The organism is Neolewinella marina (genome assembly GCF_002631205.1).
GTDB classification, from domain to species: Bacteria; Bacteroidota; Bacteroidia; order Chitinophagales; family Saprospiraceae; genus Neolewinella; species Neolewinella marina.
Genome location: NZ_PDLO01000004.1, coordinates 344,637 through 459,979 on the forward strand (window position 1 = coordinate 344,637; position 115,343 = coordinate 459,979).

Annotated in this window: 89 protein-coding genes and 1 tRNA gene (2 of these 90 cut by a window edge); 38 read left to right on the top strand and 52 right to left on the bottom strand. The window is 64.2% G+C overall.

Annotated elements, in window-relative coordinates; genetic code table 11:
* Positions 1–1,985, top strand: partial view of a catalase/peroxidase HPI gene (gene katG, locus CGL56_RS11855; RefSeq protein WP_099106867.1) — the 3' portion only. Its footprint begins 256 nt before the window's first position; the window shows 1,985 of its 2,241 coding nt (coding positions 257–2,241); its start codon lies off the left edge, out of view; its stop codon occupies positions 1,983–1,985.
* 468 nt (positions 1,986–2,453) lie between these two features.
* On the opposite strand, the gene CGL56_RS11860 is transcribed toward katG, so the two are convergent.
* The 4 genes from CGL56_RS11860 to CGL56_RS11875 form a co-directional block, all read right to left on the bottom strand.
* Positions 2,454–3,170: a hypothetical protein gene (locus tag CGL56_RS11860; RefSeq protein ID WP_099106770.1), complete on the bottom strand. Its 717-nt coding sequence runs from the start codon at positions 3,168–3,170 to the stop codon at positions 2,454–2,456.
* A 90-nt stretch (positions 3,171–3,260) separates the two neighbouring features.
* Positions 3,261–4,217: a pectinesterase family protein gene (locus CGL56_RS11865; protein WP_099106771.1), complete on the bottom strand. Its 957-nt coding sequence runs from the start codon at positions 4,215–4,217 to the stop codon at positions 3,261–3,263.
* Between the two features lie 103 nt (positions 4,218–4,320).
* Positions 4,321–5,694, bottom strand: a complete 1,374-nt coding sequence (locus CGL56_RS11870) for a Gfo/Idh/MocA family protein (protein ID WP_099106772.1) — start codon at positions 5,692–5,694, stop codon at positions 4,321–4,323.
* 76 nt (positions 5,695–5,770) lie between these two features.
* The gene (locus CGL56_RS11875) at positions 5,771–6,232 is read right to left on the bottom strand and encodes a hypothetical protein (RefSeq protein ID WP_099106773.1); all 462 of its coding nucleotides are present in this window, start codon (positions 6,230–6,232) and stop codon (positions 5,771–5,773) included.
* A gap of 86 nt (positions 6,233–6,318) precedes the next feature.
* Here CGL56_RS11875 and CGL56_RS11880 point away from each other — a divergent pair, with 86 nt between their 5' ends.
* Positions 6,319–7,980, top strand: a complete 1,662-nt coding sequence (locus tag CGL56_RS11880; RefSeq protein WP_099106774.1) for a hypothetical protein — start codon at positions 6,319–6,321, stop codon at positions 7,978–7,980.
* 259 nt (positions 7,981–8,239) lie between these two features.
* On the opposite strand, the gene CGL56_RS11885 is transcribed toward CGL56_RS11880, so the two are convergent.
* Entirely contained in the window at positions 8,240–8,857 is a 618-nt protein-coding gene (locus CGL56_RS11885; RefSeq protein WP_099106775.1) for a hypothetical protein, read from the bottom strand.
* 514 nt (positions 8,858–9,371) lie between these two features.
* On the opposite strand from CGL56_RS11885, the gene CGL56_RS18260 reads away from it, so the two are divergent.
* The 5 genes from CGL56_RS18260 to CGL56_RS11905 all read left to right on the top strand — a co-directional run bounded on the left by CGL56_RS18260 (position 9,372) and on the right by CGL56_RS11905 (position 19,231).
* The gene (locus CGL56_RS18260) at positions 9,372–9,533 is read left to right on the top strand and encodes a hypothetical protein (protein ID WP_167641673.1); all 162 of its coding nucleotides are present in this window, start codon (positions 9,372–9,374) and stop codon (positions 9,531–9,533) included.
* Between the two features lie 219 nt (positions 9,534–9,752).
* Positions 9,753–13,703: a M43 family zinc metalloprotease gene (locus tag CGL56_RS11890; protein ID WP_099106776.1), complete on the top strand. Its 3,951-nt coding sequence runs from the start codon at positions 9,753–9,755 to the stop codon at positions 13,701–13,703.
* 247 nt (positions 13,704–13,950) lie between these two features.
* Entirely contained in the window at positions 13,951–16,515 is a 2,565-nt protein-coding gene (locus CGL56_RS11895; protein ID WP_099106777.1) for a CHAT domain-containing protein, read from the top strand.
* Between the two features lie 176 nt (positions 16,516–16,691).
* Positions 16,692–17,021 carry a nucleotide pyrophosphohydrolase gene (locus tag CGL56_RS11900; protein WP_099106868.1) on the top strand — a complete coding sequence of 110 codons (330 nt, stop codon included), beginning with the start codon at positions 16,692–16,694 and terminating at the stop codon, positions 17,019–17,021.
* Positions 17,018–19,231 carry a DNA/RNA helicase domain-containing protein gene (locus CGL56_RS11905; RefSeq protein ID WP_099106778.1) on the top strand — a complete coding sequence of 738 codons (2,214 nt, stop codon included), beginning with the start codon at positions 17,018–17,020 and terminating at the stop codon, positions 19,229–19,231. Before CGL56_RS11900 ends, CGL56_RS11905 begins: the two co-directional genes overlap by 4 nt.
* Before the next feature lie 473 nt (positions 19,232–19,704).
* On the opposite strand, the gene CGL56_RS11915 is transcribed toward CGL56_RS11905, so the two are convergent.
* Together CGL56_RS11915 and CGL56_RS11920 are read right to left on the bottom strand one after the other, a co-directional pair.
* A complete protein-coding gene (locus CGL56_RS11915) occupies positions 19,705–20,193 on the bottom strand; it encodes a hypothetical protein (protein WP_099106780.1) in 489 nt (162 codons plus the stop codon).
* A gap of 150 nt (positions 20,194–20,343) precedes the next feature.
* Positions 20,344–21,438, bottom strand: a complete 1,095-nt coding sequence (locus CGL56_RS11920; RefSeq protein WP_099106781.1) for a site-2 protease family protein — start codon at positions 21,436–21,438, stop codon at positions 20,344–20,346.
* A gap of 246 nt (positions 21,439–21,684) precedes the next feature.
* Here CGL56_RS11920 and CGL56_RS11925 point away from each other — a divergent pair, with 246 nt between their 5' ends.
* Positions 21,685–22,542 carry a S1/P1 nuclease gene (locus tag CGL56_RS11925; protein ID WP_099106782.1) on the top strand — a complete coding sequence of 286 codons (858 nt, stop codon included), beginning with the start codon at positions 21,685–21,687 and terminating at the stop codon, positions 22,540–22,542.
* A gap of 165 nt (positions 22,543–22,707) precedes the next feature.
* Here the strand turns inward: CGL56_RS11925 and CGL56_RS11930 are convergent, their stop codons facing one another.
* The 5 genes from CGL56_RS11930 to CGL56_RS11950 all read right to left on the bottom strand — a co-directional run bounded on the left by CGL56_RS11930 (position 22,708) and on the right by CGL56_RS11950 (position 28,176).
* Positions 22,708–23,706 (bottom strand): SGNH/GDSL hydrolase family protein, encoded by a 999-nt coding sequence (locus CGL56_RS11930; RefSeq protein WP_099106783.1) that lies wholly within the window; start codon positions 23,704–23,706, stop codon positions 22,708–22,710.
* Between the two features lie 9 nt (positions 23,707–23,715).
* Entirely contained in the window at positions 23,716–25,026 is a 1,311-nt protein-coding gene (locus tag CGL56_RS11935; RefSeq protein ID WP_099106784.1) for a trypsin-like peptidase domain-containing protein, read from the bottom strand.
* 4 nt (positions 25,027–25,030) lie between these two features.
* Complete coding sequence (locus CGL56_RS11940; protein ID WP_099106785.1) at positions 25,031–26,191, bottom strand: hypothetical protein; 1,161 nt, start codon at positions 26,189–26,191, stop codon at positions 25,031–25,033.
* A gap of 8 nt (positions 26,192–26,199) precedes the next feature.
* Entirely contained in the window at positions 26,200–26,955 is a 756-nt protein-coding gene (locus tag CGL56_RS11945; protein WP_099106786.1) for a hypothetical protein, read from the bottom strand.
* 138 nt (positions 26,956–27,093) lie between these two features.
* Positions 27,094–28,176 carry an alkaline phosphatase family protein gene (locus tag CGL56_RS11950; RefSeq protein WP_099106787.1) on the bottom strand — a complete coding sequence of 361 codons (1,083 nt, stop codon included), beginning with the start codon at positions 28,174–28,176 and terminating at the stop codon, positions 27,094–27,096.
* A gap of 162 nt (positions 28,177–28,338) precedes the next feature.
* Between CGL56_RS11950 and hflX the strand changes: the two genes are divergently transcribed.
* The 3 genes from hflX (at position 28,339) to CGL56_RS11965 (ending at position 32,023) form a co-directional block, all read left to right on the top strand.
* Positions 28,339–29,550: a GTPase HflX gene (gene hflX, locus CGL56_RS11955; RefSeq protein WP_099106788.1), complete on the top strand. Its 1,212-nt coding sequence runs from the start codon at positions 28,339–28,341 to the stop codon at positions 29,548–29,550.
* Between the two features lie 389 nt (positions 29,551–29,939).
* Positions 29,940–31,055: an aminopeptidase gene (locus CGL56_RS11960; protein WP_099106789.1), complete on the top strand. Its 1,116-nt coding sequence runs from the start codon at positions 29,940–29,942 to the stop codon at positions 31,053–31,055.
* Positions 31,056–31,243: 188 nt separating this feature from the next.
* Complete coding sequence (locus CGL56_RS11965; protein ID WP_099106790.1) at positions 31,244–32,023, top strand: hypothetical protein; 780 nt, start codon at positions 31,244–31,246, stop codon at positions 32,021–32,023.
* Positions 32,024–32,381: 358 nt separating this feature from the next.
* Here CGL56_RS11965 and CGL56_RS18540 read toward each other — a convergent pair whose 3' ends face one another.
* Complete coding sequence (locus CGL56_RS18540; RefSeq protein ID WP_099106791.1) at positions 32,382–33,602, bottom strand: Pycsar system effector family protein; 1,221 nt, start codon at positions 33,600–33,602, stop codon at positions 32,382–32,384.
* A 153-nt stretch (positions 33,603–33,755) separates the two neighbouring features.
* On the opposite strand from CGL56_RS18540, the gene CGL56_RS11975 reads away from it, so the two are divergent.
* Both CGL56_RS11975 and CGL56_RS11980 read left to right on the top strand, forming a co-directional pair.
* Positions 33,756–35,297, top strand: coding sequence for a hypothetical protein (locus tag CGL56_RS11975; RefSeq protein ID WP_099106792.1), 1,542 nt, complete (start codon positions 33,756–33,758; stop codon positions 35,295–35,297).
* Positions 35,294–36,670, top strand: a complete 1,377-nt coding sequence (locus tag CGL56_RS11980) for a DUF5723 family protein (protein ID WP_099106793.1) — start codon at positions 35,294–35,296, stop codon at positions 36,668–36,670. The genes CGL56_RS11975 and CGL56_RS11980 overlap by 4 nt, the downstream gene beginning before the upstream one ends.
* Here the strand turns inward: CGL56_RS11980 and mscL are convergent.
* The 6 genes from mscL to CGL56_RS12015 form a co-directional block, all read right to left on the bottom strand.
* The gene (gene mscL / locus CGL56_RS11985; RefSeq protein WP_099106794.1) at positions 36,597–37,058 is read right to left on the bottom strand and encodes a large-conductance mechanosensitive channel protein MscL; all 462 of its coding nucleotides are present in this window, start codon (positions 37,056–37,058) and stop codon (positions 36,597–36,599) included. The genes CGL56_RS11980 and mscL overlap by 74 nt on opposite strands.
* 224 nt (positions 37,059–37,282) lie before the next feature.
* The gene (locus CGL56_RS11990; RefSeq protein ID WP_099106795.1) at positions 37,283–38,257 is read right to left on the bottom strand and encodes a hypothetical protein; all 975 of its coding nucleotides are present in this window, start codon (positions 38,255–38,257) and stop codon (positions 37,283–37,285) included.
* A 3-nt stretch (positions 38,258–38,260) separates the two neighbouring features.
* Positions 38,261–40,000 carry a BatD family protein gene (locus tag CGL56_RS11995; RefSeq protein WP_099106796.1) on the bottom strand — a complete coding sequence of 580 codons (1,740 nt, stop codon included), beginning with the start codon at positions 39,998–40,000 and terminating at the stop codon, positions 38,261–38,263.
* Positions 40,000–40,755, bottom strand: a complete 756-nt coding sequence (locus CGL56_RS18265; protein WP_167641672.1) for a tetratricopeptide repeat protein — start codon at positions 40,753–40,755, stop codon at positions 40,000–40,002. The genes CGL56_RS11995 and CGL56_RS18265 overlap by 1 nt, the downstream gene beginning before the upstream one ends.
* A 229-nt stretch (positions 40,756–40,984) precedes the next feature.
* The gene (locus CGL56_RS12010; RefSeq protein WP_099106797.1) at positions 40,985–41,791 is read right to left on the bottom strand and encodes an alpha/beta fold hydrolase; all 807 of its coding nucleotides are present in this window, start codon (positions 41,789–41,791) and stop codon (positions 40,985–40,987) included.
* A 147-nt stretch (positions 41,792–41,938) separates the two neighbouring features.
* Positions 41,939–43,414, bottom strand: a complete 1,476-nt coding sequence (locus tag CGL56_RS12015) for a mechanosensitive ion channel family protein (RefSeq protein WP_209280382.1) — start codon at positions 43,412–43,414, stop codon at positions 41,939–41,941.
* An 87-nt stretch (positions 43,415–43,501) separates the two neighbouring features.
* Between CGL56_RS12015 and ade the strand changes: the two genes are divergently transcribed.
* Positions 43,502–45,145, top strand: a complete 1,644-nt coding sequence (gene ade / locus CGL56_RS12020; protein WP_099106798.1) for an adenine deaminase — start codon at positions 43,502–43,504, stop codon at positions 45,143–45,145.
* Between the two features lie 88 nt (positions 45,146–45,233).
* Positions 45,234–45,491, top strand: a complete 258-nt coding sequence (locus CGL56_RS12025; protein ID WP_099106799.1) for a hypothetical protein — start codon at positions 45,234–45,236, stop codon at positions 45,489–45,491.
* Here CGL56_RS12025 and CGL56_RS12030 read toward each other — a convergent pair.
* Together CGL56_RS12030 and CGL56_RS12035 are read right to left on the bottom strand one after the other, a co-directional pair.
* A complete protein-coding gene (locus CGL56_RS12030) occupies positions 45,488–46,006 on the bottom strand; it encodes a DinB family protein (RefSeq protein ID WP_099106800.1) in 519 nt (172 codons plus the stop codon). The genes CGL56_RS12025 and CGL56_RS12030 overlap by 4 nt on opposite strands.
* 110 nt (positions 46,007–46,116) lie before the next feature.
* Positions 46,117–46,191, bottom strand: a tRNA-Val gene (locus CGL56_RS12035).
* Between the two features lie 132 nt (positions 46,192–46,323).
* Here CGL56_RS12035 and CGL56_RS12040 point away from each other — a divergent pair.
* From CGL56_RS12040 to CGL56_RS12050, 3 genes are all read left to right on the top strand, one after another.
* Positions 46,324–48,411, top strand: a complete 2,088-nt coding sequence (locus CGL56_RS12040) for a TonB-dependent receptor (RefSeq protein ID WP_099106801.1) — start codon at positions 46,324–46,326, stop codon at positions 48,409–48,411.
* A gap of 64 nt (positions 48,412–48,475) precedes the next feature.
* Positions 48,476–48,961, top strand: a complete 486-nt coding sequence (locus CGL56_RS12045) for a hypothetical protein (protein ID WP_099106802.1) — start codon at positions 48,476–48,478, stop codon at positions 48,959–48,961.
* A gap of 7 nt (positions 48,962–48,968) precedes the next feature.
* A complete protein-coding gene (locus CGL56_RS12050) occupies positions 48,969–49,745 on the top strand; it encodes an SDR family NAD(P)-dependent oxidoreductase (RefSeq protein WP_099106803.1) in 777 nt (258 codons plus the stop codon).
* Here CGL56_RS12050 and lptB read toward each other — a convergent pair.
* Both lptB and CGL56_RS12060 read right to left on the bottom strand, forming a co-directional pair.
* Entirely contained in the window at positions 49,742–50,482 is a 741-nt protein-coding gene (gene lptB / locus CGL56_RS12055) for an LPS export ABC transporter ATP-binding protein (RefSeq protein ID WP_099106804.1), read from the bottom strand. The two genes, CGL56_RS12050 and lptB, sit on opposite strands and share 4 nt — an antisense overlap.
* Before the next feature lie 44 nt (positions 50,483–50,526).
* Positions 50,527–51,675, bottom strand: coding sequence for a S1C family serine protease (locus tag CGL56_RS12060; protein ID WP_099106805.1), 1,149 nt, complete (start codon positions 51,673–51,675; stop codon positions 50,527–50,529).
* A 151-nt stretch (positions 51,676–51,826) separates the two neighbouring features.
* On the opposite strand from CGL56_RS12060, the gene CGL56_RS12065 reads away from it, so the two are divergent.
* Positions 51,827–52,414, top strand: a complete 588-nt coding sequence (locus CGL56_RS12065; protein ID WP_099106806.1) for a hypothetical protein — start codon at positions 51,827–51,829, stop codon at positions 52,412–52,414.
* 107 nt (positions 52,415–52,521) lie between these two features.
* Here CGL56_RS12065 and CGL56_RS12070 read toward each other — a convergent pair whose 3' ends face one another.
* The 7 genes from CGL56_RS12070 to CGL56_RS12100 all read right to left on the bottom strand — a co-directional run bounded on the left by CGL56_RS12070 (position 52,522) and on the right by CGL56_RS12100 (position 64,947).
* Entirely contained in the window at positions 52,522–53,916 is a 1,395-nt protein-coding gene (locus CGL56_RS12070) for a glycosyl hydrolase 53 family protein (protein WP_167641671.1), read from the bottom strand.
* A gap of 43 nt (positions 53,917–53,959) precedes the next feature.
* A complete protein-coding gene (locus CGL56_RS12075) occupies positions 53,960–55,636 on the bottom strand; it encodes an FG-GAP-like repeat-containing protein (RefSeq protein WP_099106808.1) in 1,677 nt (558 codons plus the stop codon).
* A 65-nt stretch (positions 55,637–55,701) separates the two neighbouring features.
* Complete coding sequence (locus CGL56_RS12080) at positions 55,702–57,579, bottom strand: SusF/SusE family outer membrane protein (protein ID WP_143470702.1); 1,878 nt, start codon at positions 57,577–57,579, stop codon at positions 55,702–55,704.
* Between the two features lie 10 nt (positions 57,580–57,589).
* On the bottom strand, positions 57,590–59,158 hold the full coding sequence (locus CGL56_RS12085; protein ID WP_099106810.1) for a RagB/SusD family nutrient uptake outer membrane protein: 1,569 nt from the start codon (positions 59,156–59,158) through the stop codon (positions 57,590–57,592).
* A 63-nt stretch (positions 59,159–59,221) separates the two neighbouring features.
* Complete coding sequence (locus CGL56_RS12090) at positions 59,222–62,209, bottom strand: SusC/RagA family TonB-linked outer membrane protein (RefSeq protein ID WP_099106811.1); 2,988 nt, start codon at positions 62,207–62,209, stop codon at positions 59,222–59,224.
* Positions 62,210–62,366: 157 nt separating this feature from the next.
* On the bottom strand, positions 62,367–64,313 hold the full coding sequence (locus CGL56_RS18350; protein WP_209280381.1) for a stage II sporulation protein M: 1,947 nt from the start codon (positions 64,311–64,313) through the stop codon (positions 62,367–62,369).
* Between the two features lie 4 nt (positions 64,314–64,317).
* Complete coding sequence (locus CGL56_RS12100) at positions 64,318–64,947, bottom strand: hypothetical protein (RefSeq protein ID WP_099106812.1); 630 nt, start codon at positions 64,945–64,947, stop codon at positions 64,318–64,320.
* Between the two features lie 161 nt (positions 64,948–65,108).
* On the opposite strand from CGL56_RS12100, the gene CGL56_RS12105 reads away from it, so the two are divergent.
* Genes CGL56_RS12105 through CGL56_RS12125 form a run of 5 tightly spaced genes read left to right on the top strand, consistent with a single transcriptional unit; the run spans position 65,109 to position 69,826 of the window.
* The gene (locus tag CGL56_RS12105; RefSeq protein WP_099106813.1) at positions 65,109–65,342 is read left to right on the top strand and encodes a FeoA family protein; all 234 of its coding nucleotides are present in this window, start codon (positions 65,109–65,111) and stop codon (positions 65,340–65,342) included.
* Positions 65,324–67,459: a ferrous iron transport protein B gene (gene feoB / locus CGL56_RS12110; protein WP_099106814.1), complete on the top strand. Its 2,136-nt coding sequence runs from the start codon at positions 65,324–65,326 to the stop codon at positions 67,457–67,459. Before CGL56_RS12105 ends, feoB begins: the two co-directional genes overlap by 19 nt.
* Before the next feature lie 52 nt (positions 67,460–67,511).
* A complete protein-coding gene (locus CGL56_RS12115) occupies positions 67,512–68,360 on the top strand; it encodes a DUF4271 domain-containing protein (protein WP_099106815.1) in 849 nt (282 codons plus the stop codon).
* Between the two features lie 41 nt (positions 68,361–68,401).
* Positions 68,402–69,184, top strand: coding sequence for a uroporphyrinogen-III synthase (locus tag CGL56_RS12120; RefSeq protein WP_099106816.1), 783 nt, complete (start codon positions 68,402–68,404; stop codon positions 69,182–69,184).
* The gene (locus tag CGL56_RS12125) at positions 69,185–69,826 is read left to right on the top strand and encodes an NUDIX hydrolase (protein WP_099106817.1); all 642 of its coding nucleotides are present in this window, start codon (positions 69,185–69,187) and stop codon (positions 69,824–69,826) included.
* Between the two features lie 57 nt (positions 69,827–69,883).
* On the opposite strand, the gene CGL56_RS12130 is transcribed toward CGL56_RS12125, so the two are convergent.
* The 4 genes from CGL56_RS12130 to CGL56_RS12145 all read right to left on the bottom strand — a co-directional run bounded on the left by CGL56_RS12130 (position 69,884) and on the right by CGL56_RS12145 (position 72,783).
* Positions 69,884–70,099, bottom strand: coding sequence for a hypothetical protein (locus CGL56_RS12130; protein ID WP_099106818.1), 216 nt, complete (start codon positions 70,097–70,099; stop codon positions 69,884–69,886).
* 93 nt (positions 70,100–70,192) lie between these two features.
* Positions 70,193–70,876 carry a rhomboid family intramembrane serine protease gene (locus tag CGL56_RS12135; RefSeq protein WP_099106819.1) on the bottom strand — a complete coding sequence of 228 codons (684 nt, stop codon included), beginning with the start codon at positions 70,874–70,876 and terminating at the stop codon, positions 70,193–70,195.
* Positions 70,877–70,924: 48 nt separating this feature from the next.
* Positions 70,925–71,332 carry a hypothetical protein gene (locus tag CGL56_RS12140; RefSeq protein WP_099106820.1) on the bottom strand — a complete coding sequence of 136 codons (408 nt, stop codon included), beginning with the start codon at positions 71,330–71,332 and terminating at the stop codon, positions 70,925–70,927.
* On the bottom strand, positions 71,329–72,783 hold the full coding sequence (locus CGL56_RS12145; RefSeq protein ID WP_099106821.1) for a hypothetical protein: 1,455 nt from the start codon (positions 72,781–72,783) through the stop codon (positions 71,329–71,331). The genes CGL56_RS12140 and CGL56_RS12145 overlap by 4 nt, the downstream gene beginning before the upstream one ends.
* 124 nt (positions 72,784–72,907) lie before the next feature.
* Between CGL56_RS12145 and CGL56_RS12150 the strand changes: the two genes are divergently transcribed.
* From CGL56_RS12150 to CGL56_RS12190, 9 genes are all read left to right on the top strand, one after another.
* Positions 72,908–73,840, top strand: a complete 933-nt coding sequence (locus CGL56_RS12150) for a hypothetical protein (RefSeq protein WP_143470703.1) — start codon at positions 72,908–72,910, stop codon at positions 73,838–73,840.
* Positions 73,841–73,920: 80 nt separating this feature from the next.
* A complete protein-coding gene (locus CGL56_RS12155; RefSeq protein WP_099106823.1) occupies positions 73,921–74,427 on the top strand; it encodes an SRPBCC family protein in 507 nt (168 codons plus the stop codon).
* A gap of 70 nt (positions 74,428–74,497) precedes the next feature.
* The gene (locus tag CGL56_RS12160; RefSeq protein WP_099106824.1) at positions 74,498–76,204 is read left to right on the top strand and encodes a GMC oxidoreductase; all 1,707 of its coding nucleotides are present in this window, start codon (positions 74,498–74,500) and stop codon (positions 76,202–76,204) included.
* Positions 76,204–76,818, top strand: a complete 615-nt coding sequence (locus tag CGL56_RS12165; protein WP_245184255.1) for a gluconate 2-dehydrogenase subunit 3 family protein — start codon at positions 76,204–76,206, stop codon at positions 76,816–76,818. The genes CGL56_RS12160 and CGL56_RS12165 overlap by 1 nt, the downstream gene beginning before the upstream one ends.
* Positions 76,819–76,971: 153 nt before the next feature.
* Complete coding sequence (locus CGL56_RS12170; protein ID WP_099106825.1) at positions 76,972–79,491, top strand: M14 family metallopeptidase; 2,520 nt, start codon at positions 76,972–76,974, stop codon at positions 79,489–79,491.
* 141 nt (positions 79,492–79,632) lie between these two features.
* A complete protein-coding gene (locus CGL56_RS12175; RefSeq protein WP_099106826.1) occupies positions 79,633–82,119 on the top strand; it encodes a transglycosylase domain-containing protein in 2,487 nt (828 codons plus the stop codon).
* A 112-nt stretch (positions 82,120–82,231) separates the two neighbouring features.
* Positions 82,232–82,882 carry a DUF1440 domain-containing protein gene (locus CGL56_RS12180; RefSeq protein WP_143470705.1) on the top strand — a complete coding sequence of 217 codons (651 nt, stop codon included), beginning with the start codon at positions 82,232–82,234 and terminating at the stop codon, positions 82,880–82,882.
* Between the two features lie 27 nt (positions 82,883–82,909).
* Positions 82,910–83,578 carry a 16S rRNA (cytidine(1402)-2'-O)-methyltransferase gene (gene rsmI, locus CGL56_RS12185; protein ID WP_099106828.1) on the top strand — a complete coding sequence of 223 codons (669 nt, stop codon included), beginning with the start codon at positions 82,910–82,912 and terminating at the stop codon, positions 83,576–83,578.
* A gap of 8 nt (positions 83,579–83,586) precedes the next feature.
* Positions 83,587–84,201: a hypothetical protein gene (locus tag CGL56_RS12190; RefSeq protein ID WP_099106829.1), complete on the top strand. Its 615-nt coding sequence runs from the start codon at positions 83,587–83,589 to the stop codon at positions 84,199–84,201.
* Between the two features lie 364 nt (positions 84,202–84,565).
* On the opposite strand, the gene hemB is transcribed toward CGL56_RS12190, so the two are convergent.
* Both hemB and CGL56_RS12200 read right to left on the bottom strand, forming a co-directional pair.
* Complete coding sequence (hemB, locus tag CGL56_RS12195; protein ID WP_099106830.1) at positions 84,566–85,549, bottom strand: porphobilinogen synthase; 984 nt, start codon at positions 85,547–85,549, stop codon at positions 84,566–84,568.
* 152 nt (positions 85,550–85,701) lie between these two features.
* Positions 85,702–87,948 carry a hypothetical protein gene (locus tag CGL56_RS12200; RefSeq protein WP_099106831.1) on the bottom strand — a complete coding sequence of 749 codons (2,247 nt, stop codon included), beginning with the start codon at positions 87,946–87,948 and terminating at the stop codon, positions 85,702–85,704.
* 170 nt (positions 87,949–88,118) lie between these two features.
* Between CGL56_RS12200 and CGL56_RS12205 the strand changes: the two genes are divergently transcribed.
* Positions 88,119–90,332 (top strand): patatin-like phospholipase family protein, encoded by a 2,214-nt coding sequence (locus tag CGL56_RS12205; protein WP_099106832.1) that lies wholly within the window; start codon positions 88,119–88,121, stop codon positions 90,330–90,332.
* A gap of 17 nt (positions 90,333–90,349) precedes the next feature.
* On the top strand, positions 90,350–91,174 hold the full coding sequence (locus tag CGL56_RS12210) for an SDR family NAD(P)-dependent oxidoreductase (RefSeq protein WP_099106833.1): 825 nt from the start codon (positions 90,350–90,352) through the stop codon (positions 91,172–91,174).
* Between the two features lie 208 nt (positions 91,175–91,382).
* Here CGL56_RS12210 and CGL56_RS12215 read toward each other — a convergent pair whose 3' ends face one another.
* The 11 genes from CGL56_RS12215 to CGL56_RS12265 all read right to left on the bottom strand — a co-directional run bounded on the left by CGL56_RS12215 (position 91,383) and on the right by CGL56_RS12265 (position 104,217).
* Positions 91,383–92,060: an endonuclease III domain-containing protein gene (locus CGL56_RS12215; protein WP_099106834.1), complete on the bottom strand. Its 678-nt coding sequence runs from the start codon at positions 92,058–92,060 to the stop codon at positions 91,383–91,385.
* A gap of 56 nt (positions 92,061–92,116) precedes the next feature.
* The gene (locus CGL56_RS12220; protein WP_099106835.1) at positions 92,117–94,300 is read right to left on the bottom strand and encodes a M56 family metallopeptidase; all 2,184 of its coding nucleotides are present in this window, start codon (positions 94,298–94,300) and stop codon (positions 92,117–92,119) included.
* Positions 94,301–94,302: 2 nt separating this feature from the next.
* Positions 94,303–94,659, bottom strand: coding sequence for a BlaI/MecI/CopY family transcriptional regulator (locus tag CGL56_RS12225; protein ID WP_099106836.1), 357 nt, complete (start codon positions 94,657–94,659; stop codon positions 94,303–94,305).
* Positions 94,660–94,945: 286 nt separating this feature from the next.
* Positions 94,946–96,217 carry a sensor histidine kinase gene (locus CGL56_RS12230; protein ID WP_099106837.1) on the bottom strand — a complete coding sequence of 424 codons (1,272 nt, stop codon included), beginning with the start codon at positions 96,215–96,217 and terminating at the stop codon, positions 94,946–94,948.
* A 10-nt stretch (positions 96,218–96,227) separates the two neighbouring features.
* Positions 96,228–97,595, bottom strand: coding sequence for a sigma-54-dependent transcriptional regulator (locus CGL56_RS12235; RefSeq protein WP_320056741.1), 1,368 nt, complete (start codon positions 97,593–97,595; stop codon positions 96,228–96,230).
* 41 nt (positions 97,596–97,636) lie between these two features.
* Positions 97,637–98,815, bottom strand: a complete 1,179-nt coding sequence (locus CGL56_RS12240) for an ABC transporter permease (protein WP_099106839.1) — start codon at positions 98,813–98,815, stop codon at positions 97,637–97,639.
* A gap of 31 nt (positions 98,816–98,846) precedes the next feature.
* Positions 98,847–100,178 (bottom strand): ABC transporter permease, encoded by a 1,332-nt coding sequence (locus CGL56_RS12245; protein WP_099106840.1) that lies wholly within the window; start codon positions 100,176–100,178, stop codon positions 98,847–98,849.
* Between the two features lie 95 nt (positions 100,179–100,273).
* Positions 100,274–100,939: an ABC transporter ATP-binding protein gene (locus CGL56_RS12250; RefSeq protein ID WP_099106841.1), complete on the bottom strand. Its 666-nt coding sequence runs from the start codon at positions 100,937–100,939 to the stop codon at positions 100,274–100,276.
* 55 nt (positions 100,940–100,994) lie between these two features.
* Complete coding sequence (locus CGL56_RS12255) at positions 100,995–102,467, bottom strand: TolC family protein (protein ID WP_099106842.1); 1,473 nt, start codon at positions 102,465–102,467, stop codon at positions 100,995–100,997.
* Complete coding sequence (locus tag CGL56_RS12260) at positions 102,464–103,714, bottom strand: efflux RND transporter periplasmic adaptor subunit (RefSeq protein ID WP_099106843.1); 1,251 nt, start codon at positions 103,712–103,714, stop codon at positions 102,464–102,466. Before CGL56_RS12260 ends, CGL56_RS12255 begins: the two co-directional genes overlap by 4 nt.
* A gap of 107 nt (positions 103,715–103,821) precedes the next feature.
* The gene (locus tag CGL56_RS12265) at positions 103,822–104,217 is read right to left on the bottom strand and encodes a DUF2237 family protein (RefSeq protein ID WP_099106844.1); all 396 of its coding nucleotides are present in this window, start codon (positions 104,215–104,217) and stop codon (positions 103,822–103,824) included.
* A 109-nt stretch (positions 104,218–104,326) separates the two neighbouring features.
* Here CGL56_RS12265 and CGL56_RS12270 point away from each other — a divergent pair, with 109 nt between their 5' ends.
* A complete protein-coding gene (locus tag CGL56_RS12270) occupies positions 104,327–106,093 on the top strand; it encodes an ABC transporter ATP-binding protein (protein ID WP_099106845.1) in 1,767 nt (588 codons plus the stop codon).
* Positions 106,094–106,165: 72 nt separating this feature from the next.
* On the top strand, positions 106,166–108,115 hold the full coding sequence (locus CGL56_RS12275) for a SulP family inorganic anion transporter (RefSeq protein ID WP_099106846.1): 1,950 nt from the start codon (positions 106,166–106,168) through the stop codon (positions 108,113–108,115).
* Positions 108,116–108,191: 76 nt separating this feature from the next.
* Here the strand turns inward: CGL56_RS12275 and CGL56_RS12280 are convergent, their stop codons facing one another.
* The 4 genes from CGL56_RS12280 to CGL56_RS12295 form a co-directional block, all read right to left on the bottom strand.
* Entirely contained in the window at positions 108,192–109,829 is a 1,638-nt protein-coding gene (locus CGL56_RS12280) for a S41 family peptidase (protein ID WP_099106847.1), read from the bottom strand.
* A gap of 1,223 nt (positions 109,830–111,052) precedes the next feature.
* Entirely contained in the window at positions 111,053–111,562 is a 510-nt protein-coding gene (locus CGL56_RS12285) for a hypothetical protein (RefSeq protein ID WP_099106848.1), read from the bottom strand.
* 4 nt (positions 111,563–111,566) lie between these two features.
* Positions 111,567–112,262: a flavin reductase family protein gene (locus tag CGL56_RS12290; protein ID WP_245851976.1), complete on the bottom strand. Its 696-nt coding sequence runs from the start codon at positions 112,260–112,262 to the stop codon at positions 111,567–111,569.
* A gap of 233 nt (positions 112,263–112,495) precedes the next feature.
* Complete coding sequence (locus CGL56_RS12295; protein WP_099106849.1) at positions 112,496–113,332, bottom strand: SDR family oxidoreductase; 837 nt, start codon at positions 113,330–113,332, stop codon at positions 112,496–112,498.
* A 172-nt stretch (positions 113,333–113,504) separates the two neighbouring features.
* On the opposite strand from CGL56_RS12295, the gene CGL56_RS12300 reads away from it, so the two are divergent.
* On the top strand, positions 113,505–115,043 hold the full coding sequence (locus tag CGL56_RS12300; RefSeq protein ID WP_099106850.1) for a sulfatase family protein: 1,539 nt from the start codon (positions 113,505–113,507) through the stop codon (positions 115,041–115,043).
* Here CGL56_RS12300 and CGL56_RS12305 read toward each other — a convergent pair.
* Positions 115,040–115,343: the 3' portion of a DUF819 family protein gene (locus CGL56_RS12305; RefSeq protein ID WP_099106851.1), read on the bottom strand. Its footprint extends 1,082 nt past the window's final position; 304 of the gene's 1,386 nt are visible here — the last part of the coding sequence; its start codon lies off the right edge, out of view; its stop codon occupies positions 115,040–115,042. The genes CGL56_RS12300 and CGL56_RS12305 overlap by 4 nt on opposite strands.

Consider the following 115,343-nt stretch of genomic DNA (forward strand, 5'->3'; position numbering starts at 1 on the left):
CCGACTCCCAGGACTGGTGGCCGGCCGACTTCGGTCACTACGGCCCCTTTTTCATCCGCATGGCCTGGCACAGTGCCGGCACCTACCGCATCGCCGACGGCCGCGGTGGCGCCAGCTCCGGCAGCCAGCGCTTCGCCCCCCTGAACAGCTGGCCCGACAACGCCAACCTCGACAAGGCCCGCCTGCTGCTGTGGCCCATCAAGAAGAAGTACGGCAAGAAGATCAGCTGGGCCGACCTCATGGTCCTCACCGGCAACATCGCCCTGGAGACCATGGGAGTGGAGCCCTTCGGCTTCGCCGGCGGCCGCGAGGACGTCTGGGAGCCCGAGTCCGACATCTATTGGGGCAAGGAGTCCGAGTGGCTCGGCGATGAGCGCTACACCGGCAACCGCCAGCTGGAAAGCCCCCTGGCCGCCGTGCAGATGGGCCTCATCTACGTGAACCCCGAAGGCCCCAACAGTGAGCCCGACCCCCTGAAGTCGGCCCACGACATCCGTGAGACCTTCGGCCGCATGGCCATGAACGACGAGGAGACCGTCGCCCTGATCGCCGGTGGCCACACCTTCGGCAAGACCCACGGCGCGGCCGACCCGGAAAAATACGTTGCCGCGGAACCCGCGGGCGCGCCCATCGAAGCCATGGGTACCGGCTGGCACAACAGCTACGAAAGCGGCCACGGCCCCCACACCATCACCAGCGGACTGGAGGTGACCTGGACCCGCACGCCCACCCAGTGGAGCAACGACTACTTCGAATTCCTCTTCAAGTTCGACTGGGAACTCTACAAGAGCCCCGGCGGCGCCTGGCAGTGGCGGCCGAAGAACGGCGAAGGACAGGACCTCGTCCCCGATGCCCACATCCCCGGCAAGAAGCACCACCCGTCGATGCTCACCTCCGACCTCGCCCTGCGGGTCGACCCCAAGTACCGCGAGATCGCCGAGCGCTTCCGCGACGACAACGAAGCCTTCAAGCAGGCCTTCGCCCGCGCCTGGTACAAGCTCGTCCACCGCGACATGGGCCCCCTGAGCCGCTACCTCGGCCCGGACGTGCCCCAGGAGAAGCTCCTCTGGCAGGATCCCCTGCCCGAGCGCGACTACGACCTGATCGACGACAACGACGTAGCCACCCTGAAGGGCAAGATCGCCGATACCGGACTGTCGGTCCAGGAACTGGCCTACACGGCCTGGTCCTCGGCGGCCACCTTCCGCGGCTCCGACAAGCGCGGCGGTGCCAACGGTGCCCGCATCCGCTTCGCCCCCCAGCGCCACTGGGAGGTGAACAAGCCCCAGCAGCTCAACAAGGTGCTCGAGGCCCTGGAAGGCGTGCAGCAGGCCTTCAACGACGGACAATCGGGCAACAAGCAGGTTTCCCTGGCCGACCTCATCGTCCTGGGCGGTAACGTCGCCATCGAGCGGGCCGCCAAGCAGGCCGGCAAGGACATCACCGTGCCCTTCACCCCCGGCCGCGTCGACGCCCTGGAGGAGCAGACCGACGTGGAAAGCTTCGAAGCCCTGGAGCCCTACGCCGACGGATTCCGCAACTACATCAACCGCCGCAACCCGATCAACGCCACCGGCGAGGAACTGCTCGTGGACCGCGCCCAGCTGCTCACCCTGACCGCCCCCGAAATGACGGTGCTGGTCGGCGGCATGCGCGCCCTGGGACTGAACCACGACGACTCCAAGCACGGCGTCTTCACCGACCGCCCCGGCACCCTCACCCAGGACTTCTTCAGCAACGTCCTCGACCTGGGCACCAAGTGGTCGGCCGCCGACAGCGAAGAGACCACCTTCGAAGGCAAGGACCGCCGCACCGGTGAAACCCACTTCACCGGCACCCGCGCCGACCTGATCTTCGGCTCCAACTCGGAGCTGCGCGCCCTCGCCGAGGTCTACGCCGCCGACGACGCCACCGACAAGTTCGTCAACGACTTCGTCAAGGCCTGGACCAAGGTCATGGACGCCGACCGCTTCGACGTGAAGTAATCGGGCACCTACCGCAAACATTAGAGGCGATCTCCTTTGGGGGTCGCCTCTTTTTTTTGAGGTCGAGGCGCTGCGCGCCGAGGAATTTTCAGAAACCACGGAGGCACTGAGGGTCACTGAGGAGCGTCCTTTCGCTTCTCAATTCTCCCTACCCGCCAGGACCTCGCGGTGTGCCCAGCGCAGCGGCGCACCCGCGAGCGTCCGTATCGCAGCCGCCCGCCGAGGCATTTACCATTTACCACGTACAAAATACCATGTACCATTTGCGGGGCAGCTCCCAAGGTCGAGGCGTTGCGCGCCGAGATATTTTCAGAAACCACGGAGGCACTGAGGGTCACTGAGGAGCGTCCTTTCGCTTCTCAATTCTCCCTACCCGCCAGGACCTCGCGGTGTGCCCAGCGCAGCGGCGCACCCGCGAGCGTCCGTACCGCAGCTTCCCGCCGGGCCACAGGCCCGACCACCCGGCCGCTACTCCAGCGCGCGCTCGTAGGCCTCCAGACAATCGTCCAGGGTTTCGCCGCGGGTGTGGACGCATTCGCAGAATTCCAGGCAGGCCTCGGGGTCGTCGCTGCCCGCGCAGCGGGGGCGGCATTCGGTGATGCGGTTCATGGGCATCATAGTGTAGCGCATGGCGTAAACGACGGAGGCGAACACCAGCACCACTGTGGCGATCACCCCCAGCACGAACTTCCAGGGGAAGCGCCACGTCATCTCCTTCGCGGGCAGGAGGGCGGTGGCCGGCCCGTGGTTCCAGGGGAAGATGAGCCGGAACTTGTGGTAGTCCCAGCAAAGCAGGTAGAGGTTGGCCAGGATCATTAGGGGGGCGGTAAGCAAGGAGCCCTGGAAGCGCACCGCGAAGGAAAGGATGCAGATGTTGACGATGATCGGCAGGTAGAGGATGGCCCCCAGGGTGGCCGTGCGGGGGATCAGCAGCAGAATGGCCGCGGTCACCTGTGCCACCCCGATGAAGGTGTAGTAGTAGCCCGTGTGAAAGAGGGCCTCCAGGTAGCTGCCGAGGGGGTGAAGGTTGTGGAGGTCGGTGAAGCGCTCCCCGGTGATCTTCACGTAGCCCGCGGGCAGGAATCCGGCCGCCAGCGCCACCCGGTTGAAGAGGGCAAAGAGGCCCAGCCAGCGGTTTTGGCGGGCGCAGTGGTGGAGGCGGTCCAGGTAAGCGGCGAAGGACATAGGCGGACGGGAATGACCAGCAAGATAGAGGGCTTCCCCTTTTAAAGCGATTTCCCGGGCCCCACGAGCCTTACTGGCGAAGGACATTCCTTACTCCTCAGGATCCCACCCGCCCAGCAGGTTCTCCAGCGACCGGTAATGCTCCGCCTCTTCCGGGGTCAGTTGGTGGGCCCAGTCCACGCGTTCGGCGGGACGGGCGCCCGGGCCATGGCTGCCGTACTCGGCGTAGTAGGCGGTCTTTTCCTTCTCCGGGCTGCGCCAGTTGTCCCAGCCCGCGGGGTGGACTACTTCCCCGAGTTGGCAGTCCAGGAACACGGTGCGGGCGTAGGGCCGCCACGGCCGTCCCAGGTAGACGCTGCCCACCGGGGCGCTGCCCTCGATGGTGCAGTTCCGGAAGACGAAGCCCGTGGGGGTGCCCTCCTCGGTGGAGGCGGCGGTGAGGTAGCCCGGCGACTTGCAGAAGATGCGGCAGTCGTCGAATACCGCGGTCGACCAGCCGAAGATGAAGTCCACCGTGCCCTCTATGTAGCAGTTTTTGTAGTACTGCCGGCTCCCGCGGCCGTGGGGGTAGAGGGTATCCTGGTTGCCCAGGAAGCGGCAGTTCTCGAACCGGGCGCGGTCGCCGTCGATGCGCACCGCCACGGCCTGCCCTACGGGGCCGGCGGCGTTCTCAAAGGTGATGTTCTCGGCCGAGAAGCCGTCGCCGAAGATGAAGAAGGAGGAGGAGCCCGAAGTGCCCATCTCTTCCCCGAAGCGATTCGGCTTCCGGGCGTAGTCGTCGTAGGTGAGGATGGTGTGGGCCACGTCCTCCCCGACGAAGCTGACGTTCGTGGCGGTGGGCGGCAGTACCAGCTTTTCCCGGTAGGTGCCCCGGCGAATGAGGATCCAGGTGCGGTTGCTTCTGAGGGCCGGCACCGCGTCGATGGCGTCCTGCACGTGGAGGAAATCGCCGCCGCCCGCGGCGTCCACTACGAAGTCGTACTGGCGGATGGTGTCTTGCCCGGTCAGCGGAAGGCAGCAGAGGAGGAAAAGGACGAGGAGGGGCATGTTCGTGGTATTGATTCCGGAGGAACCACAGGATAGGCCTTCCCCGGTCGGCGGGGGCTTCCGGATTTGTCCAGGGCTATTCCTTTTTTCACCCGGTCGGGGGCTAGGAGCACTTCATCTTCACGGGATCCCAGTCGACCACCCGGCGGTCGAAGTAGCTCAGGTTGGCGGCCAGGGAGGGGGCGGCGGCGCGGAAACCGAAGGCGCCATCCTCGACCACCTTCCCGTCGTTGCGGATGGCCTCGAACCAGTTGGCGAAGTGGTGGACGTGGTCGCTGTAGCCTTCCGGACTGCGGTAGGTCCACTCCGCGGGACCGACCACGGTAGGCGGTACGGGCGGGTACTGGCTGCGGTACCACCCCTCGAACTCCTTGCGGGTAGCCTGGGGGAAGGTATTGTAGGTATCCCATCCGCCGTAGCCCGGGGCGGCGGGCAGGGTCTTGCGGCGCAGGGTGAGGCTGTTGCCGCCGACTTCGAGGCTGCCCTCGGTGCCGACGAAGCGGGTACGGGAGCCGCCGCCGCCGCCGTCCACGAAGTTGACGCGGAGCTGCATGTTGAAGGCGGGGTGGCCTTCCTGCTCCCCGTAGTCGCAGCTGGCGATGAAGACGTCAGGCACGTCGCGTCCGTCGTTCCAGTAGCGCAGTCCGCCGGTAGCGTAAATGCGCTCGGGCCCCAGGGAATCCAGGATGCGGTGGCTGCCCGAGAAGAGGTGGACGAACAGGTCGCCCGCCACCCCGGTGCCGTAATCGCGGTAATTGCGCCAGCGGAAGAAGCGCTCGGCGTCGAAGGGGCGATCGCCGGTATCCTTGAGGAAGGTTTCCCAGTCCACCGTGGCCGGTGAGGCATCGCGGGGGATGGAGTACTGCCAGGCGCCGAGGGCACTGAAGCGGTCGTAGAAGGTTTCCACCAGCACGAGTTGGCCGAGGTCGCCGCGGCGGTAGATCTCCCGGGCCTGCTCGGTGAGGATGGAGCTTACCCGCTGGCTGCCCACGATGAGGACGCCGGGGTTGCGGCGCTCGGCGTCCAGCACGGCTTGCCCTTCCTCCAGCTGCTGCACGATGGGCTTTTCGCAGTAGACGTGCTTGCCGGCGTCGAGGGCGGCGATGGTGATGGTGTCGTGCCAGTGGTCGGGGGTAGCTACGATAACGGCGTCCACGTCGGGTCGCGCCAGGATCTCGCGGTAGTCGCGGGTGAGGAAGATGTCGGAGCCGTACACCTCCCGCGCCCGCTCCAGGTGGCCGTCGTAGAGGTCGCAGCCGGCCACCAGCTGCACGCCGGGGGTCTGCAGGGCCGCATCGAGGTCACTGAATCCCTGGATGCCCAGTCCGATGCAGGCCAGGTTGATCCGGTCGTTCGCGCCCGTGGGTACCCGGGGGGCCACCAGCGTCTGGGCCGCGGCGGATTCGGAGAGCAGCGGGGCCGCGAGTAGTCCGGCGGAAAGCTGGCGGAGGAAACGGCGACGGGAACGGGTGGGCATACGCGAACGGGGTTTTCTGGATGATCGATTCGCAAGAAACGGCACCGGGGGGAAATGGACGAGGCTGGCGCCGACATCAGTCGTCGCCGCGGCGCGCCTTCCCTTCCTCGCTGAGGAGCATCCCGGTACTCCGTTTGAGCTGCTTGATGTGTTCCACCCGACGGAAGCGGAGGGCGCTCCAGTCGGCGTCGATGGCTACCTGGCGGACGGGCTCCATGCCGTGTTCGCCCAGGGCGGTCCAGCCGGTATCGCGGGTGATGTCGCTCTGGTACTTTTTGGAGGACTTCTTGGGGTAGCAGAACCAGCAAACCGCGTCGCCGGCCAGTCGGGGGACCACGGATTCCGCGGCTGCGTTCACGGCATCCCGCGTCCGCGCAAAAACCAGCACGAAAGGAACCTCCTCCGCCGCCTCCGGATCGGTGACGAAGGTAGTTTCCCCCGCCATTGCCTGTATCTCCGCGGCGAAGGACTCGGGGTGATCGACGACCAGCACCGGGGACTGGCCTTTGAAGTTGAGTTTCTTGAAGAGGGGCGTCATGGGGGGAAGATACCGGTCAGCGGCCGACGCCTGCAACCCCGCCCCCCCGCCCTCGTCTTTTTGGGGAAGCATCCTTAACTTCCACTATGCGGCAACTGTACCCTACCCTCCTCCTGCTCATCCTTTCCTTCTCGCTGGCGGCCCAGATCGACCTCACCCCCGAGGAATGGCGGCAGGACCTCCGCCACCTGCAAAAGACCGCCCATGAGGAATACCCCTTCCTGTTCAAGAAGGTCAGCGCCGAAGATTTCGACGCCGCGGTGGAAGAACTGCACGCCGAGATCCCCCAGCTCGAAGACCACGAGGTCATCGTGGGGCTGGCCCGCATCGTGGCCCTCTTCGGCTACGGCCATACGAACATCTGGCTCTCGGGCTGGGGGCCGGATAACCCCTTCGGCTTCCGGGAGCTGCCGTATAACCTGTACTGGTTCTCCGACGGCCTCTACGTCCAGGGCGCCCACCGGGCCTTTGCCGAGGCCGTAGGCGCCCGCGTCACCCACGTGGCCGGCGTACCCGTAGAGGAGGCCCTGGAGGCCGTGCGGCCGGTGGTTTCGGTGGAGAACGAGCAATTCTTCCGGGCCACCGCCCCCCTGCAACTGGCCAATCCCGCCGTGCTCCACGCCCAGGGGATCACCGCCGAACTGCAGGATTCGGTAACCCTGACCCTGGAACGGGAAGGGGAGCCTTTCCAGGTCACCTTCGCGCCGGTGGACACCACCCGCCACCACGTGCACTACGGGCTGGCGGTGGAAGACGAGCAGTGGCTCGACGCCCGCGACAACACCACCACCCCGCTGTGGCTCCGGCACCTGGACCGCCCCTACTTCCACGAGTACCTGCCCGACAGCCGGACGGTGTACGTCCGCCAGAGCAAGGTGAGGGACGACAGCACCCAGCTGTTGCCCGACTTCTACGGTGAGGTGTTCGACTTCATCGAGGAGAACGAAGTGGACCGCCTCGTGATCGACCTGCGGCTGAACGGCGGCGGCAACAACTACAAGAACAAGGACGTGATCCGCGGCATCATCCAGACCGAGAAGATCGACCAGCCCGGCAAGCTGTTCGCCATCATCGGTCGGCGCACCTTCTCCGCCGCCCAGAACCTGGTGAACGAACTGGACAACTACACCAACGTCATTTTCGTCGGGGAGCCCACCTCGGAGAACGTCAACTTCTACGGCGACAATCGTCCGGTAGAGCTACCCAACAGCAAGATCGAGGCGCGCCTCTCCTTCGCCTGGTGGCAGGACAAGCCCCAATGGGAAAACGACGACTGGCAAGCCCCCCACATCGCCGTGGATATGTCCTTCGCCGACTACCGCGAGAACCGCGACCCGGCCCTGGAAGCCATCCTCAACTACGACGGCGACGTAGCCCTGGCCGATCCCATCGACTACCTGGCGGAACTGTACCGCGCCGGCAAACTGGAAGAAGTGCGCGCCGAAGCCCACCGCCTGGTGAAAGATCCGCGCTACCGCTACTACCCCTTCGAACGCCGCCTCAATCAGACGGGCTACCTCCTGCTCGGCCAGCACAAAGCCGGGGAAGCCGTGATGGTCTTCCAGCTCAACGCCGAACTCTTCCCCGACTCACCCAACGCCTGGGACAGCCTCGCCGAAGGCCACTGGAAAGCCGGCAACACCGAAAAGGCCGTGGAATACTACCAAAAAGCGATGGCCATGGACCCCGAGGGACCTACTGGGGAGAATGCTCGGGCTATGCTGGGGGAGATACGGGGGAGTGAGTAAAGGGATCAAGGGGTTAAGGAGCTAAGGGGTAAAGGGGGTGGCATTTTCGCTTGCTTCGCTCGCGGGTTAGAGGAGTTAGACCTCGCTGCGCTCGGGGGTTAGAGGGGTTAGAGGTGTGACAGTGTCGCTCGCTTCGCTCGCGGCTCGTTGGTTCGCGAGCTTTGCTCGCGGTGTGCGCCCCCGGTTCGCGAGCTGTGCTCGCGGTCATCATCCTCCTAAACACGCAGTGACCCGGAGCTTAGCTCCGGAACGGAACCCATCAGGACGCAATAGCGCTTACGCGGATAGACTCAATAGTCCGCGGCTGGCCATCCACGATGGTGTGGAGGGGGTCGGCGCCGTTCTCCAGGGCTTTGCGGGTGGTGGATTTGATGACCACGCGGTCTTCGGCGGAGATCAGTACCAGCGCCTTGCCGGTAGCGAAGTGGAGGACGATAGATTCCACGCTGCGGACGTCGGGGGCTGTCGGGGATTGGCCGGCGTGGCCCTCGTTGACCTGCACTTCCTCCAGGGGACCGGGCTCAGAGAGGGCGGCGTAGCGCACGCCGAGGGGCTTGGTCACGCTTTCGTATTCGGCGCGGGCCTCGCTGGGCGCATCCTGGGGGGTGACTTCCTCGATGGCATAGGTGCGCAGGGTCAGGTTCAGGTGGCCGCGACCGGGCAGCTCGGGAGGCGTGAACCAGCCGTTGGCGAGGTGCAGCAGGGCCACCTCGGTATCCGACCGCAGCTCCACCACGAAGTCTTCGTAGACTGAGATTTCTTCGGTTTCAATTTGCGCCGCGCGCAGGTGCAGGGAAATGAATTCCATGCCAATGAGCCCCTTGAGGGCCTGTAGTTTCTGATAGGGATAGCCGTGGTCGGCGGACTGGGTTTCCATGGGTTCCGGGTTGGTGATGGTTAGAACAGCAGGAGGTGGGGTGAGCGGACAGGGGTGGTGAAAAAATCTTGGTTTGGGGGCAAGGGGTTAAGGAGTTAAGGGGGCAAGGGGCTAAGGGGTCAAGGGGTCAATAGCGTTGCATTTTTCGCTCGCTTCGCTCGCGGCTCGGCTCGTGAGCTGTGCTCGCGGTTCTGGTTCGCGAGCTTCGCTCGCGGTCATGACACTAGCCCGGAGCACAGCTCCGGAACCATTGTGTTCGCGGTCATGGCTATAGTTCGCAGCACAGCTCAAGAACCAGAAGTGCTCGCGGCTGTCGTCCGCCATCGGTCGCGGTGCTCCCGCTGGCTAAGTACTCCTAAACACGCGGTGGCCCGGAGCACAGCTCCGGAACCGATCAAGAATTTCAGAATTTTAACCTGCATATCGCCCACCGTGTCAAACAAATGCCCAACGGAGAAGATTATACCCGAAATAAAGGTCGGTGGAATTCACTGCCGATCAAACACTTTGTACCATGGCTAAGCAATCTGATGATTCTAAAAAGTCCCCTGGCAAAACCGACAAACCCGGCAGCGGCAGCAGCAGCAAGAGCGGCAACGTAACCGGCGGCGGCTCCAAGGGTGGCGACAAGTCGGGCGGCGGCAAGTCCTCCGACAAGAAGGACAGCAAGAAGTAGTCCCTTCACTAATCACCCATTCCCGCAGGGGAAAAGGAACCGGAAGCGAACCCTCGCTTTCGGTTTCTTCGTTTTGGGAGATTGGGTTTGGAACGGCGCGGGCAGATTTTTGGCGGTCCCGGCGTAACGAGCTGTTGCTGTGGCGAATAGAGGGGAGTCAACCCCCATTCCTGGGGGGAAGACGCACACTACATTCCGCAACACCCAATCCATTCTCCCATGTTGTACGCAGTACTCCCGGCGGACAGGCACTTCCTTGCCCGCCTCCTCCTTCCCATGCTGTTGACCGTCTGTTTGAGCGCCCTGGCGGTGGGGCAGGCCGGTCCCCTCGTGCTCGACTTCGAGGCCCATACCGGCCTGCTCAACTCGGCGCCCCTGGGCAGCTCGCAGGTGGTCACCTTCGGCACCCCGAGCGTCTCCCTGGTCAACCTGCCGCCCCTGAACAACCAGCCGCTGGGGCCGGTGAACGTCTTCAGTCGCGACGACGCCCCCTCCGGCACCCAGGCGGCCACCAACTGCTCGGAGGGAATTGGCTGTGAATTTCCCTCCCAATCGGTGCTCTTCGAATTCAGCGAACCCACCGGCGGCGTCTCCTTCGCGATCCAGGGTTTCGACTCCGAAGGCCGCTTCCTCATCTACGGCTACGGGGCGGACGGACAGGTAGAGCTGCTGGCCACCCCACCGGCCAGTCCCGCCTACCAGACCGTACGCCTGCCCCCCGCCCTGGGCTACATCATCGACCTGGAGACGGCAAGCGCCCTGCGCACCTTCTTCATCGACGACCTGACGGTCTTCCCCGCGGCCGACCCCGGCGGCTTCGACTGCGGCACCGGGGAAGAACTCCTGCTGCGGCTGGAACAGGACCCCGTATTCCGCGACCAGTACGAGCGCATCAACCGGCTGACGGATGAGTACCTCCGGAACCTGCGCGCCGACGACATATTGGGCTTCGGCGGGGAAGTGATCACCATACCCGTGGTGGTCCACGTGGTCTACAACACCGCCGCCGAGAACATCTCCGACGCCCAGGTCCAGAGCCAGATCGACGCCCTCAACGACCTCTTCCGGGCCACCAACGCCGGCGTGGGCAGCGTGCCCTCCGCCTTCTCCTCCCAGGTGGCCGACCTGCAGATCCAGTTCGCCCTGGCCCAGCGGGACCCCGACTGCGAGCCCACCAACGGGATCACCCGCACGGCCACCACCGTCACCGCCTTCACCAAGGACCCCACGGCCTCCACCGCTACCGTCCGCAACCCCGTGAAGTTCTCCAGCACGGGCGGCACGGAGGGCTGGCCCTCGGATGAATACCTGAATATCTGGGTCTGCGACATCGCCGGCACCACCCTCGGCTACGCCGCCTGGCCGGCCGACTTCGCCACCCGCCCCGCCGAGGACGGCATCGTGATGGACTACACGGCCTTCGGCACCACGGGCACGGTCTCGCCCACCTACAACCTGGGCCGCGTCTGCGCCCACGAGATCGGCCACTGGCTCAACCTCCGCCACATCTGGGGCGACGACTCAGCCCTGGCCGACATCTGCTCGGGTACCGACGAGGTGGACGACACCCCCAACCAGGGCAGTTTCAACGCCAGCTGCCCCGCCTTCCCGTCCACCTCCTGCGGCAATGGCCCCGACGGCGACATGTTCATGAACCACATGGACTACACCACCGACGCCTGCCGCACCATGTTCACCGTGGGGCAGCACGTGCGGGCCGCCGCTACCCTCTTCGGCGTACGGGCGGACCTCATCGGCTCCGACGGCCTGCAGCCGCCCCCTGAGTCGCCGGCCGAACCCGACCTCTGGTCGGCCGACACCCACGACGATACCGGCGCCGAGCCCAACCCCTCCACCGAGGCCATGTACCACAGCGCCGACATCTGGGTGCGCAACTCCGACGACGGCTTCCTGAACCAGGAGCACCAGAACCCCGTCTACCGCCCCGGCGGGGAACCCAACTACGTCTACGTAAGGGTCCGCAACCGCGGCTGCGGCGGCAGTGCCTCCGGCACCAACCACCTCTACTGGGCCAAGGCCGGCTCCGGCGTGAGCTGGCCCGCCCCCTGGGACGGCAACGTCATCACCCCCGCCCTGATGGGTGCCCCCATCGGCAGCCAGCCGGTGACCGTGGACGGCGGGGAGTTCACCATCCTGCAGTACGAATGGGTGGTGCCCAACCCGGACGACTACGCGAGCATTCCCGGCGACAAGTCCCACTTCTGCCTCCTGGCCCGCACCGAGGAACCCGGTGGCATGACCTTCCCCGAGACGGGCAACCTTTACGCCAACGTGCAGAACAACAACAACATCGTGTGGAAGAACGTCTCCGTCGGCGATGAGGACCCCGCCACGGGGGGATTCGTAGCGCAGGTGCTGGTGGGCAACTACGGTGAGGAGTTCTCGCTTGCCAGCCTGCAGTTCAGTCTGCCCCAGCGGGAAGTCCGCTCCCTGTTCGACTACGGCATAGTGACCCTGGAGATGGGTGAGCTCTTCGGCGTATGGGAAGACAACGGCATGGAAGGCCAGGACGTCATCGTGAGCGGCCCCACCACCGTGGAACTGCTCTCCCCGCGTGCCACCTTGATGAACCTGCCCCTGGAACCCGGCCAGCTCTTCCCGGTGGAGGTGAGGTTTCTGCCCCACCCCAATCCGCCCAACGCCGTCTTCACCCTGAACATGACCCAGGCGGACGCCCAGACGCTGGAGCCCTTCGGCGGCAACCAGTTACGCTTCCGCACGGCGGCCGATGGACTGCGGCTCCCCGGTGACCCCGACCCCGGCGGCGACGGCGAGGCCCCGGTGGTGATGGTCGACTGCCCCCAGGAAGTAGCCCAGTTCTGTGAGTTCCCGATCACGGTAAGGGTGGACATGAACGGCGTGGCGGCCCCCGACGATTTCCTCGGCAACTTCACCGCCACCCTGACCTACGATCCCACCCAGATGGAGTACCTGGGCGAGAGCAGCATCCTCTCCGACTTCACCGGCTTCATCAACGACGGCAACCCCGGAGTGATCGTCTTCAACGGCGCCCACACGGCGGGGCACGGCGGCGACGTGCCCATCTTCACGGCCCGCTTCCGGGCCCTGGCACCCGCGGGCACCGCCATCCACCCTGACCTGGAAACCCGCGTGCTGGCGGCGGCCCACACCTTTGCCGACCTGCTGCCCAACGCCCGCACCGAGAATTGTGACTTCGTGGTGGCCGACAACCAGCTGCTCGGCGACGTCAACGGCGACGGGCTGATCAACTCCACGGACGCGGCCCTGGTCCTGGCCCACAGCGTCGGCAACGCCCTGCCCCCAGTGGCCGCCAACCGCATCCTGGGCGGCATCGGTGACGTGGACGCCGACGGACTGACCGACTCCCGCGACGCCCTCTTCATCCTGACCTACGACGTGGGCCTGCCCGTCGACCTGCCCCTCGGCACGGCCACCGCCTGTCTGGAAGAAACCGCCGGCATGGGTAACCCCGACGCCCCGATCGAGGTGCCCGTGGACGCCACCCCCGAAGTGGACGCCGACGGCTACCGCGTGCCCCTGACGGTGGACATGCGCCTGAGCGGGGAACGCCTCGGCAGCTACCTGATGGAAGTGAGCTGGGACGCCCAACGCTACCGCTTCGACGGCCTGGAGGCGGGTTCCACGGCCGGATTCGAACGCCCCACGGCTAACCTGGAACGCACCGCCGACGGCCACCTGCGGCTGGCCCACGCCAACCCCCTCGGAGCCGACGGGCAGGTGCACCTCGCCAGCCTCCGCCTGCGGCCCCTCGACCCCGACGACGCCGCGCCGCCCCAGCCCACGGTGGTCCTCCACGACCTGACCGCGGCCGGCACCTTCCGCCGCCTCTCGGGCAAACCCGGAGAACCCACCACCGCTACCCGGTCGACCGACACTGGCAAGCTCTCCCTGGCGGCCTACCCCAACCCCTTCGACCGCGGCACCCGCATCGTGCTCCAGCTGAAGGAGCCCGGCCCCCTGCTGCTGGAGGTCTTCAACGGACAGGGACAACGGGTAGCCGAAGTGGCCCGCGGCCCCTACCCCGCCGGCACCCACACCTTCCTCTGGAACCCCGCCGCCGGCAGCGGCCTGCCCACGGGCGTCTACCTGCTGCGGGCCACCCTGGGCACCCATACCCTCACGGAGCGACTGCTCCGCGTCCGGTAACACCCTTCTCCCCGGTTTCCCCTTTTGGGATGCACCCCGCGGCTTTGGTCGTGGGGTGTTTTTTTGGGCAAGGTGAATCAGGGTTGGTGAAAAAAGTAATACACCAATCCGAAGTCGAACCCTTTGAGGAATGCCATCCCAGGGTTGCTGCGGTCCGCCCGCCAGCAACTAAACCCAACACCGGCGCGCCGCAATTTGGTGGGTTGGAAGCAGGCAACCTACCTTAAGAAGCCCGAGTCCACCCACCATGAAATTTACCTTCCTGATTGCCATGCTACCGGCGCTGTGGATGGCTTCCTGTAGCCACCCGGCCGATGCACAGCAGGCGGTCGCTGAGCGTACCCAACTGGACCTGCGCCTGGGCGACAGCTTGCAACTGGTGCGGGAGGACTACGCTGATTTGGAATCCTGGCAGGCACTGGATCGTGTATATCGGCTGCGGGATGTGGTGGCTAGCCAGGGCGATTCGGTGTCCGCCCCTACCAAAACGGAAATCTACCAGCACCTGGCCGTCATGCACTACGAGCGGGGCTACGAAGATTCGGTCATCCACTACACCGCCCTCGCCAACCGTCATCTCGGAGAAGACCCGCCCCCCCTCCTGCTCGCCCGACAGCTGCTTTGCGAGGCTTTCCTGAAGTATACGGAGTGGGAATGGCTGGAGATGGACATGGTGGCCGCGCTGGGGATGGCGGTGCTACTGGATCACGGGCTCGCGGATGATGGTCTGTACCCACAATTGCTGCTGACGCAGGCATACGCCCGCTGGAAATACGCCAACGCCTGGCTGGAAGGGGGGGATTTCGACAAGGTGGCGGGTGATGTGGAAAGCCTCGTTCGTCAAGCCATCCGACACTATCGCGCGGCGGGAGGGGCCCGCGAACGACACGCCTGGGAAGACTGGTCCCTGATGGCCGCTCGCCTACCCCACCGGTCGGAAACCGACTTGCGGGCCGCCCTGGACACCCTGGCCCGGACGGGCAATCCGGCCGAACCCGTCTACGCTTATCCGCACCGCCTCCTGGCCTACTGGCATTTCCGCCGGGGCGCCCCGGACAGTATGCGCTACCACTACGAGCGCTTGCTGGAGCAGGCTCCGTTCTATCGCTTGGAGAACCCCCGGGAAGCCAACTACATCCTCAAGCTCAACTCCCTCGATCGCGGAGACTACCGCCGGGCCCTTGCGTTGTCCATAGATGATTTGCGGCTCTCCAACTGCGCCCAGCCAGCGGCTCGGCTCAGCGTTGCCGTTGGCGATACGTCCTTTTCCGAGCGCTACATCTGCCCCTACCTCGACCTGGAGCTGGTGAAGGTGTACCTGGGGCGCTACCGGGCGGAGGCCGATACGGCCGACCTCCACCGCGCCTTTGCCCTGGCGCAGGTTACCATGGACCGCTACGCCGGGTCCTTCCCCTCCCAGCGGGACGAGGGGGTCATCAACAAGCTGGTGGAACTGGGCGACGTGCTGCTGGACGTATGCCTCGAGACGGCCCTGGAAATGCAACGGCAGCAACCCGTCGTGGCCCGGGACGCCATCTTTCGCGCGATGGAACTCAGTCAGGGCTTGCTCCTCCTCCGGGACCTGGTCACCATCGGGGAGGTGGACAACCAGCACCAGTGGCGTTCCCTGCATGCCAGCCTGGAAAACTACAAACGGGCGTACCGCAGGGATTTCTCCTTGCCGGTCGCCGAGCTGCGGGAGTTCCGGAAGCTGGACACCCGCTACCGGCGGGAAAAGAAGAAGGTCCAACCGACCCTTACAGCCCTCTCAGACTTCGCCGCGACCCCCAAGCTGTCGGCGGTGCGCGCCCACCTTAAACCGGGACAGGCCCTGCTCTTGTCGACCGAGCTGAACGACCAGATCCTGCTGCTTTGCGTGGATCCGGATACCGCCTTCACGTATCAGGTCCCGACCTCCATAGTCCCCCGCCTCGACACCTTCCGGCAGATGCTAACGGGTGAGCTCACCTGCTCGCCCGGCGAGTACGCTGACGTTGCCTACCAGATTTACGCCCCCCTGTTGGCCCCGCTGGAAGGGTTGTCCGCCCAGCCTGCGGAACTGCTGTTCGTCCCCTCGCCCCTACTATCGGAAGTTCCCCTGTCGGCGCTTACCGTAGCTCCCGGCCGGCAGGAGGAGGCGTTCACCGATCTCCGGTACGTAGTGGATAACTACGTCGTGCGCTACCTCCCGAGCTGGCGCGTGGAATTGCTGCACGCAGCAAAGCGGAAAGATTTCCGGATGGACGTGGCGGATATCGGGGTTTGGACACACCCCCAACTGGTCGGCTATGCGGCGGGCCTGACGCAGGACCTGCAGCGTGCGGGCGGCGGCGGTTGGTCCGTGGCTACGGTCGCCCCCCAGACCAGCGCCTTTGTCTCCCAGGCCCCGGCACTCGACATCATCCACCTCACCGTCCACGCCCGCGGAAACACCCGGCAACTGCACGAAAACTACCTCCACCTGAACGACCGCGATAGTCTGAACGGGATCGTCGTAGCCCAATTACCCCTCCGCGCCGGACTGGTCGTACTGGCGGCCTGCGCCACCTCCAGCGGCTTCCAGCAGGCCGGCGAGGGCACCTTCAGTCTGCGGCGCAGCTTCCACCTCGCTGGGGTCCCGGACGTCATCAGCTCGCTCTACGACATTCCGGCGGCGGCCACCGTGGCCGTACTCAAAAGCTTCTACGACCAACTCGCCATGGGCAGTCCGCCCGCAACGGCCCTGGCACAGGCCCAGCGCAGCTGCCGGGCGGGGGCGCTGTCGCAGCGCTACGCCAATCCCCGGTACTGGGCTGGGTTGATTGCTGGTTAGGGGCGTTTTGTTGGTTTGACTTGGGGATTTAGGGTTGCGCCTGATGGTTTTGGTGGTGGGGTGGATATTGAAGGCGCCAATAAATCCCCTCAAGTACACCTGTTATCAAAGTCAATATATTGGAGCCTGATTGTCTACATATCTCCCAATCCAATACGTTGGGCCAGCAAATGACCATGACCGAAACGCAACAACTGATTCAACTCCTCACCCGCTTCCGGGATGAACGCGACTGGCAGCAATTTCACAATGCCAAGGACCTTGCTGTCGCGCTCAATATTGAGTCCGCAGAGTTGTTGGAGTTGTTTCTATGGAAAAGCCCCGAGGAAGCTGACCGAAGTAAAGTGGCAGAGGAACTTGCAGACGTCATAGCATATGCTCTCCTGCTTGCTGATAAGTACGGCCTCGACATTTCAGAGATAGTCAAGGACAAGGTCAAGCAAAATGGAGAGAAATATCCAGTCAACAAGGCCAAGGGTTCCGCCAGAAAGTACGACGAGTTATGACCGCCCCTTATTCCTTTGATATTGCGCAGTACGACTTCAACAGTTCAATACGGGAAGAGTTACTATCCAAAAGGGAAGCCAGTGACTTGTGGCCCCTTGTCTACATCCTTAGTAATGGAGACAAAAAGCAGGCCTACGTAGGAGAAACGGCAGACGTATTGTCACGTCTGGACACCCACCAGAAGCACGAGAAAAAGCAAAAGTTAACAACGGTCCACCTGATTTCAAGTAGCTTTTTCAACAAGTCCGCAACCCTTGATATTGAATCTAATCTCATTCAGTACATGGCTGCAGACGGGCAGTTTGAATTGATGAATGGCAACCTGGGAATTGCCAATCATACCTACTATCAAAAACAGGCATATTGGAGCGTTTTCACTTCAATCTGGGACAACCTGCAAGGTGCTGGCTTGGCGAAGCACTCTCTGGACCATATTGACAATTCCGACCTGTTCAAGTACTCACCGTACAAGTCTTTGTCCCGGGAACAGAGCGCCGGATTGGTCAAAATCCTGCGATCCCTCGCCTTTGACGACGGCAGAAATATTGTCATCCAGGGCGGGGCTGGAACTGGGAAAACAATCCTTGCCGTCTTCCTATTCAAACTGCTAAACTCCTCTTTACAGGACTTGAATTTTAAAGAGTTCGGGGAGCAAGAAACTGAAATCGGCGAACTTGTTGATCTGATCAAGTCGCAGTATGGTGACCTCAGCATGGGGCTCGTTGTTCCCATGTCATCGTTTCGAAAAACCCTGCAGAACATCTTCTCCGGCGTTGGCGGATTGAGCCCTAACATGGTAATTGGTCCCGCCGATGTCGCAAATCGCCGGTACGATTTACTGATTGTAGATGAAGCCCACCGGTTACGGCAGCGGGTAAACCTGGGAGCTTATTTTCGAAGCTTCGACAAGGCAAGCGAAAAGCTGGGCCTGGACAAGATGAAGCACACCGAACTTGACTGGGTATTGCAGCAGTCTGACCGGGCCTTATTCTTCTACGATACTGATCAATCCATCAAGCCGTCAGACGTCAGCGCTGCAGCGTTCGAGTCTCTCAAAAGTAATCCGACCACTAAAATTCACTCACTGCAATCGCAATTCCGTGCGCAAGGAGGCAATGATTACGTGGCATTTATTGATGGCTTGTTACAGAAGCAACTACCCGATGACCACCCTAAGTTCCTCCACAAAAATTACGAATTGAAGCTTTTCGATTCATTGGCGGATATGGTTGCCAGAATCCAAGACAAGAATGAGGACCACGGACTTTCCCGGTTGATTGCTGGATACAGTTGGCCATGGCTATCCAAAAGTCCCAAGAACAAGAAATATCAGCCATACGATATTGAAGAGGATGGTTTGCGCCTGCGGTGGAATTCTACAAACATCGACTGGATCAATACTCCGGATTCCATTGAGGAGGTAGGATGCATTCATACCACCCAGGGATACGACCTCAACTTTACCGGTATCATTTTCGGGAATGAAGTTGGTTTCGATCCGGAAACCCAGGAGATCGTTGTTCGCGCAGAACACTACCACGATCGTAATGGAAAAGCAACGATCAAATGTCCCGAGAGGCTGAAGAGTTACATTCTTAACATCTACAAAACAATCCTGCTTCGCGGCATCCGGGGCACTTACATTTATGTCTGCGACCCTGCTTTGCGGGAGTATATGTCCAGGTACATTCCGTTGGCTACGTCCGAAGCCCCCATTGAAAAAACCATTCATCCCCTTCCTGCTCATCAGGTTGTCCCATTTGAAAACAGTGTTCCCCTGTATAGCATGCAAGCCGCCGCGGGAGGATTCGGTCTGGTTGAAGTGGTTGAGAAGGAAGACTGGATCACTGTGCCCATCCGATATGCCCTGGACTCCGACTGTTTTGCCTGCCGGGTGGTGGGAGAATCTATGAATCGGGTCATCCCGAATGGCAGTGTTTGTTTATTTCGCCGGTATAAAGGTGGATCCCGGAGCGGAAAAATTTTTCTGGTTGAACTGAATGCCTTTACAGACGCGGAGGCGGGATCTGCCTATACGGTTAAGGAATACCGGAGTGAAAAGGTCCGGAACGACGAGAACTGGCAGCACCGCAGAATTTCGCTCTACCCCCGTTCGCATGACCCCTCCTTTCTACCCCTTGAGTTGACCGAAGAATCTGCTTCTGAAATGCGGGTGATTGGGGAGTTTATTGCTGTGTTGGGACAGTAAGGAGTCTTGGGAAGCCCCCGTACGATATCCACGGTAGCACGTGATTCACCGTCCGACGGGCGCGAACCAAAAACTCACCAACTAGATAGCAGCATGCCGACTCAAGTCGGCGCTACGAAACTTCGGACGAACCTTGCGCAAGCGGCAGGCATTCGTCAGACGACGGGCGCCAACCAGAAACCAGTCAACCAGAAAATCATACCACCAGCAAGGAGGAAAAACCGTCCACCGGACGCCAACCAGCAACCAGCAACCAGCAACCAGCAACCATCCCACCAGCAAGGAGGACAACCCGCCCACCGGGCCCCAACCAGCAACCAGCAACCAAATAACCAGAAAACCACCCCACCAGCAAAGAGGACAACCCGCCCACCGGACGCTAACCAGAAATCAGTACCCAGCTTACCAGCAACCAGCAAGGAGGACAACCCGCCCCCCGGGCCCCAACCAGCAACCAGCCAACCAGCAACCACCTACTCAGCCTCCCCGTCCGTCCAGCAACAAGAGCAAAACTCAGGATCCCACGGGCACTCCTCGGGCAGGAAATGGCAGAACTCCTGCTGGATCCAGCCGTCTTCGCCGGGGTCTTGGAAGGGTTCGTGCATGATGCGCAGCAGCTCGGGGTAGAGGCGGCGGGGCGAGATGCCCGCAGGTACGGTGGGGATGATGCGGTAGGCGGTCCAGACGTCGAGGATCTGGGACACCAGGGCGCGCAGCTGGGCGTCGGTGAGGCGGGGGGCCGGGGGGAAGGCTTCCGGGAGCAGTCCGATCTCCCGGTACATTGAGCCCTCCCCTTCGCCGTAGAAGAATTGGTGGAGTTCGGCCTGGTAGGTGGCGAAGTCCTTGATCGGCCGTCCCGCTTCGTTCAGGGAGTAGTGGTCGGTGGTCGTTCCGCAGCGGTTCTGCCGTTCGCGGGTGATGGCGCGTAGGTCGGCCAGGAGTTGGGTGAGGTATCTTTCCACAAGGCGTATAGGTGTTAGGTGTAGCAGCAAACGGCCGGTGCACCGCGGACGATTTTCCGGCTAATCACGTGGAAATTAGGCTAAAAAGTTGATATTCCAACGGTTAGCCCTGGCTTCCCGCGGGGTTCCCCGGCACCCGCGCGCCGCCGGCTACTCCTTCAGGGCCCGTTTCAGCAGCAGTACCTCCTCGATATTTTCCAGGTTGAGCACCCCGCTGATGCGCCCCAGGGGATCGCGGACGCAGCAGATGGGCGTCTGCTTGGTCTGCAGCTGCACGTAGGCTTCCTGCAGGGGGGTATCGCCCGACAGCTCCAGCAGATCGGGACGGCGGGCGGCCTCCCCTACCCGTCCGTGTTTCCCGAATTCCTTCAGTCCCCGGATCAGGTCGTCGCGCGTCAGGATACCCGCCGGCTCCCCCTCGTCGAGCACCACGAAGTCGCGCTCCTGCCCGTCCAGCAAAATGGAAGCGGCGTGGTCGAGGGTCTCGTACACGTTCAGGGCGGTGTACTGCCGCATGACGGCGTCCTCCACCCGGAAGCCCTCCAGCAGGGCCTGCTGCCCCACGGCCCGGTTCTCGCCCCCGGCCCCGAGGTAGATGAACAGTCCGACGAAGACGAGCAGGAAGTTGCCGAAGAAGCCCAGGAAGACGAACACCATGGCCAGCACCTGTCCCAGGCGGGCGGCGATGTGGGTGGCCCGGGCCCGGTCGTACTTCATGCTCAGCAGCGCCCGCAGTACGCGGCCGCCGTCCATCGGAAAGGCCGGAATGAGGTTAAAGACCACCAGCAGGATATTGACGCTCAGCAGCCCGATGAGGAAGTTGCGCCCGCTGGGCACGGTGACCGACTCCAGCGCCTCGGCATCCGGAATCCCCCCCGTAGCCGCCAGGATCACGGCCAGCAGGGCGGCGATGACCACGTTGACCGCCGGGCCGGCCAGGGCCACCACCAGCTCCTCCCGGGGCTCCTCGGGGATGCGCTCGAGGTTGGCCACCCCGCCGATCGGCAGCAGGATGATGTTGCGGGTGTTCACCCCGTAACGCCGCGCGGCCAGGGCGTGCCCCAGCTCGTGCAGCACCACGCAGCCGAAGAGCGCCAGGATGAAGGCCACGCCCACCAGTCCGCCGCTCACCTCGCCGGTCTCGGAGAGGTAGCTGAGGAATACCCACCCGAGGAGGATGAGGAAGGTCCAGTGCAGCTTTAGGTCGATGCCGGCGATGCGGCCGAGGCGGAAGGTCCAGGTCATGGTTGGGGAGTGGTTGATTGGGGAACGGTGGGGGGTGGGGCTGGGTTCCGTGGGGGTGGTTTTGGGACACCGAGTCCGACCCTCAGTCGTCGGACGAACCCTCCGCAGGCTCCGGGAATTCGTCCGACGACGAGGGCCAGGCCTCGTCCGACGAGTTCCGGCGATAGCCGGCTCGTCGGACGAGTTGCCGGGGGGACCAAGACGCTTCCTACTGCGCGACCTGATGTCGCGTTTTACCTTTGCGCCATGCTACGTCAACTCTTCCTCCTCCTGATCACCTTTCTGCCACAAGTGCTGCCCGCCTGGGGCGCCAACGGCCACCGCATCGTGGCCCACATCGCCTACGAGAACCTCAACGACCAGGCCCGGCAGCGGGTCGACGCGGCGCTGGGCAACAACTACCTCTCACAGGTGAGCACCTGGCCCGACTACATCAGGGCGGAGTCCGGCTGGGACTTCACCCACTCCTGGCACTACATGACCGTGCAGCCCGACGAGACGGTGGACGACGTAGCCCGCAAGACCGCCGAGGACCCCGGCATCTTCGACGTGCGCGAGGCCATCCACTTTTTCACCAGCGTCCTGGCCGGAGAAGCCGCCGAGCGCGACCGCCTCACCGAGATGCTGGCCAAGCACAAGGTCCTCCCCCTGGCCGGCTCCCTGGACGCTACGGCCCTGGCCTTCCTGGTCCACTTCATCGCCGACGTCCACATGCCCCTCCACGTGGGCAAGAATCGCGACCTGGGCGGCAACCGCATCACCGTCCTCTACTTCGGCGACCGCTACAACCTCCACTCGGTCTGGGACACCCAGATCATCGAGCAGGAGCGGCTGAGCTTCACGGAGTTCGCGGCCTACACCGCCATTCACACCCGCGAGCGGCAGGCCGAATGGGCCGACGACGCACCCGAGGAGTGGATGCGGGAATCCATCGTCCTGCGCGAACGCATCTATAACACCCTCTACGACCGCACGGACCGCGAATCGGGGCTCCCCAACCTGGGGTATGACTACCAGCACGACTTCCTGCCGGTGGTGGAGGAGCGGCTCGGCGCGGCTGGGTATCGGGTGGCTGCGGTGTTGAACCGGGTACTGGGGGCTTAGGGTTTGGTTCGCGGCCTGAGGCCGCTTTTTACTATCGCGGTCTGAGACCGCTTTTTACTGGCGCGGTCTGAGACCGCATTGTGCTGGCGCGGTCTGAGGCCGCTTTGTGCTGGCGCGGTCTGAGACCGCTTTGTGCTGGCGCGGTCTGAGACCGCGTTGTACGGGTTAGGCGGGTATCAGTTCGTTTAGTCTGGCGAGGAACTTGTCGGCTACGAGGCGGAAGCCGTGGTCGTTGGGGTGGATCTCGTCGTGCCAGAACTGGGGATCCTGGGGTACGGTGCCCCGGAGGTTGATGTAGTGGACGTTCTCGTAGACCTCACTCAGCTCGGCGATGGATTCGTTGAAGCGGTCCATGATGGAGCGGATGAGGGCCTTGCGGTCCTGGTCCAGGCTCAGCCCCCCGGATTCGATCATGGGCCGGCCGATCCACTTCCCGTCGGGCCGGGGCATGATGTAGTCGTAGCCGTGCACCACGATGGGCAGGTCGGGGTACTCGCGGGTCAGGATGTCCAGCATCCCCTCGTAGTAGGTGCGGATCACCTTGATCTCGGTGAGCCAACTCGTCTTGAGGAAGGAGGCGATGTCGTCGGCGCTGCCCTTGCGCACCATATTGGGGAACATTTCGAAGAAGTCGTTGCCGCCCCCACTCACCACGAAGGCTTTCGGCTGGTATTTTTCGATGGCGTCCAGGTATTCGCCCATGTGGTACATATTGCGCAGCACGTCCCCGGCCCCGCCCAGGCTCTTCACGGCGTAGCGGGGGTCCTCGATGAGGTAGTCCACCACGTCCTTCACTTCCTTGGAGATGGTGAGGCCCAGCTGCTTCAGCCGGGGGTACTGGAACCAGGAGTCGCCCTCCGTCACGATGATCACCCGGTTGGCGTCGCCGCGCCGCTGCTCGAAGAGTCGGTCGCGGTCCCGCTGGGCCAGGGAGTTCGCTTTGCCGATCAGCTTTTCGACGATGTTGATCAGCGGCGCGCCCTCCAGCTGGTCCGCGGCCAGGGCCTTCTCGTTCTTCACCACCTGGATGTGGCTTTTCAGGCGGTACTCCCCCGAAAAGGGGCCGGTGGGGAGGAATTCAAAGTAGAAGTCCAGCGCCCGGGCGCGGGTGGCTTCGTTTTCCAGCAGCGCTTCCAGCTCCTGGATGGTGATCGGGTTTTTCATAGTGGGCAATCAGGTTGGCAGGAGGAAGTTGCGCTTTTTGAGGTCCTCCAGGATGTGTTTGATCAGTACCCCCCGGTTGGCGGGGGCGATGGTTCCGTCCGCGTCGATCTGCAGTCCCCCTTCGTACGACTCCTCGTTCTTCCCGGCGTGGTGCAGGGCCACCACCTTCCAGTGCTTGTTGAAGACCGGCGAGCCGCTGGAGCCTTCCCGCGTATCCGTGGTGTAAAAGAGGTATTTCCCCCAGATGCTGATGACGTCATCCGGCAGGGCCATTTTCATGTAGTTGCCCCGGGGGTGCTGGATCACCGTCACCTTCTCGTGGAGGAGGGGGTCGAAGAAGTCCTCCAGCCGCACCCGTCCCCAGCTGTCCAGGGGCGTTTGCGCATCGTCGGCCACCTTCACCACCGTATAGTCCAGCTCATCCTCGTGGCTGGTTACGAATACGGAGGGGTCCAGGCGGTAGTGGGATTCCTGGAGCACGTTGTTGTCCTTGTCCGTCTTGTAGTTGAAGGTCAGCCGCGTCTGGGCGGCCGTGGCGGCGTCCGGGATGACGTGGTTGTTGGTCATCAGCAATCCGCCCCCCAGCAGGAATCCCGTACCGCTTTCACCGGCGGAGGTCTCGATCTTGCATACCGTTTTCGACTGTTCCATGGCCCCCTGCACCCAGCCGAGGATGTCGATCAGGTCGTCGCTCTTGATCACCTTTTCCAGCCCTTTCCGGTTCGGCACCAGGATGTCAAACGCACGGTGTTCCCCCCTTTGCGGGGCCGCGGGTGCCAGGGCGGGTCGGTCCAGGCCAAGGCCCGATGTCCGCAGTTTTTCCGCCAGTTCCCGGTTCACCCCTTCCACGATGCGGCGGTAATCCGCGGGGTCGATCTTGCCGCGGGTATGTTCCGCCCGTCGGCTATCCAGGGTGTGGATCTCGTCGGCCAGGTTTTCCCTCAGGGTTTTGGTGGAGAGGTCCGGAAAATCCTCCTCGATTTTTTTCGGCAGGGTTTTGAGGGTTTCCATTTCCAGCACCGAGTTGAGGGCGGCGGCGGAGGTGAGGGGTTCGGCTTCCTCCACTTCGGTGAAGAGCCGCGCCAGCTCCTCCCGCTCCGGGTAGTCCTGGATGGCGAGTTGCACGAGGTCGGTGACCTTCCTGCGCTTGTTGGCTTCCCGCAGGATCTGGTGCCAGTTGGAGGTGGCCTTGTCGCTGAAGGCGATCGACCCGGGGGGTAGACCGGCCATCTCCACCATCATCCGGCCGTCCTCCTTTTCGGGGTAGAGTTCGACGAGGTGGCCCCGCAGTTCGGTGAGTTTCGTGTTCCAGCTTGGCATGGCGTCAGTTCGTTAATCCGTATTTCGACAGGACGTCAACCAGTTCCTCCACCTTTTTTCGCTCGATCACCCGGTTGAGGAGGTTGGCCGACTCGTCGTAGACGCGGCCGCCCCCGAACCAGGAATTGGGATTGATGAGGATATCATCGGAGCAGGTCTTCAGGTCGTCGATGTCCATATGATTGTCCATGAAGACCTTGATCTCGTCCAGGGTCAGCTGGTTGAAGCGTTCCCGCTTGATCCGCTCCACGATCAGGTTGAGGTGGGAGCCCGAGGCGGCGTTCTCCTTGCGCAGGTCCTCCGGCGAGTGGTACATCACGTCGTTCTCGTAGAGCAGCGGGTGGTTGACGAAGGGTTCGATGAGGTAGTTCCCGTGGCGGCCCTGGAAGTAGCGGTACTCCCCCAGAAACGCCCGGATCTGGTTCCGGAAGTCGGGGTCGGAGGAGTCCACCGTAACGAATACGAAATCGTAGAAGAGGGAGCCCTCCGCATCGTACTCCATGATGGTGAAGGGGTGGTAGATGGTCGGATAGATCTCCGGCTCCACTTGCAGCTGATCGGGGTGGTCCACCACCAGGTAGCCCTTGGGGATGCCCCGCATGGAGTAGAAGCGCCGGGCCCAGCTGGCGTCCATCCGTTTCCAGGGGGCGGTGAGCAGGGCCAGGCGTTGGCCTTCCTTCAGCTGGTAATGCTGCCACACCTCCTCGTGGATCAGCACGGGGATGCCCAGGGAAGCGTTATTCCCCGAGCTGATGCTGGCGATCCGCCAGTCCTCCAGGGTGGGCGGGATCTGCAGGGTACCGATGCCGCCGAGGATTTTCTGCGATTTTCCGGGGGGACTGTAGTGGGTCCACCTGTCGGATACGTATTCCTTGTGGGTATCCGGCAGGTTCTTGTAGTGCTGGGCCTGGGGGTGGTAGTAGAGGCCGGGCACGCGGGCCACGTGCTCCGAGAGCGTGTACTGGGGAAACCGGAACTTCCGGTCCCAGCTGTCTTCCACCTCCTTCAGGGCCGTGTGCCAGAAGTAATCGTCGGAGTACATGGTCTCCACGAACCGCGTCGGGTCGCCGGCCTCGGCGACGGTTTCGTTCACCAGATCGCTCTGGGCGTAGTTCTCCAGGGTTTCGATTACCCGGGCGGTGGTATAGGCGGTTTGCAGGGACATGGGTGGGCCTATTTGGGTGAAAGGAGTTGTTGCAGTACCGAGACGATCTTGTCCTTGACGCGCTCCTCGTTCTCCGTGAGCAGTTTCAGGACGTTGGCGGTATTAACCTGGGCGGGATTGGTTTCCACCACCGTCATACTCACCTCGGCCAGGCAGCTGTCCTCCAGCAGCGGGATCGGCGGCGAGTACAGCTGCTGTTCGCTCAGGTCGTGCGCTCCGAAGCCGACCGACTGTACCACCAGCGGCTTCAGGGGGCGGTCGATGAGTTCACCGCCCCGCACGAAATGCAGCGTGAGCTGGATGGTGTAGTCAAATACGTCGCTCCACTTGCTGGGCTTCGCCTTGGCGTAGTGCAGGTCCAGACGGGTAAGCTGGTAGGCGAAGGTCTGCGTACCACGGAGGTGCAGGGGTTTGAATTCTATGCGGCGGGCTACCTCCTTGTTACTCCCCGGGTAGATGAAACTGGAGCAGGTGATGACCGGCAGCCGGAAGCTGCCCCCCTGGAGGTTGGTGGCCCGCTGCTCGTCCTGGTACACGAAGCGGGCCTGCCGCCGCGCCAGCTGGTCCTGGAGGAAGCGGTAGCCCATAGCCACCCCCTGCTCGATGGCCGCGGCCGGCACGGTGAAGGATTCCCGGGTGCCGCCGCTGTTGGGGATGACCACCTCCGACGGTTCAAAAACAATGGTATCGAAGGCCCGGCGAAAGGTGATTTTTTCGCCATCCGGACGGTAGGCAACGAAGCGGTTATCGGCTTGGAAGAACATCTGGGTGTTTCAGGTTTGCACCACCCTGGCGGTGCGCCAAATGGGGGCAAACCGTTCCTGCTGGTGCTGGAAACTAAATATAGGCTCCAAGGCGTAGCGGTGCCAGGGTTTCTGAGGGGGCGGCGGTACGAATATGTCCTACCGGCGGGTCCCCTCCACCACGCCGGGTACGACGGCTCCCGACTCGGGGTAATCGTAGCCCAGCAGCCGGGCCACGGTACGGGCGATCTGGTCCTGGTGGAGCTGTTGATCGTCGGTCACTTCGCCCCGGGCCGGGGTATCGGGCCCGATCACGGCCAGCCAGATGGCGTCCGATCCGGGGGTGCCGGTGCCGTGGCCTTTCCACTCCTCCATGGGGCTTTCGCCCCGGCCGTGGTCGGTGGTGATGACCAGGGTGGTCTTCCCCGCGTACTGGGGGTCGGACTGGAGGAAGGTCCAGAGGTCGCGCCACATGGCGTCGGTGGCGTGGGCGGCGTCGAGGTAGCGGTTGTAGCTGCCGTCGTGGGCGAAGTCGTCCGTTTCCCCGTAGCTGATGAAGGCTACCCGGGGGTGGTCCTTGCGCAGGGTCTCCATGAGGTAGTTGTGGGTGAACATGTCGGGCCGTACGCTGCCCCAGAGCCGGGGGGCCTGCTCCTGCAGCTGGTTCAGGAAGCGCTCCCGCTCGGTGAGGTCATCGCCGGTGGCGCGGTCGTAGCCGCTATTGACGGGGATGCCGCTCCGCCGTTCGTTGACGATGTAGTCGAAGACGTCCCAGCTGCCGAAGGCGGCTACCCGGCCGGCCAGTCCTTCCTGTTGGTTGAGCCACTCCAGTACGGTCACGTTCGGGTTCCATTCCTTGTCGTTGCTGTCGATGTCGGGGTCGGCGCGGCCCGTCAGGATCTCGTTGTAGCCGGGGTAGGAGAACCAGTAGGGGTTGCGGCAATTCACCTGGTTGCCGTGCCACCGGTTCCCGAACACCACGCCTTGGGGGGCCAGGGTATCCCAGAAGAAGGGCATCAGGCGCCGGCGACGGGCTTCCGGCGTTTCTGCCAGGTAGCTTTCCGCCATGCGGTCGCGGTCGTGTGTTAGGTCCTCGTTAGCGATCATGGAGTCTACCGCCCCACCGAAGAGCTCCTGCCAGCGGAGGCCGTCCATGGTGATGAGGATCACGTTCTCCGTGGCGGTGGATTGGGCCACCAGGGTGAACGGCAGCAGGAGTAGGCAGATCAGGGGTAATCGCATAGCGAAGGGAGTTGTGGCGGGGTGACTTAGCAAAGCGGCCGTAGTGGCCTGTCCGAAGTTACCACCGCGGCGTGAGATCGGCCGGCGCTTCCTGCCTTCCCCGGCACCCGCGCGCCGCCGCCCGTGAAACTTCCCCAACCTCCATTCGGTTACCTTAGGCATATGGCAAACGAATGGAACGTAGGACAGAAAGAGTCCGGACTGAAGCAGGAAACGGAATACGCCGTCATCGTGGGCGTGGTGCAGCGCGGGCAGACCGAGGAGCAGGTCACCGAGTACCTGGATGAGCTGGAATTTCTGGCGCTGACCGCGGGTGCCGTGACGGTAAAGCGGTTCCTCCAGAAGCTCGACCACCCCGACAACCGCACCTTCGTGGGTAGCGGCAAGGCCAAGGAGATCGCCGACTACGTGGACCAGCACGAGGACGTGTCGATGGTCATCTTCGACGACGACCTCAGTGGCAAGCAGGTGAATATCCTGGAGGAAGAGATGAAGGTGAAGATCATCGACCGCTCCACCCTCATCCTCGACATCTTCGCCCGCCGCGCCCAGACGGCCCAGGCCAAGACCCAGGTGGAGCTGGCCCAGATGCAGTACCTCCTGCCCCGGCTGCGCGGCCTCTGGACCCACCTTGAGCGGCAGCGCGGGGGTATCGGCATGCGCGGTCCCGGTGAAACGGAGATCGAGACCGACCGCCGGATCGTGCGCGACAAGATCAGCAAGCTGAAGAAGGACCTGGAGAAAATCGACAAGCAGGCCGAAACCCGCCGCAAGGGCCGCGACGCCATGGTGCGGGTGGCCCTGGTGGGCTACACCAACGTGGGCAAGTCTACCCTGATGAACCTGCTGACCAAGAGTGACGTCTTCGCCGAGGACAAGCTATTCGCCACCCTCGACACCACGGTGCGCAAGGTGGCCTACGAGGGCATCCCCTTCCTGCTGACGGACACCGTAGGGTTCATCCGCAAGCTGCCCCACCACCTCATCGAATCCTTCCGCTCCACCCTTGACGAGGTGAAGGAGAGCGACATCCTGCTGCACGTGGTCGACGTGGCCCACCCCCAGTACGACGACCAGATCCGCACCGTCCAGGAACTGCTCAAGGAGATGGACTGCCAGAACAAGCCCACCCTGCTCGTCTTCAACAAGATCGACCTCTTCCGCGAGCGGAACTACGACATGTACCTCGACGCCGCCGGACGGGAGGAAGTGGAATCCGATCTGACCCAGGGCCTGCAGGCGGAATTCGGACAGGAAGCCCTGCTCATCAGCGCTCACTCGAAGGAGAACCTCGATGTCCTCCGCAAGCGACTGACGGAGATGGTGAAGGAGGAGTACCAGCAGACTTACCCTTATATAGCTAAGCAGTGGTAGGGGTTTAGTACGGCAGTACAGCAGTACAGTAGTACGGCAGTACAGCAGTCGTTCAGTACTGCCGTACTGCACTCCTGCTTGCTCGAAACTTTTGAGGACTTATATGATAAAAACAAATGGGCCGTGCTGATCTGGTGATCGGCACGGCCCGTTTTCAGTTCGGGGGGGCAAGTCCGATTACTGGATGACCACGTTCTGGGTGAAGCGGTGTGGTATCAGGGGGATAGAATGGTGAGCACATGGCTATTTCTCTCTATCACGGAACCCGCGCCCGCCGGCAACCTGCCGGTGACGGGGGGGGCAGCAAAATTTATAGTTTACCGCCGGGAGTGAAACAATCCGGGGGGGCCTAGACCTTTACGCAGACCAACCCGCCAAACCCTTTTCGCATGAAGACCGACCCTGCAATTCTGGATAAATACGCCCACCTCCTCGTCAACTACTGCGTGAGCCTGCAGCCGGGGGAGCGGCTGTTCGTCAACTCCACCACCCTGGCCGAGCCCCTGCTCGACGCCATCTACCGCGAAGCGCTGAAGGTGGGGGGCCATTGCGAATTCACCCTCGCCACCCGGGGGCAGGCGGAGGCCCTGCGGGAGTACGGCAGTCCGGAGCAGGCGGCCTACGTCCCCACCCTGCAGGAGCGGGCCATGAATGAGTTCGAGGCCTACATCTACGTCAGCGCCCCCTTCAACCTGCGGGAGCCGGAGCCGGCCGCGGAACTCAAGGCGGCCCGCCGCGCGGCCTTCAAGCCGATGCACGATACTTACTTCGCCCGCACCGCCGACCGTCGTCTCAAACGTACCATGTGCATCTTCCCCACCCCGGCCCTGGCCGCCGAGGCGGGCATGACGGAGGAGGAGTACGCCGACTTCGTGTTCCGGGCCTGCAAGCTCGACCAGCCCGACCCCCGCGCCGCCTGGCTGGCGGTACGCCAGCGGCAGCAACGGGTGGTGGACCACCTCAACAGCTGCACCGAGTTCCGCTACGTGAACGACCGCAGCGACATCCGCTTTACCACCAAGGGGCGGACCTGGATCAACAGCGACGGGCAGACCAACATGCCCAGCGGGGAGGTGTACACCAGTCCGGAGGAAGACAGCGTCAACGGCCACATCTTCTTCGACTACCCGGCCATCCGGAACGGGGAGGAAGTCCGCGGCGTCACCCTGGAGGTGGAGCACGGCGAGATACAGTCGTGGCGGGCCGAGAGCGGACAGCGGGTGCTCGACGAAACCTTCGAGATCCCCGGCACCCGCCGCTTCGGGGAGGCAGCCATCGGGACCAACTACGACATTGATCGCTTCAGCAAGCAGATCCTCTTCGACGAGAAGATCGGCGGCACCGTCCACATGGCCGTAGGCCAGAGCTACGCCCAGGCCGGGGGCAAGAACGAGAGCAGCGTGCACTGGGACATGATTGCCAACATGCGCGACGGCGGCCGCGTCTACGCCGACGGGGAGGTGGTCTACGCCGATGGCCGCTTCGTGGACCGCCTCTGGCAGTAGGGCCGGGCAATAATTCCGGGCGCAGCAGGTTCGTATAGGATCTAATTTTATACTTCGCCAGGGCGGCGGCGGCCCGCGGATCGTACCGGCCCCTACCTTATTGGTAAAAGAGTTACCTTTGGTTTTACCCTATGCCTTCCATTTTGCCTGCAGGAAAACCCCTTTGTTGACTGAATTAACCCTAAACCGTGAACGAGAACATCGCCTTTCTAGAGCTTAAGTACGGGAATATATACGGCGGATATCCTAACTTCTACGCAATCAGCGAAATCGCTCTCCTGGTCTTCGAACGGGGATCCAACAAAATCTTCCTCGAGAGCTGGATCAATCAAGCCAACGTTGATATCGTAGACGTTTACGCCGAAACCGATGAGCTCGGTCACACCGTCCGCCGCGTACGGGAAGTGCTCAACATGCGCACCAACCGCCGCTACCCCTACCACGACGATTTCCGCCTCAGCGAGCACGACCTGCAGTTTGCCTTCCGCAACCTCCGCTCGACGAAGAACGCCATCCGCAACTTCCTCAACAAGAACCTGAACAAGTACCGCTTTCAGGATATGATCGTCTTCGACGGTCGCCGCGACATCTTCCTCTGCGAACGCAGCGGCGTACGGTTCAACTACACCAACATCATCGACATCCAGAAGGACCTGAACCGGGAAACCGACTACCTCTTCAGCCTCAACAAGCTGGCCCGGGTCATTAACTTCAACACCGACCGCTCCTACCTGCGGTCCAACAACCTGGAGTACTGGCTGCACCCCATCGCGGCGCGGCAGATCATCCCCGGCACGGCCGCCTTCGACGCCGCCCGCCTGCTGATGGTCTTCAACGAGTACACCATGTACCACGACGACTTCCTCATCAAGGCCGCCATCCTGCTCAACAAGGTGACCAAGCGCAAGGAGGAAAAGGCCGCCCAGCTCGAAGCCGAAAAGGAGGACAACGGGAACGGGGAGGATTAGGTGGAGGATTTACCATTTACGATTTACAAAGTACCATGTACCATTTGCGGGGCAGCACGCTACGCTCATAGGTCGAGGCACTCTGGGCCGATGTTTCTTCACCACTGAGGCGCAGAAGTACACTGAGGAACGTACCATGTACAATTTACAAAGTACCATTTTGCGGGGCCGCTAGCAACGCTCGGCCAGGCCGGCATGTCATCAGTTGTTGAGCGACGCAGGAGCGAATCACCTGATGTCTCAGCCGGCGTAAGTCTCCGTGGCCCTCAGTAGCTCTGTGGTAGCCCCCCCCCTAAAGCAACATCTCCACCCCGAGCACCTCGGAGTGTCCACAGGACCTCCGAGCGTGCGGCGCCCATCAAAACAACAGAATAATCCCCAGCATCAAAATGACGCTCACGGCCAGGCCGGTGAGGAAGATGTTGTAGGCGATCTTCAGGAGGCGGTACTTGCGGTCGATGTCTCGTCCCAGGCCGTGGAGGTCGCTGATGAGGTTGCCGTAGAGGGCATCGGGACTCAGGAGGGTATGCTCCATGCGGCGGGCGAACTCCTGGCGGCCCATCTTGCTGATGGTCCCGTAGAAGGCCAGGTTGTCGTCCTCGTCGTTGCGGGAGTAGGGCCGGGAGGAGATGATCGCGTAAACCAGGCTGGCCAGGGCGCAGATGATGAACACCGCTACGGGCAGCAGGACCTCGGGGCGCGTCTGGGGCCAATCGCCGTAGCTGACGAAAGTGATGAGCACGCCGATGAGGAGGGCGTTTACGCTGACCATGATGGCGGCCTTCTGGTCGGCCATCCGCTTGAGCTGGATCTGGTTGCGGAAGATGGTGCGGAAGTAGGTCTGGGTGGCCTGGCGGGTGGGTCCCTGCTCGAGGTCGTGGAGGAGTACGGGTACGTCGCTGTCGTCGCCCGTGGGGGCGGGGGGCAGCAGCCCGGGTTTCTTCTTTTCGAGGCGGTCGACCAGCTTCTGGAGGTCGAGCAGGACGGCGCTGTGGGTGTGCTGGTAGCGGCGGCGCAGTTCGCCGTCGCGGAAGCGGGCCTGCCGCAGTTCTTCCAGGTACTGGGCCAGGGCGTCGGTGCGGTTCATGCGGCGGCGGGGGCCGAGGCCGCTGTCGAGGGCGTAGCGGTTCTCCAGCCACATCAGCTCGGCGCCTTCCGGTCCGCTCAGCAACCGCTGGGCCAGCTGGGCGTCGTAGAGCACGTCGGCTACTTCACTGCGCAGTCCGGAGCTGCCCTCGGGCAGGACGGAGGCCAGGGTAAGCTGGAGATTGAGGTAGTCGGGCCCCGTCCACTCGCGAAACTCCTGGGCTACTTCTTTCCAGCTGCGGAGCTCGCTGCCGTTGCCCCAGTAACGGCAGGCCTCCAGGAAGGCCACCGTACGGGCCAAGTGGGGCAGGTCCGGGGAGACGCCCGGCCGGCGCAGGGCGATTTCCAGGGAATGTGCCGCCAGGGCCAGGGCCCAGCTGTCGTTGTGCAATACCAGGGCCCGGGGCAAACGTTCATACGTCATCAGCATGAACCGCTCCGCCTGGTCCGCCAGATTACTCAGGTGCAGGGCGGTGAAGCGGCCGTTTTTCATAATGTGAACGTTGACGGTGGGTGAAGTGCGGGTAAAGTAAGGTAAGGCCGGACGTAGCCTGAACCAAATTCACAACGCTCCTTTTTGTAGGGGCATTGCACCTGCTGCCGAGCCATCGGACTGGCCGGCGCCTGGATCTTTAGCTACCTCTCTATGCAAAAGGCATTACTTCCGTTACTGTTCGCCTGCCTGGCCACCGGCTGCAACAGCCTGCTCGAGGATTTTACCGACCTGAAGGCCCTGGAACAGCACGCCGAGTACGCTATCCCCCTGGTAGACAGCCGCCTGGACCTGAGCGGACTGGTGGGGCAGGTCGACGAACGATTTGTCCTCACTATTGACCCGGACGGCCTCCTGAGATTCAACTACACCGACACCGTACCCTCGGTGGACAGCGAGCCGGTCTTCGCGGCGCTGCAGGCGGTGGCCCGCGGGCTCCCGCTGCCCATCACGATGCGGCGGCAGGAACTCGACTTCCCGCTGCCCAACGACGCCTCCATCGACCTGCTGCGGCTGCGGGCAGGAAAGCTCTCCTACAGCCTGCCCAACCCCTACCCCCACCCGGTGACCGTCCGCCTCACCCTGCCTAACTTGCAGCGGAATGGCGTGGCCTTCACGGTGAGTGGAGAATTGCCGGCGCGCGCGGGTTCCGGGGCCAACCCCACCCTCACCAACGCGGCCGCGCCACTTGATCTGGCGGGCTACGAACTCCGCTTCCCCGACGAAACCCTGGTCATCGACTACGCCATCGATGCGCCCGACGGCACCCCCCTCGATCCCGGCCGCGGCACCATTGCCGTGCTCAGCGACCTGGACTTTTCCTTCCTCGAAGGCTACTTCGGGCGGACGCCCTACTCCGGGGTGGACGACCGGCTGGAGATCGACTTCTTTGAGAACTACCGCAGTGGCGAAGTAACCTTCGAGAACCCCCGCATCCTGGTGAGCGTGCGCAACAGCGTGGGCGTCCCGGCCCGGGCGGTGGTGGAGGAGCTTACCGTAGAGACCCTGGACGGGCGCGTGATTCCCGTGGAGGGGGAGATCGTGGAGGAGGGCTTTGACTTCAACTACCCCCGGGAGCCGGGCCAGAACAGCTACACCACCTACGAGATCGACAAGACCAACAGCGACCTGCTGGAGTTGCTGGCCGCCCGCCCGGTGGCCCTGAACTACCGCATCAGCGCCCTGATCAATCCGGAAGCCGACCCCCGCAAGGTGGGCTTCCTGTCGGATACCAGCTCCTACTCCGCCACCGTCACCGCGGAGCTGCCGCTGTACGGCTCTGCGGCCAACTTTGAGGTGGTCGACACCTTTGACGTCAACCTCGGGGATCGGTACGGAGACATCACCGCTGCCAGTCTGCGCATCACCACCGACAGCGAGTGGCCCCTCGACCTGCTGCTGTCCGGCACATTCACCGATTCCCTGGGCCTGCCCCTGCTCGACCTTACGGACGGGGAGCTGCTGATCGTGAAGGCCAGTCCGGTCGACGCCGGCGGCACCCCGACGGGGAGTGTGCAGTCCACCCACGACGTAACCTTCTCCGCCGACCGGCTGGAGCTGCTGCGGCGGGCCAGCCACCTGGTCCTCAGTGCCGCCTTTGCCACCCTCGACGGGGGCAGCCGGCCGGTGCGGATCACCAACCAACAGAAGCTCCGCGTGCGCATCGGGGCCCGCCTAACCGTAGACAAGCCATGAGCCTACTCCACCGAACGCTGTTCGCCCTCGCCCTGCTGCCGGCCCTGCTCAGCGCCCAGAACCTGACCGCCCCCCTGCTGTCGGGCAGCTGGCAGTCGACCTACCACAACCCCGCCATGCTCCACTTCCTGCCGGGAGAGGTCACGGTGGGCCTGCCCGGCGTGGCCAATGACCTGCAGCTGGAGAATATCCATTACAACGATCTCTTCGTGGACTCCGGTAGCGGTGGCCGCCGCATCCTCAGCCTCGCCGCCCTGGCGGCCCTGACGGACGACCGCAACGAGGTACAGGATGTGTTCTCTATCGAAACCCTCGGGGTGGCCCTTCGCCGGGGCCCGTTCTCGCTGAGCGCCTACCACCGCCTGCGGGTGGAGGGAGAGGCCGAATACCGCGGCGCGCTGGTCGACCTGTTCGTGCTGGGCAATGCCCCCTTCATCGGTACCACCCTGGAAATTTCGCCCCGGGGCCGCGTCGTCAGCTTCCAGGAGCTGGGGCTTGGACTGAGCTACGCGATCAACGACGTCATCTCCCTTGGCGGCCGCCTGAAGTACCTCGCCGGCACCTCCACCGTATCCACCGCGCCCGGCGGCAGCCTCCGCCTCACCACCGGGAGCGAGAACTACGCCCTCACCCTCGAGCAGGACCTGACCCTGCGTACCGTGGGGGCCCTGGAATACAACGGCCAGCTTAACGAAGTGGAACTCATCTACGAACCCAATCGGCTTTCACCCGGAGAGCTCTTCAGCGGCAATACGGGACTGGGGATGGACCTGGGCGTGGCCGCCGATCTCGGCCGCCTGCGCCTCAACTTCTCGGCCACCGATCTCGGCGCCCGCATTTCGTGGAAGGAGGAAGTGACGACCCTGCGCTTTTCCGGGAAGGATACCTTTACCGGGCTGGACGTCCTCGAGGATTTGCTCCGGGACTCCATCTCCCTCGATGAGGCCCTGGACAGCCTGGTGCTGACCTTCGATCCGGAAACAAACGCCGATCCCTACCGCACGGAACTATCGCCCCGCTACTACCTGGGCGGGGAGTACGACCTCACTTCCCGCCTCACGGCCGGCGCCCTGCTGGTGGTGGAGGAGCGGCTGGGCAGCACCACCGCGGCCGTGGCGGTCACGGGGCGCTACGCGGCCACCGACTGGCTGCGGGTGGGCCTGAACGTGAACCACCGCGCGGGCTTGCGCACCAACGTAGGGATGCACCTCTACGCCACGCCGGGGCGCTTTCAGTTTTTTGCCTCCTCCGACAAGCTGTTCACGCTCTTGGGTACGGGCAGTCCGGCCCTGTCCGGCATCAGGCTGGGGGCTGGGCTGACGTTTGGATCTCGGGCTGATGCCCCCGCTTCAGCTCGTCCCGGATCTCGGTAAGCAACTGAATGTCCTTGGGGGTGGGTACGGTCTTGTCGCCGGTGTCTTCCGCGCGGTCGCGCAGGGAGTTGATGAGCCGGATGATGATGAACAGCGTAAAGGCCACGATCAGGAAATCGATCATGGCCTCCAGAAACAGGCCGTAGCCGATCACCACCCCAGGGTCGATCACCTCTCCTTCGGCGTCAAGTTCCGGTCGCCGGATCACCCAGGCCAGGTCGGCCAGTTCGATGCCCGTGGTCAGGTAGCCGAGGGGCGGCGTGATGATCTGCTTGACCAGGACGTCGACGATCTTGTTGAAGGCGGCACCGATGACGACCCCGATGGCCAGGTCGATCATGTTACCCTTGACGGCAAATTTTTTAAACTCGGCAATGAATCCGGCCATGAATTTCTGGTTTTTGGTGGGAGCTTTCCTGGCCGTTAACCGCTCCGGCGGCCGATTTGTTAGAGCTTGTTTGGGTTTTGCTTTTGTAACCGAAAGCGAGTCACTTTTTGTTTGGTCGAGGCGCTGAAAGTGGATCGTAGCCGGGTTACGAAGCCATTTTCAGCAACGAAGGCCACGCGAAAAGGGACCGTTTGCAGGTCGAACAGTAAGGCCCAAACAAGCTCTTAGCGGTACAGGCTCACGACCGTCAGCGTAAGCGCGGCGGCAAAAACGAGGAGATGGAAAAACTCCGCCCGGGCTTCGGGGCGCCGCGCCAGCCACAGGCCCAGCAGGATGCCGAGGGGCGGCAGGACCGCCTGGGCGTCCGCCGCGTCCACTACGCCCCCGAGCAGGCCCACCAGCGGCGAAAAGAGCAGGACCCAGAAGGCGAAGGCGTTGTTCTTGGCCCCTTCAATGCTGAGCAGGGCACGGCTGCCCGTCCCGCTGAGCAGGGCCACCAGCAGGCCCAGGGCCAGGATACCGAGGCCGATGAGGTCGTAGCGCGAAGCCGGGGCAAAGTTGCCGAAGCCAAAGCCGGCCAGTTCCCCGTTGGCGAATGCCGGCCAGCCGCCGCTCAGGTAGGCGACCGTCCCCCCCAGAAAGAAGGCGATGAAGGTGCCCACCAGCAACTGGAAGATGGTCCGCAGATTGGCCGTACCGAGGATGCTGATGCCCACGATAAAGGCCGGCAGGAACAGCAGGTAGGTGGGTTGCAGCAGGGCTGCCAATCCCAGCCACCAGCCGGCGTTGAAACGGCCCACCTCCGGCGAACGCCCCTTGTAGGTGCTGCCAATCCCCCCCATGGCCAGCAGCAGGAAGGTGTGCCCCAGGGCCGCCGGGGTGAAGGCGTGAAAGGCCGGCACTACGCCCCACAGCAGTACCAGGACCAGGCCGGGGAACTGGGTGGTTGTCCGGGAGAAACGGAAGCGGTCGCTGATGTTGTTGGCCACGATGCCCGCCAGGGCCAGCAACAGCGGGGGCAGGAGGGCGGTAAGCCAGAAGTTGCCGGCCACCAGCCGGGTGATGAGTTCCGAAAAGTAGGTCCCTTCCTCCACCACCGGCGGGGTACCCAGCAGCAGCACCGGCAATTGCAGCAGCAGGGCGTAGCCGAACAGCAGCAGGCTGGCAAAGGATTGGTTGGTGCGGAAGAGGGAGAGCATAGGCTATCGGAGCTGCCGTTCGGTCTCGGTGATCAGGTCGGAGGCCAGGGTGTAGGTTTCATCGAGATCGGCGGCCGTATCCTGCCCGGCGTAAAGGGCCATTTCGCAGCGGCCCAGCAGGCGGTCGTAGCGGTCGGTCAGCTCCGCATCGGCGCCGGCGTTCCGCAGGACTTCCGCGATATTTCGGCGGTTCAGCTCGCGAACCGGCAGGTTGAAGCGGTCGCGGAGGTAGCCCAGCAGGGCGCTCTCCACGGCGTCGTAAAAGGGTCGGGGCTCCACCCGCTCCAGGTACTGCCGCGCCTCCCGCAACCGGGCGGTGGCTTCCTTGCCGGCACGCTCACGCAGCAGCAGGGCGGGGTCGCGGTTGGCCTGTTGCTCCCGGTAGCGATTCCAGCCGATGAGGCCGCCGCCCAGGAGGAGGGGCAGCAGCATCAGCCCCCAGAACAGCGGGGTGCGGGCCAGGTTGCCGTCATAGCGCCGGCCCGGGGGCAGGGTGGTCGGGGCCGGGCGCAGGGTGAGGGGCGCTTCGGCCTCGGCGGTGGTGGTATCGATGGTGTAGGTCTGCTGTCCGCTGCCGGCGGTTACCGTCACGGAGTAGGTCTCGGGAGTGAGGGATACATAGTCGGCTTCGTCGGTATCGAAGTAAGTCACTGTGGGGGCCACCGGGAAGATACCGGCCCGCTTGGGCACCAGCTGGTACTCGAAGGTCTTGCGGCCGAACATCCCGGAGGGGCTGTCCAGGAATTCCTCCTCGATCACCCGGGGGTCGTAGATGTTCCAGTCGGCCTCGTCGACCGGCACCGGCGCCTCGAACCGCTGGATGTCCCCCTGGCCGGTCACCCGTACCAGGAGCCGCAGGGCGTCGTCGGTACTCAGGCGGTCGCGGTCGATCTGTACTTCAGCGCGGTAGGTGCCTACTCCTCCGCTGAAGTCGGCCGGCCGCGGGTGGGGCAGTTCACTTACCAGGATGCGGAGGGTATCGGAGTTCACGGGGATCTGCTCGGTGTAGCGGCGGGAGAAGCTGCTGCTCGTGCGGGTGCGTACCGCGCCGATCACCATCCGGTAGGGATCGATGGTGAGGGTTCCACTCTTGATCGGGAAGAGGGCCAGGCTGGCCAGGGTGCGGCGCTGGTATTCGCGGCCGTTCTCCACCACCGTTACCGGCGAGGCGTCGAAGCGGCGGCGGGGCCGGGCGAAGAAGCCGTCGAGGTCCGGCTCCCGTACCATGTTGCGGGAGATCGGATTGACCGAGGCGTAGAGGTTCAGGTTCAGGATGATCTGCTGCCCCACGTAGGCTTGGTCGGTGCTCACCTCCGCCCGCAGGAAGTTCTCGGGGGTGGAGCCCGCCGTGCCGTTGCCGGCCTCCAGGACGGTGACGGTTTCGGAGTTGGTCCGGTAGGTTCGTCCGGCGGCCCGCACGGTGGCTGGGCCGATGGTGAGCTCCCCCGTCCGCTTGGGTTGCAGCATCCAGGAGAAGGTCATCTGGCTGGTGGCCACCCCGTTGATGATGGTGGTACCGATGGACCGGCTCGGGCCCTGCAGTACGTCAAAATCGCGGAAGGGCGGCGGCTCCAGGTTCTCGCCTTGGGCGTTGCGCAGGGTGAGGTGGTACTCCAGGGTGCTGTTGCGCAGCATCCGTTTCTTGCTCACCTCGGCGGTGAAGCTGATGTCCTGTCCCTGGGCAACGGCCGTAGCGGCGCTGCCCAGCAGGATCAAGAAGAAAAGCAGTAGGCGTATCGTCATCACCAGTCTTTGGTTCCGGTACAACCCTCCTGGTTCGCCTGTCGCAGGCGGCTCAGGGTGCGCTTTTCCTCTTCGGCGGCGATCCCGAGCTGGCGTTCGGCTTCCTCGCGGCTCATCTGGGGCTGGTCGGGGTTGGCCCGGGATTGTCCGGGGGTACCGGGTTCCCGCTGCTGCTCCTCGGAGTCTTCGCCGTCTTCCGACTGCTGCCCCGGTTCGGGTTGCTGTTGCTGGTCGCCGTTTTCGCCGCCCTGCCCTTGCTGCTGTTGTTGTTGCTGCTGCTGGTCGCCTTCCTGTTCCTGGTCGTCCTGCTGCTGTTGCTCCTGTTGTTGCTGGAGCTCGCGGATGGCCTTGGTGAGGTTGTACTTGGTTTCGGCGTCTTCGGGGTTGATGCGCAGGCTCTGCTTGTAGCTTTCCACCGCCTGCTGGAAATTCTGCTGGCGGTAGTAGCTGTCGCCCAGGTTGCGGTAGGCCCGCGAGCGGATTTCCGGATCGTCGGAGAGGCCGGCGGCTTCCTCGTAGCGCTTGGCGGCTTCGGCGTAGTCGCCCCGCTCGTAGAGGGTGTTCCCCAGGTTGTAGTTGCCTTGGGCGCTGTTGGCCTCCTGCAGGGCATCGCTGTAGGCGCGCTCCGCCTCGGTGAAGTCACCCTCCTTGTACGCCCGGTCGCCGCGGCGCAGGTCCCGATGGCCGTTCTGGCTCAGGGCGGGGACGCTGGTGCAGAGCAAGAGGAGGAAGGCAATGTAGGCCCGGTAGTGCATGGCAACAAAGTTACGGATTGCCGGCGGCAGACATCGGATGTTGTTCTTGCGCCAAAACTGAGGACATCGGATGTCTGAAATTTTGTCAGGCCCAGGAATTGTTGGATTTTTCTGAACGCACCCGTGTATTTCACCAAGATTTTATGAAATAAGATAAGAAATGACCCAAATATTCACCGACAACATCCGATGTCTGACAAGGTGGCAGGAGGACAACATCCGATGTCTATTATCCCTCATCCGGCACCCGCCGCTCCTTGCGCGTGGCCGGCTTCTCGAGGAAGGCCTGGATGAGGGACAACAGCTCCCGCGGCCGCTCGGCGTGGATCCAGTGGCCGGCATCCGCTACGGTGGCGAGCTCGGCGAGGGGGAAGAGGGCCTGGATACCGTCCCAATCCTCGTCGTGGACGTAGCCGCTCTTGCCGCCCCGCACGAAGAGGGCCTGCCCCGGGAAGTGCTGGCCGAGGGTCCCCACGGGGGCGATGAGGTTGTCGTAATCACGGTGCAACACCTCCAGGTTCATGCGCCAGCGGAAGCCCTCCTCGTTGTCGCGGGCCAGGTTCTTGAGAAGGAACTGCCGCACGCCGGCGTCTTCCATATGGGGCCGCATGCGCTCGTCGGCCTCGCGGCGGTCTTCGAGGCTGGCGGGGTCCAGGGCGTGGAGGGCGGCGAAGACGTCGTCGTGCCCCCGCCCGTACTGCCGGGGTGCCATGTCCACCACGATGAGTTTTTCCACGAGGGCGGGATAGGTCAGAGCCGTCTGCATGGCCACCTTGCCGCCCATGCTGTGGCCGAGGAGGTGGCAGCGGTCGACGGACTGCTCCTCCAGGAAGGCGGCGAGGTCGTGGGCCATCAGCGGGTAGCTCATCTCATCGGCGTGGGGCGAGCGGCCGTGGTTGCGCAGGTCCACCAGGATGACACGGTAGTGGCCGGCCCACTGCCGGGCCAGGGTCTGCCAGTTGTCGAGGTTGCCGAAGAGGCCGTGGAGGATGACGAGGGGAAAGCCTTCGCCGTAGGTTTTGTAGTTCAGTTGCATGGGTTTATGGTATGCTCGCGACGGCGCGCGCCGGGGTATTATGTAGTTATTCGAATGACGCCGGCGGGCCCGGTGAGGTTCGCGCCGGCGGAGGGTATCTGTCGTTCGGGGGGCAGAGAGGGGTTCCCCGGCACCCGCGACCGCGCCCTACTCCTGGGTAGGCTCCTCCTCGCCGGTCGGCTGCTGTCCGTTGTCGTGGGCCGCCCGCCGTACGTTAATGGCCCGATCTAGGCCGGCGCCGCCGCGGATCCAAATATCCTGCTGGGGGAAGGGGATCTCGATGCCTTTCTCACGGAAAGCCTTGTCGATGGCGAAGCGCAGGTCGCTCTTGGTGTCCTCGATGCGCATGAAATCCCGCGACCAGAACAAGATCTCGAAGTCGAGGGAGGAGCTCCCGAAATTGAGGAAACGGACCACCGGCTTGGGCATGGCCAGCACCCGGGGGTGGTCATCGGCCACCCGGCCCAGCACCTCCTTGACCAGGGCGGTATCCGAACCGTAGGCCACGCCCACGCCCACGTGGAAACGGGCCTTGCGCTCCACGTGGCTCCAGTTGACCACGTTCTCTCCGATGAGCTTGGAGTTCGGGACGAAGATGATGATGTCGTCCCGGGTTTCGATGGTGGCCGTCCGCGCGCCGATCTTGCGCACGGTGCCCACCTGGTGGTCGGAGACTTCCACCACGTCGCCCACCATCACGCCGCGCTCGAACAGGATGATGATGCCGCAGATGAGGTCGTTGAAGGTCTGCTGCAACCCGATACCGATGCCGACCAAGAGGGCCGCCGCCCCCGTCCACAACACCACCAGATCGAAGCCCGCGGCCTGCAGCACCAGCAGCACGCCCACCACGTAGACGAAGTAGGTGATGAGGCGGTTGATGGCGTACTGGCTGCCGGAATCCACCTTGGAGCGGCGGTAGTAGGTGCCCAGGATGAGGTTGGTGACGGCCATCAGCAGCAGCCGCAGGAAGAGGAAGACCGCGACGGCGAACACCACGTTGCCCACGGTGATGGTAGAGGTAACCACCTCCTCGCTGCGCTCCACCTCGGTAAAGGCGTACAGCACGTAGCGCGCCAGCCCCGTATCCTGCAGCACCACCAGGATGGCCAGGGTATACATGAAGGGGCGCACCGCGCGGAAGCGGTTGGCGGCGGCCTCCTCCTCGGAGAGCGACTGGGCCGTGGCGTCGTTGGACCGGTGCATGCGGTGGTAGCGCTGCACGAGGAGTTCCTCGATGAGAATGTCCAGTACGTTGGCCACGATGAAGGCCAGCAGGGCCTTGACCAGCGTACTGATGCGGATGGTCAGGTACACCGGCGGCCCGTCGCTGGTGGAAGCCTGCTGGATGGCCTCGTCGACGAAGGTGATGTCGATGTTGAGGATCCGCAGGATCACGATCACCAGCAGGCTGAAAAAGGAGAAACGGGTGACGTTGCGCACCCGGCTGCGGTTCTTTTCCGACACTTCCTCCCGCCCGTAGTACCAGGGCAGCAGGTGGCGCACGATTAGGTAGTTGGTACCCATCAGCAGCACGGTGGCCGCCAGGATCAGCAGCAGTTGGTGGGCCGTGACGCTGAACCCGCCCATCTCCAGTAAAAGTATTTCCCGTAGTCTGTCCATGCTCGGTGAAAGTAACCCTTCTTTCCGCCCGCGGTTGCAACCCCCGGCCCGCCTTTCCGTTCGGGCAAGACAACCTACCCACTAGCAATGCAGGAAATCAAGGGCCGTTACGTCGACCTCGACGCCCGGGAAATTTACGGCGCGGTAATGACTATCGGCGACGACGGCCGCATCGCCTCCATCGAGCGGGACCCGCAGCGCGACAAACGCGGGTGGTACATCCTGCCCGGCTTCGTCGACGCCCACGTCCACATCGAATCCTCCATGCTGCTGCCGGTGGAGTTCGCCAAACTGGCGGTGGTCCACGGTACGGTGGCCACGGTGAGCGACCCCCACGAGATCGCCAACGTGATGGGCCTGGCCGGGGTAGAGTACATGATCGAAAACGCCCGACATACGCCCCTGAGCATCAATTTCGGGGCCCCTTCCTGCGTGCCGGCTACGGGGGCGGAAACCGCGGGTGCCGTGCTCGACGCCAATAGCGTGGCGGGTTTGATTCAGCGGCCCGACATCCGCTACCTGAGCGAGGTGATGAATTATCCCGGTGTCCTCCAGCAGGACCCCGAGGTGATGGCCAAGATCGCCGCCACCCACGCCGCCGGTAAGGTGGTCGACGGCCACGCGCCGGGTCTCCGCGGCGAGCAGGCCGCCGCCTACGCCGCCGCGGGCATCACCACCGACCATGAGTGCTTTACCGCCGCCGAGGCCCGCGACAAGCTCGCCGCCGGCATGAAGATCCTCATCCGCGAAGGCAGCGCCGCCCGCAACTACGCCGCCCTGGAGGAGCTGATCGATGAGTTCCCGGACCGGCTCATGTTCTGCACCGACGACAGCCACCCCGACGCCCTGCTGGCCGGCCACATCAACCGCCTGGTCATCCGCGCCGTGCGCGGGGGCCACGACCTGTTCAACGTGCTGCGCATCGCCTGCCGCAACCCGGTGGACCATTACGGACTCGACATCGGCCGCCTGCGGGTGGGCGACCGGGCCGACTTCATCCAGGTCGACGACCTGCGCCACTTCGGCATCATGGCCACCTGGATCAACGGGGTGCAGGTAGCCGAGGCCGGCGCCCACCGGCTGCCCGACTTCCGCCCCGAGCCGATCAACAACTTCCACTGTACGCCCAAGCAACCGGCAGACTTCCGCGCCGCCCCCGGCCCGGCGGGGGGCAAGATCCGCGTGATCGGCGTCACCGACGGCGAACTGGTCACCGAAGCCCTGGAGATGACGCCCGTGGTGGACGCGGAAGGCCGCCCCGTGGCCGCCCCGGAACGCGACCTGCTCAAGATCGCAGTGGTGAACCGCTACGCCGACGCCCCGCCGGCGGTGGGCTTCGTCCACGGCATGAAGCTGCAGCGCGGTGCCATCGCCAGCAGCGTGGCCCACGACAGCCACAACATCGTGGTAGTGGGCGTCGACGACGAGAGCATCTGCCGCATGGTCAACGCCGTGATCGCCGAGAAGGGCGGTATCGCCGCCGGCCGCGATGAGTACCTCGAAGTCCTCCCCCTGCCCGTGGCCGGCATCATGAGCGCGGAGCGCGGCCCCTATGTCGCGGCCCGCTACGCCGAGATCAGCGGCTTCGTGCGGCGCAAGCTGCGCTGCGGACTCGAGGCGCCGTTCATGACGCTGTCCTTCCTGGCCCTGCTGGTCATCCCCAGCCTGAAGTTGAGCGACCGCGGGCTGTTTGACGGGGAGCGGTTCCGGGCGGTGGACCTGTGGGTGTAGGAGCTTGCCGGTTGGCGGAATTTTGCGCCCCGGCAAACCGCGGCGGAGCTTTCTGCCGTAGGTGAGGTACTCACCTTAATCACCTGCCATGACCCACCCCCTGCCCCACTTCGCTCCGGCGGAAAACGAAGGATTCGACCCCGAGCGCGATCTCCGGGAATCGGTCTCGACCCGGGTGCACGCGCTCTGGCAGACGAAGCGGCAGCTGCGCGCCGTCATGGAGCGCAGAAAACTGCCGAACACCTACGAGACGTGGCGACGGATCAAACTGGTCTATGACCCTGCGGCAAAGCGGCAGCAGTATATCCTGGATTACGGTACGGCGAAGGAACTCTTGCTGCTTTAAAACAGCTTCATACCGGGAGGGGTAACGCCGGCCAGCCGCAGGTAGACGGAGACCTGCCCGCGGTGGTGGGTCTGGTGCTCGAAGGCCTTGTCGAGGGCGGTAGCTCGGTCCATATCGAACTGGCCGAAGAGCTGGACATCCTCGCCCATGCGCTGGGCGTCGAGGTTGCGGATGCCGTTGATCACGTAGTCGTAGCTATCCGACACCTTCTGGGTCAGGCTTTCTTTCGTGATGTCCTCATCCATGCCGGAATCCTCCGGTTTGGAGGGCATTTCCTGGGCGGTTCCGGGCGCCCCGAAGCCGTAGTTGGCCTCGGCGATGTGGGTCATCAGTTCGGCAAAGGAGCGGATCTCGGGGGTGGGCCGGAGGTCCAGCTGGTCCGCCGGCATGGCCTCCAGGTATTCCAGGGTGAAGGCCTTGGCGCGCTCCCAGTCGGCGACGAGGGCGTCCGCGGAGTGCTGGGCCCCGAGGGGGGCGAAGGCGAAGAGCAGGAGGAGAAGGGTAAGGTTTTTCATGGTCCGGTAGTGTTGTATGGTCAAACACTAAAATAGTCCCTTTCGCACGGACCCGCCGGAAAACAAAAAAGCCCGATCACTAGCTGATCGGACTTTACGGAAAAACGATGTGGTCGCTGAGAGACTCGAACTCCCGACCCCCTCGGTGTAAACGAGGTGCTCTGAACCAACTGAGCTAAGCGACCCGGTGTGCAGCGATTCCATCCACCATCGTAGGTGTGACCGCTAAGGGAGCGCAAATATACAGTTGCCGTTTTGAATCCTGCAAGGGCCGGGGGAAAGTTTTCCTAATTTCGGCCGCCCATAAGTTTTCCGGTATGCGTTTCTGCTTGTTTGTCCCCTCTTCCATCCTACGGCGATCATTGGCCGGCCTGTTCCTGCTGTTGGCCACCGCCCTGGCGGGGCAGGACACCCTGGCCTTCGGCGTCATCGACCTGCCCGGGGCCGAGGTGAGGGCCAGCTACCGGAGCGTAAGCCCCCTGGCCCAGGTCTTCACCATTGAGGAGGTACGCAAGCTGCCGGCCACCTTCTACGACCCGGCCCGCCTCATCGCCCTGCTGCCGGGGGTAGTACAGACCAACGACCAGGCCAATCACCTCAGCGTGCGCGGCAACACCCCCAACGCCAACCTGTGGCGGCTGAACGGACTGGCCATCGCCAACCCCAACCACACCAGCAATGCGGGCACCTTCTACGACTACCCCACCCTCAGCGGCGGCGGCGTGAACGCCCTGAGCGCCCAGGTACTCGACCACTCGGCCTTCCTCGCGGGGGGGCTACCCGCCCGCTACGGACAGGCCACCGGGGGCACCCTGGACCTGCGCCTCCGCCCCGGCAACCCCGAGCGGCGGCAGCACCAACTGCAGGGCAGCTTCATCGGTTTCGACGCGGCCACCGAGGGGCCGGTCGGGCAATCGGGCTTCACCTACCTGGTGAATGGTCGCTACAGTTTTACCGGCCTACTGGCCGACGCCGGGGTGGACTTCGGCGGGGAGACCATCCGCTTCGCCGACCTGAACGCCCACCTCCACCGGCGCACGGACCGCGGGGAGGTAAGCCTGTTCGCCGTTGCCGGCCGCAGCACCAATCTTTTCAATCCCGATCCGGAGGAAGAACTCACCGAGCAGAAGGAGCTCTTTGATATCGACTACGCCAACGACCTCCTCATCGTCGGGGGATCCTTCGACCAGCAGTACGCCTTCGGCAAGCTTACGGTGGGCTCGGCCTACTCGGTGACCGACGCCGATCGCAGCCAGGCCTTCACGGAGGCTGGGCCCCTGGTCCAGGAAAGCGCCGCCCGCCTGCAGCGCCACAGCACCCGCGCCGAACTGGAGCGCGTGGTCTCCCCCGCCGCCAGCCTGTCGGTCGGCGTGGAAGCGGTGAACGACTACTACACCCTCGAGCAGTTCGTGGAGGGCGCCACCCCCTCCCGGACCACCGACCACCCCCAGGTGCGCAGCTTCGCTCCCTACCTGTCCGTCCACTGGGTAGCCGGGGAGAGTGAGTTGGACGTGGCAGCCCGCCCGGTCTGGTACTACGACGCGGCCCTGGTCGACGACTGGGTTTTCGAGCCCCGCCTCCGCTACCAACACCGGTGGAGCGAACAGCGCATCGTAGCCGTAGCCGAGCGACTGAGCCGCACGCCCTACGCCGGCCTGATCCTGAAAGGCGAGGACCTGGAAGCCTTCGTGCCCGTTACCAATCAGGCGGGCCTTTCCTACGGCCGCACCCTGGGCAAGCTGAACGCCCTGGTGACCGCCTACCTGCAGCATACCGGCCGGGAGTACGCCGCCGAGGCCGACGGCTTCCTGCTCAGCGCCAACAATTTCCTGGAGTTCGACCCCGCCTTTGCCTTCACCGAGACCACCGCCACCCGCCGCTACGGGGTGGAACTGGAGGCCGGCGGCGCGCAGGTGCCGGGATGGTTCTACCGCGGCAGCCTCTCCCTGTTCCGCGCCGAGACGGAGCAGCGCGACGGGAGCTGGGCCAAAGACCGCTACAGCAGCGACTACGTAGCCAAACTGACCCTCGGCCGGGAATGGGCGGGACGGGACCGCCGCAACCGCCCGCGCACCTACGGCCTCAACCTGGCCCTGATCACCCACGGCGGCGAACGCACGGGCCGCATCGTGGCCCCCGGCACCGGGGTGTCGCCCTACTTCACGCCCCCCGATTACCGCGACGGATTCATCAACACCAATGGCACCTACTTCCGCCCCGATCTGCGCCTCTACCGTACCCGCGAACGCACCCGTACCACCACCACCCTCTCCCTCGACCTGCAAAACGTGGCCGGAATAACCAACACCGCCGCCCGGTATTACGATTCATACCTGAACGAAGGTGCCGAACGCACCGCCCTGGGACTGATCCCGGTGCTCGGCTACCGGATTTGGTGGCGGTAACGCCCTTGCCCCGGCACCCGCGGCCGCGCCCCTGCATTCACTGACCATTTAAAATTACCAATCGATGAAGTTTCTATACCTGTTCAGCTTTCTCCTCCTCCTGACGTCCTGCGGCAACGCCGAAAGCGAAGCCGCCGACAACGCCGAGGAACGCGCCCTGGCCGCCGCCCAGGAAGCCGCCTACAGCTCCATGATGGACGGCCACGACCGCGTGATGGAAATGATGGGCCAGATCACCCAGGCCCAGCGCACCATCACCGAGCAGCTGACCACCGGCGGTCACGGCGACGACTACCGCGAACTCCTGCTTGCCGCCAACGAGCAGCTGGAAGACGCCGACGACGCCATGATGGACTGGATGAATGGCCACCGCCCGCTCGACGAACTGCGCAGCAACCTGAAGGAAGACGAGATCATGAACTTCATCCGCGAGCGCACCCGGGGCATCGCCGAGGTGGAAGCCGACATCAAGACCAGCCTCGCCAACGCCGAGCAGATCCTCTCCAACGAGGACCACGAGCACGGGGAAGGCATGGACCACAACCACTAGGTCGTCCGTGAAGAACCAGCGCATCCGCCCCCGCTTCGACCTCTCCGGGCGCGTGGCCATCGTCACCGGCTCCTCCAAGGGCATCGGTGAAGCCATGGCCCGCGGCCTGGCGGAGTTCGGCGCGAAAGTGATCGTGAGCTCCCGCAGCCAGGAATCCGTGGAGGCCGTGGCCGAAGCGTACCGTGCGGACGGGCTCGAGGCCACGGCCATCGCCTGCCACGTGGGCGACCCCGACGACCGCCAACGCCTGGTGGAGCGCACCCTGGCCACCTACGGCCGCCTCGACATCCTGATCAACAACGCGGCCACCAATCCCTACTTCGGCCCCGTGGAAGGACTCTCCACCGCCGCCTACCAGAAGACGCTGGACGTGAACCTGACCGCCGCCCTGGAACTGAGCAACCTGGCCCTGCCCCACCTGCGGGCCGCGGGCCACGGCTCGGTGATCCACATCAGTTCGGTGGAGGGGCTGCACGCCAACCCGAACTTCGCGGCCTACAACATTTCCAAGGCGGGCCTCATCATGCTCGGCAAGAGCCAGGCCCGGGAGTGGGCCGCCGACAACGTGAGAGTAAACGTGATCTGCCCCGGACTCGTCAAGACCAAGCTCAGCCGCGCCCTCTGGGAAAACGAACCCCTGGCGGAGCAGATGCGGCAGACCATCCCCCTGAACCGCATGGCCACCCCCGACGAAATCGCCGGACTGGCCGTCTGGCTGGCCAGCGATGCGGCCAGCTACGTGACGGGGGGCACCTTCGTGGCCGACGGGGGAATGCTGGGCTAAAGGTCCAGCACCTTGCGGCGCAGCACGAAATTCTTGCCGAGGTACACCTTGCGGACCATCTCGTCGGCGGCCAGCTCCTCGGCGGTACCGGCCTTGAGGATATCGCCCTCGAACATGAGGTAGGCGCGGTCGGTGATGCTGAGGGTTTCCTGGACGTTGTGGTCGGTGATGAGGATGCCGATGTTCTTGGTCTTCAGCTTGGCCACGATGTACTGGATGTCCTCCACCGCGATGGGGTCGATGCCGGCGAAGGGCTCGTCGAGCAGGATGAAACTCGGGTCGGTGGCCAGGGCGCGGGCGATCTCGGTGCGCCGCCGCTCGCCGCCGCTGAGGGTATCGCCGTTGCTGCGGCGCACCTTGTGGAGGCTGAACTCGTCCAGCAGGCTCTCCAGTTTCTCGGCCCGCTCGTGCTTGTTGAGGTTGGTCATTTCCAGGACGGCGGAGATGTTGTCCTCCACGCTCAGCTTGCGGAACACCGAGGGCTCCTGGGGCAGGTAGCCGATGCCCCGCTGGGCGCGCTTGTACATCGGCAGGTCGGTAATGTCGTCGTCGTCCAGGTACACCCTGCCTTCGTTGGGCTTGATGAACCCCACGGTCATGTAGAAGGTGGTGGTCTTGCCGGCGCCGTTCGGCCCCAGCAAGCCGACGATGTCGCCGCGGTCGACGTGAATGCTCACGCCCTTGACCACGGTGCGGCTGCCGTACTTCTTGACCAGGTTTTCGCTCTTTAGTCTCATGCTTGTTGGCTAGGAAGGGGGGAAGGTAAGGGTAAGGGGCCGGCTCAGTTGCCCGCCGGTAACAGATCAATGGTCAGTTCCCGGCTTTTATTCTCCCGGACAACGGTCATCCGCAGCCGGTCGCCGGGGCGGGCGCGGCCGATGATCTCCGTCAGGTCCGGCAGGTCGCGGACGGGCCTCCCGTCCACGGCCACGATGAGGTCGTTCACCCGCAGTCCGGCGGTTTCGGCCGCGCCACCGGGGAAGATGGCATCCACGATTACTCCTTCCGTGCGGTCGCGCAGTCCGAGGCGTTGCTGGTCGGCGGGCATCAGGGATGAGATCTCCACCCCCATGATGGCCCGGCGGTAGCTGCCGTACTGGATGATGTCGTCCACGATGCGTTTCACCAGCTCGCTCGGGATGGCGAAGCTGTAGCCCTGGAAGCGGCCGGTGCGGGAGGCGATGGCGGTATTGATGCCCAGGAGGCGCCCTTCGGTATCGACCAGGGGGCCGCCACTGTTGCCGGGGTTCACGGCGGCGTCGGTCTGGATGAAGCTCTCGATGGCGTCCGGGTCACGGAGCAGGCTCAGGTTGCGGCCCTTGGCGCTCACGATGCCGGCGGTGACGGTGCTGACGAGCCCCAGGGGACTGCCCACCGCCAGCACCCACTGCCCGGGTTCGGCGGCGTCGCTGTCGGCCAGCTCCAGGAAAGGCAGGTTTCTGGCGTCGATTTTCAGCACGGCCAGGTCGGTCTTCGGCTCGGTGCCCACTACGGTGGCGGGGAAGCGGCGGCGGTCGGCGGTAGTCACGGTGATGTTGTCCGCGGCCTGCACCACGTGGTAGTTGGTCACGATGTAGCCATCGGCGGAGTAGATCACGCCGGATCCTTCCCCTCCGAGGGTACCGCTGGATTCCTCCCGCCCGAAGAGCGCCTTGACGGTGGCCCGGTCGCGGCCCTCCACGCGGGCGTCTACGTGCACCACCGTGGGCGTGGCGCGACGGGCGGCCAGCCGCAGGTCGACGGCCGCGGCGGGCAGATCAGGCAGGGGGGCGGTCTCCGCTACGGGGGCCGCGGCCGGGTAGTATTCCCCCGGGCTGCGCCGCACGGGATGGACGTCGGCCGGCGGCGCGGGCCGCAGCAGCATCACCACCAGCAGGGCGGCCACGAGGCCGCCGGCGAGGGCAGACAGGGTGAAGGGAATAAATTTCATGGTCGTCGGTCAAACGGGGCACGAAGGCCCCCGCTCGGGGAGTTATCAGTTAACAGATGATACCCCCAATTTGGTTATCCTATGCCACGGTTTGCGGCAACTAAGCTATTTTAACGGCTGTTACCTGCATCCTAGCCCTGCCCTTTCCACCTTGACCATTCACGAGCTTACCAAATTGCTGCAACCCGAAACGCCCCTCGAGGCCCGCTTCCTGGAGGATGAGGAGTTCCGGCGGGGGCTGCTGTGGGGACTGCCGCGCTACGGCCACCCGGAAGGCACCATCTGGCGCCACATCATCGAGGTGAACGAGAACATCGACGCCCTGCCCGTTGACGCCGCCACCCGGCGCAAGCTGCGCACCGTGTGTTGGGTCCATGACACCTTCAAGCACGTCGAGGACCGCGGCAACCCCCGCGACTGGTCGAAGCACCACTCGGTCTACGCCCGCGAATTTCTCTCGCGCTACGTCAACGATCCCCTGCTGCTCAACGTGGTCGAGCTCCACGATGAGGCCTACTACTGCTGGCGCCTGGCCCACCTGTTCAGCAACTACGCCGAGTGCGAACGGCGCATGCGCCGCCTGCGGGAGCGCGTGGGCGAGTACTGGCAGCTGTACTATCTCTTCTTCAAGTGCGACACCTGCACCGGCGACAAGAATCCCGCCCCCCTCATCTGGTTCGAGGAGCACATGGAAGACATCGAGGTGGTGGAGTTCGAGCGGGGCGAGGCGGCGATTTAGCGGGTTTCCTGAAGTACGAAGTATCAAGCGCGAAGTACAAAGTACGAAGGTCACGATCTCCTGGGCTCACACTTGATAGCTCTGGGGGGCAGAATGTCAAGTCCAGCTTAATTTTTGCCGCCGGCGATTTCAATTTTGCGGGTAGTCCAGCGGCCGTCGGCCAGCTTCAGTTGCAGCAGGTAGGTGCCCGCCGCCAGATCGCCCGTCCGCAGCGTGAAGGCCTTGCCCGCTTCTCCGGCCTTTACGGCCGCTACCTCTACCCCCCGGGCGTCCAGCAACCGCCATTCCACGACGGTTTCCTCGCTTTCCGTATGCAGGGTATCGGCCGGGGCGGCCGGATTGGGGTACACTCCGACCCGAGATTCGGCGCGGGCCGGCTCGCCGGTGCTGACGGTGCCGTCGTCGCTGAGCCAGTCGAAGGCCGGCAGGGCACGGCCGCTGTAGTCGAACCAGGAGGCATTCTCGTAGGAGGACCCTTGCCCCCAGGCGTCGCACATCCGGCTGGTGATCCAGGCCGGCTCCCAGTAAAAGACGGCCGTCCCCCCGGCGGCGCAGACCGTCCGGCTGAGGTCGCCCAGGAATGCCCGCTGTCCGGCCGGGGTAGCCGGGTAGTCGACCACCTCCCCGTTGCCGGCCAGGAAGTTGTGGTAGCTGTCTGCGCCGCCCGCGTTGTCGTGGCTGAAACCCGTTTCGAAGATCATGACCTCCTTGCCGTAGGTCCGCGTCAGGTGATCCACCAGCTCGCCGATCTCCTCCACCGTGGTGCGGGGGTTGAAGAAGGGGTAGTAGGAGACGCCCAGGATGTCGTAGTCGGTCACCCCGGCCGCGGCGAATTCCCCGGCTCCGGCGCGGGCGTAGCTTTCCGTCAGGTGGATGGCCGATCGGATAGCGGTGCCCGCCGCGGCATTGAAGTCGCGCACGGCCCGCAGTCCGGCGTTGAATTTTGCGGCATCGACGGTCCACTCGAAGCCGTTGGTGGGCACGGTGGCGTCCACGAATCCGTTGTTTGTCTCGTTACCGACGGCCAGGATGGCAGGGGCGGTGCCCTGGGCGTGGAACCGTTCCAGGGTGCGGTAGGTATACGCGTAGATGCTGTCGATGAGCAGCTGCCCGCTCAGTCCGTCCCAGGCCCGGGGCCGCTGCTGTTTGCCGGGGTCCACGAAGTAGTCGCCGTAGTGGAGGGCCAGGTTCAGGGCCATCCCGCTGCTGTCGGCGCGGCGGGCGGCCAGCAGTACGTCGTCGAGGCCACCGCTGCGGATGGGCTGTCCGCACTTGCCGGGGGTGTTTTCGGGGGTGTGCCAGAGCCGCAGGCGGACCATCTCCGCGCCGCGATCGGCGAAGTAGCGGAAGGGATCCACCGGATTGCCGGCTACGTCGTGGTAGCTGCCGCCACCCGCCTCGATGGCGTTCACGTAAGATAGGTCGACGCCCTGTTGACACTGTCCGCTCAGCAGGGTGGAAATAAACAGCAAGGGAAAGAAGAGCGTAAAGGCTTTCATCATGAGAGGGTTTTCGGGGCGCCGGGCGCGGGTGCCGGGCGAATCATCAATGGCGAAGGTAGGTGGTACCGGAATAGGATTTTCCCCCGCGGAAGCCAACGACGCGGTACAGGCCGGCCGGCAGGTGGGCGGGCAATACCACTTCCCGGCTTTCTCCGTCCAGGGTGAACAGCGGGCGGCCCAGGGCATCGTACACCCTCACCTGCTCCAGGGCGGGCGACAGCTGCAGGGGGCCGGTGGTCGGATTCGGAAATAGCCCCAGCCGGTCGGGGATTGGGGCGGGCAGGCTGGTGGTTTGTTCCGGGGTATGCGGCAGGTAGTGGGTGTGGTCGGCTGCCAGGTCGTAGTAGCGATCTTTCCGGCCGGAGGGCCAGTCGATCACCAGGCTGTCAATGCGGCTCGCCGCGGCGAGCCCGAAGCGGACGGTAGCCGCGTGCTGGCTGGCGTAGCCGCCGCCCGCCCGTACCTCTCCCCGGTACATTCTACCTCCCGCCCAGCAGGTTACCCGGGCACCCACGGGGGTGGGTTCACCCGGCGCGACCGTCACCGCCACGGCGGCGTAGTGGTGGTCATTGACGGTGTTGTTCAGGAAGAGCTGGCTGGGCTGCCCGCTGTTGCCGACGAAGAGGTCGGGGCGCCCGTCGCCGTTAAAGTCGGCCGTGGCCGTCCCGTAGGCGCTGCGGCCGCTGTTCACGGCCGCCTGGGGCGGGGCGGCAGGGTCGAAGGAGCCGTCACCCCGGTTGCGGTAGAGGAGGTTGTTGAAGCGCCGGCCGCCCACCGTGAAGGCGGTTTCATTGGCCACGTAGAGGTCGGGGTGACCGTCCAGGTCGTAGTCCAGCCAGGCGGTGCCCCACCCCATGCCGAGATCGTTGACGCGGGCGTCGAAGCCCACCTCCCGGAAGGTGCCGTCGCCCCGGTTCTCGAGCAGGAAGTTTTCGTAGAGGTTGGTGACGTAGAGGTCGTAATCGCCGTCGCCGTCGAAGTCCGCCGCATCCACGCCCATGCCGTCGCCGACCACCCCGGCACCGCTGCCGGTACTCACGTCGGTGAAGGCGCCGCCGTCGTTGCGCAGCAGGACGTTCGGCTGGTGGCCGTCGTGGACCAGGTAGAGGTCGGGGTCGCCGTCGAGGTCGTAGTCGAAGGCCAGGGTGCCCATGCTCAGGCCCGTTTGGGCGGCACCCGCGGCCGCGCCCTCCTCGGCGAACGCCAGTCCCCCCAGGTTGCGGTACAGGCGGTTGGGGGCGTTGAGGCAGGACAGGTAGATATCGAGCCGCCCATCGCCGTCGTAGTCGAGCAGGGAGGCGGACACCACTCGGGCGGTGAGGTCAATACCGGAGGCGGGGGTGACGTCCGTAAAGGAGAGGCCACCGTCGTTGCGGAAGATGCGGGTGGGCCCGTCGTAGTTGCCGAGTACCACGTCCTCGTCGCCGTCCTGGTCCAGGTCGCTCCACAGGGCCGTATGGGTGGGCCCGGCCGTGGCCAGGGGGGTGCGGTGACCGGCTTCGGTGAAGCGGGCGTGGCCGTCGTTCAGGTAGAGGTGATTGGGGCCATCGAGGACGCTCAGGAAAAGGTCCGCATGGCCGTCACCGTTGGCGTCACAGACCGCTACTCCCCGCACCCGGCCGCTCACGGCGATGCCGGAAGCGTCGGTGGCATCGCGGAAGGGTTCCTGGGCCAGGAGGAGCGGGCCACCCAGCAGGCAGCAGAGGGGAAGGAGGCGCATGGGGGTAAAACGAAAAACGGGCACGCCTCTTGCGAAACGTGCCCGTATGAATACTGTATTCAAGCTTAGTCGAAGCTGTAGGCCAGCGTATTTACGTTGAAGCGGACGGTGTAGGTACCGGCCGCGACGGGGATGTCGGATCCCTTGAAGGTGGCCGTACCGGCGGGGAAGTCAGATCCACCCCAGTCGTACACCCAGTCGTCATTGGCGCGGAACTTTGCACTTCCGTCGGTGAGGGTAATCTCTCCGGTTACTTCGCCCATCACCTCGGGGTTGAGGACCAGGTCGGTGTCGCTATCCCAGCCATTGGGGGTGGCGTCGCCGATGATGCCGATGGTGGCCGGCGTGAAGGTGTAGGCACCGGTCACGGCGTTCAGGGTCACCAGGTAGATGCCGGCCGTGACGGGGATATCGGCGCCGCCCTGGGTGCCGGTTCCGGCGGGGAAGTCGCCGGCGCCCCAGTTGACGTCCCACTTGCCGTCGGCGCGGAACTTGGCGCTGCCGGTGCCGAGGCCGATGATGGCCGACCAGGTGCCGTCGCCGTTATCGGTCAGGGGGGTATCCTTGTCCCAGCCACCGGGGGTGGCGTCGCCTACAATACCGACGCTGCCGATGCCGGCGTCCGCCTGGAAGGAGTAGGTCAGGTTGTTGATGTCGAGGGTCACCTTGTACTTGCCGGCCAGGACGGGGATGTCGCCGCCGTTCTCAATCGCGGTGCCGTTGGGGAATTCGGTGCCGCCCCAGCTGAGGTCCCAGTTGTCGTTGGCGCGGAACTTGACCACGCCGTCCGTCAGCTCGATGTCGATGGTGTAGACGCCGTTGCCTTCGTCGGTCATGTCGATGTCGGAGTCCCAGCCGTTGGGGGTGGCGCTGCCGAGGATGCCCACGCTTTCGGGACCGACGGGCCGCAGGAAGTTAAGCGTGTAGGCCAGGCTGCGGTCGTTGAAGGTGATGCTGTAGAAGCCTTCGGCTTCGGTGTCGGGGTAGACGATGTTGCTGCCGTAGCGCTCGGCGATGCCGTCGTTCTCGTTGTCGCCGTAGTTGACGCCCTGGAAGTCGGGCATCTCGGCCATCTTGAACTGGTCGCCGGGGGTCAGCAGCACCTCGTCGAGCACCCAGCGGTTGTCGCCCACAAGGGTGAACTGGTACTCGCTGCCTTCAAAGTTGTTGAAGGTGCCGAGCAGGTAGAGGCTCTGGGTATTGGAGGCGTAGCTGACGGCCGGGGTTACGCTGTAGCTCAGCGTCTGGTCGTTGAAGCGGATGTTGACCAGGCCGGAGTAGCCGCAGTCGGTATCGCCGTTGCCGCCGTCGGCAAAGTTCGACACCATGAATCCGTTACACTGGGCGTCGCCCCAGTCCTCGTCGCACCAGTCAGCGCAGTTCTTCAGCTTCCAGGCACCGCCCTGAAGGTCGACGTTCTGGATTTCCCAGATGTTGTCGGATACCAGGGTGAGGGCGTCGGCGCCCCAGCCGTTGAAGGCCCCGGCGATGAAGATCGCGTCGTGGTTGGCCGGGAAGGGCAGGTTGCTGATCTCGAAGGTGAAGTTGGTTTCGGCCGTCTGCCCCTTCTGGTCGGTGACGCTGATGTCGAGGTTGTAGACGCCCACGGGCAGGTCGGCGGCGCCGAAGGTGGAGCCCTCGATGACGAGGGAGTCCTGGATGCCGCTCAGGTCCTTGGACTGGCTGGTGATCACGTTCAGCGCCGAATCCAGCAGGGTGACCGTGGCGGACTGCAGCGGGGAGACGGTGCCGTCGGCAAAGATTACGCGGACGTCAAAGTTGCCGGCGACCACCCGGCCGTTGGCGGAGGGGAAGGACGAGAGAATGGAGGGGGGAAAGTCGGTATTGGCGGCGATGTCGAAGTCCTCGCGCTCACAGCCCGTAGCCAGGGCGAGCAGGAAGAACATCGGAAGCCAGGAGAGTAGTTGCTTCGTAAACTGCATGATGCGTTGGTTAGTAGCCTTCGTTCTGGCTCAGGTTAGGGTTGGAGAGAATTTCGGAGGACGGGACCGGGTACAGGTTGTAGATGGCCGAAGTGGTGCGTCCCTCGGGTACCCCGCCCTTCCAGGGCCAGATACCGTTGACGGAGAAGGCGTCAAAGCGGATGCGGTCGGTGCGGCGGTGGGCCTCCCAGTAGAGCTCGCGGCCGCGCTCGGCCAGGATGAAGTCGAGCGTCAGCTCGGCGTCGGTGATGTTGCCGGCGTCGCTGTCGTAGGCGCGCTCCCGCAGTTCGTTGACGAGCTGCACGGCCCGGTCGCGGCTGCCGCCGCCGCCCCGCAGTACGGATTCGGCGTACATCAGGTACACGTCGCCCAGGCGGAAGAAGGGGAAGTCGGTGTCGGGGAAGCGGGGGTCAACGCCGGGTACGCCTTCGCTGCTCACATTGGTGTACTTGGGGATGGCGTAGCCCTGGTTGAATTCCGAGATGTTGTTGATCTCCAGCGTCTGTCCATCGGTGTAGAAAAGGGCGCGCTCGTCGGCGTCGCCGGTCACGTCGGGGAAGAGGGCCACCAGGTCCTTGGTGGCGCGCAGGCCGAACCAGCCGCCGTCGATGCCGTAGTCGGCGGGGTCCATGCTGCCGCCCACGGGGGCGTGGGTGAGGTAGGTGAGTCCACCGTAGCCCTGGGTAAAGCGGCCGTCGAAGGGGATGGCCCAGATCAGCTCGTCGGAGGTGTGGTTGTCGGCCTTGAACAGGTCGGCGTACTCCTCCTCGAGGCTGTACACCCCGCTGTCGATGATCCGCTCGAGGGCGGCCACGGCGTCGGCGTGGCGGTCCTGTCCGGCGTACACTTCGGCGTTCTGGTAAAGCTTGGCCTGCAGCATCAGCACGGCGCCCTGGTCCACGCGGCCGTATTCGGCGGCGCCGATGGCGGGCAGCTGGCCTTCGATGGCCTGCAGTTCACTGATGAGGAAGTCGAATACCTCGGCGCGGCTGCGCACGGTGGGGGGGTCGCCGCCGAGGGGGTTCTCCTCGGTGTAGAAGATCACGTCGCCGAACATGTCGATGGCGTGCCAGTAAGAGAGGGCGCGCAGGAAGCGGGCCTCGGCGCGGAAGCCTTCCACGGTGGGGCGGAAACCTTCGCGGATGCCGCGCTCGTCGAGCTTGGCGGGGGTGGTTTCCCGCAGGAACTCATTGGCCTGGCTCACCTGGAAGAAGATGCGGTAGTACATCGCGCGGATGAACTGGTTGTCGCTGGTCCAGGTCTGGTACACCAGCTCGGGCAGGCCGGCGTCGCCCCAGGCGATCACCGCGGTTTCGGTGGGCAGCTCCTGCAGCTGCCAGAACTGCCGCAGGTAGTTGGAGAATCCCTCGTCAAGGCTGGCGATGTCGGAAGCTCCGGCGGGGCCCTGCTGTCCGGTGACGGCCAGGCCGGCGTAGACGCGGGCGAGGAAGGATTCGTAGTTCTCCTCCTGGCTCAGCACGGCGTTGGGGTCGGCCTTGTCCTGGGGGAGCAGCTCAAGGTCGGTACAGGCCGAAACGGCGAGTCCGAGGAAAAGCAGCAAAAGTGCTCGGTATTGCATGATTTTTATGGTTGGCGCCCCGGCCAGGGGCCGGGGCGGTGGTTTTATAAAGGGGGGGAAGGATTACAGGCCGACGCGGGCACCGATGGTGTAGATGCGGGCGCGGGGGAAGGGGGAGTTATCGATGCCGTTGCCTTCGGGGTCGTTGCCGCTGTAGTTGGTGAGCAGGAAGAGGTTCTGGGCGGTGGCGTAAACCCGCAGGTTCAGGGCGTCGCCCGCCACCTGGCCGAAGTCGTAGCTGGCCGAGAGGTTGTCGAGCCGCAGGAAGCTGCCGTCCTCCAGGTAGTAGTCGCTGAAGTACTGCGGGCGATCGAAGCGGGTGTAGACGGCGCTGGCGTGGACGTTGCTCACGTAGTTGGCGCCCAGGTCGATGCGGGAGAAGTTTCCGCCGTTGGAGGCCGCGTTGTTGTACACGTAGTTGCCGAGGTTGCCGCGCAGGGTCACGCCCACGTTCAACTTGCCGTAGCGGGCGTTGGCGGTGAAGCCGAGCAGCACGTCGGGCATGGGGGCCTCGTTGATGGTCAGGTCCTGGTCGTTGAGTACGCCGTCGCCGTTGAGGTCCTCGTAGATGTCGAGGTTATTGGCGATGCCGTCTTCGTTGTAGTCGACGCCGTCGCGCAGGGGCCGCCCGTCCTCGTCGTACTTCTGCTGGTAGAGGTAGAAGGAGTAGGGGGTGGCGCCGACGCGCAGGAGCTGTACGGTATTGCCAACGCCACCGGCGATGCCGCCGGTCTGGATGTCGGCACTGCCGCTGCCGTCCAGGCGGGTGATCTCCGTCTGCTGGAAGGTGAAGTTGCCCGTAAGGTCGAGGCCGAACTTCTCCTGGTCTACGAGTACGCCGTTCAGGGTAAGCTCCACGCCCTGGTTCTCGAGGGCGCCGATGTTGGTGGTTACGCGGTCGGACAGGTTGGTGCCGGCCGGTACGTTGACGGTGAACAGCAGGTCGTCGGTGGTCTTCTGGTAGTACTCCAGGATACCGCTCAGGCGGTTGTTGAAGAAGCCGAAGTCGAGGCCGACGTTGAGGCTGGCGGTTTCCTCCCACTTCAGGTTGGCGTCGTAGGCGTTCGGGCGGATGGTGGGCACGAAGCGGTCGCCGAACTGGTACTGGGTGCGCTGGTCGCTGTACTGGTAGACGGGCAGGTAGAGGTAGTCGCCGAAGTCCTGGTTACCGGTCACGCCGTAGCCGATGCGCAGCTTCAGGTCGGAGAAGGTGCCGGCCAGTCCGGCGGCGAAGTCCTCCTGCAGGATGCGCCAGGCCAGGGCGGCGGAGGGGAAGAGGCCCCAGCGGTTGCTGGGCCCGAAGCGGCTGGAGCCGTCGCGCCGCAGCGAGGCGGTGAAGAGGTAGCGCTCGTCGATGTTGTAGTTGAGGCGGCCGAAGAAGGAGATCAGCCGGTTCTCCACCACGCTGTTGTAGGCGAAGATGTCCTCGGCCACGCCGGGGTTGGCGGTGCCGAAGGCGTCGGTCGAGAGGTTTTGTCCCTGGATGGAGGGGCCCTCGAAGTTGAAGTCCTGGTAGGAGTAGCCCACCTGCAGGCTGGCGCGCTGGTTGCCGAAGTCGGTGGCGTAGGTCAGGTAGGTATCGAACAGCTTGCTGGTGCGCAGGGCGTTGTTGATGTTGAACTCCCCGGAGTATCCGTTGGTGGCCAGGGTGGCGAAGGTGGTGGGTACGAAGCGGTTGTTCTGTCCGCTGTTCACGTCGAAGCCAACCACGGCCTTGTAGCTCAGGCCGGGGATGAGGTCGTCGAATTTGTACTCCAGGTCGAGGTTACCGATGCCGCGGTAGGTCCGGCCGGTGTTGCTGATCTGCTCGGTGGCGCTCACGGGGTTGCGGGGGGCCAGGGAGTTGCCGTACTCGAAGAAGCCGGCGTAGGCCGTGTTCGCCGGGTCGTAGATGGGCTGGGTGGGGTCGAAGTCCAGGGCCGCGTTGATGACGCCCGGGTCGAAGATGTTGTTCGAGTTGGCCCCTTTCAGGCTGGCGCCCACGATTAGCTTTTCGTCGAACAGCTCCTGGGTGAAGTTCACGTTCAGGCTGATGCGCTCGGTTTCGGCGCCGCGGATGACGCCCTCCAGCTGCTGGTAGCCGGCGGAGACGCGGTAGGTGTTGGTCTGCCCTCCGCCGCTGATGCTCAGGTTCTGCTGGGTGCCGTAGCCGGTCTGGGTCAGTTCGTCGAACCAGTTGGTGTTGGCCGTGCCCAGGGTGCTCAGGCGGGCCGGGGCGGCAAAGGTGACCACGTTGCGGAAGTCCTCGGCGTTGAGGTTCTGCTGGCGGTTGATTACGTTGGAGACGGTGCCCTCGGCGCGGTAGCTGATGGAGGGGGTACCCGCCTTGCCCTTCTTGGTGGTGATGAGGATGACGCCGTTGGCGCCCCGCGAGCCGTAGATGGCCGCCGCGGAGGCGTCCTTCAGTACCGTCATCGAGGCGATGTCGTCGGGGTTGAGGAAGTTGAGCGGACTGCGGCCGCCGGTGACGCCGTCGTTCGACAGGGGCACGCCGTCAATGACGTAGAGCGGGTCGTTGCTGGCGTTGATGGAGGTACCGCCTCGAATGCGTACCGTGGGGCCTTCGCCCGGGTTGCCGCTGCCGCTGCTGATGTTGACGCCGGCCACCTTGCCCGCGATCAGGTTGGTGGGCGATACGATGGCGCCCTTGTTGAAGGTCTCCTCCTCGATGGTGCTCACCGAGCCGGTGAGGTCCTCCTTCTTCACCGAGCCGTAGCCGACCACGACCACCTCGCTGAGGAGTTCGCCGGCCTGGAGGGCCAGGTCGATGGTAGTGCGGCCGTTGATGGCCTCGTTCACCGTGGCGTAGCCCGTGTAGCTGTACTGCAGCTCGTTCACCCCGGCGGGTACGTTCAGGGTGTAGTTGCCGTCGAAGTCGGTGATGGTACCCGTAGAGGTGCCCACGGCCAAAATGCTGGCGCCGATGAGGGGGTCGCCGGTTTCCTGGTCGGTGATGGTTCCCGTGACGGTGGTTTGGGCAACGAGAAAGGATGCGCCGCACAGAAATGCCATTAAAAACAGCAGGCGGGCCTGAGTAAATACTCGCTTCATAATTGGTTTTACTTGATGATCGAACGGGGTGCTCCGCTGAAATTGGGGCGCAAATGTCGTCAAAATTCCGGCACTACCGAATGTGATCCGCCTCACATACAATAGTTTGGCATGCGAATGGCCAAATTCGTCGTGCGCGGACGGCGGATTTTCAAATTTATTTACGTCCCAGCCGGTCGATCCGCTGCTTCAGTTCCGCGGCGGTACCGATTTCCCGCAGACTGCCCAGCGACAGGCAGAAAGCGATCACCCAGGCACTGAAGAGGAGCGCGAAGAGGAAGTAGTAGCAGAAGGCCTGCAGCATGACGTTGCGGGCGTCGAGCTGGCTGCCGTCGGTGTAGATGACCCAGTCCAGGAAGGCAAAAAAGTAGTGGCCCACCACCGTATCCAGGAGGTAGCCGGCCGGCAGGGCAATGAGCAGCAGCAGGAGCAGTAGGCCGTAGCTGTGCAGCAGGTTGGTGTACACCAGGCGAAAGAGCTTGCCGGGTGCGAGATCTGTGGTGTAGCGCCCCACCCCCAGCATGACCAGGAAGGGGAAGGTGAGGAAGGTAAGCAGGGCCACTTCCCGCCCGCCCGGGGCCAGGGTGAGGGCCAGGATTCCGCTGACCGCCAGCAGCCGCAGTTCCCGTTTCCAATAAAGGAGCGGCGAGCGCAGGTCCGAATGCCGGGCCGCGGTGCCCAGCCCCAGCCGGAACATCCCGTAGAAGCCCACAGCGACCAGGACCGAGAAGGTCCATCCCCTGCCCCGCCCTACGGAGGACGTCAGTTCGTGGAAGTTCTCCAATTCAGCAAATAGATAGCCCGCGAAGCGGTAGCGTTCCGCCGGCTCCGGGCCGAAGGCGAAAGACAGGACGACGTAGCCCACGGACAGGGCCAGCGCCCCCACCAATAACCCACCGATGCCCTGGCGGAAAACGGTAAAGGTGGCGGCCAGCAGCTCACCCACCGACCGGATCCGCCCCAGCGCCAGGGGGCCATGGTGGCCACCCCGCAGCCTCCCCTCCCCTCCTGAAGTGGAGGTCGGGGGGCGCCGTGCCACCGCCCGGGGAAAGATGACGTAGTACCAGAGGACGAAGGCAAAGCAGCAGAGGATGAACAGGAAGCGCAGCAGGGGTGGCAGGTCGGTCTGCCGGGTCACGAAGCCTTCCAGCACTCCGGCGATGATGAACAGGGGCACGGTGCCCAACAGTATCCTGCCCCCCGCCCGGGCCGAACGCCCGAAGGCCTGCCACCGCGTGAGGGTGCCGGGGAAGAGGAGTCCGCCGCCCATGGCCAGTCCCGCCCCGCCGGCCAGGACGAAGCTGCTGATCTCGAGGGCCCCGTGAATCCAGATGGTCAGCAGGCTCTCGCGGAACACCGCCGCGTCGCGGCCCACGGCTACCAGGGTGGTGAATATGGGCTCCAGCGCTCCGCCGCCCGCCGTCAGCAGCCAGCTGGCCACCCGGGCCGCCCAGGTCGTCGCCGCGCCCGCCTCCAGGGAAACGTTGCCGCCCTGCGCCAGAAAGAAATACTGGAAGACGCCCACCATCACGCCGGTGCGGATGAGCATGACGATGCTGCCGACGCCAAAAAAGGCGCCCGCCAGAAAGGTGAGCCCGGCCACCAGCAGGTTGTTGAGGGTAATGTGAAGCGCCATCCCGGCGGGGTCGCGCGCCTTGTAGACCGCCATGGGGTCGCCCCCGGCGATGTTGGCCTCCGTCATGCGCACGTAGTCCGCCCCGAGGATCATCTCGGCGAAGGCGGGGTCCATGCGGTAGCTGACCACCCCGATGAGCAGGGCCAGCAGGAAGGTGAGCAGGGCCAGGAGGAGGGAGCGACGCTGGGCGTATACCTCGCGGGGCAGCGCGTCGGTCCAGAAGGAGAAAAACGCCCAGCCTTCGCCGGGTCGGCCCCGCTGCAGCTGCAGGAAGGTGCGCCGCGCCAGTCCGTTCAGGTAGATGCGTACGGACCGGTTGGGGTAAAAAGTGCGGGAGATCGACAGGTCATCGGTAGTGTGGACGTACAGCTCGCCGAGCCGGGTAGGATCCTGGTTGCTGCGCTCCAGGGTGGCCTCGTAGCGCGCCCACTTGTCCTTGTTCTTCGCGATGAAGTCGGTCTCCCGCATAGGATTAATTCTGTCCGCTCAGCTTGATGGCCTGCTGGACGTCGATGCGCTGGCCGTCGTTCATGGCCACCACGAAGGCATCCTTGACGCCCATCTGCTTGAGGCGGTCGCGCAGGTTGGCGGCGTTCTGGTAGGTGCGGAAGCGGCTTACGACCACTTTCTGGAGGCCGTTCTGGTCCGTGAGGTCCAGGGCATCACCGGTGGCCATGTTGGGGTCCACGCGGTTCTGGGCGTAGGCCCCGAGCTGTACCTGGAAGATGACGCCCTTTACCTGGGGCTGGTCGGTGATCACCTCGTCGGGGCGCTGGTTGGCTTCCAGGGTAGCGATCTCCTGGCGGAGCTGCTGGATTTCCTGGTAGGCCTGCTCGGCGGAAGCCTCGGCGGTGGAGAGCTGGTTCTGCAGGTTGCCGGCTTCGCTTTCGTAGCTGGACAACTGCTGGCGCATGCCCACCAGTTCCGACTGGCTGCGTTCACAGTCCTCGACCAGGTCGCGCAGGGCGGCGGGGTTCTGGCGGTATTCGGCGGCGCGGGCGTTCCAGTCGGTGCCGTCCTCCCCGATCACCGGGGCTACCTTGGGGGAACAGCCGACCAGCAGGACGACGGAGAGCAGAAGGAGATAATTCAGTTGTTGCATATGCGATATGGATTTGGGTTACAAGGTAGGGTGAGCCGCGATTAGTAAGGTAACCGATCGGCCAGGCCGTCACGGGGGTGTAGCATTTTATTTAGACTGGGTACAGATAGCCCACTTTATGTATCTTTGTGGCGTTACGAAGCTGACCAACCCAACTGAACATGCCCTTTCACGTACCCGCCGCCGCTTCCCTCTTTGAGGCCGGTCAATCCGGCACCATCGACCGCTTTACCAACGAATATCTCGCCGGTAAGCTACTGGATATTGGCGTACGGCCGGGCTCCCGCCTGCGCGTTGTCCGCAAATCCCCCTTCGGCGGCAGTTGGTACGTCAAGATAGACCGTCAATGCCTCGCATTGCGGAAGAAAGAGCTCGCATGCATAATGGTCAAGTAAAGGCCACTCCCGTCGTTGGTCTGGTTGGAAACCCGAACAGCGGGAAGTCTTCCCTATTTAATATCCTCACCGGTCTGCGGCAACGCATCGGCAACTTCCCCGGCGTCACGGTGGAGAAAAAGGCCGGCATGCTCAGCCTGCCGGGACTGCCCACGGTAGAGCTGATCGACTTCCCCGGGGCCTACAGCTGCTACCCGACCAGCCTCGACGAGCGGCTGGTGGTGCAGGAGCTGACCAACCCCGAGGGCGACCTCTTCCCCGACGCCATCCTCTACGTGGCCGACATCACGAAGCTGGACAAGCACCTGCTGCTCTTCACCCAGCTGCGCGACCTCGACCTGCCCATGATCCTGGTGCTGAACATGGCCGACCTCATGGACGCCGACGGCCTCACCGTCGACATCCCACGCCTCAGCAAGGCGCTCGAGGTGCCGGTGGTACCCGTGAGCAGCCGCGACCACCGCGGCATCGCCGAACTGAAGGAGGCCATCACCGACCTGCTGCGCGACCCCAACCGCTTCCGGCCGCGCCAGGCCTTCTTCGAGCCCGGGGCCAACACCCGCGACGTACTGGCCGAGCTGCGCCGCGAGCTGCCCGCCCGCAACGACTACCACGCCCTGCTGCTCACCCACCACGCCCCCTGGCTGAAGCACATCCCCGACGCCACCCGCCACCAGGTGCAGGAGGCCCGGGTGCGCCACGGCTTCCACAGCCTGCGTTCCCAGGTGGAGGAGACCATGGAGCGCTACAACACCTTCGAGCCCATCGTGAGGGGCAGCGTGCGCCACGCCGGCGACACCTCTTCCCGCAGCGACCGGATCGACAACGTGGTTACCCACCCCATCTTCGGGCCCATCCTCTTCATCGCCCTGATGCTGCTGCTGTTCCAGGCCCTGTTCGCCTGGGCGAGCGTGCCGATGGACCTCATCGAATTCACCTTCGGCACCCTCGGCGAATCGATCCGCACCACCCTGCCCGCCGGCTGGTTCACCGACCTGCTGGTCGACGGCATCGTGGCCGGACTGGGCGGCGTGCTGGTGTTCCTGCCGCAGATCGCCATCCTCTTCTTCTTCATCGCCATCCTGGAGGAGGTGGGGTACCTGGCCCGGGCGGCCTACCTTTTCGACAGCCTGATGCAGCGGTTCGGGCTCAACGGGCGGTCGGTGGTGGCCCTGATCAGCGGCCACGCCTGTGCAATCCCCGCCATCATGAGCACCCGGACGATCTCCAACTGGAAGGAGCGGTTGCTGACCATCCTGGTCACTCCCCTCACCTCCTGTTCGGCCCGCATCCCGGTGTACGTCATCCTCATTTCCTTCGCCGTCCCTCCGGTGGTGTACTTCAACGGACTGATCAGCCTGCAGGGGCTGGCCTTCGCGGGCCTCTACTTCCTGGGCATCCTGGGGGCCATGCTTTCGGCCCTGGCCTTCAAGGTGATCCTGCGCACCCCCGAGCGCAGCTTCCTCATGCTGGAGCTGCCCGAGTACCGCATCCCCGTGTGGCGCAACGTGGGGACTACCGTCTGGCAGAAGTCGAAGACCTTCGTTCTGGAGGCCGGCAAGATCATCATGATCATCAGCGTCATCCTGTGGGCGGCTTCCACCTACGGCCCCCCGGCGGATATGGCCGCCGCCGAGGCCCAGGTGACGGAGCGGGCGCGGGCGCAGGAGCTGAGTGAGGAGCAAGCGGCCGACCTCCTCGCCTCCGAGCGGCTGGAAGCCTCCTACGCCGGCCACCTCGGCAAGGCCATCGAGCCGGTCATCCGCCCCCTGGGCTACGACTGGAAGATCGGCATCGCCCTGCTGACCAGCTTCGCCGCCCGGGAGGTATTCGTGGGCACCATGGCCACCATCTACAGCATCGGCAGCACCGACGACGAATTCCGCATCCGCGAACGGCTGGCCGAGGAGCGCAACCCGGTGACCAACGAGCCGGTCTACAACCCCGCCACGGCTTGGAGCCTGCTCATCTTTTACGTCTTCGCCATGATGTGCATGTCGACCCTGGCCGTGACGAAGCGGGAGACCAATTCCTGGAAGTGGCCCATCGTGCAGTTCGTCTTCATGACCGCCATCGCCTACTTCGGCGCCATGGCCGTGTATCAATCCCTGTCCTGATCCTGCGGGAAGCGCCGCAACCGGTTTACCTTTACGGTCTGATCACTCGGATTTGCGTCACTTCATCCTCATAGGCTGGTTGCTGGTGGCCGGGGGCCTGCTTCCCGGCCAGGCGCCGGCCGACGACCCCGTGGAGGCCACCGCGGTCCGCGATACCACCGCCAACCCCTTCGACCTTTACCCCAGCAGTCCGGAGGCGGCAGCGGAGGTGGCCCGCCCCGGCCCGGCAGCCGATAGCCCCGCCCCATCCTCACCGGGCGGTGAGCCAGTGGTGTTTGTCCACCTGCTGCTGGTGGTGATGGTGACGAGCTTGTGGGTGCTCTTCCGCGACCTGCTGAAGCAGTGCATCGCGGCCATCCTGAACGACAGCATGATGACCCAGCTGTTCCGGCGGCGGTCCGGCGGTCAGATTTCCGCACTTTGGCTCTGTTACCTGTTCTTTTTATTGTCGGCCGGCTTCTACCTCTACCTGCTGGCCACGGGCTTCGGGGTGGCCCTGCCGGGGGGCGTCTGGACCGGCTGGCTCATCACCTCCCTCATCGTGGCGGGGGTGGTGGGGCTGAAGTTTTTCGTCCTCCTGTTGCTGGGCCGCATCTTCCCCCTGCGCAAGGAATTGAGCCGCTACACCTTCGTGTTGATGGTGTTTTCCATCCTTTCCGGCATTGTACTGGTTCCCCTGAACCTGCTGGCGAGCTACGCCCCTCCCGCCTACCGCGAATACTTCCTCTGGGCCGGACTGGGGGTGCTCGCCCTGATCTATCTGGTGCATTTGGTGCGCGGTCTATTCATTGCTAATCACTACGTTGGCAATCGACCGCTCCATTTTTTGTTATATATTTGCACCATTGAAATAGCACCTCTCCTCTTGGTATACCGCTATTTATCGACTGCTGTGATCTGAGTGGATAAACCCTAACTGAAGAAAAAACTAACCCACACTTTATGGCGGCTGACTGTCAATCCTCTCAGGAATCGTACAAACCCATTCGGACCATTCTGGTGTCCCAGCCGGAGCCCGAGCGCAGCCCCTTTGCCAAGCTGGAGGAGAAGTACGGGTTACAAATCGACTGGCGGCCCTTCATTGAGGTCAAGGGACTTTCGGAAAAGGAATTCCGCAAGGAGCGCATCCGCCCCGACGAGTACACGGCCGTCATCTTCACCTCGAAGCTGGCCATTGAGCACTTCTTCCGCCTCTGCAAGGCCTTGCGCATCGAGATGAGCCAGGAGACGAAGTACTACTGCATGACGGAGGCCATCGCCAACTACCTGCAGAAGTTTATCGTCTACCGCAAGCGGAAGGTATTCTACGGCCAGCGCACCATCCAGGACCTGGCCCCCACCCTGAAGAAGCACCGCAGCAAGGAGAAGTTCCTGCTGCCCACCGGCAACCTCGGTTCGGAGTTCGTCTCCGAATACCTGGAGCAGAACAACTTCGACTGGACGCCGGCCCTCATGTACCGCACGGTAGCGGCCGACCTGAGCGACCTGGAGGACGTCTACTACGACGTCATCATCTTCTACAGCCCGCTGGGCATCGACTCCCTCTACGAGAACTTTCCCGACTTCAAGCAGAAGGATACCCGCCTGGCGGTGGCCGGTCGCAAGACCACGGCCGCGGTCGAGCGTGCCGGACTGACGGTCAACATCGCCCCCAACCCGCCCGAAGTGCCCAGCATGGGCATGGCCCTGGAGAACTACCTGAAGAAGTCGAATAAGCAGCAGTAGATGAACGACACCCTCGATGGTGCCGACTACCTGCAGCGAATCCGCCGGCGGCTGCAGCGGGGCGACCTGCCCGGTTACGCCGCCCAGGAAATGATGGGCCACGCCCTGCGCAAGGTCCATACCGAAGCGCCGCCCACCGCCCGCCCCGCCTCGGTGCTGGCCCTGTTCTACCCCGTGGGCTTACGGCTGCACCTGCTCTTTATTCAGCGTACCAGTCCGCCCGGCGACCGCCACGGTGGCCAGGTTTCCTTCCCCGGCGGCGCCGCCCACCCCGAAGATGAAAGCCCGGCGGCTACCGCCCTGCGGGAAACCCGGGAGGAGGTAGGCGTCAATCCTTCCGCCGTTCAGCTGCTGGGCGAACTCACTCCCCTTTACATCCCCGTAAGCAACTACCTGGTCAACCCGTTCGTGGCCTGGACGCCCCAACGCCCCGACTTTACCCTGCAGGCCAGTGAGGTGGAACGGGTGCTGGAACTTCCCTTTACGGGCTTCTACGCCGAGCGGGCGGTGGACTTCCGCGACAAGAAGCTGTTCAACGGCATGATCCTGAAAGAGGTGCCCCATTGGGTGGTCGCGGGCGAAGAGGTGTGGGGGGCCACGGCGATGATGGTGGGGGAACTGGTGGAGCTGGGCCGGGGGTAGTGTTTAGTCCGTTAGTCTTTTAGGGCTTTAGGCTTTAGGGGGTAGCCGCTTTCCCCGCTAGGCGAAACCCCGGAACACCTCCGCCAGCTGCATGAACTCGGCCTCGATCATGGCCCACCACTTCTGCTGCTCGCTGTGGTGATCTTCCTCGGGCACGTTGTCGATCTCCTCGCGGAGCTCCTGTACTACCTCGAAGAAGAGGCGGGGCTCACGGATCAGCAAGGCACGCATGGCACTTTTAAGTTCTTCGCGGGAGAGGTGGGCGGGTTCCATGGCAGGGTGGATTGGTACTCCCCTAAAGTAGGGCGGAAGTGGCAATGTTTACGGCCTTGCATCAACGGGATTTGGCACCCGCGCTCCGGCGCCCTACAGGTCGACGTCGTGGCGGTAGCCCTCCGCGTGGCGGGGGATGGCGTGGGTAGCCCGGAACACGAAGCCCCCGATGACCCCGAACACGAAGCCCCCGATGTGGGCCCACCAGGCGATGCCCGTACCGGCGCTGTCCTGCAGGCTGGCGAAGCCCGCCGACGACTGCTGGTAAAACCAGAAGCCCAGGAAGAGAAAGGCCGGCACGCTGATGCGGAAAAAGAACAGGTAGCCCCGCACCCGCGACCGCGGGAAGAGCACGATGTAGGCCCCCATGACCGCCGAGAGCGCCCCGCTGGCCCCCACCGCCGGAATGGGGCTGCCCCAGTTGAAGTAGAGGTGACAGAGCCCGGCCGCGAGCCCCCCGAGGAAGTAGAAGATGAGGAAACGCGCGCTGCCCACCGTGGCCTCGATGTTGTCGGCGAAGATCCACATGTAGAGCATGTTGCCGATGAGGTGGAGCCAGCTGCCGTGGAGGAACATGCTGGTGATGAGGGTCTCCAGTCCCTCCCCCGCCGCGATCCGCTCCGGAATGGTGCCCCACTGGTAAACGAAGGCCTCGCCCACCTGCGGCCCGAGGCTGTACTGGTAGGCGAAGATGAGCACGTTGAGGGCGATGAGGCCGTAGGCGAAGTGGGGGCGGTGACCGCCGCGCACCTGATCATCACCGGTGGGAAAGAACATGGGCGGGAGGTAAGGGATGTACGATTTACGAATGCCGATTGGCGGCCGCTACTCCAGCAAGCGGACCTTCAGGCGGTAGGGCCCGGGATCAGGAACGGAAGCGTCCGGATAAGGTTCCAGTTCCAGCAGTTGCAGGGGGCCCTGATCCGTGGTAATGGCGTTGCCGTCGATGGTCACCGTATCCTCCGTGAGGGCCCCGTCGCGCAGCACCTGGACGGATACCACGGCCCGGCCGGCCTGGATGCACTGTACGCCGCGGGGGCAGCGGCTGTCCTCCAGCACCTTTACGAAGGTGAAGAAATCGGGGGCGCGGCGGTCGGCGCGCAGGTGCTCCCCGGCGCTGAGGGTGAGGGCTTCGTCGGGGGTAGCCAGGTGGGTACCCTCGGCCAGCCGGCGCTGGCAGCCCAGCAGGAGCAGCAGGGTACCGAGGGCCAGGAGGAGGTGGTGGTGGATCATCGGGCGTCGTAGGTCATTTTCACCAGCCGCAGGCGGTTGCGGTGTTCGCTGGGCAGCACCAGTTCGTTGGCGGCCACCTGAATGCCATCGCGGAAACGGAGGCGAAGGTTCAGGTCGCGGGTGTGAAAAAGCGTATTGCGGTCGAATTCCCCGCGAGTATTGAGGACGTACTCGCTGACGGTATTCTCGAAGCGGATCTCGTCGTTGAACAGCAGGCGCAGGCGGCTGGGGGTTTCCATCAGGAAGAAGCTGGAGTAGATACCGTTGTCGTCCTGGCTGTACTGCTTCTTGTGCATGATGTTGCTCCAGTGGGGGCTGCCGTCGGGGTTGACGGAGAAGACGACGATCTCGTCGAGGTGGTAGTCCACCAGCGGCCGGCCGCCGTAGGTGTTCAGCAGCTGGTTCTGGAGGGCGCCGCCCCGGCGCTGCAGCCGGCGGTCGCGCTCGGTGATCATGACCATGCCCCCGTCGCGGCGCAGCATGGCCTCGCGTACGGTCAGTTCGTTGATGCCGGGATTCCGCTTGTTGAACTTGCGGCCCTCGACGTTCTTGACCAGGTTGAGGGGGAACTCCTGGAAGCGGGGGCGGAGCTCGTCGCGGGGGTTTTCGGGGTTGATCCAGAGGTAGAAGTAGCCCTCGGCGCGGATAAAGTCCTTGGTGGAGTACAGTCCGCCCGCCACCAGCCGGCGGTTCAGGTTGTCGTACTTGAAGAAGACGTCGTAGGTGAGGCTGTCGCCCAGGTTGACGTCGATCATGCCGCGCTCGCCCCCGTCGGCCCGGTGGGTGTACACCTCGTAGCGGTGCTTGCGGCGGCGGCTCTTGAAGTTGTCGCGCTCGACAATGAAGTACATGTCGCCGGTGTTGGAGATCTCGGCCTGGAGGAAGTCGTCGTTGAAGAAGAACTTCTCCGGTTCCAGCTCGCGGTCGTAGAGCAGCCGCATGCTGTCGAGGTCGATGCCCAGGTAGCGGGCCTTGCTCTGCTGGTCGATCATGAGCAGCAGGAGCTTGCTGTCGTCCTCCGAGTGGTAGATCTCATCCTCTGGGGTAGTCACGAACATGCCGAAGTCGACCAGGGTCACGCTGTCCTGCAGGTTCCCGGCAGGGTTGTAGCGGTCGAGTTGCAGGTGGTTGCGGCCCTTGTCGCGGAAGAGGTAAAGGAGGTGGAATCCGGTGCCGTCCTGGACGGGCAGGGCGTCGAGCATGCGGATGTTGCGGCCACGCAGCTCGAGGTCCTTTTCCCAGCTCTGGTTCATGCTGCGGCCGTAGGCGGTGAGCAGGTGCTTGTTCTCGCGATCCTGCAGCAGCAGTACCTGCCCCCCCAGCTTGCCCACTAGGGTGTACTTCGTATCGTTGCGCATGGGGATCTCTTCGCTTACCGTCAGTACCTGGGCGCGGACGCAGGTGCCGAGGAAGAGGAGAAAGCAGCAAAGCACGAGGGTTGGGAAGCGCATGGCGAATGATCAGGTATTCAATATAGGAAGACGAAATTTAGCCCGCTGGGGTTTTAGCACAGGGCTTGCCAAAGGACATGTCCCCACCAAGGCTCGGGTGACCTTAAATTGCGGTATGATTGTCATGCGGCGGCTCTTGTTCTTCCTCTGGCTCGGCGGGTGCTCCACCGTGGTTTCCGGCCAGGACTTTGGCTGGTGGAACACTACCCACAATTGGGACGGGGTGTCGAACTGGCGGAGGTACCTCACCCTGTCGCCCGCCTACCTGGGCCCGAACGCCCTGCCGGTGCCGCGGGTAGCCAACGCCCGCCTGGAGGGCAGCACCCGGATCACCCTGGCCGGTGAGGGCCACTTCAGCAGCGGCGATCGCACCGGCAACGGATTCCTGGAGGTAGACCAACCCCTGTTTTCGGAGCGGGTGGCCCTGCGGGTATGGTACATCCCCGTGGAATACTACCATATGGACGCCACGACCCGCGATGCTCGCGCGGCCCGCGACTACGACGGCCGGGGCTGGGCCGGGGGTGATGTGTACGTAGGGACCCAGATCCAGCTGCTGCGCGACGCCCGGGGGTGGCCCGATCTCCTCTTCACCACCAACCTCAAGACAGCCTCGGGCACCCACCTTTCCGCGGCCCGCCACACCAATGCCCCGGCCTACTACTTCGACCTGTCGGCGGGCAAAACCTTCCCCCTGAGCCGGGGGGGAAACCACTCGGTTCGCCCCCACGCCATGGTGGGCTTCTACGTGTGGCAGACCTTCAAGGACGACTACCTCCAGAACGACGCCTTTTTGTACGGGCTGGGAGCCGACCTCACCCTGGGGCAGATCATGGTCACCCCCGCCCTGGGTGGTTACTCCGGCTACCTCAACAACGGCGACCGCCCGGTAGTGGCCCGCCTGAGCCTCGAGAGCCACCGGGGAAAAATGGTGGAATACCTGGCGCGGCTGCAGCAGGGGCTGCGGGATTTCCCCTACACCTCCGTGCGGCTCGGAATCGTACTCCGCCCCTTCGCCGGCCCAGCGGAAACGCCCCCGGCCAACCGCGAGAAATAATTGCCGGGAGCGTATTGCAGAAGCCGATTCAGCAGCGGTAATTTAGTAGCCGGCCATTGTAACCCTGAATACCCTACCCTATGGATACCGTACATCCGCTGACCTTCACGGTCGAAAAGGACCACCACCGCATCCGCGTCGAGCGGGAATTCGCCGCCCCCCGCCAGGTGGTATGGGCCGCCTGGACCGAAGCCGACCTCATCGACCAGTGGTGGGCCCCGGCCCCCTGGAAAGCCCAGAGCAAGACCATGGATGTACACTCCGGGGGTAGCCACCACTACGCCATGCGCGGCCCCGGTGGGGAGGTTCACTGGGGGCGTACCGACTATACCGACGTGGAGCTCCACCAGTACATCCGCGGGCGGGACGGATTCAGCGACGAAGCCGGGAACCTTAATACCGACCTCCCGCAATCCGACTGGAACATCACCTTCCGGAAGAACAGCGAGGCGTCCACCACCGTCATCGTGGAAATCACCTACCCCTCCCGGCAGGACCTGGAGACCATTCTGGAAATGGGATTCCAGGAAGGCCTGACCACGGCCCTGGACCAGCTGGAGTCCCTGCTGCGGCAGTCATATCGCTGATTCCTGAGACCTCCGTTTTCGGCACGAAAGGCTTACCTTCAACCGATACAATCCGCGTATACACTGAAGCATGGCCAATTACAATATTGACGCCGACAAGGCGCTCACCTACGACGCCATTGTCGTGGGTTCCGGCATTTCCGGAGGCTGGGCGGCGAAGGAGCTGACCGAAAAGGGGCTCAAGACGCTCGTCCTGGAACGGGGACGCATCGTCAAGCACGTCGAGGACTACCCCACCATGAACCTGGACCCCTGGGACATGGAGCTCCGCGGCGGCCTCACCCTCCAGGAGCAGGACAAGCATTACAAGAGCATCCGCTCCGGCTTCGTCGGCAAGGACATCGAGCACTTCCACGCCAACGACCGGGAGAACCCCTACACGGAAGTGAAGCCCTTCCTCTGGGTGCGCGCCCACCAGATGGGCGGCCGCTCCCTGCTGTGGGGTAAGCAGACCTACCGCTGGAGCGACCTCGACTTCGAGGCCAACGCCCGGGACGGCCACGGGGTGGACTGGCCCATCCGATACCGCGACCTCGAGCCCTGGTACACCTACGTGGAGAAGTTCGCCGGTATCAGCGGCGCGCCCCTCGGACTGAAGCAGCTGCCCGACAGCCACTTCCTCCCGCCCATGGAAATGAACGTGGTGGAAAAGGCGGTGCGGGAACGCATCGAAAAGAACCACCCCGGCCGCAACATGATCATCGGGCGGGTGGCCCACCTCACGGTGCCCCACAACGGCCGCGGGCAGTGCCAGTACCGCAACCGTTGCAGCCGCGGCTGCCCCTACGGCGCCTACTTCAGCTCCAACTCCACCACCCTGCCCGCGGCCAACGCCACCGGCAAGCTGACCATCCGCCCCTTCTCCATCGTGCAGGAGGTCATCTACGACGACGTCAAGGGCAAGGCCACCGGCGTGCGGGTGATCGACGCGGAAACCAGCGAAGTGATCGACTACAAGGCCCGGGTGATCTTCCTGAACGCTTCGGCGCTGTCGACCACCCAGATCATGCTGAACTCCAAATCAAGCCGCTTCGAGAACGGCCTCGGCAACGACAGCGGCGAACTGGGCCACAACCTGATGGACCACACCTACCGGGTGGGGGCCATGGGCACCGTGGAAGGCTTCGACGACCGCTACTACAAGGGGCGGCGGCCGAACGGAATCTACATCCCCCGCTACTGGAACATCGACGCGGCGAGCAAGTCCGACAAGTTCGTCCGCGGATTCGGCTACCAGGGCGGCGCGGGCCGCGGTGGCTCCCGCGCGGCGGCCAACCTGCCGGAGTACGGGGCGGACTTCAAGGACAAGCTGGTCCAGCCCGGACCGTGGGAGTTCTTCATCACCGGATTCTCGGAAAGCCTGCCCCAGCACAGCAACAAGGTGATGCTGAACCCCGACGTCCTCGACAAATGGGGGCAACCCACCCTGAGCATCGACGCCGAGTGGGGCCCCAACGAACACGCCCTGAACCAGCAGGCCGAGGAAGACGCCGTGGAAATGCTCGAGCGCGCCGGCCTGAAGGACGTCATGGGCTTCAACAACAACCACGAGATGGGCTACGGCATCCACGAGATGGGCACCGCCCGCATGGGACGCGACCCCAAAACCTCCGTCCTGAACGGTTTCAACCAGGTACACGGGGCGGCCAACGTCTTCGTCACCGACGGGGCCTGTATGACCTCCTCTTCCTGCGTGAACCCTTCCCTGACCTACATGGCCCTGACGGCCCGCGCCGCCGACCACGCCGTTTCCGAACTCAACAAACAAAACATCTGATGCTGAACCGCCGAGAAGTACTACGCCGCATCAGCTGGCTGGCGGGGGGCGCCCCACTAGCGATCGGGGCAGCCCCCGCCGTCCTGGGCCTGATCCAGGGCTGCAGCCGGGAAGCCGGACTGGACTGGACCCCGGCCTTCTTCAGCGAGGAGGAAGCCCGCTTCATCACCTCCTACGTAGACACCCTGCTGCCGACCACGGATACCCCCGGTGGACTCGACGTCGGCGTCGACCGCTTCATCGACAAGGTGATGGCCGCCACCGCCCGCCGGGAGGAAGGCAAGCCGACGCCCATGCAGACGGGCATCCTCGAATTCGATACCAACGCCCGCACCCGCTTCGGTAAGGTGTTCCACGAACTGGAGGCCGACCAGCGCGGACAGCTGTTCAGCGAGGCGGAAAAATCGCCCCGCTACCAACCCGCCGTCTGGGGCACGGCCGTCGGAGAGCAGCCCCCCATTGGCTTCTACCGCTCCCTGAAGTCGATGGCGCTGTGGGGCTACCTCAGCAGCGAGGAAATAGGCACCCAGGTGCTGAACTACGACCCCGTCCCCGGCGAATACAACGGCGACATCCCCCTGAGCAGCGTGGGGGGGCGGGCCTGGAGCCTGTAGTGGCCGGACACTCGGAAGTTCGGGCACTGCGTGCGGGAACATTCCGAGGTCCTAACCGGGCAACTGTTGGACCTCACAGTGTCCCCAGCGCAGCGGAGGACCTGGGAGTGTCCGGACACTCGCTTACCTTTGGCACCTACATACCCCTGCCCGATGCGATTGCTCCTTTTCCTGCTGTTCCTGGCACCCGCGCTCCGCGCCCAGATTACCTCGCCCGACGAATTTCTGCCACACGCGCTCGGCGAGACCTTCACCCCCCACTGGATGCTGGTCGACTATTACCAACTCGTAGCCGAGGAGAGCCCCCGCGTGACCCTGCAGCAGTATGGCACCACCAATGAAGACCGCCCCCTGCTGCTCGCCACGGTGAGCACGCCGGAAAACCTGGCCCGCATCGAGGCCATCCGCGAAAACAACCTGCGCCGCGCCGGATTGCTGCCCGGCGATACCGACCCCGCCCTGGACGATATCGCCATCGTTTGGCTGTCGTTCAGCGTCCACGGCAACGAGGCCACCGGATCGGAAGCCAGCATGGGCGTGCTCTACGACCTGGCCGACCCGAACAACGCCCGCAGCACCGAATGGCTGAAGAACGTGGTCGTCCTCCTCGACCCCAGTGAGAACCCCGACGGCTACAACCGCTACACGAACTGGTTCCGGCAGGTAGCCAGCAAGCACCTCGACGTCGACTACGCCAGCCGCGAGCACCAGGAGCCCTGGCCCGGCGGGCGCACCAACCACTACCTCTTCGACCTGAACCGGGACTGGGCCTGGCAAACGCAGAAGGAAAGCCGCCACCGCATCGTGCAGTACCAGCAGTGGATGCCCCACATCCACGCCGACCTCCACGAGCAGGGCTACACCTCCCCCTACTACTTCGCACCGGCGGCCCGCCCCTTCCACGAGTACATCACCGACTGGCAGGGTGACTTCCAGACCGAGATCGGGCAGAACCACGCCCGCTACTTCGACGAAAACGGCTGGCTGTACTTCACCCGGGAGCGCTTCGACCTCCTCTACCCCAGCTACGGCGATACCTACCCCACCTTCAACGGTGCCATCGGCATGACCTACGAGCAGGGCGGCGGCAGCCGCGGCGGACGGGCCATCGAGCTGCCCACCGGCGACACCCTTACCCTCTACGACCGGGTGGCCCACCACCGCACCACCGCCCTGAGCACGGTGGAGATCGCCGCCCGCGAGGCCGACCGCCTCACCCGGCAGTTCGCAGACTACTTCTCCGGTGCCGCCGACAACCCCCAGGGCCCCTACAAAACCTACGTGGTCAGCGCCGACAACCCCGCCGGCAAGCTGAGCGCCCTCACCCAGCTGCTCGACCGCAACGGCATCCGGTACAGCCGGGCCACGGCGGAGCGTAACTTCGACGGCTACCGCTACAGCTCCGGTGAAGATGGCAAATTCAAGGTGCAGCCCGGCGACCTGGTGGTTTCGGCCTACCAGCCCCGCTCGGTCCTCACCCAGGTCCTCTTCGACCCCACCGCCTTCGTGGAGGATTCGGTGACCTACGACATCACCGCCTGGTCGGTACCCCTGGCCTACGGACTGGAGACATTCGCCACCACCAACCGCCTGAACGTGGCCACCGAGCCCTACGCCCGCCCCGCCTACCAGGACCCCCTGGCCGGAGTGGACGTGGCCGCCACCTACGCCTTCGCCCTGCCCTGGGAGGGGATGAGCAGCGCCCGCTTCCTCGCCGCCCTGCTGAAGGCCGGCATCCAGGTGAGAGCCTCGGAGATGGATTTCACCTTCGGCAACACCAGCTACCCGGCCGGCACCCTGGTCATCAACCGCGGCGACAACCGCGCCCACCCCGACTTTGCCGCTACCCTGCGGCGGATCGCCCGGGAGCAGGAGGCGGCGCTCGAGGTACTGGAAACCGGCTTCAGCACCTCCGTGGGGGGTGACCTCGGCGGCAGCAACTACGCCCTCATCGGCAAGCCTAAGGTGGCTACCCTGTCGGGTGAGGGAGTCTACTCCAACGAGTTCGGCCAGGTGTGGTACTACTTTGAGCAGGACCTCGATTACCCCCTGAGCATCTTCCACCGGGAGGACGTGATGGAGATCTTTGAAGGCGATTACGACATCCTGGTGCTGCCCGAAGGGCGGCTCAACCTCACCGACGCCGAGAAGGAGGCCATGGCCGGCTGGGTCCGCGGCGGCGGCAAGCTCATCGCCATCGGGGAGGCCAACGGCAGCCTGGCGGGCGCGGCCGGCTTCGGCCTGAAGCGCAAGGAAGCCGCGGAAGACACCCTCTCCGCCGAGGCCCGCCGCGAAAAGCGCCTCCAGCCCTACGCCGAGCAGGAGCGCCGCTTCATCGAAGGCTTCATTCCCGGCGCCATCGTAACGGTGGAGATGGACGATACCCATCCGCTCAGCTTTGGCATCGGCGACGCCTACGCTTCCCTGAAGACCAGCGACGACGCCTACGATTACCTGGAAAACGGCTGGACGGTTGGCCGCGTACGCCAGGAGCCGCGGGTGTCCGGCTTCGTGGGCAACCAGGCCTACGAAAAGATCCAGGAGACCCTCAACTTCGGCGTGGAACCACTCGGGCGCGGACAGGTGATTTACCTGGTCGACAACCCCCTGTACCGGGCGTTCTGGGAGAACGGGAAGTTTCTCTTTGCCAATGCCCTATTTCAGGTGCAGTAATCCACAATAAGCCCGACCGGCGGCACGTTTTTGCCCGCCTTCAGCGTTGGTACCGGGTTAAGCTTTGTTAAAACCCCGCCCCACGGACAGCGCTCCGGGGCGCGGGCCTGTTTACCTGACTACCGCCGTTGAAACCAACTTATGCCACAATCGCCTCGCGAAAAGCTTACGGATACCGCCGCCCGCTGGGGCCGGGACGCCGTGCACTACCTCCGCTCCCAACCCTTGCGTAAACTCATCCTGCTCGGTGCCGGCGTGCCCCTGGCCCTCGGCTTCGTGCTCTTCATCTTTCTGGTCCTCGGCATCCTCACCGGTGGCTACGGCCACCTGCCCACCCGCGGGGAACTGGCCCAGATCGAAACCGACGACGCCTCCTCGATCTTCGCTGAAGACGGGGCCCTCCTCGGCAAGTACTACACCATCAACCGGGTGAGCGTGCCCCTCGACGCGATCAGCCCCTACGTCACCCAGGCCCTGATCGCTACGGAGGACGCCCGCTTCTTCGAGCACCAGGGCATCGACCTGCGCGCCCTGGTACGGGTGGCCGTCCGCACCGTCCTGATGGGCGACCGCAGCGGCGGCGGGGGCAGCACCATCAGCCAGCAGCTCGCCAAACAGCTTTATCCCCGTCAGCAATACGACCGCCTGGGCATGCTGAAGGTGAAGCTGCGCGAGATGATCATCGCCAGCCGACTCGAGGACGTCTACTCCAAACAGGAGCTGCTGAACCTCTACCTCAACACCGTACCCTTCGGGGAGGAGGCCTACGGCATCGAGGTGGCCGCCGGCCGCTTCTTCAACAAGCACGCCTCGGAACTTAACCTCCAGGAGGCCGCCATCCTGGTGGGACTGCTGAAGGCGAACACCACCTATAGCCCCCGCGCCCACCCCGAAAAGAGCGTGGGCCGCCGCAACGTCGTCCTCTCGCTCATGGCCAGGAACGGCTCGATCACCGAGGAAGAAGCCCAACGGGCGGCAGCCCTGCCCCTGGAGCTGCGCTACACCCGCGACAACGACCGCGTGGGGTCGGCGGCCCACTTCCGCCAGCGGCTGCGCGCCGATGTACAGTCGGCCCTGGCCGACCTCCAACACCCCGACGGACGGCCCTACGATCCCGATCGCGACGGGCTCCGCATCTTCGTCTCCATCGATTCACGGCTGCAGCGGATGGCCGAGGAGAGCGTCCGCGAACAGCTGCCACGCATCCAGCAAAACCTCGCCGACGACTGGAAATCGCGGCAACAGGCCCCCTGGGAAGAAGCCTTCACCTCCGCCCTGCGCCGCAGCGACCGCTACACCCAGCTGAAAGCGGAAGGGATGAGTGAAGTCCAGATCCTCGAGGAGATGCGCAAGCCCCGCCACATGACCGTCTACGACTGGCGGCAGGGTGCCCCGGTGGATACCCTGATGCGGCCGGTGGACAGCCTCCGCCACTACTTCACCCTGCTGAACGCCGGGCTGCTGGCCACCGACCCGGCCACCGGCGTGGTCCGCGCCTGGGTGGGTGGGGTGGATTACCGCTCCGTCCAGTTCGACCACGTCAGCAGCCGGCGGCAGGTCGGTTCCACCATCAAGCCCGTAGTCTACGCCACGGCCCTGGCCCAGGGCGTGCTGCCGTGTGAGTACACCTCCGCTGAGCAGGCCACCTACGTTGACTATAACGACTACAGCCCCGGCAACCCCAACAACGAGTATACCGGGGCCTACTCCATGCGGGGTGGCCTGGCCAAATCCGTCAACACCGTTGCCGTAAGCCTGGCGGTCCGCAGCGGGCTTCCCTCCCTGGCCCAGCAGATCAACCGCATGGGCGTAGCGCACGAGGTACAGCCCATCCCCAGCATCGCCCTGGGCACGGTGGAGGCCAGCCTGGCCGAGATGAACCTGGTCTACAGCGCCTTCGCCAACCAGGGCCGCCGCCCGGAGCGGCTGCACTATCTGGACCGCATCGAGGACGCCAACGGCAAGGTGCTCGTCTCCTTCGAGCGCCCCCGGGAATCCCAGCCGGTGCTCGACGAGCGGGTCGCCCAGATCGCCACCTACCTCATGGCCGGCGTAGTGAACAGTGGCACCGGCGCTCGCCTGCGGTCTACCTACGGCATCCAGGGGGCCCTGGCCGGCAAGACCGGCACCACCCAGAACCAGTCGGACGGCTGGTTCCTCGGTTTCACCCCCAAACTGGTCATCGGCAGCTGGGTGGGCGCCGAATACCCCGCCGTCCACTTCCGCACCCTCAGCCGCGGATCGGCCACCGCTACGGCCCTGCCCATCTGGGGGACTTTCCTGCGGAAGGTGCAGCGGAGCCCTCAGCTGAAAGCCTACCACGGAGGCTCCTTCCCGGAGCTCGACGAGATGACGCTGGCCGAACTGGACTGCCCCGACTACCTGGAGGAGATGCCCATCTTCGCCGACCTCAACCTGAGCGAGGAAATTGCCCGGGCCCTGGAGCAGTTCGACCCCGAAGTGATCCGCGAAAAGGTGGAAGACAAGCGGCAGCGCAGCAACGAGTCCGCCACCGAATACGCGGCCCGCATCGCCGAGGAACTCCTCAAGGACGACCGCCGCGAGGAGCGCCGGCAGGAGCGCAAGCAATCGTGGATCAAGCGGCTGTTCGGCAAGGACAAGGACTGATCACCCCTCAGCGCCGGGCTACCGCCCCGAAACCAAGGCTGGCCCCCGAACGCCCGGAGAATTCTATCGAACTCCCCGGCCCAAGCTTCCGTTGGAACAGGAAAACAACACTATGTCATTCGTAAACAAAGTGCTCGAATCCGTTCGGGACATCGACCTCACGCCCATTGAAAAGTTTGCTTCCAGTACCTACCACCAGGCCGAGAGTAGCCTGAAAAGCGCCGAAGGCTACGCCGCCGGCACCCTGGGAGCCGCGAAACCCTACTTCAGCCGTACCTCCGGCGAGCCCGACTACGTACGGGGCTTCCTGGCTGGCATGATCGGCGGACTCGTCGGCACCGGCATCAAAATGCTGGTGGACCGTAGCCTGCCCACCGCCCAGCCCGAAGAGGAGCACGACGCCCGCCTGCAGATCGTGGAGGGTGGTGAGGAAATGACCAACACCAACCTGAACCGCAACCAGGAGGAGAACGCCCAGCAGGCCATCAACCTGGCCTTCGGCGCCCTCGTAGGCGGTATCTACGGCGTCATCGTGGAAGCCGCCCCCGCCGCCCAGGCCCCCGCCGGAATTCCCTTCGGCGCCGCCCTCTGGACCGCCGCCCACAAGATCGCCCTGCCCGCCCTCGGCCTGGCCCCCAGCCCCCTGAAGGAGCCCCTGAGCCTGCAGGCCGGACAACTCGGCAGCCACATGGCCTACGGCGCTACCGTAGAGATGGTGCGCCGCAGCGTCCGCCACGTAATGGACGAGGAAGATTTGCTGTAACCGGCCGGCGCAGCGACCTTTGCGCCCGTGCTATACCTCATACCTACCCCCATCGGCAACCGGGAAGACATCACTGCCCGCGCCCAGCGGCTGCTGGGTGAGGTCGACCTGATCCTCGCCGAAGATACCCGCACCTCGCGCCCGCTGCTGCAGCACTACGGCATCGAGACGCCCCTGCGGGCCTATCACGCCCACAATGAGCACGCGCTGGTAGAACAGCTCGTCACCGAACTCAAGAACGGTTCCACCTACGCCCTGATCACTGACGCCGGCACCCCCGGCATCAGCGATCCGGGCTTTTTGTTGGTAAGGGCCTGCCGCGAAGCCGGTATCCAAGTGAGTTGCCTGCCCGGCCCGGTGGCCTTTGTACCCGCGCTCGCCGCCAGCGGCATCCCCTGCGACCGCTTCCACTTCGAGGGCTTCCTGCCCAAGAAGAAGGGCCGGCAAACCCGCCTGCTCTACCTGGCCGAACTGCCCAACACCTTCGTCCTCTACGAAAGCCCCCACCGCATCGCCAAGCTGCTGGGGCAGCTCGAGGAGCACTGCGGACCCGACCGCCAGGCCTGCGTGGCCCGCGAGATCTCCAAGCGCTTCGAAGAAATCACCACCGCCCCCCTTTCCGAACTCCGCGCCGACTACGCCGCCCGCCCCAAGGTGAAGGGCGAGATCGTGGTAGTCGTTGCCGGCACCCCCTAGTCCCGCTTATGGTTTCCACTCCCCTCCTCGCTTTCGGCATCACCCACCTCACCGACGCCCGCTACTTCGCGGCCTGGGATGCCCGCTACCTCTGCTTCCCCCTCGGCCCGGCCGGCCTTTCCACCGACTACTTCCTGGCCATCCGCGAATGGGTGGAAGGCCCCGTTTGCGTAGCCGAACTGGGCGCGGACGCGGGTGCCGAATACTCCGCCGAAGCCCTTAGCGACGGCGGCATCTCCCACGTGCTTATCGACTACGGCAGCCCTGCCACCGGGTTTACCGCAGCCGGCATCACGGTGCTGACCCGCCTCCCGGTAGCCGGCTACCATTCCCTCGACGACCTGCAAGAACGCATGGCAGAAACATCCGGTGCCCTCATTCTCGACTTCACCGACGGTGGCATCACCTACTCCGATCTGGTGAATGGCTCCCCCTTCCCCCTCTCCGAACTGTCCGCCCTGATCGGCGACGGCGAAGTCTTCCTCCACCTCGACCTGTCCGCCTCCCAGGCGGAGGCCACCGCCACCGCCAACTACGGCCTGGCCCTGCGCGGCAGCAGCGAAGAAAAGGTAGGATATAAGAGCTTCGACGACCTGGATGAGATACTGGAGGCCCTGGAGTAGGCCGAGGCCTTACCTCAGGTCGAGGCCTTTTGGGCCGAGTGGTCCATACCTGCCGCGCATACTCTTTGGTAACTCGCCCTGCAAGGGCTCGACCTTGCATCAGGCCGAGGCCTTGTAGGCCGAGTGGTTTTTACTTGTCGCGCATACTTCCTGATAACTCGCCCTGCAAGGGCTCGACCTCGTCTCAGGTCGAGGCCTTGTAGGCCGAGTGCTCTTTACTTGCCGCGCATATTTCCTGATAACTCGCCCTGCAAGGGCTCGACCTCGTCTCAGGTCGAGGCCTTTTAGGCCAAGTGGTCCATACCTGCTGCGCATACTCTTTGATAACTCGCCCCGCAGGGGCTCGACCTGGAGCTCGACCTTATCAGGCATTCCACCGCGCGAAGTCCTTGGCAAAATAGCTGATGATCACGTCGGCCCCGGCCCGGCGGATGCAGGTGAGTGCCTCGGTGGCGGCCTGCTCGTAGTTCAGCCAGCCCTTGTCGGCCGCGGCCAGCAGCATGGCGCACTCTCCGCTCACGTGGTAGGCGGCGATGGGCAGGGGGTGGGCTTCGTGGAGCCGCCAGATGATGTCGAGGTAATTGAGGGCGGGCTTCACCATCAGGTAGTCGGCGCCTTCGGCGGCGTCGAGGGCCCCTTCCCGCAGGGCCTCACGGGCGTTGGCGGGGTCCATCTGGTAGGTCTTCTTGTCGGCGGGCACGTCGGCCAGCTGCCGGGGCGCGCTGTCGAGGGCGTCGCGGAAGGGGCCGTAGAACGCACTGGCGTACTTGGCCGTGTACGACATGATGGCGGTATCGGTGAGGCCCTCCTGGTCGAGCGCCCGCCGGATGCTGCCGACGCGGCCATCCATCATATCGCTGGGCCCGATAATGTCGAAGCCCGACTGGGCCTGGGCAACGGCCATGGCGTCGAGCAGTTTCAGGCTTTCGTCGTTGTGGATTTTGCCGTCGATCACCACCCCGTCGTGGCCGTCACTGCTGTAGGGGTCCAGGGCCGCGTCGGAGATCAGGCAGACCTCCGGGAAGCGGTCCTTGATGGCGCGGGCGGCGTGGAGGTAGAAGTTCTGCTCGGCGGTGGCGTAGGTGCCGGTTTTGTCCTTGTGCTCCTCGGGCACCGCCGGGAACATCATGAAGCTGTTCAGCCCCACCGCGGTGCACTGCTCGATTTCCCGCAGCACCTCATCGATGCCCAGGCGGTAGCTGCCGGGCAGGCTGGCGATGGGCAGCCGGGCCTTCGCCTCGGGCATCAGAAAGATGGGCTGCACGAGGTGGCCGGCGGTGAGCTCCGTTTCCCGCACCAGGTTGCGGACGGCGGCGGAAGAACGGTTGCGGCGGGGGCGGGAGAGCATAGAGCGGTTGGATGAGTTCGTGGAGGGGGAAGTCTGCAAAGGAAATGCCGGCGAGGAGATCCGGATTGCTATCAACGACTGAAGGGGAAGAAAGATGAGTGAACCGGCGCGGATCGGGGCAGCCCGGCCCATTCTTGACGGAAAGCTGTCCGTCAGCGGCCCACGTACCAGGCGAACGTACGGCACTCCGCGATCAGTTCGTCGTAGAATTCGGTATCGGCGTAGTCGTCCCTCAGGATGCTGAAGTAGGTGAAGGGCCGCTCCCCCCCGGGCCGGCCCAGGGCGTAATGCTGGTTGCGCTCCGCCTTGGCGGCGTAGTAGGCGGCCAGGGCGGCGGCTTCCCGGTCCGGCGCCCGCCGCAGGGCCCGCTCGAAATAGTAGAGGGGCTGGTCCATGCTGAAGTGCTCCAGGTTGCCCAGGGGGGCGTTGACGTGGGAAAACACACTGGTGGGGGTGCGGGCCGCAGCGGCCCGGGCGGCGCTGCTGCCGGAGCGGAATACGTCGGCGAAGGCCCAGTTGTAGCTGAAGTACGACAGGTTATAGAGCGCCAGTCCGATGTTGAAGTAGTTGCGGGCCGCAAGGGTATCGTTGGTGCTGCGGTCGGCCTCCTCCTCCAGTTCATCGAGCCGCTGCAGCAGCTGCACCTTGTTGTAGGTGGCGGCGTCGGCTGGCGGGTTATAGTGGACGCGGTCGCGCAGCTGCCGCTCGAAGGGGGCGAAGCGGCCGTAGGCCTCGAGGCTTTCGGTGGGAATGCGGCGGTAGATCTCCAAGGCGGCCTTCCACTGTCCGCGTTGCAGGTAGTGGTTGCCGATCAGGTTCTGGATGTCGACCCGGGGGGCACTGCCCATCCGGTCGGCGAAGAGGGCCCGGTCGAAGCGGTTGAGGCTGTCGGCCAGCCGCTCCAGGGTGAGCAGGGATTCGATACCCGGATTTTTGGCAATCGCGCCGAAACCGTACCGCAGCAGGTTGGCCTTGGCCTGCTGTCCCGACTGCCGGTAGACGGCCTCTAGCTTGCGGTGGACCAACTCGCGGAAGTCGGGGTACCGCTGACGGATGTCGGCGTCGGTCAGCAGATTGTAGTAGCGCAGCTCCACGGAGTCGGTCACCCGGCTCAGCTGGAGTACGTCGATTACGTGGTGGAGAATGCCGATCTGCTGTCGGAGGCTGTCGCTGTCGGTGGCGCCGGCAAGGCTGCTCAGGGTCCGTTCGGCGTAGAAGTAGTCGCCCGCCAGCAACTCGAGTACCCCCCGCGCGAACTGCCAGAATTCGGAGTGGTCGGTCTTTCCCTCCTCCACTATCCGGTTGACGAAGGTTTGCATGGCGACCACCCGGTCCGTGGCTCCCCGACTGGGTCCGCCGTCGCGCAGGTTCCCGCCGAGCAGTTCCCGTTCCAGCTCCTGCAGTTCACGCATGGCCAGCAATACCAGGGCTTCGTTGCCGGGTTCGTAGCCGTAGATGTGGCGCATCTCTTCCAGCACCACGGCCCGCCCGTTGTGGGCCCGCAGCACGTGCAGCATGGCGCGCTCATGGTCGTTCTGGCAGAGGAGCAGGGCCTGCTTCCACTGCTCGTCGGTCTGGATGCGGAAGCTGTGGTAAGCACTTTCCCGCTTGGAGGGGCTGCGCTCGAAAATGCGACTGAAGAGGTAGGCGGACTGGGGGTAATCGCCCAGCGCCTGCAGGGCTCCGGCCCGGTGGCCCTCGATCCAGTCGTTGAGGAGGCTGGGGTCGGCGTCCACCTTGGGCATCAGGTAGTCGTAAAGCTCGAGTACGTAGGCGTGTTCTCCCAGGTAGTGGGCCAGGCGGATGAGCTGGTAGGCGTAGCGGAGGCGGACGTAGTGGCTCTCCAGGCGGGGGAAGCGCTGCAGTCCGGTTTCCAGCAGGGCTTCCATGTCGGCGCGGGAAATGTTGCGGCGCTGGAAGGCGTTGGCGGGACTGGTTACGAAGGGCTCTACCCGCTTGGCGTAGATGAGGTAGTCCACTACTTCCCGGCAGTTGTCATCCAGGAGGTGGCGGGCAAAGGCGTTGGGCTGCAGGGCCGGGGGCAGGTCGTCGGAGTCCGCGTCCTTGACGTCGAGCAGGCGGCGGAGGGTTTCGAGCTGGTTCAGGTTATCGCCGTAGACGATGGCTTCAATGTCCGCCGCGTCCACCTGGTCGCAGAAGCGTTCGTGCCATTCCGCGACGTTGTCCGCCCGCTGCTGGTTGCCGGGTTGGCCGAGCTCCTCCCGGTAGACGGCACCGAAGTGGAGGAAAAAAGGCGCCAGCTGGGAATTGAAGTCCACCACCCGGGGATTCAGAAAATGGAAACCCTCCGCCTCCGCGGGGGGGCGGCACTGGGCGGGCGTGCCACCGGCGGGCAGCGCGTACAGGAGGAACAGGAGGAAGAGGCAGCCGTACTTCATGGTGGGGAGCGCAAATTACGGTGGTCCCGCGTTTAGTGGTCGGACGACTATAGTGGTCCGACCATTAAGTCGTCGGACCACTAAGTCGTCCGACCAAAAATCCATGGACCACTAAGTCGTCCAACCAAAAAATCATGGACCAACCCTAACTTGTCCACCCCAGCTTCCCCATGAGAACCTACCTGACCCTGCTCCTTTGCTGTTTTCTTGGCACCTGCGTCCGCGCCCAGGGAGATACTAGGGTTGGCCTTGTCCTCAGCGGTGGAGGTGCAAAGGGCTACGCCCACATCGGGGCCCTGCGCGTAATCGAGGAAAGCGGCGTGCGGGTCGACTACATCGGCGGCACGAGTATGGGAGCTGTGGTGGGCGGCCTCTACGCCGCGGGCTACAGCGCCGACCAGCTGGAGGAACTGCTGCGCAGCATCGACATCATGGCTGAACTGCAGGACGCCGTCGAGCGGGAAGACCGCACCATCTACGAAAAGCTGAACAACGAAAAGTACCTGCTATCGATCTCCATGCAGGACTTCAGCATCCAGCTGCCCACGGCCCTCTCCGACGGGCAGCGGGTGCACGACCTCTTCGCCAACTGGACGGCCGAGGTGGGCCACGTGCGCGATTTCAGCAAACTCCCCATCCCCTACCTGGCCGTAGCCACCGACATCGAGACCGGCGACGCCGTGGTGCTGGAAAAGGGGATGCTGGCCGAGGCCATGCGCGCCAGCGCCGCCCTGCCCGGCGTGCTGAGCCCTTACGAGCTCGACGGCCACCTGCTCACCGACGGGGGCGTGTCGAACAACTACCCCGCCGAGGAGATCAAGGCCAAGGGCATGGACTACGTCCTGGGCGTAAGCGTAGAATCCGACCCCCTGAAGGCGAGCGAGATCAGCAGCGTGGCCGACCTCATCCTGCAGATCGCCTTCTTCCAGGCCAACCGGCGCAACCTGGAGCAGTACGAGGTAACCGACCTGGACATCAAGCCCGACCTTAAGGGCTTCAACGTACTCAGCTTCAGCGACATCGACACCCTGATCAACGCCGGCTACCGCGCCGCCCTCGACCTGAAGCCCACCCTGGATTCCCTGGCGGCCCTGCAACGCAACAAGAAAAGCACCCGCGACACCACCCCGGCCCGCGTCCCCCAGTACCTGAACGTGGGCCGCGTCACCATCACGGGCAACGACGAGCTTTCCGACCGCCAGGTACTCAGCTACTTCGACGACCAGCTGCCGGGCCGCATCAGTTGGGAAGACTTCCGGCAGGGCCTGGTGGACCTCCACGTCACCGGCCGCTACGCCAACATCAACTACCGCTGGGAATACCTCCTGGGGGGCTCCCGCGACGAGATCGCCCTGGAGCTCGTCTTCGAGCAGGTACCCGCCTTCGGCCAGCAACTCCGCCTCGGCCTTCACTACGACCCCGTGTACCGGGCCAACCTGCTGCTCAACCTGACGGTCTACGATCAGCTCATCGACAACAGCATCACCAGCCTGGACCTCATCGCGGGCAACCGGCTGCGCTACCGCTTCGATTACCGCGTGAACCGCATCAACGGCTCGGCCTTCGGACTGCGCAGCCGGCTGGATTACGCCGACGTTGGCTTTGACGTGGAGGACGTAGAGAACGAGAACCTGGGCATCGTGCTTAACCGGGTCGACTTCCGCTTCAGCGACTGGAACGCCGAGGCCTACTGGGACGTACGCCAGACCAAGAACAGCTTCACCGGCCTGGCCACCGAGATCAAGTACTACGCCACCGAATCCGACCAACTGGCCTCGGCCGATACCTCCAGCCTCTTCTCCCTTGGCCACAACTTCTATCTGGTACCCAAGCTGTACTTCATCTACGACAAGCTCGACCGCCCCCACTTCCCGCTGCGGGGCTTCACCATCGACGCCGAGGCCCGCGCCATCCGCGACCTGTCCGACCAGGCGCCGGGCTGGGCCTATAACCTGGACGTGGACTTCCTCGGCATGGTGCCCCTCACGACCAAGAGCTCACTGGGCATCGAGGCGAGCGCCGGCACCTTCCTCAGCCGCTCCACCCTGCCCTACCGCTACTATCTGGGGGGCGTGAACCGCCAGCTGCTCAACAACTTCAAGCCCTTCCCCAGCCTCGATTTCGGCCAGGCCTCCGGCAACGGACTCCTCCTGTGCGAGGTGTTCTGGCGGCAGCGGCTCTTCTCCAACCACTACTTCCACCTGGGGGCACGCGGTGCCTACATCGGCAACCCCTACGACGTGCCGAGCTCGGTCGACGATTCTTGGATCGCGGCCGGCGTGATTGGCTACGGACTCAGCACCCCCCTCGGCCCCGTCGAGCTCACCTACGCCCAGGGCTCCCAGGGGGGCGGGCTCTACTTTTACCTGGGCCACTGGTTCTGACCCACTACCTTACCACCATGAAAGATTTCCAGGGAAAAGTGGTGGTGATCACCGGCGCCGGTTCCGGTATCGGGCGGGAAATGGCCCTGCAGCTGGCCGGCTGCGGCGCTGTGCTGGCCCTCAATGACGTCAAGGAAGCCGAATTGGAAGAAACCTGGGCCGCCCTCCCCGATTTAGCGCGGGGGCTGCGGCGCACTTTCGACGTGGGCGAACGGCTGGCCGTGCAGGACTTCGCCAACGCCGTGAAGGATCAGCTGGGCCGGGTGGACGTGGTCGTCAACAACGCCGGCTTCAGCGTCCGCCCCCAGCCCGTCATCTACAGCCGGGTGGAGGACTACGAGCGCACCCTCAAGGTCAACCTCTGGGGTGTCATTTACGGCTCGCTGGCCTTCCTGCCCTACCTGCGCGAGCAGTCGGACAGCAGCCTGGTCAACGTGAGCAGCGTCTTCGGCCTGTACGCCTTCCCGGGTACGGGGCCCTACAACGTGAGCAAGTTTGGCGTCCGCGGCTTCACCGAAACCCTGCGGGTGGAGATGGGCGACCGGATGCACGTCTGCTGCGTACACCCCGGCGGCATCGCCACTAATATCCACCGCAACGTGGAGATCGACGACCCAGCGGAGCGGGAGCGGTTTATCCGCACCTTCGACAAACGGGCCCACACCACCGCGGCCGAGGCCGCCCAGCAGATCATTCGGGGCATCGAGCGGCGGGATCCGCGGGTGCTCATCGGCCGCGACGCCTACTGGGTCGACAAGATCACCCGCCTGCTGCCCGCCCGCTACGAGCGGTTGCTGACGCGGTGGCTGGACCGGGATCGGTTTTTGTCGCGGGAGGGGTAGAAGACATCGGATGTTGTCCTTGCGCCAACCTGTCAGACATCGGATGTCTGACATTGTGTCACTCCGCAAAAATGCTGGGGATCACCAAGGCAACACCACCCATTTTCTTAAATTTGAGACATTTACTTCCTTTCACGTCAAATTTCTCCTCCACAACATCCGATGTCTGACAAAGTGACACCCTCCCAACATCCGATGTCTGCCACCCCTACCCCAGCCCCAAATAATACCGGCACCGCTCCCGCACCACGCACTCCCCACACCGCGGCCGCGAGTAGGTGCACACCCGCTGCCCGTGACGAAACAGCAGCTTGTGAAAGTTCAGGAGCTCATCGGCGTCGCGGGGAAGGATCTCCAGGAGCGCACCGTGGGCCTTGGCCTGACTGATCTTCGCTGGCAGGATCCCGAAGCGGGTGCTCACCCGGTGCACGTGGGTATCCACGGGCAGGACGGGCTTCCGTAAGGAGAACAACAGCACGAAGGTGGCCGTCTTGAACCCCACCCCCGGCAATTCCATCAGCAGAGACTGGGCCTCCTCCACCGGCATATCGGCGAGGAAGTCCAGGTTCAACGCGCCGTAGGTATCCTGGATGTGCATCAGGATTTCCTTGATGCGGGGGGCCTTGATCTCCGGCCAGCGGCTCGTCTGGATGCACTGCTCAATGCCCTCCACCGGGGCACCCGCGACCCCGCCCCAGTCGCCGTAGGTCTCCAGCAACTTGTCGTAAGCAGCCTTTTCGTCGGCGTAGTTGGTGCGCTGGCTCAGGATGGTGGCCACCAGCTGGTCGATGGCCGACTTGCGGCTGTACCGCGTCTGGCGACCGTAGGCCGTCTGCAGGGTGTGGATGAGGTACTCCAGCTGGGTTTGGGTGGGGGTATCGGGCATGGCGGCGGGGGCGGGCTTACCCCCTAAAGGTTGACCGGGCGCCCCGGGGTTCGGTGCTAGCGGCGGGAGTGACCCATTATCCGGTGCTGGATCAGGTCCTGTAGGTCATCGCCCTCCTGCCGGTGCTCACGCACATAGTCAGCCGAGACATTGTGGATCTTCAGCGCCAGCAGGGTTTCAAAGGGAATCGTACCGTACCCGAGCCCCTCATACGAGCGGATGAAGGAGGGCGTGATGCCGTGAATGCTGGCGGCCAACAGGTCCTCCCCCGAAAGGTCGGCGTAGCCCAGCTTCCGCAGCTCTTCAATCTGCTCGGGGTCCACCCCGTGGATCTGGTAGGCCATCAGGTCCTCCAACCGGTCGGCTTCCAGGCCCGCCGCGCGAATTTCCCGGGCGGTAGCCGCGCTTACCCCGTGAATCCTGGCGCCGACCACGTCCTCGATCGACAGGTCAGCAAAGCCCAGCCCCCGAATCTCCCGCACGTAGTCCGCATCAATACCGTGGATCGACAACTGCAGCAACTGGTCGAACGACAGGTCCCGGAACCCCAGGTCACCCATCTGTCCCACCAGGGCGGGGTCCAGGTCGTGAATCCGGGCCTGGATCAGGTTTTCGAGGGTCAGTTCGTCGTAACCGGCGTCGGCCATGCTGCGCACGTACTGGCGATCAATGCCGAAGATGCGCAGCTGTATGACCTGGTCCAGCCGCGGGCGCTCGAAGCCGGCCGCGCTCAGGTCAGCCAACACCTCGCTGAGGGTCGCCTGATTGATGTTGAAAACGGCCATTTGCAGCAGTTCCTCCCGGGTCGGACTGAAGTTTTCCTGTTTCAGGTAGTCCAGATATCCCGCGGTCAGGTCGCTCAGGAAGAAGTGGAACAACTCCCGGTCCGCATAGGCGCCGTAGCCCGCGTCGGCCAGGGCGCTTTCAAAGGCCGGGTTGGGCACGAAGGTGTAGGTCCCCCTGCCCCGGTCGCCCTCGAAGGTGCCGGTGAATTCCAGGGTACCGGCTTCCCGCGATGCTTTGAAGGTGCCGGTAGTACCCCGGGGCAAGTCGCCGAGTTGGTCGGCGGAGAAGCAGCGGCTGTTAGTCGAGTGGTAATTTTCGTCGCCCGCCGACTCTTCTATCAGGGTGAAGCACACCTCACCCCCGCTCACGTAGGCCGTCCAGCGGTAGCCCAGCTCCCCTACCGATGGTGCGGGCGGGGCCGGGGGGGCGGGTGGAGCTGGCGGTGCGGGGGGTGCCGGCGGAGCTGGAGGCGCGGGCGGAGCCGGGGGCGCCGGTGCCGGCCGTTCGGTGGGGGCGGGCGCTTCCTGGGCTACCGCGTTGAGGGAGGTCAACGAGAGCAGTAAAAGGAGGGGCAGGGCCAGGCCTTTCCAGCCGGCGCGGGGAGAAGATTTCTTGCTTTTCATCATTTGAATGCGTTGTTCCAGAAAATGGCGGTTATAGCCGGCTACCAAGCGGGGGTCGTGGCGGGGCGCGGCCACCTGCAGCAGGCTGAGTTGGTAGCCGACGGGGTCGTCGCCGCGGCGCAGGACTTCATCGTCGGTCAGGTATTCCAGGTTATTTTCCACGGCCCGCCGGTACGCCCAGGCGCAGGGGTTCCACCACTGCACTACCACCGCCAGCTGGGCCAGGAGGAGGTCCAGGGAGTGCCGCCCCCGCACGTGCACGCATTCGTGCTCGAGGATGCGGTCGCGGGTGGCTGCGTCGTATTTTTCGGGGTTCAGCACCACGCGGTTCCAGAAGGAATAAGGGGCCGCGCACTGCGTCGTTTCGAGCACCTCCACACCGCCCAGCCGGTAGGTTGGCGGCCGGCGCAGTACCCGACCTACGCTCAGCAGTTGGTACAAAAACTGCATCCCGAATACCACAACCCCCAGCCAGTAGAGCCCGAGCAACAGCTTTCCGCGGTCTAGCGGGGCTGAAGGGGGCGCGGACGCGGGTGCCGGGTCCGGCGCGTAAGTAGCCGTGCCCGCCGGTGCCCAGTAGCTGGCCAGGTCATTTGGCGCGGTGACGGTCGGCCAGGACGTAGTCATCGGAGCGGGTGTCACCCCGGCGGTCGGGGCGGAGCGGAGACTCAGGCTCGCCGGAACCGTTACGAGGGGCAGCAGGAAACTGGCCGCCAGTCCGCCGAGCAACAGCCAGCGGTTCAGCCGGAAGAAGGTTTCCCGTCGCAGGGCCAGGTAGTAGTAAAGGTAGCAGGCGGCCAGCAGCAGGCCGGCGTGGAGTAGGTAGTGCATCCCTATTTTTCTTTGATCAGACGAACCAGTCGCTCAAGCTCCGCCGCGTCGAGCTGCTGCTCCCGGGCGAAGTAGTTCACGAGCTTCATGGGGGAATTGTCGAAGAAGCGGCGCACCACGTCGTCCACCGCCTTCTTCTGGTACTCCTCCTCCGCAATGACGGGGAAGAAGCGGTAAGCGTTGCCGACCTTCTCGTGGGAAACGAAACCTTTTTCCTCCAGAATCTTCACCATCGTCGATACCGTGTTGTAGTGGGGCTTCGGTTCCGGCAGCTCATCGATGATCTCCCGGACGAATGCCCGCTTCAGCTTCCACAGTACTTCCATCAGTTGCGCCTCGCGGCGGGCCAGTCGTTGCATGTCTACTAATTGATTAGTACAAGTATACTACTAATCCATTAGTATTGCAAATTTCTCTTCCCTCCCCCCTCTAGATTGACAACATCGGATGTCTGACATTCTGTCACCACGCCTACAACCGATTGACTCATAGTAAAATGGTCCAAAAGGGGATCTACTCATTGGTTCCGGAGCGCACGATGGGTCATTAACGGTGATTTTCAGGCCGGAACGGCAAAACTGGACACGAATCCGCACAACCCACCCCCCTCCGACAACATCCGATGTCTGACAATTTGTCGCGGCGTCAAGACAAAGAAACCCGAAAGCGGGTCACTCCGTCCTCTTCGGTGCGGAGGCGATAGCTGGCCCCGTGGGCTTCCAGGATCTCGCGGGAGAGGGTGAGGCCCACGCCCTGCCCGCTGCTCTTGGTACTGAAGAAGGGGGTGAACAGCCGGTCGGCCACCTCAGCGGGGATGCCAGGACCGTCGTCGGCAATTACGAAGCCGGCGGGGTGAAGCTGGCTGCTGATCCGGATGTGCCCGCCCCGGCCGATGCTCTCCCGGGCGTTGGTGAGGGCGTTGATGAGGACCTGCTCCAGCTGGGCGCGGTCCGCGCTGACCCACACGGGGCGGTCGGCGAGGGCCAGGGAAAGCGCGATCTCCTGCTCCTCCAGCAGCGGCTGCATCACCTCGGCGGCGCCCCGCAGTACGGCGTTGAGGTCGATGCGCTCCCGGGCGGGCGCGGGCAGGCGGACTACCCGGGCGAAGTTGCGCATGAAGGCCGTGAGGTGCTCGGCCCGCAGGATGACGGGGGGCAGGTGTTCGCGGCTCAGCTCGGCGAGGTCGGGCTCGTCGGCGCGGGCTACCTCCAGCAGGGTTTTCAGCAGGGAGACGATGGCGGCGTTGGAGTTGTTGACCTCGTGGGCCATCATGCGGATGACCTTGCCGTAGGCCTCCTTTTCGGCCTGGAGGAGGTCGGCGGTCACGTCCTGGAGGATGATGAACCCGCGCTCGAAACCCCTGTCCACGAAGGTGGCGTACTCCACGTGCAGCCGCCGGTTGTCGGGGGTGGTGAAGACGGCCTGCTCCCCCACCCCGAGGGCCAGGGCGGGCCGCAGGACGGTGGCCTCGAATTCGGGGCTCGACTTGCGCCGCTCCTGCACCCAGGGGTTTTCCGACTCAATATTCCCGTCGTAGTCCAGCACGAGGAGGCCTACCCCGGCGGCTTCCACCAGCCGGTCGAGGAACTCCTCCCGCTGGCGGCCGGCTACCCGCTCGAGCCGCAGCTGCTCGATCATGCGGTTGTAGACCTCACCGAGGCGGTCCATTTCCGGACTGCCGGTGGACCGCATTTTTACGGAGAAGTCCTGGTCGGCCAGGGCCCCCACCCCCCGGCTCAGCAGCTGCAGGGGGGCCACCAGCACTTCGTAGAGGCGGTACCCCAGGTAGGCCGAGAGCAGCAGGACCATTTCCACCAGCAGCAGCACCGGTCCGCGGCCCACCACCTGGTAAATGAGCACCCCGATGACGAGGTGGAGGGTACCGAGGTAGGCGAGGTATTTGGCGGCGGCGGACACGCGGGTCAAGTTAGGCGTTGGCGTTGGGAATGCCGTACTTCTCCAGCCGGCGGTAGAGGGCCGCGCGCGTCAGCCCAAGCTCCCGGGCCGTGGCCGTGATTTCGCCAGCGTTGCGGCCGAGGGCCGCGCGGATCATGCGTACCTCCATCTGCTCCAGGGTGACGCCCGAGGGGGCGAAGTGGGTAGTCGCCTCGGTCCCGCCCGCCTGCCGCTCGAGTTCGGCCACTCCGATGGAGTCGCCGGCCGCCAGGATGGCCGTCCGCTCCACGAGGTTCTGCAACTGCCGCACGTTGCCGGGGAAGGGTTGCCGCCGCAGCCAGTTGAGGGCCGCGGCTTCCAGCCGCAGGGCCGGCCGTTCGTAGCGGCGGCGGGCGCTCTCCAGAAAGTGCTCGGCCAGGGGGGCGATGTCTTCCGGCCGCTCCCGCAGGGGCGGCAGGTGGAGGTGAATGAGGTTGATGCGGTAGAGAAGATCCTCCCGGAAGGTTCCGGCGGTCACCATGGCGTCGAGGTTGCGGCTGGTGGCGCTGATGACGCGCACATTGGTGGGGCGGGGCCGGCTTTCGCCCAGCCGTTCGTACTGCCGTTCCTGCAGTACGCGCAGCAGTTTGACCTGGGCGGCGGGCGCCAGGTCGCCGATCTCGTCGAGAAAGAGGGTGCCGCCGGCGGCCAGTTCGAAGCGCCCCGCCCGATCGGTCCGGGCGTCGGTGAAGGCTCCTGCCTTGTGGCCGAAGAGTTCGGATTCGAAGAGCTGCTCGGGGACCCCGCCGAGGTTCACGGCCACGAAGGGCCCGCCCGCCCGGCGGCTGGCGGCGTGGATGGCTTCCCCAATGAGTTCCTTGCCGGTGCCGCTCTCGCCGGTGATGAGCACGGCGGCTTCGGTAGCGGCTACCCGGCGCGCCTGGCCGATGACGTCGCTGAGGGCGGCCGAGGAACCAATGAGGGAACCGAAGGGCTCGGCTTCCTCCGCGGGAACCCCGGCACCCGCGTCCGCGCCCCGCTCCAGTTGGGTACGGATGGCGTTGAGCAGCTCCTTGTTGTCCCAGGGCTTGGCGATAAAGTCGCGGGCCCCGGCCTTCATGCCCTCCACGGCCAGTTGTACCGTAGCCCAGCCCGTCATCTGGATGACCGGCAGTCGGGGAAATTCGGCCAGCAGTTCCTGCAGCAGTTGCATGCCCGCCCGCCCGCTGGTTTCGACGGTGAAGTTGAGGTCGAGCAGTACCAGGTCGGGGCGGAACTCCCCCACCGTCGCCACCGCCTCCCGGGGGCCGTAGATGCTCCGCACGGCGTAACCCGCCCGCTTCAGCAGCAGTTCCAGGCTCTGGCAGACCGTGCGGTCGTCGTCGATGATGAGGATGCGGGAGGAGATAGGAATTACGATTGAGCGGTTATCTAAACTTCGGACGGAGTGGCTTGGCTGGCCTACTCCTCGTGGAGGACGTGGGCCGGGTGGAGTCCCGCCGCCTGCCGGCTGGGCAGGAAGGCACAGGCCGTAACGATGAGTAGAATGGTGAGGACAGAAGCCATGATTCCGAGGTAAAAGTACTTAGCCGGGATCGGCAGCAGCTCCAGCAGGGGCAGCTGGACGGCGAAGAAGGTGCCGAGCAGCAGTCCGGCCGCCGTAACGACGAGCACTTCCCCCACGAACTGGGCCGTCACTTCCCCGGGGGTGGCCCCGAGGGCCTTGCGCAGGCCGATCTCGGCGCGGCGGTGGCTGATCTGGGTGAAGAGGACGCCGAAAAGCCCCAGGGCGATGTTGATGAGCAGGAACCCAGAGATGACCAGCATGATGATCAGGGGGATGACCACGGGGCGGTTGGCCTTGATGCGGTCTTCGGCCATGCTCCAGATGACCACGTCGGTGTTCTTGGTCAGGTCCACCAGTCTGCGGTAGAGGGGTTCCTGCACGGCGGCGGTGCGGCCGGGATGGGTACGCACGATGAGCATTTCGAAGGGCTCCCCACCGCGGTCCTGGTCGGCGTGGGAGAAGAAGGTCAGCGGCTGGTTCTCCGCGAAGTTGCTCTGGTACTTGAAGGCGTCCACCACCCCCACGACGCGGTGCAGGCCGTTAATGGGCAGCAGGGTATCGACGAGGGTTTCGGCCTGGGGGAAGTATTCGTCCTTGAAGGCGCCGTTGACGACGATGGGGGGATACTTGGCGTGCTGGTCCGCCTCGGTATACCACCCCCCTTCACGGAAGTCGAGTTCGGCGGTTTCGGCGAAGTGCTCGTCGGCGAACATCATCAGGGTGGTGATGAGGAAGCCGTATTCGTCGTTGCTCGTCCGCCAGGTGCCTCCGCCGAAGGGGTTGACGGGGCCAATCCAGGTGACGGCGGCCACGTCCGGCAGCTCGAGGAGTTCCGTACGGATGCGCCGGTGGGCTTCCACTACGGCCGCCGAGTCAAGCTGGTCGTCGAGGTCGACCCGCACGCCGAGGCTGTGCTCGTAGCTGAAGCCCAGGGGGGAGCGGTAGCGGTCGTAGTTGTAAATCGTGAAGGTGTAGACGCCGAACAGCACGACGAAGGCCAGCAGGATCTCCACGAAGATCAGGACGTTGGCGCGGCGCTTGTTCCACATCAGCTTCAGGAGGTGAGAGAGCATGACGGTATCTTTTGAAGGGTGGTTAATGGGATTATCCCCGCAGGGCGGCGGCTACGTTGGTCCGGCTGACGCGGTAGGCGGGCAGCAGCCCGGAGAGGAGGCCGAAGAGCAGGATCACCAGCAGGTAGTAGAAGACCACCTGGTAGGACAGCGACAGGCGGGTGATCCCCAGCAGGTCATTGGCGTTGACGTAGGAAATGAGCAGGATGGCCAGCAGCAGTCCGATGGCCCCGCCGATGACCGTGATCACCAGGTTTTCGAAGATGAACTGGTAGAGAATATCCCGCGGCTCGGCCCCGAAGGCTTTGCGCACCCCGATCTCGGAGCGCCGCTCGAATACGCGGCTCACGTTCAGGTTGATGAGGTTGATGAGGGGCAGGGCCACGAAGAGGAGCACCAGGATGGATAGCGGGATGAACAGCACCCGAAGGGCCTTCTGGGGGTCCTGCTCCTGCACGGTGGCCATCGCGTAGCCCTCAATGACGGTGGCGCTCGACACCCGCAGGCCGTTGTAGTCGCTTTCCGGGGGGAACTGGAAGTTCTGGGAGATGAATTCGATCTCGTCCTTGATGGCCTGCCGCCCCCGGGGGGAGGTCGCCTCGAAGATGGCGCTGAAGCCTCCGTCGATCTCGTTGCTGGCCAGGGCCCGCGCGTCGGCGGTGGTGACCGGCAGGTAGATATCCCCGCCGAACATGGGGCTGTCGGCCAGCGGCCGGCTCACGATGCCCGCCACGGTGAAGGTGCGCCGGCCCAGGGCCATTTCCCGGCCGATGAGGTCCGGCCCCAGCTCGCCGAAGTAGATGCGGGCCGCCTTGTCGGTCAGGACCACCTTCTGGGCGGCAGCCTCGATGTCGGCCTCATTGAAGGGGGCTCCGTAGAGAAAATCGAAGTCGAGCACCCGCCAGTAGTCGGCGTTGGTGTAGTAGCTGGAGAAGGTGAACTTGCGGCCGTCGATGAAGCCGTCGGTGAAGTCGCCGTCGCTGTAGATGGCCACCCGTTCGGCGGACTCCAGGTCCACCAGGTTATCCATGATGAAGCGGTAGCTCATGGGGCCGATGGAGTTGGAAACTACGTTCTGGGCGATCTCCTCGGTGGTATCGTAGCGCACTTCCCCGCCGGCCAGGGTAAGGGTGTCGATGACCAGCATGGTATCCGGTTCGGTCCGGCTGCGTTCGGCGTAGGGCGATACCACCAGGTAGTCCCGCTTGGTCAGCGGCTGGTTCTTGCCCAGGCCGGCGTCGAACAGGGAGGTGAGCACCATCAGAATCATCAGGGTGAAGCTGATGCCGAACAGGCTGATGAAGGTGTAGAACGGCTTGCGACGCAGCACCTTCAGGGCGAGGGTTAGGTAGTTGTGGAGCATTGGGCGATGTACGATTTACGAGGTGCGATTTTGGTGAGGTAGGGTATACGATTGGGCTGCCGCTGCTATCTGCGCGCGTGGCCGCAAATCGCAAATCAACTCACCCTTTCTCCGTCGCTGAGCCGTACCAGGCGGTGGGTTTTACGGGCCATGCGCTCGTCGTGGGTCACCATCACGATGGTGGTGCCGAGGTCCTGGTTGAGGCGGAGGAGGATCTGCATGATCTCGTCGCCCATGTGGCTGTCGAGGTTTCCGGTGGGCTCGTCGGCCAGGAGGATGTTGGGCCGGCCGACGATGGCCCGGGCGATGGCCACCCGCTGCTTCTGCCCCCCCGACAACTGGTTCGGAAAGTGGTAAGCGCGGTTGCTCAGTCCCACATGCTCCAGGGCGTCCAGCGACCGCCGTTTGCGTTCCTTGCTGCCCACCTTCCGGTACAGCAGGGGCAGCTCCACGTTGTCGACCACCGAGAGGTCGTTGATCAGGTGGAAACTCTGAAAGATGAAGCCGAGCTGCTCGTTGCGGAAGCGGGCCATCCGGCGGCCGTTGTAGTGGGTCACCTCCTGCCCGGCCAGTACCACCTGCCCCTCGCTGGGCTCGTCGATCAGGCCCATGATGTTCAGCAGGGTCGACTTGCCGCAGCCCGAGGGGCCCATGATGCTCAGGAATTCCCCGGCCGGTACCGTCAGGTTGAGGTGCTGGAGGGCGAGGGTCTCTATGGTGTCCGTGCGGTAGGACTTGGAGATGTTGGAGAGTTGGATCATGAGTTGCTGGTTCTCTGGTTGCTGGTTTCTGGTTGGCTGGTTTCTGGTTGGTTGGTTAGTGGGCTTCGTAGAGGGGCCGGTCGTTGATGAAATCCCAGAGGGTGAGGCGTTCCAGGCTGGCGTAGGTGAGCCAGTAGGCGCGCAGGGATTCGGCGTAGGCGCGGGTATTGAGGTCGCGGTTCTGCTGGGCGAAGGTGAGGTCGGTGAGGGGGATGGCGCCCAGGGTATAGCTTTCCTGGCTGATGCGGAAGCGTTCCTCGGCCAGGTCGCGGATGCGGGTGGCGAGCTGCAGTTCCTGGCGGACCGTGGTCCACTGGTCGAGCAGCTGGGTGAGGCGGCCGGCGAGTTCGTTTTCCAGGCGCTGGCCGAGGGTGCGGGCCAGATCGACGTCGGTTTGTGCCCGCCGGTTAAGGGCCTGCCGTTCGCCCCAGTCAAGCAGGGGCACGGCGAAGGTTAGGCTGACCACCCTTTCGTTCTGGGGGTCGCGGTAGATGGGGTTCAGTTCGTCGGCGTTGCGGATCAGTCCGATGCTGGCGTTGAAGTCGAGGCGGGGCCCCAGGTTGCGGCGGATGCGGTCGGCTTCCCGTTCGGCTTCCAGCACCCGCTGTTGCAGTTGCAGCAGTTCGGGACGGTTGGCCAGGTGGGCCAGGGCGGTGGCGGCGGAGATGTCTACCCCGGCCCGGGCGTCGGGGGTTTCCGGGCGGAGGAGCTCGCCGTGGTACGGTTGTCCCAGGTACTGGAAGATGTTGGCCGAGGCGCGGCCCACGAGGCGTTCGGCCCGCAGGAGGTTCTGTTCGGCACTGGCCTGTTCGAGTTCGAGCTGCACCAGGTCGCCGCGGTTGATCTTGCCCAGCCCGTAGCGTTCGGTGGCGATGGTGTAGAGGGTGGCGTTGGCGGCCAGGTTGGTTTCGGCGATGCGGCGTTCCTGGTCGGCGTTCACCAGGTCGAAGAAGAGGGCCGTAGCGTCCAGGGCGGCGTCGGCGCGGGCGGCGCGCAGGGCGGCTTCCGTTACGCTTACCTGCAGGGGCAGCAGGCGGCGGTCCCACTTCCAGGGGTTGAAGGCCAGCAGGGGTTGCTGGAAGGTGAGCCGCACGGGGGAGCCATTGTAGCGCTTCGTTTCCTGGGCGAAATTGTCGGTGCGCTGCAGCCGCGTTTCCAGTCCGAAGAGTCCGCCGGTAGCGGCGATGCGCTGGGTAGCGAGCAGGGAGACGGAGGAGTTGTTGAGCTCGATCTCGCGGAAGGCGATGGTGCCGTCGTCCTGGGTCACCTCGGTGGAGGTGCGGAAGTAGTTGGGCAGGGTGGCGGCCAGGTCGAGGCGGGGCAGCAGTCCGGCTTCAAAGGCCTCCAGGTCGAGGGCGGCGGCGCGTTGTTGCTGTTCGGCAATGAGTACCTGCTCGGCGCGTTCGGTGGCGGCGTGCTGCAGTTCGGCCAGCGTCAGGGTTTCCTGGGCGCGGACGCGGGTGCCGAGGAACAGGGCGAGCAGCAGGAGCCACATGGCCAGGAGGTTCAGTTTTTCGGCGACGATCATCCTTCCTCCAGTTTGAATTGGTTCACGTCCTTCAGGGCCTCGGGGTCGGAGATCACGATGCGGTCGCCGGGGTTCAGTCCGCCGGTGATTTCGACGTAATCGCCGTTGCGGGCGCCGATCTCCACTTCCCGCCGTACGGCGTTCTGTCCGTTGACCACGAAGACCGACTGATCGCGGCCCCCGCGGAATACGGGTCCGTTCTTCACCCTCAGGGTTTCGTCGATGCGGCTGGTGATGACGGAGAGTTCGCTGCGCAGGTTGGGCCGCAGGTCGGGGTGGCTGGGGTTGTCCAGGTCGACGCGGAAGCTGACCAGATTTTCGGACACTTCGGGAAGGATGGCGGCCACGGTTCCGGAGATGCGGCCGGTGGGCAGTCGCAGTTCTACGGGCAGGCCCACGGCGAGCTGGTCGGCGAAGCGGTCGGAGCAGGTGGCTTCCACCCGGTAGCGGCCCAGGTTAGCGACCCGCGCCAGGGCGGTGCCTTCGGTGACCTGCTGGCCGATGTTTTCGTTCACCCAGGTGACTACGCCGGCGCGGGGGGCGCGGACTTCCGTCTCCCGGAGGCGGCGGCTGAGCTGGCTCACCTCCTTCTCTTCCATGCCCACCTCCAGCTGCAGCTGCCGCTTGCGGCCGGCGAGGCTATTGCGGGCGTAGTCGAGCTGATTGTCCAGCTTTTTGGATTCGAGTTCGCTGATGCGGACGGCCAGGTCGGCGGCTTCCACCTCCTCCTGGGTGGCACCGCCCACCTCCAGCAGGCGGCGGGCGTCGGCCAGGGCGGCGCGGGCGGCGGCGAGTTCCAGTTTCTTGATGTCGGCGTTGTAGGAGAGTTCCTTCAGGTCGCGCTCGTACTCCAGGCCGAGCAGGCCGATGCTGTTCTCCTTCACGGCCAGCTGGTCGCGGCGGCCGTCGAGCTGCAGCTGTACGTAGTCGCGGTCCAGCCGCATGAGCAGGTCGCCGGCCTCCACTTCGGTACCTGCCGTGAGCAGCACCTCGTCGATGGTGGTGGCCACGGGGGCGTTGATCTGCTCCTCGAAGGCGGGCAGCACCAGGGCGGTGGCGTTGATGGTGTTGACCACCTCACCCCGCTCCACGGTAGCGAAGCGCAGGGTATCCTTGGCCGCGGAGGGCCGGAGCAGCTTCAGGCTGAACCACAGCAGGGTGGCCAGGATAACGAGCAAGCCGCCCCACTTCAGCCACTGGTAGCGGCGGCGGCGGTTCACTTCACGGGTGTCCAGGGTGCGATCCATGCCCCGTGGGAAGCATACTCCGTGCCAGAAAAATCACATTCTGACAATCAATGAATTACACCTTCACATGCGCCCAATGTGTTCGATACCGGACACCCTCCCGTCCGTTAGCGGACGCCGGGCTCGGTCTTCAGTTCCAGCAGCTGGGCGAAGTCGAGAAAGTCGAGCACCGACTCGTGGGTAGCCTCCAGTTTCACCGGTGGTGCGACGCCGGCGTCGTAGGCTTCCTTCCAGCGCAAGACGCAGAGGCACCATAGGTCGCCGGGTTTTAGGCCGGGGAAGTCGTACTGAGGAATGGGGGTCGTCAGGTCGTTGCCCCGCGAGCGGGTGAAGGTCAGGAACTCCTCCGTCATCACGGCGCACACCACGTGGCGGCCGCTGTCGAGGTGGCCGGTGCGGCAGTAGCCGTCGCGGTAGAAGCCGGTCGGGGGGTCGGTACAGCAGGGGACGAGTTCGGTGCCGAGTACGTTCTTCACGGGAATTGGGGGGAGGGTGATTGACATAATACCCCAAACCGGGCTGGGGGTTCGGCCCTGGCACCCGCGCTCCGCCGCCCCAAAAATTCTTGTAGGTACCGCGACCCAAAGCCGGGATCGCTTGTTACATGCCTTCATGGCCAGCAACGAAGAAAAGCAGAAGTTCGACCTGTACCTCCTGTGGCGGGTGCTGGCCCTGGCCAAGCCTTATAAGGGGGTTGCCATTCTGGCCGTCACCCTGGCCGTGGTGCTGGCGCCGCTGTCGATCGCCCGCCCGCGGCTGATCCAGAAGATGGTCGATGACTACATCTTCGCCGGCGACACCCAGGGGCTTACCTTCTGGGCCCTGGTCATTGCCGGGCTGCTCGTGGTGGAGGCCCTCTGCCGCTACGCCTTCGTCTACAGCTCCAACTGGCTGGGGCAATCGGTGATCCGCGACCTGCGCGTCCGCGTCTTCAGCCACATCAACAGCCTGCGCCTCAGCTACTTTGACAAGACGGCCATCGGCACCTCCACTACGCGGACGATCAACGACATCCAGTCGATCAACAGCATCTTCGCCGAGGGCGTCATCACCATCCTGGCCGACCTCATGTCGATCTTTGCCGTGCTGGCCATCATGCTGACCACCAGCTGGCGGCTCACCCTTATCTGCCTGACCACCATGCCCTTCCTGATGCTGGCCAGCTACCTCTTCAAGGAGGCCGTCAAGCGCAGCTACCAGCAGGTGCGCTCCCAGATCCAGAAGATGAACGGCTTCCTGCAGGAGCGCATCACTGGTATGCGGATCGTTCAGATCTTCAACGCCGAGCACTCCGAGGCCCGCAAATTTGCCGGCATCAACGCCGAATACCGCAAGGCCAACATCGACGCCATCCTTTACTACGCGATCTTCTTCCCTACGGTCGACATCATCGCCGCGGCCAGTCTGGCCCTGATGGTGTGGTGGGGTGCCCAGGACGTGGCCCGCGCCGGTGGCGTGACCCTCGGGGCCCTGGTAGCCTTCCCGATCTACATCAACATGCTCTTCCGCCCGATCCGGGTGCTGGCCGACAAGTTCAACACCCTACAGATGGGGCTGGTAGCTTCCGAACGGGTGTTCAAGGTGGTGGACCGCGACGACCAGATCGAAAATACCGGCACCCTGGCCCCCGCCAAACTGGAAGGCGAGGTGGAGTTCCGCAACGTCTGGTTTGCCTACACGGGGGTGGAGTGGATCCTGAAGGACCTCAGCTTCCAGCTCCACAAGGGGCAGACACTGGCCATCGTGGGCAGCACCGGCAGTGGCAAGACCACCATCACCAACGTGATCAACCGCTTCTACGAATACCAGATGGGCGAGATCCTCATCGACGGTCACGACCTGCGCGACTACGAGCTCACCGCCCTGCGCAGCCGCATGGCCATGGTGCTGCAGGACGTCTTCCTGTTCACCGGCTCGGTCATGGAGAACATCACCCTGCGCGACCCGTCCATCAGCCGCGAGCGGGTCATCGAATCGGCGAAGCTCATCGGCGCCCACGAGTTCATCGAGCGGCTGCCCGGCGGCTACGACTACGACGTGATGGAGCGGGGGGCCACCCTGAGCATGGGGCAGCGGCAGCTGATCTCTTTCGTGCGGGCCCTGGTGTTCGACCCCGACATCCTGATCCTCGACGAGGCCACCAGCAGCGTGGACCCGGAAACCGAGGGGGTCATTCAGCACGCCATTGAAAAACTGATCGACCGCCGCACCAGTATCGTCATCGCCCACCGCCTGAGTACCATCCGCAACGCGAACAACATCATGGTGCTCGAAAAGGGGGAGATCAGGGAGTTCGGTCCCCACGACACCCTGCTGCAGATCGAGGACGGCCGCTACCGGGAGCTCTACGAGATGCAGTTCCTGGAAACGGCGGAATAGGGGTTTCAGCTAGTTTAGCGTATTTTGGGGTTTTTCCGTCAAATGATAGCTTTACTAGCATAAGTAAGAAACATGAAGAACCCCTTTGTTTTTGATTTCTCTAATCTCCGCGGAGACTTTTTCGGTGGTCTGACCGCCGGTATCGTCGCCCTGCCGCTGGCCCTGGCCTTCGGTGCGCAGACGGCCCTGGGCCCCATGTCCGGCCTCTACGGTGCCATCGCCATCGCCATCGTTGCCGCCATGTTCGGGGGCACGAACACCCAGGTAAGTGGCCCTACCGCACCCATGACGGTCGTTTCTTCGGCCATCATCGCCAACGCCCTGGTAGAGTCGGGTGCCGAGACCGTGGCGGAGGCCCTGCCCATCATTCTGGCCACCTTTTTCCTGGCCGGCCTGATCGAAATGCTCTTCGGGGTCATCAAGCTGGGCAGGTACATAAAATACATACCGTATCCGGTGGTTTCCGGCTTCATGAGCGGGATCGGGGTGATCATCATCATCACCCAGATATTCCCGGCCCTGGGCTACAGCGCCGCCAACGACCAGGAGCTGATCGCCATGCAGATGCCCCACGCCGAGGAGGTGATCCTGGAGGAAATCATCCGCGAAGAGGAGGCCGACGGCGCCCTGAAGGGCGTGATGGACGCTTCGGTCATCGAGGAAACCAGTCGCCGCTTCTCCGAAGTGGACCAGCAGGATATCGAGGCCCGGGCCGTGCGCCTGGCCAGTCGCAGTGCAGGCGGCACCGTGGGTACGATCTCCAACCTCCACCGCCCCTTCTCGACCCCGGGCGGCATCAACTGGCTGAATCTCTTTCTTGCCCTAGCCACCATCGCCATCATCTACGGCTTCAAGCGCATCACGACCATCGTGCCGTCCAGCCTGGTGGCCCTGATCATCATGACCATCGTGGCCTACTTCTTCATGCCCGGACAGGTGCCGGTGATCGGGGAGGTACAGGAGGGACTGCCGCCCTTCTACTTCGGCTTTTTTAGTGAATACTTCGGCTCGGGCATGCTGCTGCGGATCATCGAATTCGCCTTCACCCTGGCGGCGCTGGGTGCGATCGACTCCCTGCTCACCTCCGTAGTGGCCGACAACATCACCAAGACCAAGCACGACCCCGACCAGGAACTCATTGGCCAGGGCCTCGGCAACATGGCCGCCTCCTTCATCGGCGGTCTGCCCGGCGCGGGCGCTACGATGCGTACGGTGATCAACGTACAGTCGGGTGGTAAAACGAAGATCTCCGGTATGATCGCTGGTTTCTTCCTCCTGCTGGTACTGCTGGGCCTGAGCGGCATCGTCCGTTACATCCCCATGGGCGTACTGGCCGGCATTCTCATTACCGTCGGAATTGGTATCATCGACTACAAGGGCTTCCGCCACCTGCGCAGCGTGCCCAAGGGCGACGCCGTCGTTATGATCCTGGTACTGCTGCTGACGGTCTTCGTTGGCCTGCTCGAAGCTGTCGCCATCGGTATGGTGCTGGCCGCCGTGCTCTTCATGAAGAAGACCGCCGATTCGGTAGAAGAAGGAGCTACCTCTTCCTCCCTCTCCGAATTCAGCCGCGAAAAGCCCTGGGCCGACGAGGGTGACCTCATCCAGCGTTTGGGCGACCGGGTGTTCATCAAGCACCTGGAAGGACCGCTGTTCTTCGGCTTCGTGTCCAGTTTCCAGACCATGGTGCAGAACCTGCCCACGGTGGAGGTGGTCATCATCCGCCTGGGCCGCGTGCCCTACATCGATCAGTCGGGGCTCTACGCCCTGGAGGATGCCATTATGGACATGCACAGCCGCGGCATTGCCGTGGTCTTCACCGGCATGAACGAGCAGGTGCACGACATGATGGAACGGATCAACCTGATTCCCGGCCTCGTTCCCTACGAGCATTGCTTCCCCACCTTCGCCGACGCCCGGCGGTGGCTCGGAAAGCGCCTCGAAGAGGGTAACCTGGCCACCGTTTCCGACGACCAGCGCAACAGCAAGCCGGCCATCGGAGAAAACATCGACGAGATGTAAGGCATCCGCCTTTCCAAAAACGGAAACACCCCAGTCGCACACGGTGCGGCTGGGGTGTTTTGCTTTGCGGACTTGCTTACTTACTCAGCAGGTCATCGTACCGCTGGCGGTCGTTCAGGATTGCGATGGCTTCCTGTACTTCCTTGTCATTGCGGAGGCCCATCTGTACCTGTCCGCGCTGGTAGTAGTAGCGGCCGGCGATCTCCTTCTCGATGATGTCGATGATCTCCTCCTTCAGGCCGGCGATGGCGGCGGCCTGCTCCCGGTCCACCCGCTCCTGGATGGCGGCCAGGTCGGCGGTAATGTCGTAGCCCTCCTCAGCGGCCCGTTCGGCGGCTTCCTCCAGCAGCTGCTCGGCCTTGGAGGTAAAGCTGAAGTCGGCCCGGTTCAGGAAGGCCTCGAAGCGGTCCCAGTCCTGGAAATGGAAGTCGGCCACCGAATCGATGGTCGGATGGTCGCGCACCCATTCGTTGACGAAATCGAAGATGATGTACTCTTCCAGCAGTCCCTGGGCCACGTTGTTCTTGCCGAGGACGTCGACTTCAATGTCCGGGGCCACGCCGCCGCTGCCCAGTACGGTGCGGCCGCCGCGGGTCTTGAACTCGGGCCGCTGGGCGTCGGGGATGTCGTAGGGTTTGCCGTCGCGGTATTCGATGGCCTGGATGCAGCGCTGGCTGGGTATGTAGTATTTGGCGGTGGTGATCTTCACCCGGCTGCCATAGCCGGTCTCCATGATGTTCTGTACCAGCCCCTTGCCAAAGCTGCGCTGGCCGATGAGCACCCCACGGTCGAGGTCCTGCAGGGCGCCGGAGACGATCTCCGAGGCCGAGGCCGACCGGCCGTTGATGAGCACCGCTACGGGCAGCTCGGTATCCAGGGGGTTGCCGGTGGTGGAGTAGCTGCGGTTCCAGTCGCGCACCTTGCCCTTGGTGGTCACGATCAGTTCGTCCTTGGGCACGAAGATATTGACGATGTCGACCGCCTCGTTGAGCAGGCCGCCGCCGTTGTTGCGCAGGTCCAGGACTACCCCTTTCAGGTCGGGGTTTTCGGCGCGCAGTTTGGTTACCGCCTCGCGTACGTTGCGGGCGGCGTTCTGGGTGAAGGTGGTCAGGGCCACGTAGCCTACCTGATTCTCGAGCATGCCGGCGTAGGGCACGTTGGGGATGTCGACGTCGCCGCGGGTGAGTTTCAGTTTCTTGAGTCCTTCGCCGGGGCGGTCCACGGTCAGTTCCATCACGGTGCCGGGGAAGCCGCGCATGATCTCCTCCAGCTGTTCGCGGTTGTAGCCTACGGTTTCCCGGCCGTCGATTTCCATCAGTCGGTCGCCGGTTTTCAGTCCGGCCTCGTCGGCAGGCTGGTCGCGGTACAGCATCAGGATGGTGGGCAGCCCGTCGATGTACTCGATTTCGGCGCCGATGCCCTGGTACTGTCCGCTCTGTCGCAGCCGGGCGGTTTCCACGTCGGTTTCGCTGATGTAGTTGGTATAGGGATCCAGGGAGCCCACCATGGCCTCGATGCCGGTGCGCATCAGCTTGTTGGGCTCGATTTCGTCGACGTAGTAGGTGTTCACTTCCTTGTACACATTGGTGTACACCTCGATGGCCTTCATGATCTCGAAGAACTTGTCGTTCACCGGGCTCACGGAGGCGGCCGTCAGGCCAAGAAATACCACCGCCGCGAGGGCGGTGTACAGGGCGCGTTTGCGTAAAGACATGGCGGTGTCGTTTGGGACTCAACGAGATAACGCGGTGGGGAAAGGATAGATTGATTTACGACTTGACGAATTTTGATTTAGGAGTGGGCTTTGCACGGCGTTGCGTTTGGACATCGGATGCTGAGGGAATATGCGATTCTCGATTCTTGATTCTTGATTCTCGATGTGGCTACCGCACGGCTTTGCTCGCCGCCGCTCGTCGGAATTACTTACCACGGAAGGCACTGAGGGACACGGAGGGCTTTGGTTATTCCCGCCATAGTTCTCTGCGCCTCCGTGGTGGAAATAAATCGGGTCTGGAGACCCTCAACCCGGGTGCGGCGTGGACATCGGATGTTGTTGGAAGCTGAGGGGATATGCGATACTCGATTCTCGATTTGGCTACCGCACAGCTCAGCTCGCTACACTCGTCGGAATTACCCACCACAGAAGGCACGGAGGGACACGGAGATTCTTGGGGAATTCCTTCATGGCGCTCTGTGTACCTCCGTGCTTCCGTGGTGGAAATAAATCGGGTCTGGAGACCCTCCACCCGGGTGGGCACGAGCGTAGCGAGCAGAGCCGCCAATTATAAATGGTAAATTTTCCCGGCCCTGGAAGGGACGGCTCCGAATTAGCGGGGTCAATTCCGAGGAATGGGCCTCGCGGGCATAAGGTGTGATGCCCCCGGCGGCGATACCATAACGTCGCGTTCAAATAGGACGTTAAGAGATATGCGATACTCGATTCTCGATACTTGATTCTCGATTTGGCTACCGCACGCCTTTGCTCGCTACGCTCGTGGTCGGGTCTGGAGACCCTCCGCCCGAGTGGGCACGAGCAAAGCGAGCAGAGCCGCAAATCGGAAATGGTACTTTGTACTTCGTAAATGGTAAATTTTACCGGCCCTGGAAGGGACGGCCCCCGAATTAGCGGGGTCAATTCCGAGGAATGGGCCTCGCGGGGATAAGGTGTGATTCCCCCGGCGGCGGCGATACCATAACGTCGCGTTCAAATCGGATGTTAGGAGATATGCGATTCTCGATTCTCGATACTTGATTCTCGATTAGCTGCGCTGCTGCCTTCGGCGGTTGGCTACCGCACGGCTCTGCTCGCTACGCTCGTTATCGGGTCTGGAGACCCTCAACCCGGGTGTGCACGAGCGGAGCGAGCAGAGCCGCAAATTGTAAATGGTAATTCTGTACTTCGTAAATGGTAAATTCTTCCCCCCTCCCTCCAGCGTACTAGCAGCCCTGTTCGCCAAGCACCCGCACCTTGAGGGTGGCGCCGGACTGGCGGTTGCGGATGGTGACGGTGCCGGATACTTCCCAGAGCTCGCTGTCGACCTGCCGCTCGCGGGTAACGGTGGTGGTGACCTCGAATTCGTCGTTGGCGTGGACGAAGGTAACAGGGCCGCTTTCATTGCCATCATCCTCGCTGACGGTTTCCAGGGTTTGTAACTGGCCGTCGAAGTGGCCCTCCGCGGGCCCCTCCCCGTAGTTGAAGCCGTAGAGGTACTGCTCCTCGGCCGCCCCTTCCGGCCAGAGCAGGAAGGTGCACCCTTCCACGTCGCGGAATTCCTCCAAAGTAAGCAGGCGGTAGGTGATGTCGCCGGAGACTACGGGCTGGGGACGGGTGCCGGGGGCGGGTTCGGTGACGCCCGCGGCGTCGGGTTCCGGAGTGGACGGGCTTTCCTCCGAACCACAAGCGGTGAACAGCAGGAAGGGGAAGAGTAGTGACAGGATAACTTTCATGGGTCTACGGTTTTAGGTGGGGGCGGGCGTAGGCCTTGCGGACGGGCTGCTCCACCCGGTAATAGGTATCGAGGCCGGCGACCGTCAGCGTCTGCAGGCTCGCGTGGTCCACGTGACCGGATTCCGCCACGGCGTGGTCCGGCACGATGATTTCCTGTACGCGGCCAACGATGAAGAGGGTTCCGTTGGCGCGGATTTGGTGCTCCTCCTCGAGGGTCAGCCCGATCTTGATTGCGCTCTCCTTTACGTAGGGGGCCCGGCATTGGTCGGTATACTCCGGCGTAAGTCCGGTAGCCGCGAACTCCGATTCCGTGATCGCATAGTTGGCGCTCGATTGGTGGGCCGGGTCAAGGATTTCCGGGTGCAGGGTATTCAGGGTGAACCAGCCGGTGGCCTTCAGGTGGTGGTAGCTGTGGCGGGGCACCGTGAGCGGGCGCAGGATGAAGCCCAGCAACGGCGGACTGGCCCCCACGTGCACTACCGAACTGAAGACGGCCAGGTTCTCCGTACCCTTGTGCCCCCGGGTCCCCATCAGGTGCACTCCCCGCGGCCCGGGCAGGGTGTTCAGCAGGTCGCGGCGGTAGGCGGCGGGGCGGGCCATGATATCCTGGAGGGTTAGGAGCATGTTGGATTTCTGGTTGCTGGTTTTCTGGTTGCTGGTGAGCTGGTTGCTGCCCGGTGGGTGTTGGGGCCTCCTCACTGGCGGGGTGTTCGTTTGGTTGGCTGGTTGCTGGTTTGCCTAGTTGCTGGTTTTCTGGTTGCTGGGGAGCTGGTTGGTACCCGGTGGGCGTTGGGGCCTCCTCACTGGCGGGTGTTCGTTTGGTTGGCTGGTTGCTGGTGAGCTGGTTGCGGCCCGGTGGGCGATGGGGCCTCCCCACTGGCGGGGTGTTCGTTTTGTGGGCTGGTTGCTGGTTGAATGGTTGCTGGTTGGGACTAGAACCTGCGGTTCGCGGCCAGCCGTTTGGTGAAGAATCTGTCCTGGAAGCGCTTGGGGGTGAGGCGGAGCAGTTTGGCGATCCACCTTTTACGCATGATGAGGACGCCGGGTTCGGGGGTTTTGTCGGTGAGGGCGCGGTAGATGGCCTCGGCGACCACTTCGGGTTCTACGCCGCCCGCTTCGGCGGCTTCGGTGTAGGGGCCGAGTTTGGGCAGGATGTGGCTGTAGCGGTTGTCTTCGAAGGCTTCGGTTTGCTCGCGCCCCTTGGACCAGATGGGGGTCTTGACCGGGCCGGGGGCTACGCTGATCACGTCGATGCCGGAGCCGAGGAGCTCGCGGCGGAGGCCGTCGGTGAGGGCTTCCACGGCGAACTTGGAGGCGGAGTAGAAGGTCATGAAGGGGGAGGTCAGGTAGCCGCTGACGCTGCTGATGTTGACGATGCGCGACTGGAAGCCGGCCTCCCGGGCGGCGTGGAGCAGGGGCAGGGTTTCCTGGATGACGGCTACCAGTCCGAAGACGTTCACCTCGAACTGCCGGCGGTACTCGGCCTCGCTGACGGTCTCCACGGGGCCGGAGATGGCCACCCCGGCGTTGTTCACCACCCCCACCAGCCGGTGACCGTCGTCGAGGATGCGCTGCACCCCGGCGCGGATGGCAGGGCGGTCGGTAACGTCGAAATTCAGGGCCGTGAAGCCCGGCATCTGGGTGAGTTCCCCGGGACCCGCGCCCCGCCGCACGGAACCGTAAACGTGAAAGCCGCGCTCCAGCAGGTAGCGGGCGGTGGTGAGGCCGATGCCGGAGGAAACGCCGGTGACGAGAATGCTGTCTTTCATAGATGTGGTTGGCCGCCCGACCGTCGGGGGGAGGTACACCGTCCAACGGGATTGGGGCCGACTAGTTAACGGGAAGGGCCAAAAATAGCGGTACGGGCGCGACCCGCGGGTGCCGGGCTGCAACCGATGGCCAATACGCGGACAATTCGACCCGCACGTGTACCTTAAGGCTATGATACGGACCTATCTCCTGAAAGCGGGTTTGCCGCTGGCCTGCGCCATCCTGCTGTTGCTGGCCTTCGGTGGGGCGGACAGCCCTCCCCCACCCCCCAACATCGTCATCATCTACGCCGACGATATGGGCTATGGCGACCTGGGCTGCCAGAACTCCGACTCCAAAATTCCCACCCCCTACCTCGACCAGCTGGCCGCGGAAGGCATGCGCTTCACGGACGCCCACAGCTCCTCGGGCATCTGCTCGCCGAGCCGCTTCGCCCTCCTGACCGGCACCTACCACTGGCGGCGGCAGCACGATATCGTCAACTCCTTCGGGCCGCCCTTCTTCCGGGAAGGCGACGTCACCCTGCCCCAGCTGCTGAACGAAGGGGGCTACACCACCGCCTGCATCGGCAAGTGGCACCTGGGCTGGGACTGGAACTTCACCCAGCCGCCCTCCGGGGAGGCCATGCAGTGGGGCAAGCTGCGGGAGGTGTACCGCCCCGAAGACATCGATTGGGAACGGCCCGTTGGTGGCGGACCGCTGGCCCGGGGCTTCGACTACTACTTCGGCGACGGGACCATCAACTTCCCCCCCTACACCTGGATCGAGAACGACCGGGTACTGGAAACGCCCACCGCCATGATGGACCCCGACTCCGTGGGCTACGACACCAAGGAGGGCCGCTGGGAATTCCGGCCGGGCCCGAAGCTGGAGGACTGGAACCCCTACACGGTGCTGCCCACCCTGACCGAAAAGGCGGTGGACTGGATCGCCTCCCGCGACGAAAATGAACCGTTCTTTCTCTACTTCGCCCTGCCCTCCCCCCACGCGCCCATAATCCCCAACGATGCCTTCGACGGCAGCTCGGAAGCCGGGGCCTACGGCGACTTCGTGGTGCAGACCGACTGGGTAGCCGGGCAGCTCATCGACGCCCTGGCCGAGCGCGGACTGGACGAGAACACCATCGTGGTCTTCAGCTCGGACAATGGCCCCGAAGCCTACGCCTGGGAGCGGGCCAGGACCTACGGCCACTACAGCATGGGGGAATTCCGCGGACTGAAACGCGACGTATGGGAAGGCGGCCACCACGTGCCCATGATCGTGAAGTGGCCGGGGCGGGTAGCGCCGGGCACGGTATCGGACGCCCTGATCTCCCAGATCGACCTGATGGCTACCCTGACCGCCGCCGCCGGGGTGCCGCTGCCATCGGGGGCCGGCCCGGACAGCCGGGACTTCACGCCGGTACTGGCCGGACAATCGCCCGCAGCGCCCATCCGGGAGGTGCTCGTGCACAATACCTACGCCTCCAAATGGGGCATCCGGAAGGGCGACTGGCTCTACATCGACGACGCGAGCGGGGGCCACCGGAATCCGCCGGACTTCTTCAGCACCCTGACCGGGCACGAGGAATTCGACACCCCCGGCATCCTCTTCAACATGCGGCAGGATCCGGCCCAACGGGTGAATCACTACGCCCGGCACCCGGAAATGGTGGCGGAACTGGAGGACTTGCTCGCGAAGGAAAAGCAGCCCCCCGGCGCCAATCGCTAGCTCACCGAAAGCTCCATCAGGTAGGAGCAGAGCAGGGCGCCGTAGGTGCCCAGGGCGTAGCCGATGACCGCCATGATGGCCCCCACCGGTGCCAGTACGGGGTTGAAGGCGCTGGCCACCACGGGTGCGCTGGCGGCTCCGCCCACGTTGGCCTGGCTGCCTACGGCTACGAAGAAGAAGGGCGCCTTGATGAGGTAGGCCGTGACGAGCAGTACGGTGATGTGCACCAGCATCCAGATGAGGCCGATGGCGAAGAGGCCGAGGTTGTCGAGCACGTCGCCGATGTTCATCTGCATGCCG

Coding starts and splice junctions, on each gene's coding strand:
- CGL56_RS12160 (WP_099106824.1), top strand. CDS start 74,498: ATGGCCAATTACAATATTGACGCCGACAAGGCGCTCACCTACGACGCC.
- CGL56_RS11905 (WP_099106778.1), top strand. CDS start 17,018: ATGACCGCCCCTTATTCCTTTGATATTGCGCAGTACGACTTCAACAGT.
- CGL56_RS11935 (WP_099106784.1), bottom strand. CDS start 25,026: ATGCCAAGCTGGAACACGAAACTCACCGAACTGCGGGGCCACCTCGTC.
- CGL56_RS12135 (WP_099106819.1), bottom strand. CDS start 70,876: ATGTTCTTTCCCACCGGTGATGATCAGGTGCGCGGCGGTCACCGCCCC.
- ade (WP_099106798.1), top strand. CDS start 43,502: ATGCAGGAAATCAAGGGCCGTTACGTCGACCTCGACGCCCGGGAAATT.
- CGL56_RS12030 (WP_099106800.1), bottom strand. CDS start 46,006: ATGAAAAACCTTACCCTTCTCCTCCTGCTCTTCGCCTTCGCCCCCCTC.
- CGL56_RS12155 (WP_099106823.1), top strand. CDS start 73,921: ATGGATACCGTACATCCGCTGACCTTCACGGTCGAAAAGGACCACCAC.
- lptB (WP_099106804.1), bottom strand. CDS start 50,482: ATGAGACTAAAGAGCGAAAACCTGGTCAAGAAGTACGGCAGCCGCACC.
- CGL56_RS12085 (WP_099106810.1), bottom strand. CDS start 59,158: ATGCAATACCGAGCACTTTTGCTGCTTTTCCTCGGACTCGCCGTTTCG.
- CGL56_RS12145 (WP_099106821.1), bottom strand. CDS start 72,783: ATGCGCTTCCCAACCCTCGTGCTTTGCTGCTTTCTCCTCTTCCTCGGC.
- CGL56_RS11990 (WP_099106795.1), bottom strand. CDS start 38,257: ATGCTCTCCCTCTTCCGCACCAACCAATCCTTTGCCAGCCTGCTGCTG.
- CGL56_RS11930 (WP_099106783.1), bottom strand. CDS start 23,706: ATGAAAAACCCGATCACCATCCAGGAGCTGGAAGCGCTGCTGGAAAAC.
- CGL56_RS11865 (WP_099106771.1), bottom strand. CDS start 4,217: ATGCCCCTCCTCGTCCTTTTCCTCCTCTGCTGCCTTCCGCTGACCGGG.
- CGL56_RS11885 (WP_099106775.1), bottom strand. CDS start 8,857: ATGGAAACCCAGTCCGCCGACCACGGCTATCCCTATCAGAAACTACAG.
- CGL56_RS12270 (WP_099106845.1), top strand. CDS start 104,327: ATGGCCAGCAACGAAGAAAAGCAGAAGTTCGACCTGTACCTCCTGTGG.
- CGL56_RS12170 (WP_099106825.1), top strand. CDS start 76,972: ATGCGATTGCTCCTTTTCCTGCTGTTCCTGGCACCCGCGCTCCGCGCC.
- CGL56_RS12070 (WP_167641671.1), bottom strand. CDS start 53,916: ATGATGAAAGCCTTTACGCTCTTCTTTCCCTTGCTGTTTATTTCCACC.
- CGL56_RS11995 (WP_099106796.1), bottom strand. CDS start 40,000: ATGACGATACGCCTACTGCTTTTCTTCTTGATCCTGCTGGGCAGCGCC.
- CGL56_RS11895 (WP_099106777.1), top strand. CDS start 13,951: ATGAAATTTACCTTCCTGATTGCCATGCTACCGGCGCTGTGGATGGCT.
- CGL56_RS12190 (WP_099106829.1), top strand. CDS start 83,587: ATGGTTTCCACTCCCCTCCTCGCTTTCGGCATCACCCACCTCACCGAC.
- hemB (WP_099106830.1), bottom strand. CDS start 85,549: ATGCTCTCCCGCCCCCGCCGCAACCGTTCTTCCGCCGCCGTCCGCAAC.
- CGL56_RS18350 (WP_209280381.1), bottom strand. CDS start 64,313: ATGCGGGAGACCGACTTCATCGCGAAGAACAAGGACAAGTGGGCGCGC.
- CGL56_RS12215 (WP_099106834.1), bottom strand. CDS start 92,060: ATGCCCGATACCCCCACCCAAACCCAGCTGGAGTACCTCATCCACACC.
- CGL56_RS12125 (WP_099106817.1), top strand. CDS start 69,185: ATGAACGACACCCTCGATGGTGCCGACTACCTGCAGCGAATCCGCCGG.
- CGL56_RS11940 (WP_099106785.1), bottom strand. CDS start 26,191: ATGTCCCTGCAAACCGCCTATACCACCGCCCGGGTAATCGAAACCCTG.
- CGL56_RS12120 (WP_099106816.1), top strand. CDS start 68,402: ATGGCGGCTGACTGTCAATCCTCTCAGGAATCGTACAAACCCATTCGG.
- CGL56_RS12150 (WP_143470703.1), top strand. CDS start 72,908: ATGCGGCGGCTCTTGTTCTTCCTCTGGCTCGGCGGGTGCTCCACCGTG.
- CGL56_RS12100 (WP_099106812.1), bottom strand. CDS start 64,947: ATGCAACAACTGAATTATCTCCTTCTGCTCTCCGTCGTCCTGCTGGTC.
- CGL56_RS18260 (WP_167641673.1), top strand. CDS start 9,372: ATGGCTAAGCAATCTGATGATTCTAAAAAGTCCCCTGGCAAAACCGAC.
- CGL56_RS12060 (WP_099106805.1), bottom strand. CDS start 51,675: ATGAAATTTATTCCCTTCACCCTGTCTGCCCTCGCCGGCGGCCTCGTG.
- CGL56_RS12275 (WP_099106846.1), top strand. CDS start 106,166: ATGAAGAACCCCTTTGTTTTTGATTTCTCTAATCTCCGCGGAGACTTT.
- CGL56_RS12180 (WP_143470705.1), top strand. CDS start 82,232: ATGTCATTCGTAAACAAAGTGCTCGAATCCGTTCGGGACATCGACCTC.
- CGL56_RS12300 (WP_099106850.1), top strand. CDS start 113,505: ATGATACGGACCTATCTCCTGAAAGCGGGTTTGCCGCTGGCCTGCGCC.
- CGL56_RS12205 (WP_099106832.1), top strand. CDS start 88,119: ATGAGAACCTACCTGACCCTGCTCCTTTGCTGTTTTCTTGGCACCTGC.
- hflX (WP_099106788.1), top strand. CDS start 28,339: ATGGCAAACGAATGGAACGTAGGACAGAAAGAGTCCGGACTGAAGCAG.
- CGL56_RS12130 (WP_099106818.1), bottom strand. CDS start 70,099: ATGGAACCCGCCCACCTCTCCCGCGAAGAACTTAAAAGTGCCATGCGT.
- CGL56_RS11890 (WP_099106776.1), top strand. CDS start 9,753: ATGTTGTACGCAGTACTCCCGGCGGACAGGCACTTCCTTGCCCGCCTC.
- CGL56_RS12250 (WP_099106841.1), bottom strand. CDS start 100,939: ATGATCCAACTCTCCAACATCTCCAAGTCCTACCGCACGGACACCATA.
- mscL (WP_099106794.1), bottom strand. CDS start 37,058: ATGGCCGGATTCATTGCCGAGTTTAAAAAATTTGCCGTCAAGGGTAAC.
- CGL56_RS11860 (WP_099106770.1), bottom strand. CDS start 3,170: ATGTCCTTCGCCGCTTACCTGGACCGCCTCCACCACTGCGCCCGCCAA.
- CGL56_RS12105 (WP_099106813.1), top strand. CDS start 65,109: ATGCCCTTTCACGTACCCGCCGCCGCTTCCCTCTTTGAGGCCGGTCAA.
- CGL56_RS11980 (WP_099106793.1), top strand. CDS start 35,294: ATGAGCCTACTCCACCGAACGCTGTTCGCCCTCGCCCTGCTGCCGGCC.
- CGL56_RS12200 (WP_099106831.1), bottom strand. CDS start 87,948: ATGAAGTACGGCTGCCTCTTCCTCCTGTTCCTCCTGTACGCGCTGCCC.
- CGL56_RS12260 (WP_099106843.1), bottom strand. CDS start 103,714: ATGGATCGCACCCTGGACACCCGTGAAGTGAACCGCCGCCGCCGCTAC.
- CGL56_RS11880 (WP_099106774.1), top strand. CDS start 6,319: ATGCGGCAACTGTACCCTACCCTCCTCCTGCTCATCCTTTCCTTCTCG.
- CGL56_RS12280 (WP_099106847.1), bottom strand. CDS start 109,829: ATGTCTTTACGCAAACGCGCCCTGTACACCGCCCTCGCGGCGGTGGTA.
- CGL56_RS11875 (WP_099106773.1), bottom strand. CDS start 6,232: ATGACGCCCCTCTTCAAGAAACTCAACTTCAAAGGCCAGTCCCCGGTG.
- CGL56_RS11900 (WP_099106868.1), top strand. CDS start 16,692: ATGACCGAAACGCAACAACTGATTCAACTCCTCACCCGCTTCCGGGAT.
- CGL56_RS11925 (WP_099106782.1), top strand. CDS start 21,685: ATGCTACGTCAACTCTTCCTCCTCCTGATCACCTTTCTGCCACAAGTG.
- CGL56_RS12165 (WP_245184255.1), top strand. CDS start 76,204: ATGCTGAACCGCCGAGAAGTACTACGCCGCATCAGCTGGCTGGCGGGG.
- CGL56_RS12140 (WP_099106820.1), bottom strand. CDS start 71,332: ATGATCCACCACCACCTCCTCCTGGCCCTCGGTACCCTGCTGCTCCTG.
- CGL56_RS12295 (WP_099106849.1), bottom strand. CDS start 113,332: ATGAAAGACAGCATTCTCGTCACCGGCGTTTCCTCCGGCATCGGCCTC.
- CGL56_RS12220 (WP_099106835.1), bottom strand. CDS start 94,300: ATGCACTACCTACTCCACGCCGGCCTGCTGCTGGCCGCCTGCTACCTT.
- CGL56_RS12025 (WP_099106799.1), top strand. CDS start 45,234: ATGACCCACCCCCTGCCCCACTTCGCTCCGGCGGAAAACGAAGGATTC.
- CGL56_RS12045 (WP_099106802.1), top strand. CDS start 48,476: ATGAAGTTTCTATACCTGTTCAGCTTTCTCCTCCTCCTGACGTCCTGC.
- CGL56_RS12210 (WP_099106833.1), top strand. CDS start 90,350: ATGAAAGATTTCCAGGGAAAAGTGGTGGTGATCACCGGCGCCGGTTCC.
- CGL56_RS12040 (WP_099106801.1), top strand. CDS start 46,324: ATGCGTTTCTGCTTGTTTGTCCCCTCTTCCATCCTACGGCGATCATTG.
- CGL56_RS18540 (WP_099106791.1), bottom strand. CDS start 33,602: ATGAAAAACGGCCGCTTCACCGCCCTGCACCTGAGTAATCTGGCGGAC.
- CGL56_RS12225 (WP_099106836.1), bottom strand. CDS start 94,659: ATGCAACGACTGGCCCGCCGCGAGGCGCAACTGATGGAAGTACTGTGG.
- CGL56_RS12175 (WP_099106826.1), top strand. CDS start 79,633: ATGCCACAATCGCCTCGCGAAAAGCTTACGGATACCGCCGCCCGCTGG.
- CGL56_RS11870 (WP_099106772.1), bottom strand. CDS start 5,694: ATGCCCACCCGTTCCCGTCGCCGTTTCCTCCGCCAGCTTTCCGCCGGA.
- CGL56_RS12245 (WP_099106840.1), bottom strand. CDS start 100,178: ATGCTCCACAACTACCTAACCCTCGCCCTGAAGGTGCTGCGTCGCAAG.
- CGL56_RS12080 (WP_143470702.1), bottom strand. CDS start 57,579: ATGCAGTTTACGAAGCAACTACTCTCCTGGCTTCCGATGTTCTTCCTG.
- CGL56_RS11945 (WP_099106786.1), bottom strand. CDS start 26,955: ATGTTCTTCCAAGCCGATAACCGCTTCGTTGCCTACCGTCCGGATGGC.
- CGL56_RS11975 (WP_099106792.1), top strand. CDS start 33,756: ATGCAAAAGGCATTACTTCCGTTACTGTTCGCCTGCCTGGCCACCGGC.
- CGL56_RS12265 (WP_099106844.1), bottom strand. CDS start 104,217: ATGTCAATCACCCTCCCCCCAATTCCCGTGAAGAACGTACTCGGCACC.
- CGL56_RS11960 (WP_099106789.1), top strand. CDS start 29,940: ATGAAGACCGACCCTGCAATTCTGGATAAATACGCCCACCTCCTCGTC.
- CGL56_RS12285 (WP_099106848.1), bottom strand. CDS start 111,562: ATGAAAGTTATCCTGTCACTACTCTTCCCCTTCCTGCTGTTCACCGCT.
- CGL56_RS12075 (WP_099106808.1), bottom strand. CDS start 55,636: ATGCGCCTCCTTCCCCTCTGCTGCCTGCTGGGTGGCCCGCTCCTCCTG.
- CGL56_RS11950 (WP_099106787.1), bottom strand. CDS start 28,176: ATGCGATTACCCCTGATCTGCCTACTCCTGCTGCCGTTCACCCTGGTG.
- CGL56_RS12010 (WP_099106797.1), bottom strand. CDS start 41,791: ATGCAACTGAACTACAAAACCTACGGCGAAGGCTTTCCCCTCGTCATC.
- CGL56_RS12255 (WP_099106842.1), bottom strand. CDS start 102,467: ATGATCGTCGCCGAAAAACTGAACCTCCTGGCCATGTGGCTCCTGCTG.
- CGL56_RS12090 (WP_099106811.1), bottom strand. CDS start 62,209: ATGAAGCGAGTATTTACTCAGGCCCGCCTGCTGTTTTTAATGGCATTT.
- feoB (WP_099106814.1), top strand. CDS start 65,324: ATGCATAATGGTCAAGTAAAGGCCACTCCCGTCGTTGGTCTGGTTGGA.
- CGL56_RS11920 (WP_099106781.1), bottom strand. CDS start 21,438: ATGACCTGGACCTTCCGCCTCGGCCGCATCGCCGGCATCGACCTAAAG.
- CGL56_RS12015 (WP_209280382.1), bottom strand. CDS start 43,414: ATGGACAGACTACGGGAAATACTTTTACTGGAGATGGGCGGGTTCAGC.
- CGL56_RS18265 (WP_167641672.1), bottom strand. CDS start 40,755: ATGCACTACCGGGCCTACATTGCCTTCCTCCTCTTGCTCTGCACCAGC.
- CGL56_RS12240 (WP_099106839.1), bottom strand. CDS start 98,815: ATGCTCTCTCACCTCCTGAAGCTGATGTGGAACAAGCGCCGCGCCAAC.